The 115,343-nt window shown below is 32.5% G+C and carries 113 protein-coding genes, 2 tRNA genes, 1 pseudogene and 1 other annotated feature (1 of these 117 cut by a window edge); of the genes and pseudogenes, 39 read left to right on the top strand and 77 right to left on the bottom strand.

The genetic code is table 11. The features are described from left to right. Nucleotides 1–47: pseudogene (locus COJ46_RS25085) on the top strand (tyrosine-type recombinase/integrase); its annotated part reaches 218 nt to the left of the window's first position; the annotation flags it as partial. Between the two features lie 131 nt (nucleotides 48–178). On the opposite strand, the gene COJ46_RS17540 reads toward COJ46_RS25085, so the two are convergent. After that, nucleotides 179–248, bottom strand: a tRNA-Val gene (locus COJ46_RS17540). A gap of 367 nt (nucleotides 249–615) precedes the next feature. Then, nucleotides 616–804 (bottom strand): DUF2187 family protein, encoded by a 189-nt coding sequence (locus COJ46_RS17535; protein ID WP_097973603.1) that lies wholly within the window; start codon nucleotides 802–804, stop codon nucleotides 616–618. 1,425 nt (nucleotides 805–2,229) lie between these two features. Here COJ46_RS17535 and COJ46_RS24570 point away from each other — a divergent pair. Further along, nucleotides 2,230–2,388, top strand: a complete 159-nt coding sequence (locus COJ46_RS24570; RefSeq protein ID WP_176522440.1) for a hypothetical protein — start codon at nucleotides 2,230–2,232, stop codon at nucleotides 2,386–2,388. A gap of 168 nt (nucleotides 2,389–2,556) precedes the next feature. Here COJ46_RS24570 and COJ46_RS17530 read toward each other — a convergent pair whose 3' ends face one another. The 5 genes from COJ46_RS17530 to COJ46_RS17510 form a co-directional block, all read right to left on the bottom strand. After that, entirely contained in the window at nucleotides 2,557–3,519 is a 963-nt protein-coding gene (locus tag COJ46_RS17530) for a carbohydrate kinase family protein (protein WP_097973605.1), read from the bottom strand. Between the two features lie 76 nt (nucleotides 3,520–3,595). Further along, a complete protein-coding gene (locus COJ46_RS17525; protein ID WP_097973606.1) occupies nucleotides 3,596–4,573 on the bottom strand; it encodes an ABC transporter permease in 978 nt (325 codons plus the stop codon). Further along, nucleotides 4,570–6,132 (bottom strand): sugar ABC transporter ATP-binding protein, encoded by a 1,563-nt coding sequence (locus COJ46_RS17520; RefSeq protein ID WP_098566142.1) that lies wholly within the window; start codon nucleotides 6,130–6,132, stop codon nucleotides 4,570–4,572. Before COJ46_RS17520 ends, COJ46_RS17525 begins: the two co-directional genes overlap by 4 nt. A gap of 104 nt (nucleotides 6,133–6,236) precedes the next feature. Continuing rightward, nucleotides 6,237–7,205: an ABC transporter substrate-binding protein gene (locus COJ46_RS17515; RefSeq protein WP_098566141.1), complete on the bottom strand. Its 969-nt coding sequence runs from the start codon at nucleotides 7,203–7,205 to the stop codon at nucleotides 6,237–6,239. A 392-nt stretch (nucleotides 7,206–7,597) separates the two neighbouring features. After that, nucleotides 7,598–8,359: a DeoR/GlpR family DNA-binding transcription regulator gene (locus COJ46_RS17510; RefSeq protein ID WP_098566140.1), complete on the bottom strand. Its 762-nt coding sequence runs from the start codon at nucleotides 8,357–8,359 to the stop codon at nucleotides 7,598–7,600. 753 nt (nucleotides 8,360–9,112) lie between these two features. On the opposite strand from COJ46_RS17510, the gene COJ46_RS17505 reads away from it, so the two are divergent. Next, entirely contained in the window at nucleotides 9,113–9,310 is a 198-nt protein-coding gene (locus tag COJ46_RS17505) for a site-specific integrase (RefSeq protein ID WP_098566139.1), read from the top strand. Beyond that, the gene (locus COJ46_RS17500; RefSeq protein ID WP_098566138.1) at nucleotides 9,307–9,690 is read left to right on the top strand and encodes an amidohydrolase family protein; all 384 of its coding nucleotides are present in this window, start codon (nucleotides 9,307–9,309) and stop codon (nucleotides 9,688–9,690) included. Before COJ46_RS17505 ends, COJ46_RS17500 begins: the two co-directional genes overlap by 4 nt. 429 nt (nucleotides 9,691–10,119) lie before the next feature. Here COJ46_RS17500 and COJ46_RS17495 read toward each other — a convergent pair whose 3' ends face one another. From COJ46_RS17495 to COJ46_RS17475, 5 genes are all read right to left on the bottom strand, one after another. Beyond that, complete coding sequence (locus COJ46_RS17495) at nucleotides 10,120–10,692, bottom strand: hypothetical protein (RefSeq protein ID WP_098566137.1); 573 nt, start codon at nucleotides 10,690–10,692, stop codon at nucleotides 10,120–10,122. Between the two features lie 258 nt (nucleotides 10,693–10,950). Beyond that, nucleotides 10,951–11,151, bottom strand: a complete 201-nt coding sequence (locus COJ46_RS17490) for a hypothetical protein (RefSeq protein ID WP_098566136.1) — start codon at nucleotides 11,149–11,151, stop codon at nucleotides 10,951–10,953. A 316-nt stretch (nucleotides 11,152–11,467) separates the two neighbouring features. After that, the gene (locus tag COJ46_RS17485) at nucleotides 11,468–11,794 is read right to left on the bottom strand and encodes an ArsR/SmtB family transcription factor (protein ID WP_069033014.1); all 327 of its coding nucleotides are present in this window, start codon (nucleotides 11,792–11,794) and stop codon (nucleotides 11,468–11,470) included. Nucleotides 11,795–11,894: 100 nt separating this feature from the next. After that, complete coding sequence (locus COJ46_RS17480) at nucleotides 11,895–13,670, bottom strand: SulP family inorganic anion transporter (RefSeq protein WP_098566135.1); 1,776 nt, start codon at nucleotides 13,668–13,670, stop codon at nucleotides 11,895–11,897. Between the two features lie 204 nt (nucleotides 13,671–13,874). Beyond that, nucleotides 13,875–14,213: a zinc ribbon domain-containing protein YjdM gene (locus COJ46_RS17475; RefSeq protein ID WP_091024007.1), complete on the bottom strand. Its 339-nt coding sequence runs from the start codon at nucleotides 14,211–14,213 to the stop codon at nucleotides 13,875–13,877. Nucleotides 14,214–14,430: 217 nt separating this feature from the next. On the opposite strand from COJ46_RS17475, the gene COJ46_RS24565 reads away from it, so the two are divergent. Next, entirely contained in the window at nucleotides 14,431–14,568 is a 138-nt protein-coding gene (locus COJ46_RS24565; RefSeq protein WP_176527952.1) for a hypothetical protein, read from the top strand. Between the two features lie 304 nt (nucleotides 14,569–14,872). Here the strand turns inward: COJ46_RS24565 and COJ46_RS17470 are convergent, their stop codons facing one another. The 9 genes from COJ46_RS17470 to COJ46_RS17430 form a co-directional block, all read right to left on the bottom strand. After that, complete coding sequence (locus COJ46_RS17470; protein WP_098566134.1) at nucleotides 14,873–15,331, bottom strand: EVE domain-containing protein; 459 nt, start codon at nucleotides 15,329–15,331, stop codon at nucleotides 14,873–14,875. Nucleotides 15,332–15,334: 3 nt separating this feature from the next. Continuing rightward, entirely contained in the window at nucleotides 15,335–15,874 is a 540-nt protein-coding gene (locus tag COJ46_RS17465; protein WP_098566133.1) for a DinB family protein, read from the bottom strand. 67 nt (nucleotides 15,875–15,941) lie between these two features. Beyond that, nucleotides 15,942–16,889: a helix-turn-helix transcriptional regulator gene (locus COJ46_RS17460; protein WP_098566132.1), complete on the bottom strand. Its 948-nt coding sequence runs from the start codon at nucleotides 16,887–16,889 to the stop codon at nucleotides 15,942–15,944. A 453-nt stretch (nucleotides 16,890–17,342) separates the two neighbouring features. Continuing rightward, nucleotides 17,343–17,415 (bottom strand) — tRNA-Val (locus COJ46_RS17455). Between the two features lie 134 nt (nucleotides 17,416–17,549). Next, entirely contained in the window at nucleotides 17,550–17,744 is a 195-nt protein-coding gene (locus tag COJ46_RS17450; protein ID WP_097973625.1) for a hypothetical protein, read from the bottom strand. Nucleotides 17,745–18,030: 286 nt separating this feature from the next. Then, nucleotides 18,031–19,224: a DUF6944 family repetitive protein gene (locus COJ46_RS17445; RefSeq protein ID WP_098566131.1), complete on the bottom strand. Its 1,194-nt coding sequence runs from the start codon at nucleotides 19,222–19,224 to the stop codon at nucleotides 18,031–18,033. A 99-nt stretch (nucleotides 19,225–19,323) separates the two neighbouring features. Beyond that, on the bottom strand, nucleotides 19,324–19,980 hold the full coding sequence (locus COJ46_RS17440) for a potassium channel family protein (RefSeq protein ID WP_097973628.1): 657 nt from the start codon (nucleotides 19,978–19,980) through the stop codon (nucleotides 19,324–19,326). A gap of 14 nt (nucleotides 19,981–19,994) precedes the next feature. Next, entirely contained in the window at nucleotides 19,995–21,311 is a 1,317-nt protein-coding gene (locus tag COJ46_RS17435; protein WP_097973630.1) for a potassium transporter TrkG, read from the bottom strand. Nucleotides 21,312–21,475: 164 nt separating this feature from the next. After that, nucleotides 21,476–22,390: a DMT family transporter gene (locus tag COJ46_RS17430; protein ID WP_097973632.1), complete on the bottom strand. Its 915-nt coding sequence runs from the start codon at nucleotides 22,388–22,390 to the stop codon at nucleotides 21,476–21,478. 117 nt (nucleotides 22,391–22,507) lie between these two features. On the opposite strand from COJ46_RS17430, the gene COJ46_RS17425 reads away from it, so the two are divergent. The 4 genes from COJ46_RS17425 (at nucleotide 22,508) to COJ46_RS17410 (ending at nucleotide 26,799) form a co-directional block, all read left to right on the top strand. Continuing rightward, nucleotides 22,508–23,236, top strand: coding sequence for an alpha/beta hydrolase (locus tag COJ46_RS17425; protein ID WP_097973633.1), 729 nt, complete (start codon nucleotides 22,508–22,510; stop codon nucleotides 23,234–23,236). Between the two features lie 113 nt (nucleotides 23,237–23,349). After that, nucleotides 23,350–23,865, top strand: a complete 516-nt coding sequence (locus COJ46_RS17420) for a YjcG family protein (protein ID WP_097973635.1) — start codon at nucleotides 23,350–23,352, stop codon at nucleotides 23,863–23,865. Further along, nucleotides 23,862–24,293 carry a GNAT family N-acetyltransferase gene (locus COJ46_RS17415; RefSeq protein WP_097973637.1) on the top strand — a complete coding sequence of 144 codons (432 nt, stop codon included), beginning with the start codon at nucleotides 23,862–23,864 and terminating at the stop codon, nucleotides 24,291–24,293. The genes COJ46_RS17420 and COJ46_RS17415 overlap by 4 nt, the downstream gene beginning before the upstream one ends. Before the next feature lie 211 nt (nucleotides 24,294–24,504). Then, complete coding sequence (locus COJ46_RS17410) at nucleotides 24,505–26,799, top strand: ATP-dependent helicase (RefSeq protein WP_176522442.1); 2,295 nt, start codon at nucleotides 24,505–24,507, stop codon at nucleotides 26,797–26,799. A gap of 83 nt (nucleotides 26,800–26,882) precedes the next feature. On the opposite strand, the gene COJ46_RS24190 is transcribed toward COJ46_RS17410, so the two are convergent. Both COJ46_RS24190 and COJ46_RS17400 read right to left on the bottom strand, forming a co-directional pair. Then, nucleotides 26,883–27,089: a cytochrome C oxidase subunit III gene (locus COJ46_RS24190; RefSeq protein WP_141437751.1), complete on the bottom strand. Its 207-nt coding sequence runs from the start codon at nucleotides 27,087–27,089 to the stop codon at nucleotides 26,883–26,885. A gap of 68 nt (nucleotides 27,090–27,157) precedes the next feature. Beyond that, nucleotides 27,158–27,508: a DUF1360 domain-containing protein gene (locus COJ46_RS17400; protein WP_097973931.1), complete on the bottom strand. Its 351-nt coding sequence runs from the start codon at nucleotides 27,506–27,508 to the stop codon at nucleotides 27,158–27,160. Between the two features lie 287 nt (nucleotides 27,509–27,795). Here COJ46_RS17400 and COJ46_RS17395 point away from each other — a divergent pair, with 287 nt between their 5' ends. Next, on the top strand, nucleotides 27,796–28,338 hold the full coding sequence (locus COJ46_RS17395) for a CotY/CotZ family spore coat protein (RefSeq protein ID WP_097973640.1): 543 nt from the start codon (nucleotides 27,796–27,798) through the stop codon (nucleotides 28,336–28,338). A gap of 61 nt (nucleotides 28,339–28,399) precedes the next feature. On the opposite strand, the gene COJ46_RS17390 is transcribed toward COJ46_RS17395, so the two are convergent. Next, the gene (locus tag COJ46_RS17390; RefSeq protein ID WP_097973642.1) at nucleotides 28,400–28,936 is read right to left on the bottom strand and encodes a CotO family spore coat protein; all 537 of its coding nucleotides are present in this window, start codon (nucleotides 28,934–28,936) and stop codon (nucleotides 28,400–28,402) included. Between the two features lie 242 nt (nucleotides 28,937–29,178). Between COJ46_RS17390 and COJ46_RS17385 the strand changes: the two genes are divergently transcribed. Continuing rightward, nucleotides 29,179–29,652: a spore coat protein gene (locus COJ46_RS17385; protein WP_097973643.1), complete on the top strand. Its 474-nt coding sequence runs from the start codon at nucleotides 29,179–29,181 to the stop codon at nucleotides 29,650–29,652. Between the two features lie 378 nt (nucleotides 29,653–30,030). Beyond that, nucleotides 30,031–30,696 (top strand): DUF2642 domain-containing protein, encoded by a 666-nt coding sequence (locus tag COJ46_RS17380; protein WP_097973645.1) that lies wholly within the window; start codon nucleotides 30,031–30,033, stop codon nucleotides 30,694–30,696. Nucleotides 30,697–31,028: 332 nt separating this feature from the next. On the opposite strand, the gene fabI is transcribed toward COJ46_RS17380, so the two are convergent. Further along, on the bottom strand, nucleotides 31,029–31,799 hold the full coding sequence (fabI, locus tag COJ46_RS17375; protein ID WP_097973647.1) for an enoyl-ACP reductase FabI: 771 nt from the start codon (nucleotides 31,797–31,799) through the stop codon (nucleotides 31,029–31,031). Between the two features lie 379 nt (nucleotides 31,800–32,178). Here fabI and COJ46_RS17370 point away from each other — a divergent pair, with 379 nt between their 5' ends. Together COJ46_RS17370 and prpE are read left to right on the top strand one after the other, a co-directional pair. Next, nucleotides 32,179–33,342 carry an FtsW/RodA/SpoVE family cell cycle protein gene (locus COJ46_RS17370; RefSeq protein WP_097973648.1) on the top strand — a complete coding sequence of 388 codons (1,164 nt, stop codon included), beginning with the start codon at nucleotides 32,179–32,181 and terminating at the stop codon, nucleotides 33,340–33,342. Between the two features lie 162 nt (nucleotides 33,343–33,504). Continuing rightward, a complete protein-coding gene (gene prpE / locus COJ46_RS17365) occupies nucleotides 33,505–34,263 on the top strand; it encodes a bis(5'-nucleosyl)-tetraphosphatase PrpE (protein WP_097973650.1) in 759 nt (252 codons plus the stop codon). 193 nt (nucleotides 34,264–34,456) lie between these two features. Here the strand turns inward: prpE and COJ46_RS17360 are convergent, their stop codons facing one another. The 4 genes from COJ46_RS17360 to COJ46_RS17345 are packed head-to-tail and all read right to left on the bottom strand — an operon-like array spanning nucleotide 34,457 to nucleotide 37,184. Beyond that, nucleotides 34,457–35,344, bottom strand: a complete 888-nt coding sequence (locus COJ46_RS17360; protein ID WP_097973932.1) for an RluA family pseudouridine synthase — start codon at nucleotides 35,342–35,344, stop codon at nucleotides 34,457–34,459. Nucleotides 35,345–35,357: 13 nt separating this feature from the next. Next, nucleotides 35,358–36,149, bottom strand: coding sequence for an NAD kinase (locus tag COJ46_RS17355; RefSeq protein WP_097973651.1), 792 nt, complete (start codon nucleotides 36,147–36,149; stop codon nucleotides 35,358–35,360). A gap of 15 nt (nucleotides 36,150–36,164) precedes the next feature. Beyond that, entirely contained in the window at nucleotides 36,165–36,788 is a 624-nt protein-coding gene (yjbM, locus tag COJ46_RS17350; RefSeq protein ID WP_097973653.1) for a GTP diphosphokinase, read from the bottom strand. Nucleotides 36,789–36,803: 15 nt separating this feature from the next. Beyond that, nucleotides 36,804–37,184 (bottom strand): UPF0738 family protein, encoded by a 381-nt coding sequence (locus COJ46_RS17345; protein WP_097973655.1) that lies wholly within the window; start codon nucleotides 37,182–37,184, stop codon nucleotides 36,804–36,806. A 135-nt stretch (nucleotides 37,185–37,319) separates the two neighbouring features. On the opposite strand from COJ46_RS17345, the gene COJ46_RS17340 reads away from it, so the two are divergent. Further along, complete coding sequence (locus COJ46_RS17340; protein WP_097973657.1) at nucleotides 37,320–37,910, top strand: CYTH domain-containing protein; 591 nt, start codon at nucleotides 37,320–37,322, stop codon at nucleotides 37,908–37,910. 599 nt (nucleotides 37,911–38,509) lie between these two features. Next, nucleotides 38,510–39,382 (top strand): DsbA family protein, encoded by an 873-nt coding sequence (locus COJ46_RS17335; protein ID WP_097973658.1) that lies wholly within the window; start codon nucleotides 38,510–38,512, stop codon nucleotides 39,380–39,382. Nucleotides 39,383–39,659: 277 nt separating this feature from the next. Here the strand turns inward: COJ46_RS17335 and pepF are convergent, their stop codons facing one another. The 4 genes from pepF to mecA form a co-directional block, all read right to left on the bottom strand. Continuing rightward, nucleotides 39,660–41,480 (bottom strand): oligoendopeptidase F, encoded by a 1,821-nt coding sequence (gene pepF, locus COJ46_RS17330; protein WP_097973660.1) that lies wholly within the window; start codon nucleotides 41,478–41,480, stop codon nucleotides 39,660–39,662. A 53-nt stretch (nucleotides 41,481–41,533) separates the two neighbouring features. Further along, nucleotides 41,534–42,739, bottom strand: a complete 1,206-nt coding sequence (locus COJ46_RS17325; RefSeq protein ID WP_097973662.1) for a competence protein CoiA — start codon at nucleotides 42,737–42,739, stop codon at nucleotides 41,534–41,536. 174 nt (nucleotides 42,740–42,913) lie between these two features. Next, nucleotides 42,914–44,461, bottom strand: coding sequence for a cardiolipin synthase (gene cls / locus COJ46_RS17320; protein ID WP_097973664.1), 1,548 nt, complete (start codon nucleotides 44,459–44,461; stop codon nucleotides 42,914–42,916). Between the two features lie 50 nt (nucleotides 44,462–44,511). After that, the gene (gene mecA / locus COJ46_RS17315) at nucleotides 44,512–45,183 is read right to left on the bottom strand and encodes an adaptor protein MecA (protein ID WP_097973666.1); all 672 of its coding nucleotides are present in this window, start codon (nucleotides 45,181–45,183) and stop codon (nucleotides 44,512–44,514) included. 320 nt (nucleotides 45,184–45,503) lie between these two features. Between mecA and COJ46_RS17310 the strand changes: the two genes are divergently transcribed. Continuing rightward, complete coding sequence (locus COJ46_RS17310; RefSeq protein WP_056474234.1) at nucleotides 45,504–46,175, top strand: TerC family protein; 672 nt, start codon at nucleotides 45,504–45,506, stop codon at nucleotides 46,173–46,175. Nucleotides 46,176–46,310: 135 nt separating this feature from the next. On the opposite strand, the gene spxA is transcribed toward COJ46_RS17310, so the two are convergent. Beyond that, nucleotides 46,311–46,709 (bottom strand): transcriptional regulator SpxA, encoded by a 399-nt coding sequence (gene spxA / locus COJ46_RS17305; RefSeq protein ID WP_056473638.1) that lies wholly within the window; start codon nucleotides 46,707–46,709, stop codon nucleotides 46,311–46,313. Between the two features lie 527 nt (nucleotides 46,710–47,236). Here spxA and COJ46_RS17300 point away from each other — a divergent pair. After that, a complete protein-coding gene (locus COJ46_RS17300) occupies nucleotides 47,237–47,440 on the top strand; it encodes a hypothetical protein (RefSeq protein WP_097973667.1) in 204 nt (67 codons plus the stop codon). Nucleotides 47,441–48,238: 798 nt separating this feature from the next. Here the strand turns inward: COJ46_RS17300 and COJ46_RS17295 are convergent. Genes COJ46_RS17295 through opp3b form a run of 4 tightly spaced genes read right to left on the bottom strand, consistent with a single transcriptional unit; the run spans nucleotide 48,239 to nucleotide 52,189 of the window. Then, nucleotides 48,239–49,177 carry an ABC transporter ATP-binding protein gene (locus tag COJ46_RS17295; RefSeq protein ID WP_097973669.1) on the bottom strand — a complete coding sequence of 313 codons (939 nt, stop codon included), beginning with the start codon at nucleotides 49,175–49,177 and terminating at the stop codon, nucleotides 48,239–48,241. Continuing rightward, a complete protein-coding gene (locus tag COJ46_RS17290; RefSeq protein ID WP_097973670.1) occupies nucleotides 49,167–50,216 on the bottom strand; it encodes an ABC transporter ATP-binding protein in 1,050 nt (349 codons plus the stop codon). Before COJ46_RS17290 ends, COJ46_RS17295 begins: the two co-directional genes overlap by 11 nt. A 20-nt stretch (nucleotides 50,217–50,236) precedes the next feature. Further along, the gene (gene opp3C / locus COJ46_RS17285; protein WP_097973672.1) at nucleotides 50,237–51,259 is read right to left on the bottom strand and encodes an oligopeptide ABC transporter permease; all 1,023 of its coding nucleotides are present in this window, start codon (nucleotides 51,257–51,259) and stop codon (nucleotides 50,237–50,239) included. A gap of 3 nt (nucleotides 51,260–51,262) precedes the next feature. Then, nucleotides 51,263–52,189: an oligopeptide ABC transporter permease gene (opp3b, locus tag COJ46_RS17280; RefSeq protein ID WP_141437752.1), complete on the bottom strand. Its 927-nt coding sequence runs from the start codon at nucleotides 52,187–52,189 to the stop codon at nucleotides 51,263–51,265. 827 nt (nucleotides 52,190–53,016) lie between these two features. Here opp3b and COJ46_RS17275 point away from each other — a divergent pair. Continuing rightward, complete coding sequence (locus tag COJ46_RS17275) at nucleotides 53,017–53,391, top strand: DUF3899 domain-containing protein (RefSeq protein WP_097973674.1); 375 nt, start codon at nucleotides 53,017–53,019, stop codon at nucleotides 53,389–53,391. 58 nt (nucleotides 53,392–53,449) lie between these two features. Beyond that, nucleotides 53,450–53,678 (top strand) — a binding site (T-box leader). 60 nt (nucleotides 53,679–53,738) lie between these two features. Further along, on the top strand, nucleotides 53,739–54,737 hold the full coding sequence (trpS, locus tag COJ46_RS17270; protein WP_097973675.1) for a tryptophan--tRNA ligase: 999 nt from the start codon (nucleotides 53,739–53,741) through the stop codon (nucleotides 54,735–54,737). Between the two features lie 178 nt (nucleotides 54,738–54,915). Here the strand turns inward: trpS and COJ46_RS17265 are convergent, their stop codons facing one another. The 6 genes from COJ46_RS17265 to COJ46_RS17240 all read right to left on the bottom strand — a co-directional run bounded on the left by COJ46_RS17265 (nucleotide 54,916) and on the right by COJ46_RS17240 (nucleotide 60,848). After that, nucleotides 54,916–55,668 (bottom strand): YjbA family protein, encoded by a 753-nt coding sequence (locus tag COJ46_RS17265; RefSeq protein ID WP_097973677.1) that lies wholly within the window; start codon nucleotides 55,666–55,668, stop codon nucleotides 54,916–54,918. A 215-nt stretch (nucleotides 55,669–55,883) separates the two neighbouring features. Beyond that, nucleotides 55,884–56,621: a DUF2268 domain-containing putative Zn-dependent protease gene (locus tag COJ46_RS17260; protein WP_176522443.1), complete on the bottom strand. Its 738-nt coding sequence runs from the start codon at nucleotides 56,619–56,621 to the stop codon at nucleotides 55,884–55,886. A 185-nt stretch (nucleotides 56,622–56,806) separates the two neighbouring features. Beyond that, nucleotides 56,807–58,045 (bottom strand): beta-ketoacyl-ACP synthase II, encoded by a 1,239-nt coding sequence (gene fabF / locus COJ46_RS17255; protein ID WP_097973681.1) that lies wholly within the window; start codon nucleotides 58,043–58,045, stop codon nucleotides 56,807–56,809. A 26-nt stretch (nucleotides 58,046–58,071) separates the two neighbouring features. Further along, nucleotides 58,072–59,007, bottom strand: a complete 936-nt coding sequence (locus COJ46_RS17250) for a beta-ketoacyl-ACP synthase III (RefSeq protein ID WP_069032976.1) — start codon at nucleotides 59,005–59,007, stop codon at nucleotides 58,072–58,074. A gap of 261 nt (nucleotides 59,008–59,268) precedes the next feature. After that, on the bottom strand, nucleotides 59,269–60,075 hold the full coding sequence (locus COJ46_RS17245) for a hypothetical protein (protein WP_097973682.1): 807 nt from the start codon (nucleotides 60,073–60,075) through the stop codon (nucleotides 59,269–59,271). 47 nt (nucleotides 60,076–60,122) lie between these two features. Beyond that, complete coding sequence (locus COJ46_RS17240; RefSeq protein ID WP_097973684.1) at nucleotides 60,123–60,848, bottom strand: alpha/beta hydrolase; 726 nt, start codon at nucleotides 60,846–60,848, stop codon at nucleotides 60,123–60,125. A 163-nt stretch (nucleotides 60,849–61,011) separates the two neighbouring features. On the opposite strand from COJ46_RS17240, the gene COJ46_RS17235 reads away from it, so the two are divergent. Next, nucleotides 61,012–61,200 carry a YjzD family protein gene (locus COJ46_RS17235; protein WP_069032973.1) on the top strand — a complete coding sequence of 63 codons (189 nt, stop codon included), beginning with the start codon at nucleotides 61,012–61,014 and terminating at the stop codon, nucleotides 61,198–61,200. A 230-nt stretch (nucleotides 61,201–61,430) separates the two neighbouring features. Here COJ46_RS17235 and COJ46_RS17230 read toward each other — a convergent pair whose 3' ends face one another. After that, the gene (locus COJ46_RS17230) at nucleotides 61,431–61,613 is read right to left on the bottom strand and encodes a YjzC family protein (protein WP_056473610.1); all 183 of its coding nucleotides are present in this window, start codon (nucleotides 61,611–61,613) and stop codon (nucleotides 61,431–61,433) included. Nucleotides 61,614–61,765: 152 nt separating this feature from the next. On the opposite strand from COJ46_RS17230, the gene COJ46_RS17225 reads away from it, so the two are divergent. Beyond that, complete coding sequence (locus COJ46_RS17225; protein ID WP_097973685.1) at nucleotides 61,766–62,581, top strand: Cof-type HAD-IIB family hydrolase; 816 nt, start codon at nucleotides 61,766–61,768, stop codon at nucleotides 62,579–62,581. 181 nt (nucleotides 62,582–62,762) lie between these two features. After that, on the top strand, nucleotides 62,763–62,906 hold the full coding sequence (locus COJ46_RS24560) for a hypothetical protein (protein ID WP_172445653.1): 144 nt from the start codon (nucleotides 62,763–62,765) through the stop codon (nucleotides 62,904–62,906). 77 nt (nucleotides 62,907–62,983) lie between these two features. Here COJ46_RS24560 and COJ46_RS17220 read toward each other — a convergent pair whose 3' ends face one another. Continuing rightward, nucleotides 62,984–63,502, bottom strand: a complete 519-nt coding sequence (locus tag COJ46_RS17220) for a BsuPI-related putative proteinase inhibitor (protein ID WP_097973686.1) — start codon at nucleotides 63,500–63,502, stop codon at nucleotides 62,984–62,986. A gap of 266 nt (nucleotides 63,503–63,768) precedes the next feature. Here COJ46_RS17220 and COJ46_RS17215 point away from each other — a divergent pair, with 266 nt between their 5' ends. Then, nucleotides 63,769–64,137 carry a YetF domain-containing protein gene (locus COJ46_RS17215; RefSeq protein ID WP_286133414.1) on the top strand — a complete coding sequence of 123 codons (369 nt, stop codon included), beginning with the start codon at nucleotides 63,769–63,771 and terminating at the stop codon, nucleotides 64,135–64,137. Nucleotides 64,138–64,185: 48 nt separating this feature from the next. On the opposite strand, the gene COJ46_RS17210 is transcribed toward COJ46_RS17215, so the two are convergent. Further along, nucleotides 64,186–65,037, bottom strand: coding sequence for a YitT family protein (locus COJ46_RS17210; protein WP_286133415.1), 852 nt, complete (start codon nucleotides 65,035–65,037; stop codon nucleotides 64,186–64,188). A gap of 172 nt (nucleotides 65,038–65,209) precedes the next feature. On the opposite strand from COJ46_RS17210, the gene COJ46_RS17205 reads away from it, so the two are divergent. Continuing rightward, on the top strand, nucleotides 65,210–65,338 hold the full coding sequence (locus COJ46_RS17205; protein WP_097973689.1) for a DUF3941 domain-containing protein: 129 nt from the start codon (nucleotides 65,210–65,212) through the stop codon (nucleotides 65,336–65,338). Nucleotides 65,339–66,532: 1,194 nt separating this feature from the next. On the opposite strand, the gene COJ46_RS17200 is transcribed toward COJ46_RS17205, so the two are convergent. Both COJ46_RS17200 and COJ46_RS17195 read right to left on the bottom strand, forming a co-directional pair. Next, nucleotides 66,533–67,384 carry a YitT family protein gene (locus tag COJ46_RS17200; protein WP_286133416.1) on the bottom strand — a complete coding sequence of 284 codons (852 nt, stop codon included), beginning with the start codon at nucleotides 67,382–67,384 and terminating at the stop codon, nucleotides 66,533–66,535. Between the two features lie 98 nt (nucleotides 67,385–67,482). Further along, a complete protein-coding gene (locus COJ46_RS17195; protein ID WP_097973691.1) occupies nucleotides 67,483–68,358 on the bottom strand; it encodes a CvfB family protein in 876 nt (291 codons plus the stop codon). Nucleotides 68,359–68,481: 123 nt separating this feature from the next. On the opposite strand from COJ46_RS17195, the gene COJ46_RS17190 reads away from it, so the two are divergent. Further along, nucleotides 68,482–68,973, top strand: a complete 492-nt coding sequence (locus COJ46_RS17190; protein WP_097973692.1) for a YajQ family cyclic di-GMP-binding protein — start codon at nucleotides 68,482–68,484, stop codon at nucleotides 68,971–68,973. A gap of 63 nt (nucleotides 68,974–69,036) precedes the next feature. Here COJ46_RS17190 and COJ46_RS17185 read toward each other — a convergent pair whose 3' ends face one another. Next, nucleotides 69,037–70,080 (bottom strand): LacI family DNA-binding transcriptional regulator, encoded by a 1,044-nt coding sequence (locus tag COJ46_RS17185; protein ID WP_097973694.1) that lies wholly within the window; start codon nucleotides 70,078–70,080, stop codon nucleotides 69,037–69,039. A 229-nt stretch (nucleotides 70,081–70,309) separates the two neighbouring features. Continuing rightward, on the bottom strand, nucleotides 70,310–71,812 hold the full coding sequence (locus tag COJ46_RS17180; RefSeq protein ID WP_097973696.1) for an alpha-amylase family glycosyl hydrolase: 1,503 nt from the start codon (nucleotides 71,810–71,812) through the stop codon (nucleotides 70,310–70,312). Nucleotides 71,813–72,028: 216 nt separating this feature from the next. Between COJ46_RS17180 and COJ46_RS17175 the strand changes: the two genes are divergently transcribed. The 3 genes from COJ46_RS17175 to COJ46_RS17165 all read left to right on the top strand — a co-directional run bounded on the left by COJ46_RS17175 (nucleotide 72,029) and on the right by COJ46_RS17165 (nucleotide 75,660). Beyond that, nucleotides 72,029–73,801, top strand: a complete 1,773-nt coding sequence (locus tag COJ46_RS17175) for a glycoside hydrolase family 13 protein (RefSeq protein WP_097973697.1) — start codon at nucleotides 72,029–72,031, stop codon at nucleotides 73,799–73,801. 257 nt (nucleotides 73,802–74,058) lie between these two features. Beyond that, entirely contained in the window at nucleotides 74,059–75,285 is a 1,227-nt protein-coding gene (locus tag COJ46_RS17170; RefSeq protein ID WP_097973936.1) for an ammonium transporter, read from the top strand. Nucleotides 75,286–75,297: 12 nt separating this feature from the next. Further along, on the top strand, nucleotides 75,298–75,660 hold the full coding sequence (locus COJ46_RS17165; RefSeq protein ID WP_069032963.1) for a P-II family nitrogen regulator: 363 nt from the start codon (nucleotides 75,298–75,300) through the stop codon (nucleotides 75,658–75,660). A gap of 395 nt (nucleotides 75,661–76,055) precedes the next feature. Here the strand turns inward: COJ46_RS17165 and asnB are convergent, their stop codons facing one another. After that, complete coding sequence (asnB, locus tag COJ46_RS17160; RefSeq protein ID WP_097973699.1) at nucleotides 76,056–77,903, bottom strand: asparagine synthase (glutamine-hydrolyzing); 1,848 nt, start codon at nucleotides 77,901–77,903, stop codon at nucleotides 76,056–76,058. Nucleotides 77,904–78,340: 437 nt separating this feature from the next. Between asnB and COJ46_RS17155 the strand changes: the two genes are divergently transcribed. Next, entirely contained in the window at nucleotides 78,341–78,904 is a 564-nt protein-coding gene (locus COJ46_RS17155; RefSeq protein WP_176522444.1) for a DUF2777 family protein, read from the top strand. 41 nt (nucleotides 78,905–78,945) lie between these two features. On the opposite strand, the gene COJ46_RS17150 is transcribed toward COJ46_RS17155, so the two are convergent. Next, nucleotides 78,946–79,320, bottom strand: coding sequence for a DUF1516 family protein (locus COJ46_RS17150; RefSeq protein WP_097973702.1), 375 nt, complete (start codon nucleotides 79,318–79,320; stop codon nucleotides 78,946–78,948). Nucleotides 79,321–79,784: 464 nt separating this feature from the next. Between COJ46_RS17150 and COJ46_RS17145 the strand changes: the two genes are divergently transcribed. The 7 genes from COJ46_RS17145 to COJ46_RS17115 all read left to right on the top strand — a co-directional run bounded on the left by COJ46_RS17145 (nucleotide 79,785) and on the right by COJ46_RS17115 (nucleotide 82,283). After that, nucleotides 79,785–79,940 carry an aspartyl-phosphate phosphatase Spo0E family protein gene (locus COJ46_RS17145; RefSeq protein WP_088012099.1) on the top strand — a complete coding sequence of 52 codons (156 nt, stop codon included), beginning with the start codon at nucleotides 79,785–79,787 and terminating at the stop codon, nucleotides 79,938–79,940. A gap of 206 nt (nucleotides 79,941–80,146) precedes the next feature. After that, on the top strand, nucleotides 80,147–80,368 hold the full coding sequence (locus tag COJ46_RS17140) for a spore germination protein (protein ID WP_056473587.1): 222 nt from the start codon (nucleotides 80,147–80,149) through the stop codon (nucleotides 80,366–80,368). Nucleotides 80,369–80,381: 13 nt separating this feature from the next. Further along, nucleotides 80,382–80,579, top strand: coding sequence for a spore germination protein GerPB (locus COJ46_RS17135; RefSeq protein ID WP_097973704.1), 198 nt, complete (start codon nucleotides 80,382–80,384; stop codon nucleotides 80,577–80,579). A gap of 37 nt (nucleotides 80,580–80,616) precedes the next feature. Next, complete coding sequence (gene gerPC, locus COJ46_RS17130; RefSeq protein ID WP_097973706.1) at nucleotides 80,617–81,228, top strand: spore germination protein GerPC; 612 nt, start codon at nucleotides 80,617–80,619, stop codon at nucleotides 81,226–81,228. Beyond that, nucleotides 81,225–81,401: a spore gernimation protein GerPD gene (locus COJ46_RS17125; RefSeq protein WP_097973707.1), complete on the top strand. Its 177-nt coding sequence runs from the start codon at nucleotides 81,225–81,227 to the stop codon at nucleotides 81,399–81,401. The genes gerPC and COJ46_RS17125 overlap by 4 nt, the downstream gene beginning before the upstream one ends. Next, the gene (locus tag COJ46_RS17120; RefSeq protein ID WP_097973709.1) at nucleotides 81,401–82,051 is read left to right on the top strand and encodes a spore germination protein GerPE; all 651 of its coding nucleotides are present in this window, start codon (nucleotides 81,401–81,403) and stop codon (nucleotides 82,049–82,051) included. The genes COJ46_RS17125 and COJ46_RS17120 overlap by 1 nt, the downstream gene beginning before the upstream one ends. Before the next feature lie 16 nt (nucleotides 82,052–82,067). Next, nucleotides 82,068–82,283 (top strand): spore germination protein, encoded by a 216-nt coding sequence (locus tag COJ46_RS17115; RefSeq protein WP_056473576.1) that lies wholly within the window; start codon nucleotides 82,068–82,070, stop codon nucleotides 82,281–82,283. A 35-nt stretch (nucleotides 82,284–82,318) separates the two neighbouring features. On the opposite strand, the gene addA is transcribed toward COJ46_RS17115, so the two are convergent. The 20 genes from addA to COJ46_RS17020 all read right to left on the bottom strand — a co-directional run bounded on the left by addA (nucleotide 82,319) and on the right by COJ46_RS17020 (nucleotide 107,422). Continuing rightward, a complete protein-coding gene (addA, locus tag COJ46_RS17110) occupies nucleotides 82,319–86,059 on the bottom strand; it encodes a helicase-exonuclease AddAB subunit AddA (protein ID WP_097973711.1) in 3,741 nt (1,246 codons plus the stop codon). Beyond that, entirely contained in the window at nucleotides 86,052–89,558 is a 3,507-nt protein-coding gene (gene addB / locus COJ46_RS17105; protein ID WP_097973713.1) for a helicase-exonuclease AddAB subunit AddB, read from the bottom strand. The genes addA and addB overlap by 8 nt, the downstream gene beginning before the upstream one ends. Before the next feature lie 93 nt (nucleotides 89,559–89,651). Then, complete coding sequence (lepB, locus tag COJ46_RS17100; RefSeq protein WP_097973715.1) at nucleotides 89,652–90,203, bottom strand: signal peptidase I; 552 nt, start codon at nucleotides 90,201–90,203, stop codon at nucleotides 89,652–89,654. Nucleotides 90,204–90,237: 34 nt separating this feature from the next. Further along, nucleotides 90,238–90,879 (bottom strand): TVP38/TMEM64 family protein, encoded by a 642-nt coding sequence (locus COJ46_RS17095; RefSeq protein ID WP_097973716.1) that lies wholly within the window; start codon nucleotides 90,877–90,879, stop codon nucleotides 90,238–90,240. 422 nt (nucleotides 90,880–91,301) lie between these two features. Then, the gene (locus COJ46_RS17090) at nucleotides 91,302–91,748 is read right to left on the bottom strand and encodes a DUF4367 domain-containing protein (RefSeq protein ID WP_141437753.1); all 447 of its coding nucleotides are present in this window, start codon (nucleotides 91,746–91,748) and stop codon (nucleotides 91,302–91,304) included. A 226-nt stretch (nucleotides 91,749–91,974) separates the two neighbouring features. Next, nucleotides 91,975–92,283 carry a hypothetical protein gene (locus COJ46_RS17085; protein ID WP_097973718.1) on the bottom strand — a complete coding sequence of 103 codons (309 nt, stop codon included), beginning with the start codon at nucleotides 92,281–92,283 and terminating at the stop codon, nucleotides 91,975–91,977. A 244-nt stretch (nucleotides 92,284–92,527) separates the two neighbouring features. Further along, on the bottom strand, nucleotides 92,528–92,938 hold the full coding sequence (locus COJ46_RS17080) for a hypothetical protein (protein WP_097973719.1): 411 nt from the start codon (nucleotides 92,936–92,938) through the stop codon (nucleotides 92,528–92,530). 441 nt (nucleotides 92,939–93,379) lie between these two features. Then, a complete protein-coding gene (locus COJ46_RS17075; protein WP_141437754.1) occupies nucleotides 93,380–94,438 on the bottom strand; it encodes a hypothetical protein in 1,059 nt (352 codons plus the stop codon). Nucleotides 94,439–94,985: 547 nt separating this feature from the next. Then, entirely contained in the window at nucleotides 94,986–95,147 is a 162-nt protein-coding gene (locus tag COJ46_RS24780; protein WP_176522445.1) for a hypothetical protein, read from the bottom strand. Nucleotides 95,148–95,447: 300 nt separating this feature from the next. Next, entirely contained in the window at nucleotides 95,448–95,573 is a 126-nt protein-coding gene (locus COJ46_RS25080) for a hypothetical protein (protein ID WP_286133417.1), read from the bottom strand. A 798-nt stretch (nucleotides 95,574–96,371) separates the two neighbouring features. Next, nucleotides 96,372–96,833, bottom strand: coding sequence for a GNAT family N-acetyltransferase (locus tag COJ46_RS17065; protein ID WP_286133418.1), 462 nt, complete (start codon nucleotides 96,831–96,833; stop codon nucleotides 96,372–96,374). A 194-nt stretch (nucleotides 96,834–97,027) separates the two neighbouring features. After that, the gene (locus COJ46_RS17060; RefSeq protein WP_097973724.1) at nucleotides 97,028–97,603 is read right to left on the bottom strand and encodes a competence protein ComK; all 576 of its coding nucleotides are present in this window, start codon (nucleotides 97,601–97,603) and stop codon (nucleotides 97,028–97,030) included. Between the two features lie 292 nt (nucleotides 97,604–97,895). Beyond that, the gene (gene aceA / locus COJ46_RS17055; RefSeq protein WP_097973726.1) at nucleotides 97,896–99,185 is read right to left on the bottom strand and encodes an isocitrate lyase; all 1,290 of its coding nucleotides are present in this window, start codon (nucleotides 99,183–99,185) and stop codon (nucleotides 97,896–97,898) included. Nucleotides 99,186–99,203: 18 nt separating this feature from the next. Continuing rightward, nucleotides 99,204–100,790, bottom strand: coding sequence for a malate synthase A (gene aceB / locus COJ46_RS17050; RefSeq protein ID WP_097973728.1), 1,587 nt, complete (start codon nucleotides 100,788–100,790; stop codon nucleotides 99,204–99,206). Nucleotides 100,791–101,073: 283 nt separating this feature from the next. Next, nucleotides 101,074–102,351, bottom strand: coding sequence for a M48 family metallopeptidase (locus COJ46_RS17045; protein ID WP_097973729.1), 1,278 nt, complete (start codon nucleotides 102,349–102,351; stop codon nucleotides 101,074–101,076). Nucleotides 102,352–102,516: 165 nt separating this feature from the next. Then, entirely contained in the window at nucleotides 102,517–102,990 is a 474-nt protein-coding gene (locus tag COJ46_RS17040; protein WP_097973731.1) for a toxin-antitoxin system TumE family protein, read from the bottom strand. Next, on the bottom strand, nucleotides 102,974–103,735 hold the full coding sequence (locus COJ46_RS17035; RefSeq protein ID WP_097973733.1) for a MerR family transcriptional regulator: 762 nt from the start codon (nucleotides 103,733–103,735) through the stop codon (nucleotides 102,974–102,976). The genes COJ46_RS17040 and COJ46_RS17035 overlap by 17 nt, the downstream gene beginning before the upstream one ends. Before the next feature lie 271 nt (nucleotides 103,736–104,006). After that, a complete protein-coding gene (locus COJ46_RS17030; protein WP_097973734.1) occupies nucleotides 104,007–105,539 on the bottom strand; it encodes a fatty acid--CoA ligase family protein in 1,533 nt (510 codons plus the stop codon). Between the two features lie 148 nt (nucleotides 105,540–105,687). Next, complete coding sequence (gene lplA, locus COJ46_RS17025) at nucleotides 105,688–106,677, bottom strand: lipoate--protein ligase (protein WP_097973736.1); 990 nt, start codon at nucleotides 106,675–106,677, stop codon at nucleotides 105,688–105,690. Between the two features lie 10 nt (nucleotides 106,678–106,687). Further along, nucleotides 106,688–107,422: an MBL fold metallo-hydrolase gene (locus tag COJ46_RS17020; protein WP_097973737.1), complete on the bottom strand. Its 735-nt coding sequence runs from the start codon at nucleotides 107,420–107,422 to the stop codon at nucleotides 106,688–106,690. Nucleotides 107,423–107,602: 180 nt separating this feature from the next. Between COJ46_RS17020 and yhfH the strand changes: the two genes are divergently transcribed. Beyond that, the gene (gene yhfH, locus COJ46_RS17015; RefSeq protein WP_097973739.1) at nucleotides 107,603–107,734 is read left to right on the top strand and encodes a protein YhfH; all 132 of its coding nucleotides are present in this window, start codon (nucleotides 107,603–107,605) and stop codon (nucleotides 107,732–107,734) included. Nucleotides 107,735–107,875: 141 nt separating this feature from the next. Here yhfH and hemY read toward each other — a convergent pair whose 3' ends face one another. From hemY to COJ46_RS16995, 4 genes are all read right to left on the bottom strand, one after another. Further along, nucleotides 107,876–109,297, bottom strand: a complete 1,422-nt coding sequence (gene hemY, locus COJ46_RS17010; protein WP_097973740.1) for a protoporphyrinogen oxidase — start codon at nucleotides 109,295–109,297, stop codon at nucleotides 107,876–107,878. Between the two features lie 27 nt (nucleotides 109,298–109,324). Then, nucleotides 109,325–110,257, bottom strand: a complete 933-nt coding sequence (gene hemH, locus COJ46_RS17005) for a ferrochelatase (RefSeq protein WP_097973742.1) — start codon at nucleotides 110,255–110,257, stop codon at nucleotides 109,325–109,327. A 23-nt stretch (nucleotides 110,258–110,280) separates the two neighbouring features. Beyond that, nucleotides 110,281–111,324, bottom strand: coding sequence for a uroporphyrinogen decarboxylase (hemE, locus tag COJ46_RS17000; RefSeq protein WP_097973744.1), 1,044 nt, complete (start codon nucleotides 111,322–111,324; stop codon nucleotides 110,281–110,283). Nucleotides 111,325–111,725: 401 nt separating this feature from the next. Further along, on the bottom strand, nucleotides 111,726–113,861 hold the full coding sequence (locus COJ46_RS16995; RefSeq protein ID WP_097973746.1) for a transglycosylase domain-containing protein: 2,136 nt from the start codon (nucleotides 113,859–113,861) through the stop codon (nucleotides 111,726–111,728). Nucleotides 113,862–114,059: 198 nt separating this feature from the next. Here COJ46_RS16995 and COJ46_RS16990 point away from each other — a divergent pair, with 198 nt between their 5' ends. After that, complete coding sequence (locus COJ46_RS16990; protein WP_286133434.1) at nucleotides 114,060–115,259, top strand: M20 family metallopeptidase; 1,200 nt, start codon at nucleotides 114,060–114,062, stop codon at nucleotides 115,257–115,259. Nucleotides 115,260–115,343 lie beyond the last annotated feature (84 nt).

The raw sequence follows: 115,343 nt of genomic DNA, 5'->3' as shown, positions 1-115,343 counted from the left end.
AGAAGCAGACAGCCGATCGATTCGATAAGAAATTTGGACTTAATTAAAAAGTTCGTGAAGTTTTTGTGCAGTCTTTGTGCGATGAATAATATTCATTACAAAAAATTGAAATAACTGAAAACAAAGAAAAAGCCCAAACCCTTGATACACTTAGGTTTGAACTTCCTTAATTGTATGATCCCAACTGGACTTGAACCAGCGACCCCTACCCTGTCAAGGTAGTGCTCTCCCAGCTGAGCTACGGAATTGTGATAAACGGCTACATATCACTATCTTAACCACAATTAGAGATTAATCATTTCAATACGTTTCCTACTTCATTTCCCTAAACAAAATTTTAAAGAATTAATGTTATCGTAAATGACATTTCAATTCTATTGAAATAAATTTCGAATTCCAACTAAAAAAGTGGATAGTGATTTAAACTATCAAGCACATTTAATTTTATAGAGATTTTTTTACTGCTCTTTCACCCTGATTTCCACTTTATTCGGCCACATGAGCCATCCAACCCATTAGTTATTAATTTAGAAAACGCTTACATTTACAGATATTAGTAGAGTGATTGACCTAAAAGTTTCATAGTAAATCGGGTATATACAACTTTTCTTTCCCTTAAGCACCTATAACTTTATAATTTTTATGTGCTACCACAGTTCTATTTCCTTCAAACTCCAGATCCGTTTTATTTTCAGTTATATTTACAATTACTGTATTTTCATTGACTTTCTCAACGATTCCTTTTATTCCATTCTTAAAAAGGATATGATCACCTAATTCTGCAATCTTTTTTGTCTTGAGCATCCTTTCATCCCCTCCAATCTAATAAATACATTAAGTCTTATTCTTATTCTTATTCTTTATTTTTCTTACATTCAAACCCTGTTTTTGTTAAATGACCTTCATAATTGAAAGCTCATAAATATATTTAATAATCCCATATTATGGGTAATGAAAACTAGTTGAAAAATATTAAAAATGAAGAATCATAAGTGATTAAATTAATTTCCATACTTTTTCAAATTAGCTTGTATAAATATATTATCAAATTTGTAAATATTTGGAAATATAAAATGTAGTATTTTTGTATGAGGAAAATGTGTGGAATAGACTTTTACTTTTTTAGTAGTACATGCAATAAGTAGTAAAAACAGTAAATTAAATCAAGGTCTATTCACAAAATTAAAAAATAACTTGGAAATCTCTATGTTAAAATTTCCATCATTTTTCTTTAAACAACTCCTGCCTTAATCCTTTTTAAATGGTTCATTTCCCTCTTCATAAAACTTTTCAAATGATAAAAACGTTGATACAAACAATAAAAACAACATTGATGAAATAGATAACAAAACATATGTTATTAATAACAATGATGTTGTTGTTAATATTAATATCGAATATGATGATTTTCTACAACTTCTTGCTTCTACATACTTAAGATTGAACGCTTCTCAATTCCTTAAGTTTTCACAAGGTTCTTGTTTAAGATCAATAACACCAAAGTCTTCTCTTTGAGCTAGATTTAGTCTAGACCAAAATATAAAAAAATCATAACCACTAGTTAAACTGATGGTTAGGACTTATCAGAGTCATGTCATTCGATTGTCTTGTTAGAAATTAGATTTTTTAGCTTATTTAATGGTATGAATACAGTAGTTGGCTTGAGATTCTAAAAGACTGATACAGATAGAAATTTTTATCTTTAGTAAAGAATGCTTCTCTTTTTACTTTACTCTTATTGATATAATCATATTCTTGGAAATTACCGAGAGTTTCAATTGGGTGTAAGTTAATATCTTCAACGTTTACAACCTCATTTTCGATACAATATTAACAAATTCACCAAGTAACCTTTGATAATTTTTAATGTTTGTCTCCGTAGTGTTGTTAAAACGTCTGTCATCCAAAAAATTTTATACCCAAAATTCAACAGCATAAAAAGACTACCTCCTATTTTTTAGGAAGTAGTCTATTCTTTAGAAATAATTCATTAACGTGACTAGTTCTCACATTAGACGAAAAATAGCTTTAACTATTTCACAAAATTTATGCAAAAAAGCCTTACATCATGCCGCCCATATGGTTTTAAGCTGTAACATTTTTAACGCCGGTAGAAGAAAGTCCTGTTGAATCATCATTCTGTAGGCATTAAGTGTAATATCTTTAACCCTAATTTACTTCGTTTTATTGAACTTCGTTAGCAAAATGTTAGCATGTGGTTAGCAGTTAATGATTTGCAATTGGCTTGATGTCTCTCATATCGGAAGCGATGCAGATTCTGTTTGCATTGCTTTTAAACACCATCCACATGTTTGGACTGTAATTGGTAATACAAATAGATGTTGGTGGGTTTACCAGCAGCTCTTTCCAAAGAATGGACTATCTTAGCTATAGTTTTTCTGTAACAGCAAATAAATTCTCAATACGGATAAAAACTATTTACTTTGAAGCATCTGTTAATGTTTCGACTTCCTCTCTTTCCTGTAATTCAGAATAGTTTTTGCACCGACAAAACCAATCAAAAAGTTGAATAAAAGGCAGCAGGATAAATAGTTATTAATTTTGATTATCCATTAGTTTCTTAACTTCTTCCATGCAAGGCATGCTTAATATTGCACCTTTCCTTGTTGTGACAATTGCTCCAACCGCATTTCCAAATATAATAATTTCTTGCATATCATCGATGTTTAAATCAGCAATAGGTTTATTTTTTTCTAAATATTTATATAAAACGCCACTAAAGAAGCCATCTCCCGCACCTGTTGTATCAACTGGATTCACTTTAAAGGATTTAAATTTCCCTATGTTCTCACCTTTTCGATAAAAACAGCCTTCTGCTCCTAAAGTGACAAATATAAGTTCTGTGTTATACTGTTCAACCAGTTGTCTTGTTCCTTTTTCCAAATCTGCCTTTCCAGTAATGAATTCCAACTCTTCCTCCGAAAGCTTTACGATGTTTGCATATTTCAATCCCTCTTTAATCATTTTCTTTGCATGCTCTAAATTTTTCCAAAGCAAAGCCCTTAAATTAGGGTCATAGGAAATAACTTTCCCTTGTTCTTTTGCTAATTGGACGGTCTTTAGAGTGGTAGTGGCAGCTGGTTCATTAGTGAGAGAAAGAGAACCAAAATGAAAAATTTTGGTTTGAGCTACGATATTTTCATTAATGTCATCCTCTGTTAACTTGGTATCGGCACCGGGATTTCGATAAAAGCTGAATGAACGGTCACCATATTCATCTAAATGAACAAATGCCAGCGTAGTATTTGCCTTTCGGGTAAAGGATAATCCTTCGCAGCATATGTTTGTATCTAATAAAACTTGCTTTAAATAATGTCCAAATTGATCATCTCCTACCTTACCAATGAAACAAGTCTTCTTGCCTAATTTGGTCAAGCCCGCTAATACATTGGCCGGGGCACCACCAGGATTTCTTTCAAAGACAACTTTGCCAGGCTGAGAAGAGTTATAAGGAGTTAAATCAATTAATAACTCTCCAAGAGCTGTTACATCATACATTTGAACCTCTCCTAAATTCTTGAAATTATTATGCCAGAAGACTACTCTTCTAGCTTGTTATTTGAAAGGAACTAATTTAAGTTCTGCTTCGTAATCTATCAAGAAGGACAGCAATAACAATAACTATCCCTTTTACAACTTGTTGCCAGTAATAATCCACATTAAGTAAGGTCATTCCATTCGTTAACACAGCCACAATCAAAACTCCAATGATAGTTCCTTGTATACGGCCACGTCCCCCTACAAAACTAGTACCACCTAGTACGACAGCTGCTATCGCATCTAGCTCAAATCCTATTCCTACCATGGGCTGCCCTGAGAACAAACGTCCTGCCATCACAACGCCACTAACACCGGCCAATAAGCCACTGATGGAATATACATTAATCAGGGTGCGATTAACTTTAATCCCTGTAAGATGTGCAGCTTCTTCATTACCGCCAATAGCATAAACATGTCTCCCGAACATTGTATTCTTTAAAACAGTTATCATGATGATATAAACAATTGCCATCACATAAATAGGAGTAGAAATCCCCAGAATTTCACCTGCACCAATGAACTTGAACTGCTTTGATGCCAAAACTACAGGATATCCTCCGGTTATAACATAAGCCAGCCCCCTCAGGTAGGTCATACTTCCAAGCGTCACGATAAAGGCAGGCAACTTAGGTACAGCTGTTAAAAATCCATTAATAGCCCCAGCAACATATCCTACCGCAACTCCTACTAACATAGCGATAACTGGAGGAGTTCCGGCATTTGATAGTAATACAGATATAACACCGCTCAATGCAAGGGTTGAGCCTACCGATAAATCAATTCCTCCTGTTAATATAACTACAGTCATCCCAGCTGCCAGAATAGCAGTGATTGAACTCTGCTTTAGTACGTTTAAGATATTACTTGAGTCCGTGAAATTCGGTGCAACAATAATCATAACGATGATTAATAAGGCAAGAATTATTACCATGCCCAGCTGATTAAAAATCTGTTTTGACCGTTCCTTGAATGAAACTACGGATGGACTTGACGTTTGTAAGTTTGTATTCATTGTTTAACCTCTCCTGTAGCATAGTACATAATTTTTTCTTGTGTAGCTTCATCACGAGATAGTTCAGCTCTGAGTTTCCCCTCATGAATCACTAAAATCCGATCACTAACTCCTAATACTTCTGGTAATTCAGAAGAAATCATCAATACAGCAAGCCCTTGCTCTGCTAATTTAGTTATGATTTTATGAATCTCAGTCTTTGCACCTATGTCTACACCACGTGTCGGTTCGTCAAGCAGCAGTATTTTAGGACTTATAGATAACCATTTAGCAATTACAACCTTTTGTTGATTTCCTCCGCTAAGGCCCATAACATTTTGTTCCTTTGATGCCGTTCTTACTCCAAGTTCTTTAATGTATCGATCCGCATCACGATTCATTTGCTTATACTGCAATAGTTTAAATTTACGATAGGTTGGCAATTGTGCCATTAGTATATTTTCTTTTACAGATAAATTTGGTAATAACCCCTGTTCCTTCCTGCTTTCAGGAACATGAGCAATGCCAAGTTTTATTGCGTCAATAGGACTTTTTATATGAACCTCCTGGCCATCTAAAATTATTTGACCCTCTGACAGTTCGGAAAGTCCAAAGATTGTTCTTACCAGCTCAGTCCGTCCCGCACCGACAAGGCCTGCTAAGCCCACAATTTCTCCAGGGTAGATTTTCATCGATATCCCCTTTACAAACTTCTTGTCAGAGACATTTTTTAACTCAAGAACAGGTTTTTGTTCAGACCTATCAATACTTTCGACTCTTTCTCTTACAAATAGCTCATTTAACTCTCTTCCTACCATAAGTTTTACTAGATTCTCGGGATTTGTAACCGAAATTGGTCCACTTGTAACCCAATGACCGTCCCTAAGAACTGTAAAGCGATTTGAAATTTTAAAAATCTCATCCATTCGATGAGAGATATATACAATAGCTACGCCTTTTCTTCTTAATTCTTCAATGATGCCAAAAAGCTTTTCTATTTCTTTATCTGTCAGAGATGCCGTCGGTTCATCCATAATTAAAATCTCAGAATTAAGTGATAAAGCTCGAGCAATTTCTACCATTTGTTGCTGGGCCACACTTAAGGTGGAAACATCCGCTCGAGGGTCCAAGGAAGATCCTATGGATTTTAAAACTCGTGCAGCATTCTCATAAATATCACTCCATTTTATTAAGCCCAGCCTATTTTTCTTAAATGTTGTCCCCATCATAATATTCTCACCAATGGACAAATTTGGTGAAAGGCTTATTTCTTGGTGAATAACACTGATCCCTTTATTTCTTGCTTCCATTGGATTATTCCAATGTACTTCTTGACTTTTATATTCAATCGTTCCTCCATCAGGCTGATACACTCCAGCCATGATTTTCATTAAAGTAGATTTCCCTGCGCCATTCTCCCCCATCAAGGCATGAACTTCCCCTTTATAGAGTTCGATATTAACGTTTTGTAACACTTTGACACCGGAAAATTTCTTCGTAACCGCCTTCATCCTAAGGATGGGTAACTGACTTTCTGCTAGATGACGATTTATTTGTTCTTGAACCTGAAATACTGCCATTAGTGCCACTCCCTTAGTCTCTTTTTAAGCCCTCTTTTACTAGGATATAAATATAGTGCTCCTGATAGAGCACCATATTTTATCTCCACTAGAGAGAAAATCAATTACCAGCCACTATAGGAATTAACATTATCTTTAGTAATAAATTTAGTTGGAATAAGAACTTTTGAGTCAACTTTCTTTCCATCAATAATTTTTAATGCTAAGGCTACACCATCAATAACCATTTGATTCGGGAATTGTGCTGAAGTACCAGCAAAGCTTCCGCCCTTTTTCAGCGCGTCAACTGCAGAAGGCGCACCGTCGACACTTACGACAAAGAATTCATTTTGTCTACTAGCCTGTTCTTGAGCAATTTGTACTCCAACAGCCTCTTCATCATTTATTGTAAATACTGCATCGATTTTCTTGTTTGCTGTTAGTGTACCTTCCATTACGGTAAGAGCCTTTTCACGATTACCCTCACCATTTTGTTTAGCAACAACCTTGATATCGGGATATTTTTTAATTACTTCTTTAAAACCTTTAATTCGGTCTGTCACTGCTGAAACAGGAGGTCCATCAATAATAACAATGTTACCTTTTCCATTAAGTTGTTTTACAAGGTACTCCGCAGCTAATTTACCTGCTTGAACGTTATCAGACATAACCACTGAGTCAATACCACCTTCTGCAAATCCATCAAGTGCAACAACCGGAATACCTGCTGCTTTTGCCTCACTAACTGCACCGGCAATACCTGCAGAATCAAATGGGCTTAATAATATTAAATCAACTTTTTTTGTGATAAAGTCTTCGATTTGTGCAGTTTGTTTAGCAAGATCTTGATCCGCACTTACAGTCGTTACATCAGCATTATACTTAGAAGCAACTTCTTTAGCCCCTTTAGACATCGCTACAAAGAATGGATTACTTAAATTTGGTACTGTTAAACCAATCTTTAGCTTTTTTTCAGTATTAGACTTGTCATCTGTTTTACTAGTATTAGAAGCGCTTTCATTATTGCTACATGCACCTAAAAAGCATAAAGTTAAAATTAATAATACTATGTTAAAAATTTTAAAGTTTTTCATGGTTTGTAATTCCTCCTAAATATAGTTTTGTAAAGTAATAGATACTTCTAGCAAAACACAATCCTTGTAAAAAAATCTGTAATACCGTAATATAAAAAATGAGTGCTAAAATTAGTATTAATTTTAGATATACTCAGGCAGGGTTATGATTTTGGGCTTTTTTCCATTTGGTCGTGGTTGCCCTGAATCGTAACCTTTTTTTGTGTTATTCTTTCATTTTTCTCCCCCGAAGAACAAGTTAATTAAAACGATTAAAATCTCCTCTATTATCTTCACAACTCTATAAGCATCACCTCCTAAAAATGATGTGAATACCTTTTAAAACGCTTCCATTTAAACGCCTTCATTTTTTGCTTTTATCTTATATTAGATCTTTACCTATAGGGGAAAAGTCAGACTATGTGAACAGAAATTCCTAATTCCTCAATGCGGTTAAGTACGGTCTTTTGTGCAGCACTATCGGTTATTAAATAATTTATCTCATGAATATCAGCAAACTTCGCAAAGCTTACTTGACCTATTTTGGTATGATCAGTAATGAGGATAACCTTTTCCGCACAATCAATCATCTTCTTTTTTGTTGATGCCTCAATTAAATTTGGGGTGGTTAAACCATTTTCTACATTAACGCCATTCGTAGCAATAAACGATTTGTCTACACAAATTTGATTAAAGCTCATTTCAGCAAAAGGACCCACCAAGGCTAGTGTTTCTGAACGCAGAGAACCACCACATAATAAGACTTCAATTCCAGATACATCCTTTAATTCGTTGGCACATAATATTGAATTGGTAACCACCTGTAAGCTCGAAAAGTTTCTTAGTTCTTGAGCAAGATAATAAGTTGTCGTACCCGAATCGAGCAAGATACTTTCACCGTTCTTAATAAGTTTAGCCGCTTCCTTTGCAATAGCCCTTTTCTCTTTTTGAAACTGCACTTCTTTCTCAATGTAAGTCGGTTCGAAGGTCACACTTTTGAACAAGACAGCCCCACCATGCGTTCTTTTTAACAATTGTGCTTCCTCTAGTTCCTTTAAGTCCCTACGGATTGTTGATTCAGACAAGTCGAAGTGCTGACTTAACTCTTGTACATCTACTCTAGCATTCTTGTTTAGTAACTCTAGTATTGCCGACTTTCTTTCTATACCGTACATAGAACGTTTTCCTCCAATTCATTTGAAATGCGACATTTGACCGTTTTAGCTCATTTTTGAATGAATTTGGTTTTTTATGCTCATTTTTGATTATATGTGCTATTTTACCAATTTACAATATGAATTTTGGAATAATTGTGAAAATTTAAAAAATAAGGGGGGGGAGACACTCTGACTAAGTAAAACTTAGAAGTAAACACAAGTTCGGGCTTCGAATGGTATTAATTTGAGAGAAATGAAAGTAGTTTTGAAAAAGAAAAATTGAATTATAACTTGTGAATCTCTGCCCGATGCATTAACAGCAGCACACATCGCACAATTCCTTTGCATCTCGAGAAAAACGGTATCAGGATGCTTTAAATGATTTAAAAGAAAAGGGATATGCCGCCAACACTCTGGATGGCGTACATCGCACTGGCAGTATGATTTTTAAGAAAGCCATTGAAATGAAGCTGATTAAAAATGACCCAACGGAGTTTGCTTACCTGAAGAAAGACAGAAAAACCTTTGAGGAATTAGGAGGAACAGGAGATCCCTAAGTATATGGAAAAGGAGGACCTAGCTTTACTATTGCAAACAGCTGCTCAAAAAGGTTTAGATTAGATTATCTAATCTTTCTAACTTTTTCCTATCCAGGGATGCGTGCTGGTGAACTGGTGGCTCTGAAGTGGAAAGACATCAACTTTGAGACACACCATCAGCATCACAAAAACGTATTACAACCTGACGAATAACACGCTGGAGTATCAATTAGTGCTTCCTAAGACGAGGAAATCCAAACGAGCCATTGTAGTAGATAAAGAAGTCATTGCGGCTTTCAAAAAGCATATGCAAGTGCAGAAGAAAGTGAAAGAGTACTATGGTAAATCATATCTTGATAAAGGCTTTATTTTTGCCAAGAAAGAGAAACAACCTGGCTACCCTATCGTGAGCCCTTTACTTTTGCGATGAAAACGTTAAAAGATTCAGGAGCAATATTGGCTTTTGGTACCGATTATCCAATAGTACCATTAAATCCGATGCTAGGTATTTATCGTGCATTAACAAGAATTGGATATGATGGATCACCGACAGAAGGATGGAATCCGCAGGAACGTCTTACACTGTCTGAAGTTTTGAAAGATTATACGTTAACCCCTGCCTACGGTTCATTTAGAGAAAAGGAACTGGGTACACTTGAAGTGGGAAAACTGGCTGATCTTGTTGTATTAGACAAAAATCTCTTCGAAATACCAGTTGAAGAAATACAAAACGTTCGAGTTGTCTTAACGATGGTCGATGGAGCTATCGTTTTTCAGGATATTACAGAAGACAAGAAGGTCACTTTATAAAGACAAAAAGCAGGCAGAACAAACGTTCCTTGCCTGTTTTTTAGTTAGACAATTATAATGATTTAATTTGTTCTAGGTCTTGTTAATTCAAAAATTAGTTGCTCATTCCTTTAGAATTCTGTAATTTCTTAAATGTTACTTTTTTAATATTAAAGAACAGAATAAAAAAGCTTACACATCAAAACACTGATATGACAAGCTTTTATTGTATGATCCCAACTGGACTTGAACCAGCGACCCCTACCCTGTCAAATACAGAGTACCAGTCTTATACAGTAATAATGAATATTTTAATTCAATTAAGTCCAGTAAATCAAGCGGTCGCTACATTTTTATTCATTGCTATTCCTATATTTCTAATGTTTCTATTAAGTCTGTGCAATTTTTGTGTAATTGAAAATGTAATGGTTTATTGTGAGGTAGGGTGCATTATTTTTCGTTTCTACTAGATTGAAGAGCAAACTGGTAAGAGTTAAAACAACTTATTAATTCTTCTAATTCATTTTTAGCTTTCTTCAAAATTTCTTCATCTTTATATATCGAGAATCTTGTGATATATCGATCTAATTTATCGTTTAGTTCAATAATATTATCTGAACTTTTATGTTTCGCATTCAAACCAATTAAGTCTTTTGCAAAAGCTTCACTTAATGATTGAATACTAGGGATTTCTATTTCTTTTTGGATAGAAACAATTGCTGGTGTATAATCCATTCTGTATGCTTGACCTGGTATTTGCTCCCAAAATTGTTCCCATTCATCGAGTAATCCTGCCTTATAAAGAATCAACTTCAAAAATCCACATAACCATGCGGTACAGCTCGTATTTCTATTTTTACAACCTTTTCCTTCCTCTAACTCATCGCAATAATTACAACAAGACCCACCAATTTCAATACAAACATTACAAATGGATGAAATACCAACGCCCTTTAAATACTGATGTCCAAAGTGTATCAGTTCTTCTCTTGTCATGAGACGTTCCTTTTCATAAGTATCCATCACTTTTGACCCTTTCTTTTTTTACTAAAAGAGAGTGTTTTGCTTTTAGAAAACACCTGAAATCTTAAAAACTTTGAATTTATCAATCATTAAGATCGTATCAAACAAATAATTCTTAAACATTAATCGAACAACAAAAAGTAAATTGATAATCAATGGGTCTCGAAGAAAATAGATAACCTTGTTACCATTGTCGTGTGATTCCGGGTTACCGAACCAGTTATTTATTTCTCAGACACACTTATTAAATTCTAAAAATTACGTCTGTACATCTTTATGCACATCTCTTTTTGCTTGTATATAAAATTCTACTAGTGTGTCAAAACCTTTACGAAAATGCGGGTCTCGATAGAACCTATCTACAAAACCTTCTTCCGATAATCCGTTCATCTCTTTTACTATATCTTTTACACTCTCTGCTGCTCTTTTATGTATTTCATATTTTAATTTCAAATGCATGCGCCACCGCTCCATTACTATGGTATTCATCTAACATCTTTTAATAGTTAACACTCATATTACCCAGATTTTCCTAAAACTCATTAACTTTCGCATGTCATATTAATGCAGTAGTATGATCATATTCAGTCGTTACTACTTCTTCTCCTATATCCTTATATAACAATCCCGCATAATATTTTGTCAGTAAAATCAATTAATAAAAGACCAATGAAGATTAGTTTATTCTAATTATGGTCTATGCAAAAAAATGATTTTATTATTATCTAGAATTAAATATATTTCTTTCTATGAATAACTAATTTTTTCATCGTTATTATTCTTCTTTAAATTTATCTAACATACTAATCGTATCAACTAAGTGATTATTAAAAATTTGGCGTGCAACTACTAATAACTCAGAAATTATCGGATCTCTGAGGGAGTAAGTAACTTTATTTCCTTCCTTCGTGCCATATACAATATTTTTATTTCGTAAAATTGAAAGTTGTTGCGATACAGCTGACCCTTCACTTCCGATTAAATTTTGAATTTCATTTACATTCCTCTCGCCTTCACTTAGAATTTCAAGAATTCGAATTCGTAGTGGATGACCTAGTGCTTTAAAAAAATCTGCTTTAAATTGTTGTAGTTCTAAATTCAATTGTGTTCCTCCAAACTATCTATAAGATCCATATCCTAATTCAAAATATTTATTATCATTATACCTATTCAGAATGTTTTTATAAAATTTATAAGGATAATTACTCAACAGAGTCCATACTATTTTGATTTACTACTCCATTTTTTTGATCTTTTAAATCTAATAGATTTGAGTTGGATAAGCTTGAACACTCTAAAAACGCATAGTGCTTGCAGCCTAAACACTTATAATAATTAATATTTAATAGTGCGTAGGCAATTGCTTCACCTGAATGCTCGAAAAAATTTTGTTTACCAATAACATCATACAATTTGGTACGAATTAATAAGTCTTTTGGTTGAGATTGAAGACCAGTTAGTAACACAAGACTGTCATTGTCACGGAGGTATTTGACGATACTTGCTAACTTGGCTTCACCTGTTGTATCAATAAACGGCACCTTTCCAAATCTTAAAATTAAAAACTTTGGTTTGTTATCTGATAACTTTAAAATTGTTTTTTCAAATAGATTAGCAGTTCCAAAGAAAATTGACCCTTCAATTGTAAGTATGCTAATTTGAGGACAATCATGATTTTCATTAACCATATATGTCATCAATTTTTGATTCTGTATGGAACGGTCAGGTAATACCTTTCTAACGATCAGAAGTTCAGACATTCTTTTAACAAATAAAATCACAGCGATTATTAAACCAACCTCGACTGCTGTTGTTAAATTTAGAAAAATGGTCAGTAAAAAAGTTAAGATTAAAATGATAGAATCACTGGATTTAGTTTTTAAAATATGAATAAACTCTTTTCTTTCACTCATGTTCCATGCTACAAGCATTAAAATTGGTGCCATACTGGCTAAAGGAATTTGTGATGCTAGTGGTGCAAACAATAATAAAATGATTAGGACAATAACACCATGGATAATACCCGAAATAGGTGAAATAGCTCCACTCTTTATATTTGTAGCAGTCCTAGCTATTGCTCCAGTAGCTGGAATTCCTCCGAAAAATGGAATAACCATATTAGCAATCCCTTGTCCCATTAACTCTTTATTACTATTGTTTCTGCTACCTGACATACCATCGGCAACTACTGCAGATAATAGTGATTCGATCCCACCAAGCATCGCAATAACAAAGGCTGGTCCAATAAGTGTACGGATTTTTTCAAAATTCAGCTCTATTAACTGAAATGCTGGAATACTACTCGGAATATCACTAAATGTGGACTTAATTGTTGGAACTTCCCCTTTAAAAAAGATGTAAGCCATTAAACTAGAAAAAATCAGACCAATTAATGATCCGGGGACTTTTGGGAATAATTTAATAACTGTAATAACTGTAATTAAACATATGATTGAGGTTATTACACTATAAGAATTTAACGTTGAAATATGCCGTCCGATTTCACTCATATTTGATATGAAATCCTCATGTTTAGTTATATTTTGAAGTCCTAAAAAATTAACAATTTGTCCAGTAAAGATAATAACTGCTATCCCTGCTGTAAATCCTATAGTAACAGGACGAGGTATAAACTGTATTAGAAAACCCATTTTAAAAATCCCCATTAAGGTGAGAATAACACCAGCTAAAAAACCTGCAATAAGTAAGTTTTCATAACCATAATGAATTACAATTGATAAAAGTATAGGAATAAATGCGCCTGTTGGTCCCCCTATTTGAAACTTTGATCCTCCGAAAATTGAAATTAATACTCCTGCAATAATCGTTGTATAAATTCCGTATTCTGGTTTTACTCCTGAACTAATCGCAAAAGCCATTCCTAATGGAATTGCAATAATTCCAACTACTATTCCTGAAATTAAATCCTTTCTAAAAGATACTTTATTATAATTTTCAAATCTCCCTCGCCATTTCACTGTATCGCACCTTCTAGTATATTTGATTATTTGAATATACAAATATTTAATATAATCATAATAACAGATCTCTTTCTCGTCAAACAAAATCTTATAATTAGAAATTGTAACTATTTCCCAATTTCCATAGTACAAAAAGAGAAAAAAAAGAACCTCTTCGAAAAAAGGTCCTTTACTAAGGAAGATGGGTTATATAAAAAACATCTATATTTTTTTTACAAATTCAGATTTTAATTTCATTGCTCCAAAACCTTCAATTTTGCAATCTATATCATGATCACCATCAACAAGACGGATACTTTTTACTTTTGTACCAATTTTAACAACAAGAGAAGTTCCCTTTACTTTAAGATCTTTGATGACAGTCACTGAATCACCATCATTTAATATATTTCCATTGGCATCTTTTACAACTTTCTTATCATCCATTTCAGTTTCAATATCCAGTGTCCATTCATACCCACATTCAGGACACACAAATAGATTACCATCATGATATGTATAGCCTGAGTTACATTTTGGACAATTTGGTAGTTCGACCATGAACTATCCCCTCCTTTAGTATTGCTTTTAGAGCATCATCATTCCTATACTGACATAATTTAAATATCTTTACAATACTATTTTTGCATATTTGAATTTTTGAATATACTTTTTTGAATTGGAAAAATTAACAAAAGAATTAAACATATTATTAACTAGAAAAGACATTAGACGTCTTTAATTTAGTTGAATCTAAGCGAAATTAATGAGGTAAAAAATGAAAAAACTCAATTTTAATATATTGATTATTTGTTATTTATTAATTGGAGAAGGCTGTTCGAACTATAAGGAATTAAACTCAGTTTCGATTGTTATCGAAATGGGATTAGACTATTTACCCAAAGAAAAAAAGTAAATCATGATCGCTCAAATTATAAATCCTAGTGCAATTGCATCTCAAACAGGTTCACAAGGAATCCTTGTTATTTCTGTAATAGGGAAAGGTAGCACAATTTCAGAAGCTGCTCGTCTTTCTTCGAAAAAACCTCTCGCACAAATTCACATGTTGCTCTCGTTGCGCTAGGAGAATCGATTTACGGCTTTTAGGATAGATTAATTTTATATGCATCTAACGGAATTGTCTGAAATTTCGAGTTGTTCAATTCTGTTTTTACTTGAACGGTATTGAATCGTTTTATATGTCAAGTCCACTTAGTAATTTAATCCGCATCTCCCAGCATAGCGCCAGCAATCGTCAGGAAATCTTCTCGCCCAATCTCAAAATGACCATAGCGGAAGGCATACCCCCAATTTCGATTCCCACGCGTGAAGCTGAGCTTCTCCAATAAATCGGCAATCTTTACTTCCTGACATGGTATATATCGGATATTTCTGCGGAATGGCACAAAGGATTCGGACATCTGATAATCGTATACTCTTTCATCAGCAACCTTACCAATGGCAGTGAATGTTTGGAGCGCCTCACCCTTTGCCAAATCCGTTCGTGGAGAGTAGTATATCAGCCAATCGTTAGGACTCATACGCTTTAAAGGTCCTGATTTGCCATGGCAGAGCTGGGCAAATCCACCTAAAACCCCCAACTTCACATGTGATGCGGATACAACACCAATCCAGTAGCGGCTTTGCTCACCTAATAATCTGGTCAGGTCCCTCTTCATATTTTAAACTTTCCTTTCTATATCGTTTTTCAAACGGTCCAACTGAAGAAGATGATGACGAAAGTGCATTTCAATAAGTAAAAACCACTCTTTCGCATTTAGCGCACCAAATCTCGGATGCGAAACAGTATTCTGTTTAGGTGCCTTTTCAAGTCTTGGCTCCGTTTCTTCCATTCGATGAATTACGGTGTTCAAACCTTGGATCAGTTGTTCTTTGCTTTCCGGTTGCTCAGGTGTATATTGTGGGGAAGGAGGAACTTTAATACGTACAGAAGGGAATCCATTTTGTTCAAATATCGCTGCACCTTCCCTTGTTTTTTCCATTTGAGAGACCATAGCATCCTTGCTCTGCATAATGCAATATTCAATATTGCGAAGATGCATATAAAGAGCAGAGTTAATCAGATGCTGATACATTTGTCCAATCGACCACTCGTCCTCACTTGGCTGCCTCTTCAACTGTTCAATACTGAAATTATCCAATTCACCAAGATTAAGAAACGCTAAGACTTTAAACCGCTGAAATGCTTCAATTGTACTCATATCCTTCAAACAACTCCTTTATTCTAATTTAATCTGACTATAACAAAACGCTACTGACAACAGTATGTCAGTAGCGTTTCAACATTTTTTCAGCTTCTTCACGAATCCGATTTCGGAAAGATTCAGGTTCCAACACAACGACATCTGATCCCCAGCCAAGTACCCAATGCAGTAGTTCGTCTGGCTGTCGAACGCGAAAGGTCGCAAGCAAACGATTCTCATTTTCCTCTATTGCTTCCATGTAAAAGTTGTTTGATTCCTTCACTTTATCTGCTATGTCAGGGTTGATCTGAATGATAACATGAACATTGCGATCATCCGGTGGCTTGTAATCGTTCAAATTAAATTCGGTTGGCACCTTGAATCGGTCTTCAAGAATGGTAAGCCCGGTCATCCTTGACAACCGAAAATGACGAATTTCCTCACGAAGATCACAATGTGCAATTAGTATCCATGATCCTTTAACAAGCACAAGTCCATAAGGAGCCACTACACGAAAACTATGTCGATTTCCATCCGCTTCGGGTATTCTTTTCAAATAATGGAAGCTTATCTTCCGCTCCCCCAATATTGCTCCACGAGCTGATTCGATGTATTCTTTCTCTTTTACCCACGTAACATCTTCACCAGAAGAAAGCAAACGTATCTTCTTACGCACCCGAGATGTTTCTCTACGAACACTTTCAGGTAAGATAGCCTCAATTTTCCCACGAGAGGTTTGAGCCCCAATGCCATAGTCAACATCAAATCTTTGTTCGATAAAGTCCGTTCCTATGATCAATGTCACGGCTTCTTCCACCGTGAAACTAATCGGTGGAAGGAAATATCCCTCCATCAAGGAATATCCCAATCCGGGGGCTCCTATCACCGGTACACCTGCTTCACTAAGAGCCTGAATATCTCGATAGATGGTCCTCACACTCGTCTCAAATGTATGTGCTAAATCCTCAGCTCGTAAAACCTCTTTGCGTTGCAATTCAAGCACTATAGCTAACAATCGATCTGTCTTGTTCATACAACTCTACCTCCCCGCGAAACTAAATAATGCTTGGAAAAGTCCATTTTTTCAGTAAACTCATCGATTTTTTCACTTTTTATGATCCTTAATATTTTGTCAGAGGATACCCATTTAAAAAGTATTATTACTTAATTTATTGTTTGATAAAACTTTGACTCTTCTTTACAGTATTGTTCTGATGTATCTAAGTTAAATGAACTACCGCATACTTATTTATATCATTAAACCAATAAAAACATCATCATTATCCTCTCTATGGGCTATTGCAATCGCTTGTTTCCCAAAATGAAAATGATCTGAGCTTAGTTCATTTTTAAGTTCTATATTAAATGCATTCTTTTTTTTATAACTATCAATTTCGACCTAAAGTAAATAATGAAAACTGTTTCCTTATAAATCCAATACTGTTATAAAACAAAAAAACCCCTTGATATACAAGAGGTTTAGGTATGATCCCAACTGGACTTGAACCAGCGACCCCTACCCTGTCAAGGTAGTGCTCTCCCAGCTGAGCTATGGAATCGTAATATATGTGGAGAAATCATTCTCTCTAATTAAGTCTATTATACTGTTTTATCTAATACTCTTCAACCAATATTTAACAAAAAATTTCGAATATAAGTCCACTAGACTATATTTTCCATTTTTGAAAAATACTCATCTATTCGACTTTGCTTCTATCTCATTTATTGTATGCATTAAATTTTTCCATCTCACGTCTTTATCTCTTGGTATATTGCTTAATAGAATACTTCCAACCACAATTGTTAAGAACAATAGTAAAACACCCACACCAAATACAAATGTCTGAACTTTATAGTTTTTAACGATTTTAAACATTTTACTTTTCATAGGCGATCTCTCCAATAGTTAAATATTAATATTCCTTAACCAAAAATGGTGAAGGTATACTCCCTTTACTATTAATATTTTCCTGTTTGCCTATTATGTAATCAAAAATTTTTAAATCGTTTACTATTGAGTATTTTGTTACTCTTATAAATGTGTAATCACAATGATTGTCTCTTGTACTCTTTCTATAAATATTCTACACCATCATTTTAAGCACCTTTAGGAAATGGCTTTATTCTACGTTTTATGTATCTAGAACTAACATCCATACTATAGCTTATTTTTGTTAGCTCTTTTTCTTTATCTCTGTATATTCCGAGGACATGCTTTTCTTCTGATTTTGTTCTGTATTATTCTCCGCTGATTTTTTCTGTCTATTTTTTCTTTTAGAATTTTTCTTCTTTTCTAATGTCTTTTTCTCTTTGTCATCTTGATCATCTTGTTCAGAATTCCTATTAAATAACTCTTTTTGTTCAGAGTATACCGATACGATTGAACCACCAGCTTGAATCCAACTACCACTATATTTTAATAGTAATGCTAATTCTTCGTATTCCTTCACTAATGGATTTGTTTCAGTTTCTTCGTCATATTGTTGGAGTACATCAAAAATGACCCCATCTGACAAATCACTAGGCACGTCTTGTTCGCTAGAAATTGATTCATCTTGTGTTTCAATCGGTTCGTAATCTGGTATTCTACCAAAAAGATATTCTATTTCATTCAATATTTCTTCATTAGAAGATTCAGTTGATAGGATGTTTTCATTATGATCTTCAATTTCATTTGTTAGTTCTACCGTACCATCTTCTGGCAATCTTCCAGTATATTCTTGTACTTCATCAAAAATAATTCCATCTGATAGTTCACTAGTCTCAGAGTAAGGCGCACTGCCATGATATTCTTGAAGTACGTCAAATATGACTCCATCTGATAAATCGCTAGGTTGTTCTACTTGACCGGTTTCTTCTAAATAATCTTTTAAATCCTCTATTTCTAGCTCTACCATACCAGCTAATACTTGTAATGTATTTCCAATCGCTTGTAAAAAGTTCCCCATAAAACCAGATACATCAAAATCCTCTGAACTTACTTCTTCAAGGGCTGCGATTAATCCTCCAAAAGCTTGTTGGGCATTCCCAGTCATATTTAACTTTATCGCTCGATCTGCATCTTTTTCTTCTTCTACTTTTTCTTCCTCTGCTTCTGCAGCTAATAAACTAAATAATACAGTAACATTACCTGAGGCCTGGATAATTTCACCTGCATCTTCTATTACACTAGGCTCGCCTAAAAAAGCTTCTATTATATTTCCAATCGCTTGAAAGGTATTTCCACCAAAATCTAGATGAAAACTTGTATCCTCCCATCTTTTTCGGTTTTCTCCTTTTAATCCTCTCATGGGTGTACTACTAATTGCTGAACTGATTGTTCCAATTGCATTCACCCATGCCCCAATAACTTCCATAACTTGGCTCATTATAAAACACCAATCCTTGATTAGTCATTTAGGATTAGTATATTCAACTATAACGTTTAAACGTTCCAAATAGGTTGTTGTAATTGAGCCCTATTATATTTATCCAACTTTCTTCTTAAACAATTCTATTTTTGATTTTTCTCCTACAATAAAAATTAAATCCCCACTTTGAAAAACTACATCTCCAATTTGCGATACCATCGGCTCACCGTCACGGATGATTAGGACAACAGTTATGCCATATTTCATCGAAAAACTCATTTCTCTTAGTGTTTTACCAATCAATTTTTCAGGAATGACCGTTTCAACGCCTGCAACGTTCTTTGTAATTTCAATGTATTCGATTATGCCACTCATCGCTTCCATTCGTGCCGCTTTATGTCCTGCTTCCTCTTCAGGATAAATAACTAAATCCGCTCCAATACTTTCTAAAATCCCACCAACTTCACGATTATTTGCTTTACAAATAATTCTTTTAACTTTTCTCTCTTTCAATCTTCTCGTAATTAAGATCGAGGCTAAAGAATCCGTTCCAATCGCAACAAATACTGCATCAAATTGACTTACATTTAAGTCCTCTAAAATAGACTCTTCACGCAAATCGCCAATTACCGCATATTCTGTGTACTCTTCTAATTGCTCTAATGTCGTCTTTTCTTTATCACAAACAACAACTTCATGGCCTAATCGATCAAACTCTTTTACAATTCCACGCCCAAAACGTCCAGCACCAATTACTAAATATTGCTTTGGCATATGTAATCTCCTCCTTACCCAACTGCTAAATCTTTTTCAACATATTTTAATTTTTGATTATCTACACGTAGTACGAAATAAATCAGCGTGAAGATCCCAATTCTACCAATAAACATTAGTAAAATTAATATTATTTTTGACACACTATGAATATTTGTTGTAATCCCTAATGATAATCCGGTATTTGTAATTGCCGATATGGCCTCTAGTAAAATTAAATCTAACTGAAACGGTTCAAAAATCGAAATTATGATCGTTGCAGCTGTGATTAATAGGATAAAGCTCATCGCAATAACAAATGCACGGTCAACAACCTCTTTCTTTACGCTTGTTCTAAAAATAATTGTATCGTCCTGTGACTTAATGACTGAAAACATTTTTGCAGCTAAGACCGATACTGTCGTTAAACGAATCCCGCCTGCTGCACTCGATGAAGCTCCACCAATATACATCAGCACTAAAAGGATTAAGATTGCAGGCAATGTTAGTTCTGCAATATCAAGAGGTGCATATCCACCATTTCGACTCGTTACTGATAAAAAAAATGAATTTGTTAGTTGATCAAAAAAATTTAAATGTTTAAACGCGTGGCCTCTTTCTAAAAGCCAAAATACAATTGTTCCAAGAATCATAAACGAAAAATGCAGGCGCATATTAATCCTTGTAAATAAGGATTTTTTCTTGTTGTATTTATAGATGTACTCCATAATAGTCGGATATCCTAATCCACCTATAAAAATTAACGCTGCTGTTACTATTAAGACTAAATTATTTTTTTGAAATGAAATTAAACTATTTCCAAATAAATCAAAACCTGTGTTTGTAAAACTTGCAATTGAATGGAAAGCAGTAACTAATAAAGTTTCAAATACAGTGTCATATTTCCCTCTAAATTGACTATAAAAAAAGAGTCCACCGATAAATTGAAAAAATAATGATGTATATAAAACTGATAAACTTAATCTTTTTATTGATTTAATACTACTTTGATTTTGATCCTTCGATACGACTAGTAAATTTGAAATCGTAATCCGAATACCGAGGATCATAAAACCATAACTAATAAATACAACAATTCCGATTGCACCAATTTCCATTTGGATCATTAATAGTATTTTTCCCCACACATTAAAGGTCTCAACTAAGTTTACTGTTGTTAACCCAGTCACACTGATCGCACTCGTTGAAACGAATAAACTATCTATATAACTTATATTCGAAATTCTCGTAAATGGGAGATAGTATAAGAATGAAAATAAAAATGTAATGATGATATAAGAAATAAATATGTAATGGAGAGGATTTTTGGCTTTTTTCTTCTTCTTTTTCATATGTAGCTTTTTTCTCCTTTAATCGGCTGGATAAAAAGTTATGGAATATTTTTCTAATAACTATTATCTATTCTACCTATTTTTAGTTAAAAAACAAAAAAACTTTCAAACCGTATGAAAGATTTGAAAGCCTTTTTAAGTAATTAGTAATTTAATTGGTTGATCTAAGCTGATGAAGAATTATCCGTTTTGACTTGAATTGATGTAACTTCTTTTTGTTGTTGATATAAGTACAAGAATACACTTACGATTACGATCGTACCTCCAATTAGCTGAAATGATGATAACATTTCGTGAAGAAGGAAAACGGCTAAAATAGATGCACCAACCGGTTCCCCAAGTATACTCATTGATATTGTCGTAGCATTTACGTAATTTAATAAATAGTTATTTATAATATGTGCTAATGAAGGAATAATGGCAGATGCAATAAATATGATCCAATCTTTTGATTGGTAATCAAAGAAATTATCCATCGTTACGATATTATAGATTGTTAAAAATGCAGCTGAAAATGCGAATACCCAGAAACTATACACCCAATGAGATGTATTTTTTACAGTTGTTTGTCCAACCATTAAATAGAGTACTGCAGCAATTACACTTAAAAATGAAAGAATATCACCTTTAAACGCTGACATACTTAATCCGATATCACCGAATCCTATTAGACATACACCAATGATCGCGATAATCATACATATTTTAGATTGCATAGACGTTCGCTCTTTAAATACAAAGAATCCAAGAATCATTGCAACTAATGGCTGAAGAGCTAATATGATCGTTGAGCTCGCCACTGAAGTGAAAACTAATGAACTATACCATAAAATAAAATGGACAGCTAACATTAATCCACCTAAAGCAAAAGATTTATAATGCGATTTTTTTAAAGCTTTTAACTCATTTTTTCGCTTCAATACAAATGGTAACATCCATATACATGTAAACCAGAGGCGATACATGCTTAAAACAGATGGGGAAGCTTTCGTCCATTTAGCTAATATAGCTGAAGTTGAAATTGCAATAATGGACAAAATTAATAAAGACATCATTGCATTAGGTTGTTTTTTACTCATGTTTCACCTCTTTTAGACTTATTTTTGTAAGCGTTTAATACATTTTACTTTTCTAAATTTTTTGTATGAAGTAACATCTAATTATATCATCCTAGGGAAAAGAAGAGGAGACATTTTATGATTCAAACAAATGGTACTAGAGAAGAACATACACTATATAGTGAACACATTAAAAAAGAAATTACATTTACAATATACTATTCAAGCATGTACACTCCGTTAATAAAACATCACTTATTAATTGCTCAAGATGGACAAGACTATTTTAATTTAGGAAAAGTTCATCGAGTAATTGAAAAATTAACAAAAGAAGGTTCAATTCAACCTACAATCATTGTAGGAATTCCATATTCTTCACCAGAGGAGCGCTTTAAGCTATATCACCCTTCTCAAGTGGGACAAAAAAATTATATTCGTTTTTTAGCTGAAGAATTACTTCCATATTTAGATGATCATTTACCTTTACTAGGATTAGCCCATAGCAGAACATTAATCGGTGATTCATTAGGTGGTACTGTTTCATTACAAGCTGCATTTACATATCCTAATACTTTTGGACAAGTCATTATGCAATCCCCAATTGTGAACGACGATGTGATAGAATTTTTAGAGAATACAAAATTAAATTCAATTCTTTCTATTGTTCAAACTGTTGGAAAACAAGAAGAAAATGTTTTTACACCAAGTAAGCAATGGGTTAATTTTGTCAAAGGTGGACTACAATTAAAAGATATTTTAGCTAACTTCCCTGTAGAATTACATTATGCAGAATATGAAGGGGACCATACTTGGACAAACTGGGAAAAGCAACTTGAAGAGGTATTAAAAATTAGTTTAGCAAAATAATTCGTGAAACTTAGCGATTTTCAAAAAATTTGGTATAATTAAAATTAGTTATTTTTCTTTCGTTAATTTTTTCAAATTAAAATATACAGTATTGTAAACAGGAGGTAATTTTTATGAAATGTGGCGTTGTTATTTTCCCATCTAATTTAGTTCAAGATAAGGCTAATGAGTATAGAAAACGTTTTGATCCAGCTTATACGTTAATCTCTCCTCATGTAACAGTAAGAAGTGGATTCGAATTAAGTGAAGATCAACTTCCAAATATTATTTCACAATTAAATGAAATTGCGAGTCAAATTGAACCATTTGAATTGGAAATTAATAAGGTAAGTTCTTTTGCACCAGTAAATAATGTCATTTATTTAAAAGTTACACCTGTTGAAGCATTAAAAGAGCTTCATGAAAAAATGCACACTGGCACTTTCCCAGAAATAAAAGATTATGCATTCGTACCGCATATTACAATTGGTCAGCAATTACAAGATGCTGAATTTGCTGATATTCTAGGCCAGTTACGCATGATTCAATTTAGTTACAATGAAGTAGTAGATAACTTTAAATTAGTTTACCAATTAGAAAACGGTGCTTGGGAAGTGTATGAAACATTTAAATTAGGAACAAAAAAATGAGCATTCGCACAATAGTAGCAGCTACAGACGCAAGTATACAAGACGCTCTAAAAGTACGAGTAGAAGTTTTTGTAGAGGAACAACAAATTTCAAGAGAATTAGAGTTTGATGGCCTTGACGAAGAATGTATACATTTTGTTTCATACGATGGAGACCAACCGATTGCTGCAGGTCGACTTAGATTAATCGAATCGACTGGAAAAGTTCAGCGAATCTGTGTGTTAAGTAGCTATCGAGGAAAAAAAATTGGAAATGAAATTATGTACTTAATTCATAAAACTGCAAAGGAAAAAGGTTTAGATCAATTAATCTTACACGCACAAGAATCTGCCATTCCTTTTTATGAAAAATTAGGTTATAAAATCTCTTCCGAAATATTTTTTGAAGCTGGCATTCCACATGCAGAAATGAAACTAAAATTAAATTAAACACACTTAAAACTATGATTCAATTGAATCATAGTTTTTTCATGGTGATTTAAAAGACTATACACAGGGCTATGTAACAAACAACGGTCCTACTAATGTATTTAGTTCGATCCATATGAAAAGATACTTTTTTCCCATTAAAATTCACTTTTCGTACACAAATCTTTTTGGTAACATAGATGAGTCTGCTTTAATTTTAAGGGGGAAAATAATGAAAATTGCAAACTATCAAAATCAATCAATCTATTTACCAGAATTCCCTCGATCAAGATATGAGGAAATATATCAAGCCAGTATTCGCGGGGAAGTTAAATGTGTTAATTGCCATCAAAACTTAAGTTTCACTTTAACTATTTATGATATTCCTCATTTTTATCATATAAACAAAGAGCAAAATCTAGCATGTATGAATCATACCGTAGAGTTGGAGCAAGAAATTGTTGCTAGATTTGAAAATAATCATTCTACTACCGAAAATACTAACGATCGCATTATTAAACTACCTACTAAGCGTTCGATCTCAAATACAGCTACAATCGAAAAAACAGATGAAAATCAATTTATTAACAGACTACCTTTTTACAATATCCCACCATATAAAAAAAATGAACAAAAGACGGATGAATTTGTGATCAATCAAATTTCATTAGATTCACAACAATGGAACGCTGTTACACATATCGGTTCACCATTACTTGTACTTGCTGGAGCCGGCAGTGGTAAAACACGAGTCATTACAACTCGAGCAATGCACTTAATGAATAGCGGTATACTTCCTCATGAAATGATGCTCGTAACATTCACGTCGAAAGCATCTGCAGAAATGAAAGAACGAATGAAAGGTCTAGGTTACCCTATCCAACAGATGGAAATTGGTACCTTTCATAGTATTTTCTATAAAATGCTTTTACGATTTGATCGTGCAAAATGGGATTCAAGCCGTTTAATTAAATCGGATTTTCAAAAGGAGATCATGTTAAAGCAAATTGGTCGACGACTTGAAATTGATGAAAAGTCATTTGCATACGACCAAGCTATTCAACAAATCGGCCTTTGGAAGAACTCTTGTGTTTATCCACATGAGATTAGGTCAAAAGATGCTTGGGAAGAACAGGTCGCCTCTCTTTATGAAGGCTATGAATCATTGAAAAAGCAAAATGGGCAATTTGATTTTGACGATATGTTACTCGGCTGCTTTGAAATGTTAAATGAAAATAATGAATTACTTTTACATTATCAAAATCGATTTAAATGTTTATTAGTGGATGAGTTTCAAGATATTAATAAAATACAATTTAATATTCTAAAAATCCTCTTTCAACATACAGAAAATATTACAGCTGTTGGTGATGATGACCAGTCAATTTACGCATTTAGAGGAAGTGATCCCAGGTTTATCTTAGATTTTAAAGAGCATTTCCAAGGATCTACAATTTATCATTTAAGTGAAAACTATCGTTCCACCCACGGGATTGTATCATTGGCAAACGAAGTCATTAAGCCTAATAAAAACCGTTTTGTAAAATCAATGCATGCTCAATATGACTACGATCAAGTACCTTCTTTCTTCTTTCCATACGATGAAGAAGAAGAAGCAACGATGATTATTAATGATATGAAAGAAAAAATAAATAACGGAGCAAATCCAGGACAATTTGCAATTTTATATCGCACTAATACTGCATCAAGGGCTGTTTTTGAGCGATTAATTGGAACAAGCTTACCTTTTACAATCGATCAAGATGGTGACTCATTTTATGATCGACCGATTATTCGAAAAATGATTTCTTTCTTACTATTAATAGGAGATGAGGACCACCAAGCAGCATTAAAAGAAATATTACCTGTCTTTTTCCTAAAACAACAAGCATTTCAAGATGCAAAAATGAATAGTGTTTTGCAAAATCTATCTTTCTTAGAAGCATTCACCACTATTAAAAGTGCAGCACCATTTCAAATTAAAAAAATCGAAAACCTGATTAAGATATTACGTTATTTAAAACACACATCTCCTTTAGAAGCAATTGAGCGAATTGAAGAAAGTCCAGCATTTATGGACTATATTAAAAAGCGTGGAAATGAGTCTAATAAAATCGAACGACCTTCTGATGATTTGAGAGATTTAAAGGTCGTAAGCAAAAATTTCAAATCAATTCGAGAGTTTGTTGAACACGCATTTCATATTTCCGCTAAATTTAAAGAATATAAGCAGAAAAAAAATCAGTCATCACAAGGTAATATTTCGCTTTTAACAGCCCACCGTTCAAAGGGATTAGAGTATGATTATGTCTATATTCTAGGTGTTGTAGACGGAGGATTCCCTCATGATTATGCTTTAGAATCTTTGAAAAATGGTAACTTAGATCAACTAGAAGAAGAACGTCGCCTTCTATATGTGGCATGTACAAGAGCTAGAAAACTATTATACTTATCGATTCTTCAAAAAAGAAGAGGGAAAAGAGCTAATTCATCAAGATTAATTCGACGTTTTATTAATAAGAAATGAGATTGATCAACTATTAAAAATTAAATTTTGTACAAAAAATTAAGGTGAGCAAAAATATGCTCACCTTTTTTTATTTTTATGGATTAACGTCGTCTAGTTGTTCTACCGCTGCAGCCACAACCTGATTGTTTCACATAGCCGGCCGGTGCGCCTTGGTAATATGGGTTATAGTTCGCTTGATTCATTTGTTGTTGAATTTGTTGTTGTTGTTGTTGCATTTGATACTGCTGTTGTTGTTGCATTTGTTGCCATTGAAATGGAGTGTATTGACCTTGACCTTGATTATACATATCTTCCCTCCTATATAAGTCTATTCATTTTAGTATATGAAAGGAATTTTTAATCGTTCTACCTAAAATTACGAATTCAGCCTATTAACAATCGTTTCTATTACGCCAGCTGCTCCTGCAATCGCTAATAAAATGATGATAAACTCTCCCACATGTGGAAAGAACACATATATTAATAGTAAAAACGCTGTACACCAAATCCCACTACACCAAGTACAACTTAATAACTCACCAATAAAGTATTGGATTCCACTTCCTTTACTCTTTGTATAAGTAACTGGCATCCCATTCTCTTCAAGCGTTATTTCATCAATAAAAGGTCTTCTTAGAAAAGCTGTTATTTTATCGTGAACAACTAAACGAGTCAATCGAAAGCTTGCCAAAATTAAGATGAATAGCAACAACCAACTTATATCCATGTTAAGTACGCAGGACAAGGGATATGGATGCAAGGGGTAAATCTCACTTCCTTACCCTTCATTTATGCTCCTCTAATCCCTTCCAGCCCTACTCCTCCCCTATTCATTTATAATCTCCCTGTTTCCCCTATTACAGATCTCAGCTCTTCTAAGACCTATAACTTTCCATGTACTACTTGCTTCTAAGCCCATTTATCCAAAAAAGCAATAATCTTCAGTAACCGTTTTTCGCCTGCTTAATATCATAGTAATGTAATATCCATCTAAAGTGATAAGGAGTGAAAATGATGAGTTGCAAAGACAACCACGACAAAAAAAGAAACCACTGTGTATGTGACGTTGTAAAATTCATAAATGATCTACAAGATTGCGCAACACACACTTGCCCAACAGGTTGTGACGTTCCATTTTTAGGTGCTAACCCTAATGTACCACTTGCAAATACTCGCCCTTTCCTATTGTATTTAGCAAACGGTGAATTGTTTAGAGTACCAGCATTTAATCATAATAATATGATGCAAATGATGGCACAAAATCGTGATGGCAATGACAATCAAAATAACAACAAAAACGGTCAAATGAACAATTGCCAAGATACAGTTGTTTTCCGTGTTGAAAGTGTAGATGAAGATTGCTGTGCAGTGTTAAGAGCATTAGTTCCAGTTAAAGCTGGTGACGGCAAAGACAACAACAAAAATAACAACCAAAACACTTTCTGTGAACTAGTAGACGGCGACATGTTTGTTGCTTCAAACACTTGTGTAACTGTTGACTTAGATTGCTTCTGTGCAATCCAATGCTTACGTGACGTACACGTTACAAATCTGTAAGTTTAATGTAAACTAAAAAACTATGGGTGGTAGATCATGTATCTACCACCTTTTTAACGCCTTAAATTCCTACCATTTGAATACTTACAATACTTTGAATATCCAATTGGACGTCATTAATTTTTGAGGAAACTTTAATTGAAACCTTGCCTTCGTTATAACCCATAATATAGCCAATATATAAATCTTTATCTGTTCGAATTCGGCACTCAACTTTTGGAATATAATGAGGCTTATTTATCATAAATAATACTTTTTCTTCATTCGTCATTGCTTTAAATGGTTTTTTCATCCAAGTATTGTCTGCTTCGACTTGTTCTTCTTGTTCTTGTTGTTCTTGTTGTTCTTCTTGTTCATCTAAATTCACAACATCTTCTAATTCTTCTATTTCTTCTAATTCCTCTATTTCTTCTAATTCCTCTATTTCTTCAACTTCCACGTATTTAGAAGCTACATATTCTTTATCCTTTTGTTTTTGATCCTGATTATTTACTTTGACCACATATGAGTGTTGTACGTTCAACTTGGCTTCTTGAAAATCTGGCTGCGCAATATATAATAATGGCTTTACACCCTCTTTAGACTCTTTTCTTGCCATTGTTGTTCCTCCCTCGTAAGTGTGCTCTCATAAATTATATGAACGGACAATATTTATCATGTTACTTTTTTCTCAAACAAGTAACCTATAAAATCGAACGAAATAAGAAATAATTGCCTATCAACACTTAACCAATTTTGTACATATTCATATAAATTGGACAAATATCCTAGTACAAACAATTGACAGGGCACATATAATTACATTGTAACCGCACAGAAAAAACAAGGAGCGATGAAAAAGTGAATAAAGAGTTATTCTCAGTATTCGTAGGTAAAGGAGTTAGAATTGGTCGAGGAGGTCATGAATCTAAAGAAGGTTTATTAATTGGTGCATTTGAAACACATATTGCTCTTTTTACAGAGGCTGAAGGTGTAATTTACTTCCCTTATACTCATATTAAAAGCGTAACTTCATTTGCAAAAGGTAAATTGTCTTATGATGAAATGTACAATACGATTGAATTATTACCAAACGAGAGTTTTGTAGACTTATTAAATTCTCAAGTTAGACAATGGGTAAAAATTAATCGCGGTGGCCACGACAAAGTTGAAGGCATTCTTCTTGATGCAAACCATGATTATGTAGAAATTTCTTTTAACGATGAACTAGTGTATATTGCTACTTATCATGTAAAAAGTGTAAGTTTTGGAGAAAAATTTGAAGTTTACGAAAGAAGTAATACGACAAGCCAAACATTAAGAAGAAGAAAATAATGTTTAGAAAGGTCGTTTTATGATATAAAACGACCCTTTTTTTATAAAACTTTGACCCTCGATGCCATTCTAATTATGTAAACCCATTATAAGTAATTTGAAACTATACTTAATTTTGAGTGGTAATCAATAAATCATTGGAAGTATGCTGCTATGAACTAACTGATCCAACTATAAAATTTTCAAACTTAATAATCTTTTTTCGTTCATATAAGACAGGCACTATCTACTTTGCCAACCTTTAAATGAAATGATTGATTTTATTTAGACAAACTATCATCCTATCGATATGCCCAAATTAATAAAATTGAAAATCCTTTTTCAGAAATGAACATGTCTGAATAATAATGATTTATCTTTTTAAGAAAGGAGAAAATCATGGCAAGTTTCAAAAATTTTCTCAACAAACAAGTTACAATTGAAATATCCGGTAACAGTAATGTTGATGGAATCTTAATTGAAGTTGGAAATGATTTATTAGTTGTTTTCAATGGTGAAAATTTCCTTTATATTCCACTACTTCATATTCATAATCTTAGTGAAAGTATACTCGAAGAATCCTTTGGTGTTGTTCCTTCCCTCCAAGAATTAGAACACGAAAAAGATGAGTTATCTTTACGTAAAGTATTAACTGCAGCCAAAGGAATCTTTGTTGAAATTAATCTTTCAAATAATCGTTCTTTTCATGGTTTTATTACAACCATCATGAATAATTATTTTGTATTCTATTCACCGATCTATAAAATCATGTATATATCTCTCCAGCATTTAAAGTGGTTAACCCCGTATCTCACAGAAAAAACCCCTTATATGTTAAGTCATAATTTATTACCTGTTAATCCTTCTAATATCCCTCTAGCGCGCACGTTAGACGTTCAATTAAATAAGTTGATTGGTGAATTAGTCGTAATGAACAGTGGAGAAAATTACGAATATATAGGTAAGTTGAGTTCAATTGACTCAAATTTCATAGAGTTGACTACATCTAGAGGAGAAAGCAAATTAGTAGGTCTTCGTCACTTAAAATCAATTTTTATTCCGTAAGAATTAATAAAATTAAAATGCCACATTTACAATAAAAAAGTGCCTATTTATGATTATCATAAGAAGGCACTTTTTTTTTATTACTCTGTATTTACTCATGAACCTTTTGTGAGTTGTTTTTTCATCTTCTGGCTGTCTTACTTACTCATGAACCCATTATGAGTAGGTTTTTTTAGCTTCTCGCTGTTTTACTTACTCATGCACCCCTTATGAGTAAGTTATTTTCGTCTGCTAGCTGTCTTACTTACTCATGAACCTTATTTAAAGTATGTTTACTTAAAAACACGAAAAAAAAATAGAAGCCATTTCGACTTCTATTATTCTTACTCTTCTTATCCCATTATATGGTATCCTGAATCAACATGAATGTTTTCTCCAGTAATACCTCTTGCTAACTCACTAAATAAGAATAAAGCAGAATCTCCTACTTCTTCTTGTGTTACGTTTCTACGTAACGGTGCTTTTTCTTCGATCTCTTTTAAGATTGTATTAAAGTCGCCTACTCCTTTTGCAGAAAGCGTACGGATTGGTCCTGCAGAGATTGAGTTAACGCGAATATTGTATTTCCCTAAATCGTTTGCTAAATAGCGTACAGAAGCTTCTAGAGCTGCTTTAGATACACCCATTAGGTTGTAGTTTTGCATTACACGCTCTCCACCTAAGTAAGTTAGAGTAACAATGCTTCCGCCTTCAACCATTAATGGTTTTGCTTCACGAGCTACACCTACTAAAGAGTAAGCACTAATGTTTTGTGATAATAAGTATCCATCACGGCTTGTGTCTACAAAATCACCTTTTAAGTCCTCTTTATTAGCAAAAGCGATACAGTGTGCTACACCATGAATTGTGCCTACTTGCTCTTTAATTGAAGCAAAGCATTTTGCTAAATCTTCATCACTAGTTACATCACATTGAACTAAAAGATTGTTTGGATTTTCAAGTGAGTCAGCTAATTCACGAACACCTTTTTCTAATCTTTCATTTGCGTATGTAAAAATTAAATTTGCTCCCGCGCTATGTAATGATTGTGCAATACCCCAAGCGATACTACGGAAGTTTGCAACACCCATAACAACAAAAGTTTTTCCTTGCAATGAAATCATATCATTCATCTCCTTTATTATTAGTTATTAGTACTAGATACTAAAATAGTAGCACAAATACGATGAATTGAAAATAGTAAAGTTATATAGAGCTATATCCACATAAAGAAAACTCTTCGACTGACGGGCCTTTTAGGCGAAGTCAGAGGCGTAGTTGCACTTATACTTTGTTCCTAGAATTGGCTACCACGTCGAGTACTATTCCTAGCTGCCAATTTATATTTTAAAGTGAAAAATATAAATATAATAGTTTATTTAAAAAGAGTTTATAGTTTTGAATTCCTTTAAGGACAAAAATAAATTATAATGATGATTGTCGTACATTAAAAGTGCCTATTTAAAAGCATACTAATAAAACTTATTATAGAGAGGTGAGGACATGAAGGAAGACCGTACATCTCCCTTTCAAATTGATTTCAAATTACTTTTTATCCTTTTTTGTATTGCCGCTGTAAGTTATCTTGCAATTACTAGTGCAATGCCAAGCCTTCCTGCAAATCTAAGAAACATCAATTTCGCTGGACAACAAATTAAATGGTATATCATTGGACTTGTTGGTATTGCCTTTATTATGATTATTGATTTTGATCGATATAAAAATGTTATTTGGTATATGTATGGTTTTGGACTACTCCTACTACTTGGATTAGAACTGCATATTCCAGGTGCTAAAACCATCAAAGGTGCAACGGCATGGTACACATTACCTGGTATTGGTAACTTCCAACCATCTGAATTAATGAAGATTTTTATGATCATTATTTTAGGAACGATTATTTCAAGACATAATGAAATGTACGCTGTTCGTGGAAAGAGAGAAGATATTTTACTTTTAGGTAAAATATTCGGTATTTCATTACCTCCTCTACTACTGATTGCGAAAGAGCCTGATTTAGGAAATACAATGGTTATGTGTGCAATTATCGCGACAATGATCTTAATTTCTGGAATTCGTTGGCGCTATATTCTTGGACTAGTTATATTAACGATTGGTCTGGGTGCTTTCATGGTTTATCTATATTTTTATCATTTTGAATTTTTCACATCGCACGTACTTGAGGAATACCAGTTAAATCGTTTTTACGGTTGGTTAGCACCGTATGAATACCCTTCTCAAGGTTATCAGCTTACTCAAGCATTAATGGCAGCTGGTTCTGGTTTACTTACGGGTAAAGGATTCCATAATGGTGAAGCATACTTCCCTGAACCACATACAGATTTTATTTTCACCGTAATCTGCGAACAATACGGGTTCATAGGAGCAAGTGTAGTCATTTCATTATTCTTCTTATTAATCTATCGAATGATTCATATTGCTTTAGAAAGTAACGACAAATTTGGTAGCTATCTTTGTGCTGGTGTAGTCGGAATGTTTACTTTCCAGATTTTCCAAAATATTGGTATGACGATCGGTCTATTACCGATTACAGGGATTACTCTACCATTCGTTAGTTACGGTGGAAGTTCTCTAGCAACCAATCTTCTAGCAATTGGATTCATCCTTAATGTAAGATCAAGAACTAATAAGTATATGTTTGACTGATAGAGTAGAAATACAAAAAACAGGGGTAAAGATCTAATGAAGATCTTTACCCCTTCTTTTTTTATATTAGCAATACTCTTTTTGGAAAATACTTTTACACTGTTTTTTGGGGCATACTACGATTATGACTAGTTGAAATAACAGACTAAAAGGATTGATAGGATGAAATACGATATTATAGGCGATATTCATGGTTGTTATGATGAATTTGTTGAATTAACTAAAAAACTTGGTTATTCATGGGAGAATCATATTCCTGTTCACCCTGAAAATCGAAAGTTAGTTTTTGTTGGTGATTTAACGGATCGCGGACCTAATTCACTTGCAGTTATAAAAGTAGTATATGAACTTGTGATGAAGCATAAGAAAGCACATTATTCACCAGGGAATCATTGTAATAAACTTTATCGTTATTTTCTTGGTCGCAATGTAAAAATTCAACATGGACTTGAAACAACAGTTGCTGAATTAGAATCAATTAGTGGTAAAGAGAGGAGCCATTACCTGGCATCGTTTAAAAAACTTTATGAAGGCTCCCCACTTTATAATGTTTTAGACAATGGAAAATTAGTTGTTAGTCATGCTGGTATACGTGAGGATATGATCGGTAAGCATTCAAATAATGTTAAAACATTCGTTTTATATGGAGATATTAATGGAGAAGTGCTTCCAAATGGGATGCCTGTAAGAAAAGATTGGGCTAAAGAGTATAAAGGTAAAGCATTAATTGTTTATGGTCATACTCCAATAAAGGAACCAAGAGAATTAAATAATACAATTAATATTGATACTGGCGCCGTTTTCGGTGGTAAGCTAACAGCATTTTCGTATCCAGAACATAAATATACCCAAGTACAATCTTCCATGCCATACATTGAAGAAAAATTTAGTTTTTACGAAGAAACAGAAAGCAGAATTTAGAAAAAAAGATACAAAAAAAAGTAGGTTTCTGATCGGAACCTACTTTTTTGCTGATAATGTAAGCGCTCACTTATCAGCTTAATATATTAGTCTCTTCCATCCCCATGGAGAAACACTACATACTAAAAATAATCTATTATTCATATATTGTCAATAATTTATACAAAATTTAGACAAATTTATTACTTGACATTTACGACTTCAACAATCTCTCTAAATCAGCAGATAAAGCGATTTCAAAGTTTTTTTCCGTATAATCAATTGGATGAACAAATGACAATTGATAACTATGCAACGCCTGCCTTTTTAATCGATCAGTATTCCCCCCATATAAGTCATCCCCGATTAGTGGATGTCCAATCGAAGACATATGAACCCGGATTTGATGTGTTCGTCCTGTTTCTAATTCTAATTCAACAACTGAGTTGTCCTTATTTACTAAAAGGACTTTATAATGTGTGATAGCTTCTTGTCCCTCTTCAGAAACAATTCTCTCGATAATACTATCACTTTTCCTAGCAATCTTTGCTCGTATTACACCTTCTGTATTCTTCATTTCCCCATGAACAATTGCTAAATATTTTCTTTTTACATTTTTTAATTCATTTTTCGAAAACAAATAATGAATATAACGATTTTTAGCAATTAACATTAACCCCGAAGTGTCTTTGTCTAATCGAGTTACAATATGGATGGTCGATTGGAGCCCGATTGTTTGATAATAAAATAATAATCCATTTGCAAGAGTACCATTAGGATGCTCTCTAGAAGGTATACTTGGTATTCCAAAAGGTTTATTGATGACTAATACAGCATCATCTTCATAAACAATTTCAAAAGGAATATCTTCTGCTATAAGATCCTCACTTGGTTTCTCGATTGGAAAATAGATTTGTACAAGATCTAATTCTTTTAACATCGTGCGGACAGTTTTTTCTTCACCGTTTACTGTAATTTTTCCACCTTGAAATTTAATATCTGTGAGAGCACGTTTAGAGAGCTCCTTTAATTTAAGAAACTCTCTAAGTAAAATTCCATTATGCTCTTTTTTTACTTCCCATGATAAACTAAATTGCTTCATATTCTTCACCATTTTATTTAACAAAAGAATCAACAACACGTTTCCAAAATGGAAAAGGTCTAAAACGTGCAAAACGTACTTTTTCATGAGCTACTCGACATTGAATCGATTTAACATCTTGATGTACGATTGTTTTATGATCTAATGTAATTTGAAAATTTGCGTTTCTTACAGGTTTAAGTAAGCAAGTATGATGTTTAGGTAAAACAAGAGGTGAACCAATCGTACGAAAAACTCGATTATTAATTGAAGCCATCTCAGCAATTTGAATCGCTTCAATTGATGGATGAATAATTGCTCCACCAAGTGCTTTATTATAAGCTGTACTACCTGAAGGTGTAGAAATACAAAGACCATCACCTCTAAATGTCTCAAAATGCTGACCTTTTATTTCAACATCAATCACTAATGTACCTTCAAGACCTTTGATCGTACATTCATTTAAAGCTAATGTTTGCATTTCTTTTCTTCCATCCTTATAACGGATGATTACTTCCAATAAAGGATATTCAACTACTTGAAATGGAGTCTTCGCAATTGCAATAACAAGCTTTTCTACCTCACTTGGTACCCAATCAGCATAAAACCCTAAATGCCCAGTATGAACCCCTACGAAAGATACTTTATCGAGAAGATGAGTGTAATTATGAAAAGCATGAAGTAAGGTTCCGTCACCACCTACAGATATAGCAATTTCAGGCTCTTCTTCATCAAATTTAAAATTAAAACTCTCTAAATAATCTCTCATTCGTTTCGTCAGTTCATTGGACTCTTGATCGCCCTTAGACATAATTACGAATTTCATTTTCTCGCCCTTTCCTTATTGGTCGTTTTTTTTCGAAAACTCTGCTTGCGCCTCTTGAATCTCTCCTCTAATAAGGGACATTTCTTCATCTAATAGAAACGCTGCTTCAGCTGCTCTTTGTAATCGTTCATGAATATTTTCAGGATATTTCCCTTTATACTTATAATTTAAAGAATGCTCTATTGTTGCCCAAAAATTCATCGCAAGAGTTCTTATTTGAATTTCAACTAAAACTTTTCGTTCACCTTCAATTGTTTGAACTGGATATTCAACAACTACATGATAGGAACGATACCCGCTATTCTTTTTATTTGTAATATAATCTCGCTCTTCGACAATTGTAAAATCTTTACGTTTACGAAGAAGCTCCACTACATTTTTAATATCCTCTACAAATTGGCACATCATTCTAAGACCGGCAATATCCTGTAATTCAGTTTCTAAATTTGCTAAAGGAATTCCTTTTCTTATTGTCTTATTAACAATACTGTGAATAGGCTTAACTCTCCCAGTTACAAACTCAATTGGGGAATGCTGATTAGTTTCTTCAAACTGTTTTCTAATCCCTTTTAACTTTATTTTCAATTCACTTACTGCTTGTTCATAAGGTGCTAAAAAACTTTCCCATTGACCATTCATCCAATCACCACCAACTTACTTCTCTTCTAAAAATGCACTTTGAACTTGCTTAACAAATTCTTCTCCATAGTTAAAATTACCTTCAACATTTTGGATTAAATAAGTTAACTCTTCATTCCAATTATTTAGTGAAAGACTCTTTTCAGCGACCTTTAAAAATACGTTTAAATTTTGATCATTTGCTTTTTTCAAGTCCGACCAATGCTTGTAAGGCACTGTAACATATACAAATTCTTCATTTTCTTCTAATATATACAATAGTGAACCTTGGTCTGAGTCTGCAATCATTGTTCCTATTTCATGACACTGTTCTAAATTCATTTTTGTATCGTCGATTAACAGAATTAAACCATCTTCATTTATATTTATTCCATTTATTTCAAGCATTTTTCTCATCACTAAAACCTCAACCTTTTTAATGTATGTATTTTATTTAAATTTGACCATTTCTATTGTAACATATCAAATAGAAAATAGACGAAGACTAGCACATTCAATCACAAAAATTATACTAAAAATAAGGAGTTAATTATGGCTAAAGAAATTGAAATTGAATTTAAGAACTTATTAACAAAAGAGGAATTTGAAAAGCTTAAATCGTATTTCCAAGTTAACGAGTCAAGTTTCCAATCACAAACTAATTATTATTTTGAGACACCTGATTTTACAATTAAAGCACATGGCGGAGCTCTAAGAATCCGAAAAAAGTCACTTACTTCATATACTTTAACTTTAAAAATAAAACAAACAGTCGGACATTTAGAAATTAATCAAAAAATTAGTGAAACTGAAGCATCAACTATGCTAAAAACATACGCTATTCCAGATGGAGAAGTAAAAGATTATATCAACGAAGTAAAATTAAACTTAGATGCCCTAGTATTAATAGGTGACTTAACAACAAACAGAGTAGAATTTCCATATGAAAGTGGACTCTTAGTTTTAGATCATAGTACATATTTAAAGCACGAGGATTATGAGGTAGAATTCGAAGTTTTGGACGAAAACATTGGTAAACAACAGTTTATCAATCTGTTAGAGAATCTTCAAATTCCTCAACGTAAAACATTAAATAAAATTAGACGCTTTTTTAATGTTAAACAAGGAAATCAAGCTAACTGACATATGAGCAGTATTAATTTCAAACGCTGGAGAAACCTAAAGGGTATATTTCGGCGTTTTTTAGTATGTAGCCGATTTTATGAATCTTTTTATTGAAAGATAGCAGATTTCGCTCAACTTTTTAACCGATTAATTAAAGTTAAAGCTGCTTTCCTAGTTTGCCAATTGAAAATAACTACTATTGTCCAATTTTTTTGTCATTATGCCTTAACCGGTATGGGTATTAATTTCTCTTATTTGCGATTCCTCAGGCTTTAATTGCAGTTCTGACATTTTTTTTTGCGATTTTGGAAATTTATTTGCAGTATACTTTATTTGCACAGATTATCTCCTTATTTGCAGACCAGACTTTTTCCTCGGGTCCATTTCAAAAATTTATTTTACAATTCACTCAGACTCCTGCGACACCACCCTTTTTATCACAATACTCAATTGAATTAAGGAAATATTAATAGATTAATGAAAAATAGTGCATCATATTTGAAATATTAACTATCCGTTGCTACAATACCATTAGAGAATAAACGTGTTATATCTTACAAATTAATTTTCAAGTCTGTTATAGTACGGACTTATGAATTGCATTAAGGGTGAAATATATGAATGACAAACAATATAAAAATGAATCAATCAAGCTTCCCGAGCAGAATTGTACAAAAAAATCGATTGAATTGTATGTATTCATAGATCCACTTTGTAGAAATTGTTGGGATTTTAGTACAATTTTAAAAAAGTTTCACTTAGAATATGGCCAATATTTTTCATCTACTTATATTCCAGTTAGTCGATATTACACAACTAAAAAACTATTAGAAAAACGACCTTCTCAGCTTGCATTCGTATGGGAGAAGACAGCTAGCAGATCGGATATCCTTTGCGACGATCACTTATGGATTGATAATAAAGAACTCTACCCATACTACTCTGCAATTGCATTAAAGGCAGCTGAGCTTCAAGGTAGAGTAGCTGGCGTTAGCTACTTAAAGAAGTTACAAGAATATTATTTCTTGAAGGATTTAGACATTACAGATCAAGATGTTCTTATCGAATGTGCTAAAGATATAAATATTGATGTAAAAGAGTTTATGGAAGATTTACACAGTACCCACTCTATTAAAGCTTTACAATGTGATATTAAAGTTACGAAAGAAATGCATGTAACTGAAATTCCAAGTGTTGTATTTTTTAATGAAAATATTGAAGAAGAAGGTTTGAAAGTTTCTGGTTTTGAAAGCTATCAGACTTATGTAAAAATATTAGAGCTAATGACGAATACAAAGTTAGAAAAACGAGAACTACCTGATTTAGCTGAATTTATTAAATTCCAACCATTTGTTACGATTAAAGAATTATGTATGATTTACGAACAATCTACTCAATATATGGAGTTAGAATTAAAGAAATTAATCCTACGTAGAAAAGTTAAGAAAATTGTTCAAAAAGATCAAATTTATTATCAATATGTTGTTTAAGAAATAAAAAAAAGACCTAGCTTTCGCTAGGTCTTTTTTTTGATGTAATATTTTACATCAAGGGGATGGGAGAAATTTTCACGTTCAACAAAGGGGTATTTGTGTTTGTGAAGTAATTCACACCCTTATAATACAATTTATTTTAGAGTTTGGCAACCGTTTGAGAAATATTTCACATTTTAGACACAAAATAGTAGGTATAAAGATATAGAAAAAGTTAGGATTTAAAAAAACAAACACATATAGCAATATTGCTACATGTGTTTGTTAAAATAAGTTATTCGTTAAATAAAAGCTCTTCCATTTCGTTTAACATTTCTTCAAATACTTTCAATGCTTCTACGATTGGTTGTGAAGAGGTCATATCAACGCCAGCTTTTTTCAATACTTCAATTGGATAATCAGAGCTTCCTGCTTTTAAGAATCCTAAGTATCTTTCAACTGCTGGTTCGCCTTCTTCTAGTATTTGTTTTGAAAGTGCTGTTGCTGCACTGAAACCTGTTGCATATTGGTAAACATAGTAATTGTAATAGAAATGAGGAATTCTACTCCATTCTAACCCAATTAACTCGTCGATTACGATCTCGTCACCAAAATATTTTTTGTTAAGCTCGTAATATGTTTTCGTTAATAAATCTGGCGTTAACGCTTCACCATTTTGAGCTAATACGTGAATCTGATGTTCAAACTCCGCAAACATCGTTTGACGGAATACAGTTCCTCTAAAAGTCTCTAAATAGTGATTTAATAAATAAAGTCTTTGCTTAGGATCTTCAGTATTTTTTAGTAAATAATCATTTAAAATCGCTTCATTACAAGTAGAGGCAACTTCAGCTACGAAGATTGAGTAATCTCCGTAAACATAAGGTTGATTTTTACGAGTATGATAACTATGCACTGAATGACCAAATTCATGTGCTAATGTGAATAAATTATTTACATTGTCCTGCCAGTTCATTAGAATATATGGATTCGTACCATACGCACCAGAAGAGTATGCTCCGCTACGTTTTCCTTTGTTTTCTACAACATCTACCCAACGGCTTTCATATGCCTCTTTTAGTATTTCAACATATTCTTCACCTAATGGTTTTAATGCTTTTAATAAAATTTCTTTTGCTTCTTCATACTTAACTTCCATTTTTACTTCTTCTACTAATGGAGTAAATAAGTCATACATATGAATTTCATCAAGTTTTAACGCTTTTTTACGAATAGCAATATAACGATGTAATAAATTTAAATTATCATTTACAGTAGAAACTAATTGATCATAAACAATTTCAGGAATTTCGTTATTACTTAATGCTGCATGACGAGCATTATCATACTTTCTAACTTTTGCTTTGAAATTATCTTTCTTTACAGCACCACTTAAAGTACTTGCAAAAGTGTTTTTATACGAATCATACGTATGATAAACTGCTTCAAAAGCATCTTTTCGAACGCGTCGATCTGCGCTTTCTAAATAATGAATATAACGACCATGTGTGATTTCTACTTCTTCACCATTCTCGTCTTCAATCGTCGGAAATTTTAAATCCGCATTATTTAACATTCCAAACGTATTACTAGAAGAAGATAACACTTCAGAAGCTTGTGCCATAATTTCCTCTTCAGCTGCTGAAAGAACATGTGGTTTTTGCTTTAAAATTTCTTCTAAAGAGTGCTCGTACAATTTCAGCTCATTATTTTCTTCAATAAATTTTTTCAATGTATCTTCTGAAATTGTTAATAATTCAGGCACGAAGTATGACATTGCACTTCCAGCCTTAGTGTATAGATTTTTCGCACGATCATCTAAAGCTTGATATGTAGAATTTGTTGTATCTTGATCGTAACGCATATGAGAGTATGTATACAATTTACCTAATAAAAACGAAATTTCATCCTGTTTTTTCAACGCATTTAAAAGTGTTTGAGATGACTCACCTAATTTACCTTTAAACTCTGAAAATGATGGGATTAATTCAAGTACTTTTTTATACTCTGCTTCCCATTTTGCATCTGTTTCATAAATATCTTCCAACTTCCAAGTTAATTCTTCTTGAACTTCACTTCTAGTTGGTAATTTTTTAACAGCTTTTTGTTCTAGCATGTCTGATCCCCCTAAAATTATTATTAGCATTAATAACATTCCAGTGTCTGATATTAATAATCATTTGAATCAGTTCTTGCATTAAACAACAAATCAAATGCTGTATTAGCGCTCAGACAGTCTTCATCCAATGCTTGTTGGAATGATGATGGAATAATAGCATTAGCTATCTTCATTATTTTACCATTTTTAATGGGTTTTACGATTCTAATTTTTACTAAAAAGTCAATATACTTTTCTACACATTTCTCCAAATTATCAATTTCATTATCCTGAAATTGATTAACTCTCCATGTACCATTCTGCACTTCCATTTTTACAGACTGATTTATTTTATCCATAAAGATCATTTGTCCAATTTCCACTTCATGAAAAAATTTAAAATAGATTTGCCCCTGCCAAACGATACAATGTTCTTTAATGATGCAGTTAATGTCTAAAGGAACTCCAATTACTGCCGGAAAATAATTAATATTTGCATTGTATAAATACTGTTTAAAAACCTTTACATTACCTTTAGTATGCAAATGTTGATATAGTCTATAATCCTTTTTTAAACGATTCCATTTAGCTACAAATACCTTTTTATCAATTCTTTTTGGAGATAAAAATTCCTTAAGACTGAAATTATTTATTGGAAATACGTCCTTTTGACCAATATATTGAACTGGAGAAAATGCTATTAATGAGGAAAGCACTGTAAAAGATTGTAATGTAGGATTATAGAAGAGAAGTGAAAAAACGTTAATTCTAACAAATGAATAAATAGAAAGCGAATTAATGTAGAAAGATGACCATCTTTTTTGATTTAATAGTTTGTCATTTAGGATCCACAAAACTTTCATTCCACTATCTTTAAAAGAGTTTGTCCTATTTATCATTGTTTCTAAAGGAATAAGCGAACATTGATATTCAACACACATTTGAAGAGTATTAAATTTTATAAATAAATCAGGTCTTTGATTTAATTCAGGTAAAAATTTTTCAACTTCAACATTTACATTAAACTTTTTAAAAAATTGATACAAAGCAAACTTCCCTTTATAATGGTCAATACTCTCTTTTTTCTCATTTTCACATTCAGTCAAATCGATATGCGCAAAATGAGTTACCCTCTTTACTCCAATTTTGAGCCTCACTTGCTTTTGGCAAATTGGGCAAAAATATGGTCCGTTTTGCTTTAATCTTACTAATTCCTCTGTCGTTTTAACTTCAAATAAATTAATAGTATGCCTTTTAGTATTTAATGCCACGATCATTTACCACAACCTCCTTTCCAAATTACTTCACTATCCTTTTCGTATTTTCCTTCAAAAAAATTAAAAACGATTTTTCAAATAAAAAACCTACCAAATTAAACTTTCTATTTGGTAGGTGACTATATGAAATATTATAAAAATGTTCTATCAATGTTCTATCAATAAGATAGCTCATTACAAAAGTGGTGCCATTAATCTTGATAATGATTCAAATATCCTTTTGTATATAGGTCTCTTTTTAAAATCAGTAAAAATAATTGCTTCAGAATCACGGATATCATTATTAAAATCATTAACTAAGTGATTAATACTTTCCTCTAAATATAAAAATGCAGTGACCTCGAAGTTTAAACGGAAACTTCTCATATCCATATTTGCCGTTCCAACAGATGCGATTTCATCATCTACAATCAATATTTTACTGTGTAAGAAGCCTTGTCTATATTCATAGATTTCGACCCCTGCTTCTAATAACTCTGGAAAATATGAACGCGAGGCATAAAATACGATTTTCTTATCGGGACGATCAGGCATTAGAATTTTTACTTTGACCCCACCATTTGCTGCTACTTTAAGGGCAGTTAAAATATCTTCATCAGGAACAAAATATGGAGAAGCAATGTAGATACTTTTCCTTGCACTTGTAATCATCGCAAAAAATAACTCTTTTATCACTTCATGCTTTCGGTCTGGTCCACCAGAAACAAGTTGAATTGCTCCTTTGGAAGAATAACTACTAGCATTAATGTCAAAGTACTCTTTGTCATCAATTAACTCATTCGTCATATAATACCAATCTTGCAAGAATATGAATTGTAGTGTTCGTACACCTTCCCCATTAAGGTATAGATGGGTATCTCGCCACTTTCCAAAATAATGATCTTTCCCTAAATACTCATCTCCAATATTTAAGCCGCCAACAAATCCTACATTCGAATCTATGACGATAATTTTCCGATGGTTTCGGTAATTGATCGTATCGTTTAAAACTGGAATTTTAACTGGAGAAAATGGTAGTATTTCTACACCAGCTTTTCGTAAGTCTTTTACAAAATTTCTTGATAATTTCCAACTACCTACAGCGTCATAGAGAAATCGAACCTTTACACCATTTTGCGCCTTTTCAATTAGAATATCTTTTAATTGATTACCAATCTCATCATTTCTTACGATATAGAATTCGATATGAATATGGTGCTTTGCTTTTTTTAGTTCCTCAATTATTTTTGGAAATGTTTCACTTCCGTTTGTAAGAACTTTTGTAAAAGTATTCATCGTGACTGGTGTATTACTCTGTTTAGCTGCGATATTTATTAGATACTCTAATCTTTGATTTTGCGCTATAAATTCTTTCACTTCTACATCTTCTGATCCATTAATTAAACCATTTGCATTTTGATCATTAATTGCCTTTTTTCGATAGACCATTTTCTTTTTGTAATTTTGTCCAAAAATTAAATAAAAAACAAAACCGAATAACGGGAAAATAGCTAAAAGAATGATCCATGTTAAAGTTCTAGCAGGATTTCTATTTTCTAAGAAAATAATAATCGATACACCTATAGCCGTTATCGAGAACATTATACTTATTAATCTAAAAATAGTAGATTTTTCAAAAAATGCAAAATTCATTAACCAAATGAATTTAATAGTTGGAGAAGCAAAATATAAAATGCATACAACAATTGATAAAAATATTAAAATCTTTAATCGAAATTGCATCAATATTCTCCTTTATAAAGAAAAGAAACCGATCCCTAAGGCATCGGCTATTACAATAATGGAAAAATAGATTTAAAATGAGGTAATGCTGTTTTTTCATAAATCAATTTTCCGTATTCTTCTAAAACGTGTATAGTTACTTTTGAACGATGACCATATTCAAGTAACATTGATGACAAGTAATCGACTTGAACTTCATCAAGCAATTCTTCTTCAAATTTAACATAAAGATAGTAATAATCTTGGAAGGAATAAAGTGACGTTTCAAATGATTCTTGATTCACAGCATGTGATAATGAAATAATATCTTCAAGATTTTTAAAGGATAGAATCAGTTCAGTTTCCTCTTCATCCATCGAGTCAAAAATATCGTCATCATCATCTTCATCTGAATCATCGTCATCATCTACAGAGATAAATGGAATTTCTAAATTCTTTTCTCCTTCACCTAAATTCACTTCTACTTTTTTGCCGTCTTTAGAAATCACAGCTTTTGTTACAACAACTTCTAACCCCTTGTCTAGTGCCTGTACCTGAATCCATAGGGGGCCACCAGCAATGAATTCCTCAGTCAAATGCGCTTCATCAATTAATTCCCAGAAAAGCTCTTCACTTCTTTCTCGATCTAACCATACTTCATCTTTAGAGAAACCTCTCTCCTCGATGTCTAAGTAGGATATGGAGAACTTAAACGTATTTTCATTAATTCTTTCTATTTCCATTTGTTTTCCCCCTCCTTTAATGAACAACAAGTAATTGCGTTAGACGAAATAGAATAAATAAAGTAAAAGAAATTTTATGTTAAATATAAAATTCTGAAATAGTAAATTAGAAAAATACTCTTAAAAATTTAGCTTTAATAAGTAAATTTTTATCTATCTTACCATGAAAATTTATTAAATGCGAATAGTAACTACAATTATATTTTATGATACAATTTAAAATTTTGGAAATAAAATTCACCTATTTTTTAAAAATCATCATATACCTATTAATAATAGGACAATCATTTAAAGCTTTTAATAAGAGAGGTGAATTCATGATAGATCTTCATTATATATGGTCCTTTTTAATGATTGTAATTATAGACATTGTTTTAGGTGGAGATAATGCTATTGTCATTGCATTAGCATGTAGAAAATTACCATATAAGCAACGTAACATAGCGATAATTTTCGGTAGTATTACCGCAATTGTTTTACGAATTATCCTAACAATATGTGCAATTTTCGTCCTTAAGGTCCCATTCTTGCATTTAATTGGCGGAATATTACTTTTGTACATAGCTTGCAAATTAATTATTCAGGAGGATGACAACCCTTCTATAAAGGAGAACTACACAGTTTTCCACGCAATTCGTACAATTGTGTTTGCTGATTTAGTAATGGGGATTGATAACGTATTAGCAATAGCTGGGGCATCAAACGGAAAGCCATCATTAGTCATCTTAGGTCTTTCCATCTCAATTCCAATTATTATTTGGGGAAGTAAAATCGTTTTATGGTTTTTAGAAAGATATCCAATTTTGAGTTTTGTAGGGGCTTCTGTTCTTTCAATAACAGCTAGCAAGATGTTAATAGACGAGCCATTTATCAGTCAATATATAAACGGGCGGAACGATATGGAATTAATTGTCGGTTCATCTTGTATAATCTTCACCATTGTTATAGGTTACTATTTTAATAATATTCGGTACCGTAAGCGAACATCCTAATTGTTAAAAAAAAGCTGTAAAAAGTATGCATTTAACTTTTTACAGCTTTTTATATAATATGAATAAGTATTTGTTCAATATGATTGAGAATCTTAATCAAGAATTGTAATTTTTTTCACAATTCAAAACGTAGATTTACTCATTAACTAGACGTTGCGCTTCACGTAATTGATATGTGCGAACTGAACGCGGTAAAAATCTTCTAATTTCATCTTCATTATAACCAACTTGTAAACGTTTCTCATCAATAATAATCGGTCTTCTAAGTAAACCAGGATATTTCTGAATGATTTCATATAAGTCTTGTAATGGAAGACTTTCTAAGTCTACATTTAATTCTTGGAAAATTTTTGATCTTGTTGATATAATTTCATCAGTACCACTTTCAGTCATACGTAAAATTTGTTTAATCTCATTAATTGATAATGGTTCTGAAAAAATATTTCTTTCTTTATAAGGAATATTATTATCTTCTAGCCACATTTTTGCTTTTCGACAAGACGTACAACTTGGTGAATTATACAAAATTACCATTTTGCTCTCCCCCTAACTACTCTTTTAAATAAAAGTAATATAGTTATGTGTATTAATTTATAAGAATTGGTTAATTATAATTAGTTTAATCTACCACCATATGTTCACATTATACAGTATTGTGCAAAATAAATATATACAAATTTGTAAAAAAATTTAAAAAAACCTATACAAAAGGTGTACAATTTTCAGTAAATTTAAAAGAAAAATATAGGCTAATTTCTTTGATACATTTTTCGTATATGACAGCTGCATTTTACTCTATAAACCTCACTATCCGTAAATGAAACCTGCTTTCTAGTTTCAGCTGATCTTGCAGTCCTTTACCTTCCCTAACCATTTCCCAAAGTAGTCAAGTACACCTTTCGTTACACACAACTTTAGTCCTAAAATTATATTATTAAAATCAAGATTGCTTTATAAAAAGCCCAAAAATAATTATTCGGAAAAAGCTTATTTATCCTTTCTATTTCACCAAATTTTTAATACAATAATAGTAACGCTTACATTCCTAGGAGGCTAATCTTATGGCAGCTTACATAACTGATCTATTGATTGTTGCATTGTTAGTAATTGGAATTACTGCACTTAATGGTGTGTTTACAAACGCGATCGGCGAAAAAATATTTGGTAGAAGTAAAAAAAGTCAATTTGTTGATATGTCTGACAGAATGTCTGCAAACTTCAAACAAGTTGGTGGCCAAGGCAAGTTCCGTAAAAAAACTTATTAAGAACAGACTTATAAGAAATTTACGATTAAAAAAAGGGCAAAGGCCCTTTCTTTTTTTTTGCCTTGATAAGGTTTAGTGTATAACCAATGTAGAATGACTAAGGTCACTAGTTCGTCCTACGGTACAGTACTTTGAAATATTAAACTCAGGGGCTTTTAATTAAAAATTTGGTTATCATTGTACACTCTGGATAATTTTCTTCTAAGCTTGTCCTACCATTATTACCCCTAGCCTTATCTGCACTTTTATCATAAAACCTCCACCTTAATTTTCCCTTAACATTATTTTAGTATTTCTACTTACTCATGAACCTCTTATGAGGAACCATTTTGCTTCTTTTTGCTGTTTTACTTCCTCATGAACCTCTTTTGAGGAACCATTTTGCTTCTTTTTGCTATTTTACTTCCTCATAAACCTCTCATGAGGATCCAGTTTACTTCTTTTTGCTGTTTTACTTCCTCATAAACCTCTCATGAGGAACTATTTTGATTCTTTTTCCGATTTTACTTCCTCATGAACCTCTCATGAGGAACCATTTTCCTTCTTTTTGCTATTTTACTTCCTCATGAACCTCTTATGAGGAACCATTTTCCTTCTTTTCGCTGTTTTACTTCCTCATGAACCTCTCATGATGAACCATTTTGCTTCTTTTTGCTGTTTTACTTCCTCATGAACCTCTCATGAGAAACCGTATTCACCTTTTCGCTGTTCTACTTACTCATGCCCCCCAGTAACCTAATCTCATCTACTTAATCCAATTAAAAAAATCCTAGCGATAAACTCACTAGGATTGATTCATTATTTATACATTTGTTGATAATTTTTAAATTCTGCTTCAGAGCAAAGTACGAAATGTCCAGGACGAACTTCACGTAATTTAGGCTCTTCGTTTGAATAATCGTGTTGTTTTGGATCATAAACGATACGTTTACGATTGCGCTCATAATCAGGATCCGGAAGCGGAATTGCTGATAATAATGATTTTGTGTAAGGATGCATTGGGTAATCATATAATTCATTACTATCTGCAAGCTCAACAATTTTACCGTGGTACATTACACCGATACGGTCACTAATGTACTTAACCATTGATAAATCATGGGCGATAAATAGATATGTTAAACCTTTTTCCTGTTGAAGCTTTCTCATTAAGTTTACAACCTGAGCTTGAATTGACACGTCAAGAGCTGAGATTGGCTCATCGGCGATAATAAATTCTGGTTGTACAGCAAGTGCTCTCGCAATACCGATACGTTGACGTTGTCCACCTGAGAATTCATGTGGGAAACGGTTAGCGTGTTCTTTATTTAAACCTACTGTTTCAAGTAAGTCATAAACCATTTTCATACGCTCTTCTTTATTACGAGCTAAGCCATGAATATCAATACCTTCTGCAATGATATCCGCAACTTTCATACGCGGGTTTAATGAAGCGTATGGATCTTGGAAAATCATTTGCATACGACGGTTAAACTGCTTTAACTCTTTACGACTTTTCTTACCATGTACATCTTCACCATCGAAAATTACTTGTCCATCAGTCGCATCATATAATCGAATGATTGAACGTCCAGTTGTAGATTTACCAGAACCTGATTCACCTACTAAACCGAAAGTTTCTCCACGGAAAATGTCAAATGTAACATCATCGATTGCTTTAACTGTTGTTTTACCTGTATTAAAGTATTGTTTTAAATTTTTAACTTCAACTAATTTTTCTGCTACTTTATTTGACATTTACTTCACCTTCCTTCATTCGTTGAATACGCTTCTTAACGGCTTCAGGTGGTTCAACTTTTGGAGCATCCTCATGTAATAGCCATGTTGCAGCATAGTGTGTATCAGACACTTTAAACATAGGAGGTTCCATTTCATAGTCAATTTTTAAAGCATTTGGATTACGTGGTGCAAACGCATCACCTTTTGGAGGATTTAATAGATCCGGTGGTGTACCAGGAATTGCTACTAATTCTGCTCCTTGTTCATTATCTAAGTCAGGCATTGAAGCTAAAAGTCCCCAAGTGTAAGGATGTTTTGGATTGTAGAAAATATCGTCTACAGTTCCCATTTCAACTACTCTCCCTGCATACATAACTGCAACTTTATCTGCAACATTCGCAACTACACCTAAATCATGTGTAATAAAGATAATTGCTGAATCAGTTTTTCTTTGAATTTCTTTCATTAACTCAAGAATCTGAGCTTGAATTGTAACGTCTAGAGCTGTTGTTGGCTCATCGGCGATTAATAATTTTGGATTACATGCTAACGCCATTGCAATAACAACACGTTGTCTCATACCGCCAGAGAATTGGTGTGGATATTGTTTAAAACGAGCTTCAGCATTTGGAATTCCAACAAGATTTATTAATTCTAAAGCAATTTTCTTTGCCTCAGTTTTACTCATTTTTTGATGCTTTATTAGACCTTCTGTTATTTGATATCCAATCGTTAATACCGGATTTAAAGAAGTCATAGGATCTTGGAAAATCATTGAAATTTCTTTTCCACGGATATTTTGCATTTCTTTTTCGCTTAATTTAGCTAAATCTTTTCCATCGAATAAGATTTCACCGCTCTTAATTTTACCTGGTGGGTTTGGAATTAACCCCATTAATGCTTTAGATGTTACTGATTTACCTGAACCAGATTCACCTACAATTGCTAATGTCTCACCTTTTTTAAGATCAAATGAAACTCCGCGTACTGCTTGAACTTCACCAGCATGAGTATAAAAGGAGACACACAGATCTTTTACTTCTAATAATTTACTCATAGTTCATTCTCCCTTCAAAATTACTTACTCATTTTTGGATCTAAAGCGTCGCGTAATCCGTCAGCAATTAAGTTGAAACTTAAGATTAATAAACTGATTACAACCGCTGGAATAATCATCATATGTGGGAAAGTTTGTAATGATTTGAAGCCATCACTTACTAACGAACCTAATGATGCTTTTGGTGGTGCAATACCTAAACCGATGAAGCTTAAGAATGCTTCAGAGAAGATTGCACTTGGAATCGTGAACATCATCATTACGATGATTGGACCCATAATATTTGGAATTAAGTGTTTTGCAATTAATTGAGTATTTGTTGCACCTAAAGTTCTTGATGCTAATACGAATTCTTGATTTTTTAGTTTTAGCATTTGACCACGTACGATACGGGACATACCTACCCAACCAGTGATTACCATCGCTAAAGCGATCGAAAGAATACCTGGGTTTTTAAATACTAAAATGAATAGGATTACTACGATTAGATAAGGAACACCCATTAAAACTTCAGCAATACGCTGCATGATTGTATCTGTCCGGCCACCAAAGAATCCTGAAATACCACCGAAAGCTACACCAATTACCATATCAATTACTGCTGCTAATAAACCGATTAAGATTGATACTCGAGCACCAGCCCATGTTCTTGTGAAAAGGTCACGACCTAAATCATCTGTACCAAACCAGTAATTTTCTTTAATATTTTTGTTTTTATATACATCGTTTCCATATTGATCAATTCCGTCAAATGGTAAGAATTTTACATTTTCTAATACACCAATTTTTGGTGGTAATTTTGATCTTTTTAAATCTTGGTCTTTATATGAGTGTCCACTCATCATTGGACCAAACAATGTAAAGAATAATAAGATACCAAGGATAATAAATCCTAACATTGCACCTTTATTTTTTCTAAAACGTCTTCTTGCATCTTTCCAAAAAGAATCCGAAGGTCTTGAGATTTTATCTGCATTATTCAAATCTACGTTTGCAGGTTGGAATAAATCAGATGAAATTTTTTGCGCTGTGTTGTTGTTCATTATTTATTTACCTCCTGCTAAACGGATACGTGGATCAATTACACCGTATAAAATATCTACAAAGAAGATTACGATTAGTAATAATGCACTATAGAAAATTGTTGTACCCATAATTACTGAGTAGTCATTTGTTACAATTGAGTTAACGAATTGAGAACCTAGTCCAGGTACAGCAAACATATTTTCAATAACTAATGTACCAGTCATTAAGTTTACAGCCATTGGACCTAAAATTGTAACTACTGGGATTAATGCATTTCGTAGTGCATGTTTAATGATTACGCCTAATTGAGAGATACCTTTTGCTTTTGCTGTTACTATATACTCTGAGTTCATAACTTCGATTAACTCAGTTCTTGAGAAACGAGCTACAGTTGCTGTTACGAATACTGACAATGCAATTGTCGGTAGGATCGTGTATTTAAAGCTTTCCCAATATGCTACCGGGAACCAATGTAATTTTACTGCTAAGTAGTACTGTAAGATTGCCCCGAAAACGAATGACGGGATGGAGATACCTAGAACTGCTAGAACAGTAGAACCATAGTCAAAAATTGTATTATTTTTTAGTGCTGCTACGATACCGAAGATTAATCCGATAAATGTTCCTAATAATAGTGCTTGAGCACCTAATTGAGCTGATGGACCAATACGAGTTGAAATCATATCAGTTACTTTACGATTATCGTATTTATATGAATCTCCTAAATCACCTTTAGCAAGATTCTTCATGTAATTTGCATATTGTACAGGAACTGGCTTATCTAACCCATATTTAACAAAAATAATTTGTTTTTGTTCAGGTGTTAATTTCTCTGGGTTTTTTAATGGAGAACCTGGTAACAACTTCATTAAGAAAAATGTAACAGTACAAATCAAAAATAGTGTGACAAACATGTAAATAAATCTCTGTAGCACGTAACGTCCCACAACTGCACCCCCCTATTAATTTAAAAAATATTTTATTTTTTTTATTTTTTGATAATTCTTTTGTAAAAATGAGAGCATTTGGATCTTCCCCTATTTGGATCTATTCCACATACTCTTTAGTACCAATTATAATTCTGTAATTTTTTCGATCGATTTAACTTCTTGTCCATATTATTCTCAAACATGGGATTAATCATTTAATCCTTTTTTTTCATTTGTTGTAAAATGGTGTAAATTTTTGCTTAAGCTTTTTTTCCAACAATGTAAGCGTATTCGCAATGACGCTTTTGGTCAATATTTTTTTACTGGAAAATTCTAAATTATTATTCTAAACAGATAATTCTTTACAATTTTTCCCCTTATAAATTGAACTGGGATCCTTATAAAAAATAGCTTATTTAGATATTTATTCATAAATTTGGTAAAAAAATGAATGCTTATTCAAAAATTCAAATTGCAATTTCAGTATAGCAAATTTATTTATCGTAACATATCTCGCAATCCATGATGTATACCCCCTAAGATGCTAATGCAATGTAGGTTAAAATGCAGAAAGTTAATATACAATTCTGAATTTTTATAGTAGAATTTTCGATAAGTATCGATTTTTTTCTACAAATTTTATTATACATTTTTATGAGAGTTTTACAACAATTTTGACAAATAAAATTAAATAATTTGTTAAAATAAAGAGAATTATCTTAAAAATGCTAACAATTTAAAAATATTTTGTAACGATTAGTTGAAACTGTTTACAATATTATTATAGTATAGCATTATTAAGTCTACAATATTTAATTCTTTCCAACAGGAGGATCACAAACTAAATGTCGAAACACTATATTATTGTCGTATTATCTGCGATAGTACTAGCAGCAATCTTTTCTTTTACCCAAGGAACATTAAACTTTTTCCTTCATTTCACGAACACAATATTCTATATTGGACTAACATTATTTGTTATTGGTGGTTTTTTATTAATCGTACAAAGTGGATTTTTTAATATCACTCGCTTTGGAATGCGTAAAGTATTCGGAACGAGGGACCAACAGATGGCAGAAATGACTGGCGATGAATCACTTACTGTTAAAAAGGATATGATCTATAGAAGATATCGATTTTCAATTACAAAACCGTTACTTATGGCTTCAATTACTTTAGTTATCCTTTCTTTTTTATTCAGTTTTATCATTATTTACTAAATGATGTATCAACATCTTGAAAGTTGAATATAATTAAGATATTATCTATAGAAAGTATATATTAGCTGTGATGAAGAGTAGTACACAGATTTAGCATGTTAAGAGAGCTTGTGGATGGTGAAAACAAGTCATGCTCCCTGTCGAATGGACTTCTGAGCTTCGAACCGAACAGATAGTATAAGTAGGCTTCGACGTAACTCAAACGATAGATGAGAGCATGATTTCATGCATGAGTGATTCCATATTTGGAATAACTAGAGTGGTACCGCGGTTTAATCGTCTCTATGTAATAGAGAGATTATGCCGCTTTTTTTATTTTATTTAGCTTTATTTAGGAGGATTTTAAGATGCAAACTATTTTTAGCGGAATTCAACCAACATCATCTGGAGGTATTACTTTAGGTAACTATTTAGGTGCGGTAAAACAATTCATTGAATTACAAAATGATTATAACTGTTATTTCTGTATTGTTGATCAACATGCAATAACAGTTCCGCAAGACAGACTCGCTTTACGTAAAAACATTCAAAGTCTATCTGCAATCTATGTTGCTGCTGGATTAGACCCAGAAAAATCAACTATTTTTATCCAATCAGAAGTACCTGCACACGCTCAAGCAGGATGGATGATGCAATGTATATCATATATCGGCGAATTAGAGCGTATGACACAGTTTAAAGATAAATCATCTGGTAAAGACGGTGTATCTGCTGCTTTATTAACTTACCCACCTTTAATGGCCGCAGATATACTTTTATACGGTACTCATTTAGTTCCAGTTGGAGATGACCAAAAGCAACATTTAGAGCTTACTCGAGACTTAGCAGAGCGTTTTAATAAGAAATATAATGATATCTTTACGATCCCTGAAGTTAGAATTAGTAAAGACGCTGCTAGAATTATGAGTTTAGCCGATCCAACTAAAAAAATGAGTAAATCCGATGAAAATCAAAAAGCTACAATTTTTGTTTTAGATGATCCTAAAGTAATTGAAAAGAAAATTAAGAGTGCTGTAACTGACTCTGAAGGCATTGTTAAGTATGATAAAGAAAATAAACCTGGTATTTCGAATTTATTAAGCATTTACTCAGCATTTACGGGTGAAACAATTCAGGAATTGGAAAATAAATACGTTGGTAAAAATTATGGAGAATTCAAACAAGATGTTGCAGATGTAGTAGTAAACGGATTACGTCCATTACAAGAACGATATAAAGAAATTATTTCCTCGACTGAATTAGATGATATTTTAGATGCAGGAGCTGCAAAAGCAAATGCTGTAGCGAGTAAAATGATTAAAAAAATGGAAAATGCTATGGGATTAGGTCGCAAGAGAAAAAAATAATCCTTACTTACGTAAAATTAAAATAGTAATTGGTGTCTTAAAAGTCAAAGAACTTTTGAGACACCTTTTTCTTTACAGTAAGGAAAAGGACGTAATATCAATAAATCATTAAAAAACCTACAAGGCTCTTATCACCTTGTAGGTCTTTTCGTTTTGAGGCGATTTTAAATAACCTCTTTTAGTTTACTTTTTGTTCGTGTTCCATTTCCCATAGTTTTTCAAAGAAAGGTTGACCTTTAACGATTCTTCCACATAATTGCTCATGTCGCTCTGACCATCCACTCTTTATTTCGTCATATAATTGGGACCAAATGTCCTCAAATGACAAATCCTGAATTTGTTGATACGATCTTGGATTCCACTCAGTGTACCAATAGCGAATCTCCGATGGATTTTTTGATGAATGGAGTTGATCTAGCGCCATAAATAATAACTGCTTTAGTTGTCTTTCTTTTCTTGTTAGTCCGCTCATAATAATTGGCGACGGTGACAGTATATGATGTTCTTTTGTTTCATCATTTACTAAATTTTGAAGATTATAGTGAGTTTCTTCAATCTCGGCTGTCATATCATACACCATTTGTTCTTGCCTAGGTATTAAACGGCTTTTTCGAATTGGAATATTATACCCAATTGTGTCAACCGCAATAATACCATTACCGTCAGTTACTACAAAGCAATAATCTAGCTGAATACGCTCGTGATTCTTTCTTACATAAGACTTTTGGAACACTTCAGTTAATAGACCGGAAGGAAGCTCTAATAGTTCATTTTCAATATACTGATATAACTCTGGAGTAACTTTAATGACTGGAACTTGGTCTAATAATTCAACACTATCATCTTTTCTCCATTCAAAAAAATGACAGACATTGTAACCATTTTCTTCACCTTCAAACCAATTGACCCATACATCATGTAAATACAACATTTACTACCCCTCACTTCACAACTGTATGTAACTTTCAGTATGGTCAGTGATTCACTAATTTATTCCATTTTCCACTGAATTACAAAAAGTGTTTAACAAACTGAATAAAAAATAGTCAATAAATCATTAAAATATCATCGATTAAAGCTTCTCTGATACATTAATACTAAGCAATACATTATATACGCTCTGATCTGCTCTGGAATTGTTTGCATTCAAATCGAAAGATAATGTATTGCATTTTCCTTAATCTTTTTACTTGGCGTTCGTAAAAGGATATCAGTTGACCATTCTGTCTGCTCTGTACAACTTTTAACAATGTCGTATCCAACACTGTAACCCAATAATTTTGGAATTCCGTTCCCACCATACAAGTATTTTGAAAAATTATCATCATTACTTGTTATCTCAAGTTTATCTATTAAATATTTTTTATAATATAATTCACATTGCTTGGAAGAATATTGATTTGTCCATGGTGCCTGAACCGCTTCTCCATACAGATCTAAAACTGCAGTTTCGGCTAAACCTTCTAAAATCATAGCATCAAGTAATGTGACCTTTTTGTTTTTATATAACTTTGTCAATCTTACAATATGATGATACTCATGTAATAATACTGCTTTATGTTGTAAAATTCCTTCTAAAGGGGACAAAAATAAACAAATACAATTTTTATGTGCGATTCCACCCCTTTGATAAGTCGTGTTTTTAAACATATTTCCCGTTCTATGACAAGGTAAAATAAATATAGGAAGGTCAGGTCCTTTAAATTCTCTTTTTAACTTCTCAAACTCTTCAGAAAGGCTTTTCCATATACTTTTTTCATCTAGTTGTTTCAGATCATCTTTACTCAAAGTTGACAGCCTCGATAAACCGTGGGAAAGAAGATATTTATATAAACTTTCCTCATTATATTTCGGAAAATATGGTAAAAGTTTTTTCATTACCATTTGTTTATCTTCAATAAAATCAACCCATCTATAAGTTGGCATTATCCCAAGTTAATCACCACCTCAATTTACAATTAAAGTATGATAATTAACTAGTGAAAGTTACTTTTTTTTACACTGAGATTTTTAATAAAAAAAAGCTTAGGTAAAGACCTAAGCTTTCGTGTCCAAAATAAATTTTAAACTTATTTAGTAAATTCTTTAAATGCTAAAGTTACATTATGTCCACCAAATCCTAATGAATTAGAAATTGCTGCTTTTACATTAAATGGTCTAGCAACATTTGGTACATAATCTAAATCACATTCACTATCAGTTTCCTGGTGATTAATCGTTGGAGCTATTACTTTATTATGGATTGTTAATGCTGTAATAATTGCTTCAATTCCACCAGCTGCTCCTAGCATATGACCAGTCATAGATTTTGTTGAACTAATTGGTACATTGTATGCATGTTTACCAAATACTTCTTTAATTGCCATCGTTTCAAATTTATCGTTTAATTCAGTACTTGTACCATGTGCATTAATGTAATGAATATCTTCAACTGATAAACCAGCATCATCAAGTGCCATTCTCATTGCACGTGCGCCACCTTCTCCTCCTGGAGCTGGTGCTGTAATGTGGTGTGCATCACCCGTTGTTCCATATCCAACGATTTCAGCATAAATCTTCGCTCCACGAGCTAATGCGTGTTCTAATTCCTCAAGGAATACAATCCCAGCACCTTCACCAATGATAAAGCCATCACGAGCATTGTCAAATGGACGACAAGCTTTTTCAGGATCTGGATTTAATGATAAAGCTCTTGCAGCACAGAATCCAGCAAGACCCATATCAGTAATCGGTGCTTCGGCACCACCAGTAATCATTGCAACTGCATCGCCACGTTGAATAATTTTGAAAGCATCACCAATCGAGCTTGCACCAGAAGCACAAGCTGTAACTGTACAACCATTAGGACCTTTAGCACCAGTTAAAATAGATACTTGTCCAGAAGCCATATCAGGGATTAGCATTGGAATAAAGAATGGGCTTACTCGACGTGCACCTTTTGTTTGGAAAGTATTAAACTGTTCTTCATATGTTTCCATACCACCGATACCAGAACCAATCCAAACACCTACTTTAGGAGCAATTTCTTCATCAATTGTAAAGTTTGCATCTTCTAATGCCATTTTTGAAGCTGCAATTGCATAATGAGTAAAGCGGTCCATGCGTTTTACTTCTTTTTTATCAATATATTTTTCAGGATCAAAGTCTTTTACTTCTCCTGCAACTTTAACAGGGAAATTATCAGGATTTTTTCGAGTCAGAACACCAATTCCACTCTTTCCATTCATTAAACTTTCCCATACTGTATTTATATCATTACCAATAGGTGATACTGCACCTAAACCTGTAATAACAACTCTTTTTTTCATATTTAAAAAATCCTCCTTCAATTAGATTATCTTCCGAATCGAAGTGCAATTGCACCCCAAGTTAATCCGCCGCCAAATCCAACTAATACTAATACATCGTCTTCTTTAACATTTCCTTTTTTATATTCTTCAACTAATGCAATTGGAATTGAAGATGAAGATGTATTACCATGACGATCAATAATTACACTCATTTTTTCTTTAGGAAGCTGTAGTCTTTCTCTTGCAGCGTCCATTATACGAGTATTCGCTTGGTGTGGAATTAAGAAATCCACTTCTTCTTTTGTTAATCCTGCTAATTTTAAAACAGTTTCACAAGAATCTCCCATTTGACGAACTGCAAACTTAAACACTTCTCGACCATTCATTACTAAGTGATCTCCACCTTTATAAAGATGTTTACCACCTGTACCGTCCGCTCCTAATTCATAAGAAAGAATTCCTCTTCCTTCACTTACAGGACCGATAACTGCAGCACCTGCACCGTCACCAAATAAAACTGCCGTATTTCGATCTTCCCAGTTAACAATTTTAGTTAACTTTTCTGCACCAATTACTAGAATTCTACTGTATGTACCAGTTTTTACAAACTGAGCTGCAGTAACAACTCCGTAAATAAATCCAGCACAAGCAGCACTAATATCCATTGCAGCTGCATTTTTAGCTCCAAGTCTTTCTTGAATTACACAAGCAACTGATGGGAACGACTTATCTGGAGTAACAGTTCCAACTAGAATTAAGTCAAGTTCTTCTGCTTTTACATCTGCATCTTTTAAAGCTTCTACTGCCGCTTCATATGCTAAATCAGATGTGTCTTGTTCGTCACTAGCAATTCTTCTTTCTTTAATTCCAGTACGACTAACAATCCACTCATCTGAAGTATCCATCATTTGTTCTAAATCATAATTAGTTAACTTTTTTTCGGGTACGTATGAGCCAATACCTAAAATTCCAGCATTCATTAATATCCCCGCCTTACTTTATTATTTTTATGTCTTCTTATTATTACCTGGTACTAATTTTATGAAATAATATGTACTTTGTCTACATTTTTATCTTTTTAAATCCAGGCTATGTAAAAAAGATGAATCATTTCTTAAAAAGAATACCATTCAATTGGACGAACCTCAAAGCCCAAGCGAATTTTTAAACGAATAGTATTCTACTACAAAAAAGGAAATAGTTCAAAATGAACCATTTCCCTATTTGAGTAATGTATTTCATTAGTAAAGATGAAAATGCTGTTGAATTTGCTGTTTTTGCTTTTGTATACCGTCCTCAAATGAAGTTGTATTAATAATAACAAAAGGAGTTGCATCAACATAGTTTCTCATTTGAGCGAACTTTATTCCATCAATCATATTTTGTAATCTGGTGAAATTCCCGTCCTCTGGTAAGTACATACATTGTTTAGCTGTAATGATATATTTATGTTCTTTTAATTCCTTCTCAGAAATTATTCGAATTGCTTTACCAACATCTTCTACAAATAGAATTTCATTAGAACCGTATACATTTTTTATGGAAACATTCCTCTTTCCTAGTTCTTGAACAATCAATTCATGTACTAAGCCTGATGACGGCTCCCAAGGTCCATATAAAGATGGAATTTCAATATAAGTAATATTGCAGTCTATATTTTTACTCAATTCATTAACAGTTCTTTCTAAATCAGCTAATTCTTTTTTGGTAGATAATAAAAAGATAATATCCTTACTTTTGCCAATGATATTGTTAAATAGTTTTTCTGTAAACTCTATACTATTAATTGAGCCTTTTAACTTTAGTTCATCATAAAAATGACATATAAAAATAGTATCATATTGCTCATTCTCTAATAAAAATTGCTCTTCATCTAAAAAGATGACCTTTGCATTCCTTCCGATTGAAAAGATTTTTTCTTCACTTATTAAATCACTTTCATTTCCTTTTTCCATCACAACTGCTGAAACATCATTATATTCCATTAGTTGGCAAACTAACTCATATCCTATAAATCCACTGGATCCAATTACAGCACACTTTTTCATTATTAACCTCCTTCTTTTAGGAAATTTATTCAAAAAAAATATAGAGACTATAAAACATCCTGATATTTTTTTAAAAACCTTATTAAGTTTTTTCCACAGTCAAATTTTTTCTCTTCTAATGAAATCAAAATCGAAATCGGTAAATTATTTTTATGTCGCTCTTCTTCTAAAAGTCTAATATCACTTTTCCATTTATAATGATTTCTTGTTGTAGTGTATATTTTAATTGGTGAGATTGTTTCATAAAAAAAACATTCTCTATCTATAACCATATATATATCCGACGCTTTATATGCTTTCAAAATTTCATGAACTGTTCTTTTATAGAACAATTTATTTTCTCTTTCTAAATCTAATTCATTTTTTAAATTTAACGAAGGATTTAATAATGAAACACTTCTGACTTTACCCTTTAAGAGGCCAAGTAATTTACAAACGACTAATGCACCAGTACCTTCTCCAATTATATGAATTGATGGGTTTAAAATTTCTTTTCTCATAACTGAATGATATAAGCTTTCTGCTAAATCGACAGCGTCATCAGAACCCCAATTTTTTCCATATAAATTTGAAGTGAATACTGTGTACCCATCATCTGTTAAAGTTGATAATAACTTTCTTTTATCAAAATGCTGCAATAAGCAACTATGTGCATTATCTACGTAATGAGTATTCCCACCGATATAGAGTACTCCGAAACCATTCGGTCTAAAAGGTAGATGAATAACTGCATATTGATCCTCTTGTTTAAAAAATCTCTCAGTTACAGGCATTCCTATCACCTTATTATTAATGTAGTATTTTTGGGGAATTATAAAATTGGTATAAAAAATTCTTAAGTTACTTTTTTTAATTAAAACTTTTTAATTATAACTTCAATTATCAAATTTCTAGGTATATAATATGATAAGAACTAACTAGATAGGAGTGATTAGAGTGCGTTTTATTATGACATTGTTCTGGAGCTTTGTTTTATGCCAAATGGGAGCTTACGTTTTAAGTTCAATGACTGGCGGAGAGTATAACTTCACAACTGCTTCAGTTATGGCTGTAGTATTATCTTTAGCTATTTCAGTTCTTAGCGAAGCAATAATTCCTAACGAACCTGTTGCAAAACACCACTAAAATCTATATATAACATATGTTGTAGCACCCAAAAACGTTCAACTTGGTATATACATATGTCATCAATTATAGATTTAGATAATTTATAAAATACTAAAATTTTGATAAATACATTCAATATTTTGTATATTGTAAACGCATAAAAGAGCGCCCTCGATCAATTAATCGAAAGCGCTTTTTTTATACCTCTTTTAAGTTTCTACTGTTGGTTACTCTTCTATGATCCACAATTATTTAAATTTGGATTTATATGTCCATTTTCTATTATGGTTTTGTGTATCTGGAAAAACTTCTCCAGCCTGAAGTTTAATTTGTTTTGGGCGAGTTACGTTGCTTCCTGTTTCACCGATTTCCACGTATACCCCATTATTTGGTGCTTTGTCGCCTGGTCGAAATTGATGTGCTTGACCCATAATCTATTCCTCCTTCTTTTTAGGTTCTTATTGTTCCTCTAAATAGAAAGTTTTTTCTTTTAAAAAGATGGTATCATTAGTAATTATTGGCTTTTTATCCAATAATATTTTTTCTTAAAAAGATTAACATTAAAAAATAAAAGGTGATGAATATGAAAACAAAACACTTAATTGCACTAGATTTAGATGGCACCTTATTAACGGATGAAAAAACAATATCCGAACGTACTTTAAAAGTGATCCAACAGTTAAAGAATCAGGGTCACGAAGTATGCATTTCAACTGGTAGACCTTTTAGAGCTAGTAAAATGTATTATGACCAATTAAAACTTACAACTCCAATTGTAAACTTTAATGGTGCTTATGTTCATCACCCTCTAGATGATTCATGGGGTGTTTTTCACGAATCATTACCTTTAGAAGTTGCAAAAGAGGTAATTAGTTCTTGTAGAGAGTATGAATTAAAAAATATGTATGCTGAAGTAATGGACGATGTATACGCAGATAAACACGAAGAAGAGATTCTCCCACTTTTCCACTATTTAAAAGAAGATATAATCCACGGAGATTTAGTTATAAATCTTACACAAGCGCCAACATGTCTTTTAATCGATAGTGAAGAGTCTCATGTTGCAAGCATTCGTGAGCACCTATCAAATGTCCATGCTGAAGTAATTGATCACCGTCGTTGGGCAGCACCTCATCATATAATCGAAATTGTTAAAGCAGGCATGAATAAGGCAATAGGACTACAAAAAGTAGCTTCTTTCTATAATATTCCTCGAAAAAACATTATAGCTTTTGGGGATGAGGACAATGATTTGGAAATGATTGAATATGCAGGTCATGGTGTTGCTATGGATAACGCAATTCATCAATTAAAGAATATTGCAAACCACACGACATTATCTAATCAAGATGATGGAATTGCAATTTTTCTAGAAGATTTTTTCAACTTAAAAATATAATTCATCTTTGTCATTAATTTCAAAGATAACTAATAATAACCACTTATAACAATTTGCTAAATGAGCATTCTATTAAGGACTTCACCAAAGGGATTATCCACTTTTTGATATCGATCAATTACTATTGGAAATTCTTACGAAGTCAAAAACAAAAAGCTTTCCTATTTAGGAGGGAATCATAATGGGCAAAAGTAATAAGTCTAAGCGCTTTATTCAACAAAGTTCTGATTCTGTTACAAAGTACTCTGAAAAATTCCCTTATCACTTTACATTAGCCGAAGCAGAAGAGCGAAAAGCTAATAATAGTCAAAGCTTTAATGCTTAATTTAAAGCATTAAAAACAAAAAACAACCATTGGAATACTCCTTTGGTTGTTTTTTTATTTTTTCGTTTGTTCTTTATTTACTGAAGAAGTTTCTTGTAAGAAATTGTTTGGGTAACTGGTTTAATTTCTCCATTAAGATTCTTCTCATTAACCTTTGTTGCAACGATATTTGCTGTGATTTCATAATCCCCATATGGAAGGTTTTTATTTGCAAAATTAACTTGCTCTTCCCAAACTTGTGTTTTCCCGCTAGGAACCGCTACATTTGTAATGACTTGTGCATATACCATTTCTCGAGATGATTGATAAACTATTTGTCCACTTTCATCTTTAATTGTAAAATCAACTTTTTGAGATGAAGGGAATGTAAAATTTGCAGAGATTTTATTATCATTACGTAATGAATACTTCATTTTTACAAGCCCATTAGCTTCTGTAATTTCAAGTGTTGGTGAAAGCTTTTCAACGTCAATCTCATTACTTTGACCTACAGTTTGTTTTGTACTTGGTGTTGGTTTTATTTCCTTGTCACTCTTTGCACCACAACCAGAAAGAAGTAGTGAACAAGCTAGTAAGAGAATCAATCCCTTTTTCAAAATAATCTCCACCTTTTTAGTATCCTTATCCTAAATTATACCAAAAAGCTGAGAAATTACTTTAAAATTTCAGTGAAATATTGTGATTAGTAGCATTGATCATTTAGAAACAAATGCATAAATCTTAAAATTAAAAGAAAAATTAATTAAGTATTTATCTAATCATTGAAATTGTCGTTACTCCAATTATTGAAAAAGGCTTAACTAAAACAATTGTTGCTGCCACAGTTTTTGTATTAACTCTACTTGTATTAGAATATTTGCAGATGAAATCGAATACTCTTGAAAAATTTTTTACAGGAAAATCAAAAATTGTAGTAGAAAACCGGAAGTTGAATGTTAAAAATTTAAAAAAGCTACGTTTAACGGTTGATCAATTAGAAATGCGTATTCGAAATGAAGGAATTAATAAATTTGATGATATTAAGTTTGCTACAATAGAACCAAATGGCTTATTAGGATTCGAATTAGCTGAGGATGCAAAACCATTAACAATTAGAGAATTTAAAACACTAATGGAGTCGTACGGTTTTCAAGTTAATAATAATAATTTAAGTGAGAGTACTCAAAGTTCTGCTTCAATTTTTAATGAAATAAATGGAAAACAAAAACCTGAAAATCCTATATTGAAATAAACAAAAAAAAGACTAGCAAATTTAAACTTTTTGCTAGTCTTTATCTATTTAAATCTTTCTAAATTCACCTAAAACATCAACGGTTTGTACCACATTCGTAAAAGCTTTTGGATCTACTCTTTTTATAATTCTTTCCAAATCATATAATTCATAACGAGATAAAACAATCATTAAAATATCTTTATCTTGTTTAGTAAATGCTCCAGTAGCATTCATTTGTGTAATTCCTCGGACAAGTTTCGCATGAATTTCTTTTCTAAGCTCTTCACCTTTTGTAGTGACAATCATTGCCGTTAGCTTAACATGACTTGTATGAACACTATCGATCACACGAGTAGTAACATATAAATTGATTAAAGTATAAAGAGCTTTTTCCATTCCATATAGTTGGCCAGCTGTAATGATAATAATTGCATTAAACAAAAAGAAATAGGTTCCAACCGGTTTCCCTTTTGATTTTGAAAGAACTAATGCGATAATATCTAACCCACCTGTAGATCCACCAAATTTTAATGTCATTCCAATTCCGATCGCAGCAATTAAACCACCAAAAACTGCATTAAGAAGAATATCATCAGAAAAAATCGGTTTAACAGGTAAGATTTCCAAAAATAATGTCATAATCCCTACACTAAAGAAACTAAAAAACGTAAAGGAACGTCCAACTTTTTTCCATGCTAAGACGATAACAGGAATATTTAATAACGCTAAAAGAATCCCCGTCGATGCAGTAAACGGAGTGTAGTCAGTAATAATATTTGAAAGCAACTGCGCTAGACCTGCAAAACCACTTGAATAAACATTAGCAGGGATTAAAAAACAATTCATTGCAAACGCATTTAAGAAACCACCAATTATTACTACAACCAGCTTGAATAAAAGCTCTTTATTTCTTTCCACCAACTCTGCTTCCTCCTCAAAAAAATAAAACTTCTCTCTATATTAAAAAATTTGCCTCTGTAGAACATCATAGTTGTTTAACAAAAGCCAAAATGTAAAAACGAACACACATACATAATTAAGGTGATAAAGGCAATCCTAACATTATCATTTTTTATAAAGGAGCTTAAATATGCCTACTAGTGATAATGACAAAAAAGCAAAAGATAATAACGCTATAAGAGAAAAGAAAAATGCACAAGAAAGCAAAAATGCACAGGCTGGTAAGAAATCTTTTTCTAAAAGTGTCGATCATCTTTAATATTTAAAAAACGTTTTAAACAATTCAAAACATGTAGAATTTCATCTAATAGTTTAAGTATATTTAAATCTTTCTGAAAGACAATAAGAACTTTCTAAACTTGAAAAAGCCTTATTATTAAGAATATTTAACCGATGTAAATATTTTAAAAGAACCTCTAGAAACACTATTATATAAGTGTTTTTAGAGGTTTTAACAATTTTAAAAATTTGCCATACAATAGCCAACTCCCCTCCACAAATTGGAGAAGGTTTTTGGGGAATATTTTAATGCATAATTATAGTGGACAGACACATTTAAAAAATACAAAAAGAACCATTCCATCATTATTACTGGAATGGTCCTTTTTACTTGGAGTTTTAATGAATCATATTAAAAAAAGCCTCTTCTCAAAACATTAAAGTATAAATCAACATTGTACTGTCCATATTTGAAATGCAATATATCAAATAAGAACTCTTGCTACCTCTATTAATATAGTAATGTTTTCATTAGATAATAATAATAGCAGCAATTTTAGGTACTATCATACCAATGAAGTCTCATGCAGAAGTAATTCCAGAACCACCTAATCAAAGAAACAGTCAAACTAATTTACCTGCACCACCATCAGTATATGCAAAGAAAAGATAATGAGGTGATATCTCTTGAGTTCAATGCTAGCACAAGTTATTCTTTACCTAATTCTCCTTCTAGGATTCTATTATTTAACAAAATTCTTTCCAAATAGCTCGAAGTACTTCCTAGGAGCTATAGTTTTATTTATATTTGGAAGCATTGTTATCCATACAGATCATTATTTTGATAAATATTTTTTATTCATAACTTCTATCTGTTTATTAACTCTAATATCAATTTTTAAAAAAGATATTTCAATGCTACTGAATAAAATAATTAATTAAATTTCTTTAGGAGAAGTCACGCTATTTTTTGACTTCTCCTAAATATCTTAAAACAACTTACTCCAGTTCTAATCCCCAAAACTACATCAACAACTAAATCATTCTTCTCTTGAAACGCATTAACACCTACTTTAGTTTTCTCTTGATCGATACCATTATTAATATCTAATTTTAGATGTATCATGCCTACATTTCACTTTACTTACAGTCACTCATTTAAAGAACTAAAAAAGAGACTGTTCTAGCATTCGGAGAGTGTAAATATTTAATTTTTGAGCGGTTAATTTCACTCCTAAAACTTCCTAAATTCTCCAAAAACATCAATTGTTTGAACAATATTTGTAAATGCCTTTTCATCAACTGATTTAATGACTTTCGATAGATGATATAACTCATACCGTGATAGTACCATCATTAAAATTTGTTTATCTTGATTCGTAAAAGCACCTTTCGCATTGATTGCAGTAATTCCTCGCACTAGCTTCGAATGGATTTCTTTACGCAACTCGTCACCTTTTGTTGTTACAATAAAGGCAGTTACTTTGATATGACTAGTATGAATTGCATCAATGAATCTAGACGTTACGTATAAGTTAATTAATGTATAAAGTGCTTTCTCCATTCCATAAATATAGCCCGCTGTTAAAATAATTAACGCATTAAACAGGAAGAAGTATGTACCAACTGGTTTTCCTTTCGAACGTGATAATACTAGTGCAACTATATCTAATCCACCTGTTGAAGCACCAAACTTTAATGTATATCCAATCCCAACTGCAACAATTAATCCACCAAATACAGCGTTTAGTAAAATATCTTTTGAGAATAGCGGCGTTACTGGGATTACTTCTAAAAATAACGTCGTGATTCCAACGCTTAAAATCGTAAAATACGTAAAAGATCGACCTATTTTTTTCCATGCTAAAATGATAACAGGGATATTTAATATCGCAAGTAAAATACCAGTAGAAGCCGAAAAAGGTGTAAAATCATTTAATAAATTTGTAAGTAACTGAGCTAAACCAGAAAAACCACTTGAATAAACACTGACGGGAATTAAAAAACAATTCATCGCAAATGCATTCATAAATGCACCAAATATTACTACAAGAACTTTTATTAACAATTCTTTTTTGTCATTCACCTACAAGCCTCCTAAACATTCATATGTTTAGTATGCCTGTAAATTGTAAAAAAATAGCAAAAAACCACTTCACCAAGTGAAATGGTTTCAAAAACTAATTATTGCTCTTTCTTCTCAAACAGTTCTTTAGCGTAAGTCCAACCGTCTTCTTGATAGATTTTATTTTCCTTTAATAATCTACCCATCGCTCGTTTAAATGAAGCTTTACTAATTTTAAATCTTACTTTAATATCCTCTGCGTCACTCTTATCCCAGTAAGGCATTGCCCCACCACGACTCATCATATATTCATAAATGTCATTTGCTTCTTGATCTAATCCTTCATGCACCCTTGGTAAAAGTGATACGTTAATACTTCCATCATCTTTAACATCAATAATGCGTCCACTTACTCTTTCACCAATGCGCGGTTCAGTTTTTCTCTGAGATTCATGGATAAAACCTATGAAGCGTTCATCAGTTAAAATATAAGAACCCACTCTTAAAGTACGATAAATGATTCCTGTAACATTTTTATTAAGCATACTAGGTTCAGCAGGTACAGAGAACTCTTTCATGACTGGTTCAGTAGCAATTTTAATTAATAGTCTGCCTTTGTTTGTTTGCTTTAACGTACAAAAAATTTCATCGCCTGCTTCAGGCCAAACTTCTTGAAGAGGTGGAAGGTCACCTTTTTCTAAAAGAATATCTTTAGAAATGCCGATGTTTACAAAAACACCCACTCCATCAAGTTTATCGACTACTTTTGCAAATCCATATCCTTCTGTTGTAATGAACGGCATTTCCATCGTTGCAGAAAGTCTACCTTTAGAATCATGATATAAAAATACAGTTACTTCTTGATCTATTTCAACTTCACCAGATGCCTCATTTTTATGTAAAAATACTTCTTCTTGATCTTGGACAAGCATATACCCAATCTCTGTTTCTCGACTGCAAACTAAAGTTACAATCTCTCCTGCTTGTAAACTCATTCTTTGTTACATCCTCTCTAAACTTCCAAACTAAAAATTATTATATCATGCATAATGAAAGTTTGTTACTTCGTCTATCATACACTATAATACAAGTATTAACGAATTGGAGGGATTCTATCTATGTCTAAAGAAAGTTCATTTGATATTGTTTCAAAAGTAGACTTACCAGAAGTCTCGAATGCGATTCAACTTGCTACAAAAGAAATCGCAACTCGCTATGACTTTAAAGGAAGCAAAAGCTCAATCACATTAGAAAAAGAAGAACTAGTTTTAGTTTCTGATGACGATTATAAGTTAGAGCAATTAAAAGACGTATTAATTAATAAATTAATTAAACGCAATGTTCCAATTAAAAATCTAGACTACAGTAAAGTTGAAGGTGCTTCGGGTGGTACTGTAAGACAAAGAGCTAAATTAGTTCAAGGTATAGATAAAGATAATGCAAAAAAGATCAATACAATCATTAAAAATAGTGGATTAAAAGTAAAATCACAAATTCAAGATGATCAAATCCGTGTGACTGCAAAAAGTAGAGATGATTTACAAGCAATTATCGCTGCTGTAAAAGGTGCAGATTTATCTGTTGATGTTCAATTTTTAAATTACCGATAAGCATATACATATTTAAAAGAGGATGAAACGAATCATCCTCTTTTTTAACTTTTATAAATTCAATTAGCTACTAACTAAGGTTAATCTTTCATTCTTTACACATGTGCCACGGACTACTATTTTATATGGAACGATAATACTTTTTTCAGTACCATCTGGTTCTTCAATTTTTGCAATAATATTTTTTGCTGCTTCATTGCCTAATTGATAAATATTAATATCTACTGATGTTAATGGTGGATTTGCTAATTCTGCAAAAATTGCATTATTAAAGCTAATAATTGAAAGATTATTTGGGACTGAAATGTTATGTTCGCTTAATACACTTATAATTCCTAATGCTAATACATCATCAGTTACAACAATCGCAGTCGGAAGCTCCTTTAATTCAAGCAATTGATTTACTGCTTTTCTTCCACCGTCTCTCGTAAATGATGTAAAGATAATTTCTTCTTTATTTACTGAAAGTCCGTTTAATTGCATTGTATCTTGGAATCCGCGTAAACGGTTTTGAGTTACAAGAAGACTACTATCTCCTCCAACAAACGCAATTTGTCGATGTCCATGATCAATTAAATAATTCGTTACATCTCTAGCAGCTGCATAATTATCGTTATCAATATATGTTATATCATCAATTGAATGATAAGGCTTCCCTACTAATACAAAAGGAAAGTTATTTTCGTTCAAATAATCAATAATCTTATCATTTTCCTTAGAGTAAAGGAGAATAATTCCATCTACTCTTCTACCTCTAATTGTTTTAATCACAGTTTGTTCAACCTCTTCTTCGTTGTTTCCTGTAATAAAATAAAGAGAGTAATCTTTTTGATTCGAATACGCTGTAACACCTCTAATTACTTCTGCAAAAAATGGATTTTGAAATGATGTATCTAATGCTGGTGGCAAAACTAATCCAATTGATTTCGTTGATCGATTAGCCAATGACCTTGCATTTAAATTTGGATGATAATTTAGTTCATCCATTACTTTTCTAACTTTTCTTTTTGTTTTTTCACTAATTCTTGGGTTGTTTGAGATAACTCGAGACACCGTTGAAGGCGCTACATTCGCTTTCTTCGCAACATCCTTAATTGTAATAGTCATTTTAATTCCCCTTATTTACGAATGAATGTAAACGTTATCATTTCTTCTTTAGATGTAGACTCTATTTAAAAGATTATTGATTCTTGATACAATCCACATCTTCCTTCACAAGTCGATGTCCCGTTTATTATTCTGGAATCTAGTGGATTAAATCTTTTTAAAAATTTGCTTAGAATACTAAATAAGACAGTAATCTTCTCAAGTATTCTAAGCTTAAGCTAACTAGTATTTATTTCTCTTCATTATTAGGTCTTCTTGCAAACCATAAAAAGATGATAAACGCCACAAAAATAGATGGAATTGCAATAATCACTCCAATGTTTAAACTAGTTTTAGGTGCAACTGCATAAACATTTGAAGATTCTCTTTTAAGGACTATATCAAATCCTTTTTTATTTGGACGAACCAAATCATCACTTAACATCCCTCTTAATTCATTAGACTTTTTAACAACATCAAAATCTACATGAACCTTTTGATCAAGAGAAGTATTATTTATTGCAACGATCGTAGTTTCATCATTATAATGTCTCTTAATTAAAGTCATACCTTTAGAATCATCATAAAGCACTTCAAAATCACCATCAGAAAGTGACGGTAAAGTTCTTCTTAATTCAGTCAGCTTTTTAATATATTTTGAAAAATCTTCATCAGTACGGAAATCCATTCCTTTTCGATTATCAGGGATGTTTCCGCCATTTAGTGCAATTTCTGTCCCGTAATACGTCAACGGAATCCCCGGTGTTGTAAATAAATATGCAAGTGCCAACTTTAATCTTGAAGGTGGATACTGCCCTTTTGCTAGAGCTATTGAAACAAAACGCTTAGTCATTTCATCATCTAAATAGTTAATCATTAATGTCGAACCTAACTGCTTACTTAAATCCGCTTGTTGCTTCATTATGTCAGTTAATGATTGATTTTGTGAAGAAAACGTATTTGCTAAATCATCAACTGAATCAACATTATAAATTCCATTAAAACCTAAATTTTTATATTTATTTAGATCTATATCACTTGAAGCATTTAAATCAGCAAATAAAATGAAATTTGGATTTTTCTTTTTAATTTCTTTGTTAAATGATTCCCAAAATGAAACAGGTACATTATTTACTTCTTGTAAATTATATCCGTCAAAATTAGCTTGATCCATCCAATACTTAGCTGTTTCAATTAAGTAATTAGCTACTTCATTATTTTCTTGATTAAAATCAGGTAACCCATTTATCCATTTCTTTTCTGAACTTGTACTATTTTCAGGATTAAACCAATCCGTTTTTTTAGCAAGTTCATTATTTGGCGAAGCATTATTTGTAACAAAATCAATATAAACTTTTATATTACGTTTATGCGCTTCTTTAACTAACTTCTTAAGTTCTTTATTTGTTCCGAACCTTGGATCAATTTTTCTAAAATTAACGACTGAGAATCCATCATATGAATTTGCGTCATTCTCAAAAATAGGTGATATAGAAATAGCATTATATCCAAAATCCTTAAGATAATCTAATTTTTGGGTAATACCATCTAAATCCCCACCCTGAGATTTATTTAAATCTTTCGGGTCTGTATTTTTATCATTCATAGGATTACCATCAAAAAAACGATCAATTAAAATTCGATAAATCATTTCTTTTCTTAGATCAGTTGTATTTTTTTCTGCAAAACCAATACTTGGTAACGTACTAAAAAATAGTACAGACACTAGTATTAAAAAACCAAATCGCCTCATTTTTTCTCCCCCTGCAAGACACTCGCATGTACAAAAATTTCACTCTCTACATTATTTTGCAAAATATTACAATGAAATTCAAATGTTAAATTAAATTTCATAAAAATGGAAGCGATTGCACACACTATTTAATTATACTGTTACAAAATTAGATAGCAAGTTAATTCCTTACAGACATTCATAATAAAATTATACTAAAAAATAAAGGGTGGGATCATGCAAATTGAATCAATATATCATCAGCCATATGATCAATATGCTTTTTCAATAGATGATAAAACCTATCGTTTAAGAATACGAACAAAAAAAGGTGATTGTACAGAAATTATTTTTTATTTCGGAGATCCATTTAAATTTAATGAATCAGGTTGGCAAATTGAATCAGCACTCTCCATGTATCTTGCATTTTCCACTGAACTATTTGACTACTGGGAAGTAAATGTAATCCCTCCAAATAAACGAATGAAATATCAATTTCTTTTAAAAAATGAGCAAGATTCTTTATTTTATGGTGAGGGCGGATTTTCAAACAATTTTAACCCTAACGATCAATCAAACTGTTTTACATTGCCGTTTCTTCATAAAAATAATTTAATATCACCTCCGAATTGGATTCATGATACAATTTGGTATCAAATTTTCCCCGATCGATTTGCTAGTGGAAATAACAAGAATAATCCTATCAATTCCACTCCGTGGGGCTCTACTCTACCAACTAGTTCAAGCTATTTTGGTGGTGATTTAGAAGGTGTTATTCAAAAAATAGATTATCTTAAAAGTTTAGGAATATCCGGTATTTATTTAACTCCTATTTTTGAAGCAAATTCAAATCATAAATATAATACAATCAATTATTTTAGAATAGATCCTACTTTTGGAGATGAAAAAGTATTAAAAACATTAATCGAAAAATGTCATAAAAATAATATTCGAGTTATGCTTGATGCAGTATTTAACCATACAAGTGCATCCTTTCCTCCATTTCAGGATGCTTTGCAAAACGGAAGGGAATCCGCCTTTTATGAGTGGTTTCACTTTTTTAAAGATGAACAAAACAATGCAGCGTATGAAACTTTTTCTTTTGTAAAGGAAATGCCAAAACTAAATACTGAAAATAAAGAAGTACAAAATTTTTTATTAGAAGTAGGTTCTTATTGGATCAAAGAATTTAATATAGATGGTTGGCGTTTAGATGTAGCAAACGAAATCGATCATTATTTTTGGAAACTATTTAATAAAAAAATGAAGGAATTAAAAAAGGATTTATTTATTGTAGGTGAGATTTGGCACCATGGAATTCCATGGTTAAGAGGTGACGAATTCGATTCTGTTATGAATTATCCTCTAATGAAATCGCTTTTTGATTATTTCGGGTATCAATCAATTTCAAAGATACAATTTCAATATTCGATTAACGATTTAATAGCCCAATATCCATTACCTGTAATCAAAGCGCTCTTCAATGTATTAGGTTCACATGATACACCAAGAATACTGACGCAATGTAATCAAAATGAAAAACGAGTGATACTATTATATGTCTTTTTATTTACTTTCTTTGGAACTCCATGTATCTACTACGGAGATGAAATTGGTCTACAAGGTGGAAATGACCCCGAATGCCGAAGCTGTATGCTTTGGGACAAATCAAAATATAATTTAAGTATCTTTGATTCAATAAAAAAATTGATTTCGATAAGAAAAAAATACTCAGTTTTAGAAAATGACGGTGAGTTTAATTGGGTACAAGCGGAACAGCCCGACATTGTTATGTATGAAAGAAAGAATAATCAATTTCATTTTTTTATCATCATTAATAACTCAAGCGAAAAACAGTCAGTTAAAGTACCAATAGATTTAGGTAAGAAAAGAATTACAAATGTATGGAATGGCGAACAGTTTGCAACTGAATCTGATTCAATTGGTGTTGATCTACTAGAGACCGACTTTTTAATCTTGCAAGTAGAAGATACAAACTTATTTAATTAAGGCTGTTGTCCTGACATCAAACTTTCAAATACGGACTCATTTAAGTGGGTCTGTATTTTTATTCACTCATTTACGTTATGTTAGATTTTCTAACAAATTAGTTATATGTTAGCGTTTTCATTATAATTTTATATATTTTTTTGGGAATTTCGTGAAATTATTATTGAATTTTGCATACATTCTGAATATGATAACTTATATAACATTTAATGTTATAAAAACTAACATTAAAGAAATGGGGAATGAAGATGAACGGTATTCAAGCTGCGGATAGTGTATTTCTTTTTATTTCAACTGTTTTAGTCATGATTATGACACCTGGTTTGGCACTTTTTTACGGCGGTATGGTTAAAAGTAAAAACGTATTAAGTACTACAATGCATAGCTATTCTGCTATGGCAATCGTATCAATCCAGTGGGTGTTAATTGGTTACTCTTTAGCATTCGGTCCAGATTTTCATCATTTGATTGGTAACTTTTCTTGGGTAGCATTAAAGGATGTTGGTTTTACTCCAAATGATAACTACAGCGCAACAGTTCCTCATAATCTTTTCATGATGTTCCAGCTAATGTTTGCAATTTTAACTCCTGCTCTTATATCAGGTGCCTTCGCAGAGCGCATGAAATTTTCGGCATTTCTATTATTTACTCTTTTATGGACAACATTTGTTTACGATCCATTAGCTCACTGGGTTTGGGGCGTGGATGGTTGGCTTCGTAATCTAGGTGCTTTAGACTTCGCTGGCGGAACAGTTGTCCATATTTCCTCCGGTGTTTCAGGTTTGGTTCTGGCTCTACTTCTTGGCAAAAGACGAGATTTCGGATCTACATCACCTCATCATTTACCACTAACTGTATTAGGCGCTGGACTATTATGGTTTGGGTGGTTCGGATTTAATGTTGGTAGTGCTTTAACATTAAATGATGTGGCTTTAACTGCATTCATAAATACAAATACTGCAGCAGCTGCAGCTTCAGTTGCTTGGGTGCTAGTGGAATGGTACGTAAATAAAAAACCTACTATTTTAGGTGGCGTTAGCGGTGCCGTAGCTGGATTAGTTGCAATTACACCTGCTTGTGGATTCGTCACTCCTCTCTCATCAATCGTGATTGGATTTTTAGGTGGTGTCATATGCTTTTTAGCAGTAACATACTTAAAATACAAATTTGGATATGACGATGCTTTAGACGCATTCGGTTGTCACGGAATCGGTGGGACATGGGGAGCTATTGCAACAGGATTATTCGCCACAAAATCAGTAAATAGTGCAGGTGCAAACGGACTTTTTTACGGTGACATATCACTTCTTTGGAAACAACTACTCGCTATCGGAGCAACCTATCTTTTTGCAGGAGTTATTACCTTTTTAATTGTGAAAGTTATAGGCTTTTTCATCCGCATTCGAGTTGATCAAGAGGAAGAAAACCTCGGCCTTGACTTAAGCATACACGGAGAAAAAGCATATCACGACGCAAGTATTTAAGGAGGGAAAAAAATGACTGCAAAATTAACCAAAATTGAAATCATTACACGGCCAGATAAATTTGATGTATTAAAAGATGCACTTTCAAAGGTAGGAATCACAGGAATGACCGTAACGAACGTTTTAGGATGTGGAATGCAATCAGGCTATACGGAAGTGTATCGAGGAAAAAAACGAACAATCAATTTACATGAAAAAATAAAAGTTGAAATAGTCGTATGTGACGTACCTGTTCAAGCTGTAATCGATGAAGCAAAAAGAGTGTTAAAAACAGGAAAACCTGGGGATGGAAAAATATTTGTATACCCTATTGAAAACGCGATAAAAATTCGTACTGGCGAAGAAGGAAGAGACGCATTACAAAATGATTATTAGATTTTAAAACCTAGTCGTTCTATATGGCTAGGTTTTTTATTGATTTATATATTACATTTGCACAGATGAGATTTAAGGCTAATGCACCTATGTAACTTAATTAATGCTTTTGTGCAACTGTTCGTCAGCATTTAGAATTTTACAGACTAATCCCGTCTTATCAATACGATTTTTATTTGGAATTCAACTATTTTTATGTAATTCCTCGTTTTTAATTGCGATTTCTGGTTTTTATTTGCGATTCCACGGATTTAATTGCGATTCTCAATATTTAATTGCGATTCTACTTTTTTAATTGTGATCCCTTTCTTAATTGCGATTCTACTATTTATTTGCAGTTCCACGCTGCTATTTTAACAGACAAAAAAAGAGGTGAAAAAGATCACCCCCATACTTTAAGCTTTCACATTAATATTGAATTTTTTAAACCAAACATGAATTTGATATAAATGAGCTAGTAACTGAGGTCCAGACATTAATTGTCCGTACCATGGAACTTGAAATGCTTTTCCTTCACTTTCCACTAAACTATTTAATTGCTCTTTATCAAGAAACTCGTAAAGAGCTGAGCTTTTATCTTTTAAGGCTTCTTTTAATTTTTGAACAACTAATTTTGTATAAACCGGGTTATGCGTCTTTGGATACGGGCTTTTTTTGCGGTATAAGATATCATCTGGTAACAGACCTTCAAGAGACTTTCTTAAAATGCCTTTTTCACGGTCGCCATACATTTTAAGCTCCCAAGGGATATTCCATACATATTCGACAAGTCGGTGATCTGCAAAAGGAACACGCACTTCAAGGCTCGCTCCCATACTCATCCGATCTTTTCGATCTAATAATTGTGACATAAACCATTGACGATTTAAATAAAACAGTTGTCTTCTTTTAGCTTCTAATGGACTTTCTCCTTCAAGGATTGGCGTTTCTTTTACAGTCTCGTTGTATCGATCTTGAACGTACTGAGCTAAATTTAGCTTCTTACTCCATTCGTCTTTTAAAAGCTTTTGACGAAGTTCTGTTGATCTCATCCAAGGAAACGCTGGTCTGTTCAAATCATCTTCTCGGTGAAACCAAGGATACCCACCAAAAATTTCATCAGCACATTCTCCTGATAAACCTACTACAAAGTTCTGTTTAATTTTTTGACAAAACCATAATAATGAAGAATCGACATCCGCCATTCCTGGAAGATCACGACACTCTGTCGCCTCGTCTAAATATTGAACCAGTTCTTCGTTTGTAATGACACATCTTTGATGATTTGTATTAAATGTTGAAGACATTAACTCAATCCAAGGTTGATCTGAATTAGGTTGGAATACACTTGATGTAAAATATTTATCATTTTCCTCATAATCGATTGAATATGTGGTTAATTGTCCTTTTCCTTCTTTAGCGTAATGATTAGCAGCGATTGCTGTAATGGTACTAGAATCAACTCCACCTGATAAAAACGTACATAAAGGCACATCGGAAACCAATTGTCTTACGATTGCATCTTCAACATAAAAACGTACTTTTTCAATCGTTTCAGCAACTGAGTCTGTGTGTATATCGCTTTTAACATCCCAATATTTCCATATTTTCAGTCCATTTCTTGAGAATGTCATAGCATGACCACCACGGAGTTCTTTAATTCCATCAAAAACACCATTTCCAGGCGTACGAGATGGACCAAGTCCAAATACTTCTGAGAGCCCTTCTTCAGTTAATTCAGCCTTTACACCAGGGTTTGCTAAAATTGCCTTTACTTCTGAAGCGAATAATAATCTTTTATAGTCTTCTTTATAAAATAGAGGTTTAACACCTAAACGGTCTCTTGCAATGAATAGACTTTCCTTTTCTTCATCCCAGATTGCAAAAGCAAATATTCCATTAAATTTGTCTACACATGCTTCCTTCCACTCAATATAGCTTGTAAGTAGTACCTCTGTATCCGAATGCCCTTGAAACGTATAGCCTCTTTTTAAAAGTTCTTTTCTAATATCCTCAGTATTATATAACTCACCATTGTAGCAAAGCGTGTACGTGGAGTTACCTTTCGTCTTACGCATCGGTTGTTTTCCACCTACCGGATCAACTACAACTAATCTTTTGTGGCCAAAACTACAATGATTCGACGTCCAAATATTCGTATCATCTGGCCCTCGTTTAGACAATGTTTCAGCCATTTTTTTTGTGACTGAATTTACATTGGATAAATCCTTTTGAAAATCTGCCCACCCAGTTATACCGCACATGTTTTTTTCTCCTTTCTGGGCTATTTCCCTATAAAACTAAAGTTAATTCTATATCGTATTATTGTTTTTAAAAATAGGTGCGTTAATCCTCAAAAAAAGTTTGTAACTTATCAATATTTGTCCATACGTTTTTTTAATTTTTGCATAGTTATAAAATAGTTAAGTTATGTCAATAAATGAAAAAAGTAGCAGCTTTATTAAAATCGAAATAAACGCAGCTATTATGATTTATAAATCCTAATACCGGTCGGAAAATAGAGTAAATTTTTTAATCCATTTAAACAATATTCGAGATTCAAAAAAAGGTTCGAACGAAAAAAAGATTCTATTAGATACTTAATTTTATGATTCAATAAAATGTCCGAATCACTACTTTTCACTTGAACCTATGTAATTAAACAATGAACAGCAGAACGCTTGTAACTGGAGGTTACTTAATGCAATTTAAGCACCGATCACAATTATTTCAAAAGCAACCTCGCGCTTTTACTATTGGAGCAATTGAAGAAATAAATGATGAATGGGTCTTTTTCGATGATGAAACTGATGAGGCATTTTTACTTGAGGATCTTATCGATGAAGATTTTGAAGTTTCTATAAATGAAGAGTGGGTTCCTGCTTCTTTAAAAAATGGTAATTTTATTATTCAGTATTCCAAAAAGAAAAAATTACAAAATGGTGATATCCTTCGTATTCAAAGAAAGCTTTTATATAGCTTCGATTCACTATTGAAAAATTTGACCGATGAATCATTTTATACTTTGGCGTACCTACTAAATACTCATAGTTTTTCCCTATACGATTGCTTGTACTGTCACAACTTCCTGTCATTTCAACCTGAAGGTTCACCTTCAGAAGGAGTTAATTTCATCGTATTTGATAATGGAGAACTTGTTTGTTCAGTATATCACCAATTTAGAATTTCATCTGAAGAACAAAACCATCGATTTGAACTCACGAAAGCTACAGGTAACCGCTACCTATTAACTCAACTTTCATAAATAGAAAAAACTGTCACAAGTAATTTGTGACAGTTTTTTTATTAAGCAAAGAAGTGAAAACCTTGTGGTAATCTAAATCCTAAATATAATAAAGCTAAAATAAATACTGTAAAAATAGTTGCAGGAACAACCATTTTACGGTGTTTCTTAGAAGACACTGTGAAATATTCAAACACACCTAACATAAGAATACCAAGTGTCATTTTTACGTTATAAAGCATCATCATATTAGACGGCATATTTTCTTTATTTGAAATATGAATAAATAAATACAGTCCAGTTCCTAAAATAACGAAGTATAAAAGACGTAAAATCATATGGGCAACTTTCACATTCCAACCATTTTTGTATCCGTGCCCAACAAATAAAGCTAAAATAATAGCGATTACCCACGATGTAATATGTAAGTGAATCATTTCATTTCCTCCCAAATATATATTCTAAATAATCATAACATAAGAGATCCAATAAGGAAAAATGTAGATGAAATGGAAATGGAAAAGATTTAAAAAAATTCACAAATTGTTCAAAATATAAGCTATGATTTTATACCCATTAACCGTTATGAAAAGCATGACTTAATATTCATTTTTAAAAATCATAAATTATATTAATCTAGGATTGTAATCTACTGTCGAAAATAAATTCAATATCATCTATAGCTCCTTACAATTCGACACTCTGTATAGTTTATCCTACAAAAACCTTTCAATTTCCACTATCCTAAGATGGAATGCAGATGAATATTGTAGTATTTTGTAAGTTTTACACTTCTTTTAGCGAATGTCTTCTCATATGAAAATGATTTTGTATAATAGCATTACATACATCGTGAGACCTAGACATAATTCCCTATTCTTGAACAAAGTTGGTGACTAAATTGCTGCTTCATGTTATAGAGAAAAAACGGGCCCGAATGGTATATTATGCGGGACGATATGGCTTTACGAACAAGAAAACAGTTTTATGTAGCCAGGAATTGGACAGGCTAATGAATATGATCTCGACCTTTACCTCTTCTAAAAGGAGAGCCTAATAGCTAGCTTGCGATTAGTTTATGCTAATTGCAGCTAGTATTTTTTTTGATTATAGAATAAAATATCTTATCTTTTTTATTTCCCCCTCACCCTTTTCTTCCTATTAAATAATTAATACTTCTTAACAATACATAGTCTACAATCACGTTTTAGGTTAAATGGCCATATAATACATAATCATAAAAAGAACAAAGGGTGTACAGTCATGCCTGCTTATGTTGGAGTAATTAATATTGTCAGTATCGGTAGTAGCGCTGTAGTTAACGTGGGTGATGCATATAATATCATGCCTAAAAGCAATGCTCAAACGTACGCCGGTGCTGGTTCGTTTAATACAGGTGATAATGTAACAGTTTATAACAATAAAAGTATTTCGACCGTATATGATCAGGATCAAGTTGATCAACCAATGGTTGGCAACATGTAAAGGAGGATGTCGTTTGAATATATATATACATCAAACAATTATTATTAATCAGCTAAAAACCGGTGGGATTGTAAACTCATCTGTTTTTCAAATTGGTACAACAGGACATATAAATGCAAAAACGATCACGAATAATACTGGAGATTATTTAGAGCCAGCACCACCACTTACTGAACCAGGTCAAATCGTTCAAACTTCGCAAGAAACATAATTTTATTCCTGTAGCAAATTGAAAGCGAGGGAATTCTATGAATCAACTAGAATTAAGACAGACTCAAATTGAGCAATTACTATATGAGCAGTCCCAAGTAATTGAACAATTAAAAGCTAAAGTAGTTCAGCTTGAGGCTACTGTTATTGAACTTTCTCAAAGACCTGAGACAAAAATAGATAAAATTGAATATAAATTTGACCAATTAAAAGTAGAAAATTTAAATGGTACGCTAACAATTGGGCTGAATCCTCTTCAAGCCCCAACATTCGATGATTTAACAGTTGAAAACCAACAAATTGATATTAAACCTGACAATAATATGAAAGCCTTGAAATCATATATAGCAGATCGAATTCATTTCCATTTAAAGGAAGAAGCGCTAGAAACCATTCTCCAATTAGAAACAGAGCTTAGAGTGTCAGTAGATGATTATTATCGTCAAATGATGATCGATGATATCCGAAATCAAATGGATATTAGGATTCCTTACTATATTGATTTATATAAAAATAAACCAAACTTCGCTGATAATCCGCTAAGATATTCTGAAGAAGTCGTTTTACACATGTTAAATGATATTCGAACTGCCTATAGTGCCTTTTTACAGAACTTACCGCATAATATTGGGAAGGAGAATAAAGGATGAATTTAAATGTAACAAATTGCAATTTACAAGTAGATGAAATAAAATTTACAGCCATTTCATCATCTTCATTATTTATAGTTGGAGATGCTCATAATATTTCACTATCTTCTATATTTGACACACCACCTGAATCGTTAATAGTTGGACCATTTGTACCTTTATCTGTAAGTTAATGTTTAAAATTGATCCAAGATTTCGTTTAGCCGCCGTAGAAAGATATGATGTAAATACAGTACTATTTTCAAGCATTTTACAGTTTGGGGATACATTTTCAATAAATGCAGAGTCAAATGCTCTCGCACTTCAAGAAGAAGGAAATATGCTTACTACTCCAAGCAGAGATGTTTTTGAAATTTATCCACTTTATAAAGTAATTCCAAAACATCTTCCATATGTACCAAATGTAAAATTAAATCGTGTAAATCTTAACCCGACAATCCAAGTTGGTTCGATTAATTATAATGGTATAAGTTCAGCGAGTGCTTCTATTATAGGGTCAGTTCATAGTGCCACAATGTTAGCACGAGTCCATCAAATACGGCATTTTCTCAAAGCACCTATTTTACATTACCAAACTCCAGGCATTCATACTCAACCTACTTTTGCTCAACTAATGCAGCCACTCATGACATCATCAATGCAACCCTATCAATCAGATGTACTTGTTCAACCTACTACACCAGTTTCGCCAGCAATAACGCCACATACTGTAGTACCAGTAGCACCTGTAGTTCCTGTACACACAGTAGTACCAACCGTGCCTACAGTACCTGTAGTAACAAGACGAAAAGAAGAAACATCAGAACCAAAAATAAACGATTAAGAAAGGAGTATATTTCATGCCAACATTTCTTGGTGCAATTGTCATAACAAGCAATGAAGGAAATATAAATACAGGAGATCTTAATAATATCTCACCAAAAACACAAACAAAATCATATTTCGGCTCAGGTTCAGGTAATACTGGATTCCTACCAGTTGCATTAAACGGTGCAAGTGCGACAAATACTTTAGATGCTGATTTAGTAGATCAAAATGAAGTAGCGACTCTATAATACACAAAAAAGCGATGCATCAGCATCGCTTTTTTCTATAACTCTACAATATGACCACCATCGAAAAAGTATAGATACTTAGCTTTAACAAGTTTATCCATACCCGCTTCAATTGCCTTTGAATAAAGATCGAGTTGAACACCATATCTTCTAATCGCTTCTTGCTTCAAGTCATCGCTTGTTGCAAATGCACCAGTTCGATCGGTTTTATAATCAATTAATATAACCTCGTCTCCATCAATTAAAAGTAAATCAATAATCCCTTGGATTAATACAGCTTCCTCTTCATCTACCCAATCTTTATAAATTTCATTTGTTGAAACACCATAACTAAATGGTACTTCGCGCAGATTTTGATTTGAGTTTGCCACTAATTGACCAAGCTGTGATTGACAGAATTCAAAAATTTCCAAGCTATTTACAGCTTTCCCTTGCTCTTGGGTAATTAATTCTTTTAAAACCATACTATTTATCTGATTAATGATGTCTTCATGAGATGAAACAAATTGATAATCTAGATTTTGCATAACAGCATGGGTAGCAGTTCCTTTTTCAGCTGAATTCATTTTTTGTTCTGACATAAATTTTGGTCTTTCAAGTGGAAAATCTTTCGTTTTAGCCGCTGTAAAACGTTGACTATATGGATCTTCTTCTTGCATTTTCCTTTTTAATTCTGTAACAGATTGTTTTGGTCGATATAGCGTTGATTGTCTATGATGATATTGCCAGTTTAATTGATTCTCTAGTTTTTCATGAAGCTCATCATTGTTAATTTGAATCGGTTCCTTTGACTGAAAGGCTTGAAATACTTCGACTTTATTATTTTCTAATTCCTCAGTTTCCAATGGTTGAATTGTAGAAGCATCTACAATTGAATAATTCCAGCGACATGGATAAAACTGAATTTCATTTTCTGTATGCCACAAATCATCTTCGAGTCTAATTGCATTACTAGAATCGTGCCGAATGATCGAATGACCAATCCAATCAAGATAACTTTTAGCACCACTAATAACGTTTAATGGCAGTAGCCATTCTTTATGGTTTTCAACTTCCTTCCAACTTTCAATCATTTTTTGTCCATCATTTACTTTACCCACTAAAATAAGCTTTTCTCTTGCACGAGTTAATGCAACATAAAGAATTCTTAACTCCTCGGAAATTAACTCTTCATGTTCCTTGCGCTTGATTGTTTCCTTCAAAAGAGTTGAATTAGTCGTACGATACGCAGGATGTACAAAATTCATCCCTAAACCTAATTCTTTTTGTAAAATGAATTTCGCCCTTAAATCCTGCATATTAAATTGCTTAGATGTATTCACGACAAACACAACTGGAAACTCTAATCCCTTACTTTTATGGATTGTCATCATTTGAACGACATTTTCTTGATCACTTAAAATACGAACCTCATCTAGCTTTTCATCTCTTTCTTGCATCCGATCTAAAAATCTTAAAAACTGAAATAGACTTTTATAATTTGATTCTTCTAATGTTTTAGCACGATCAAATATCGTAATTAAATTTGCTTGCCTTTGTTTACCTCCTGGTAAGCCTCCGACAAAGTCAAAGTATGTAGATTCCTTTAATATCTTCCAAATAAAGATTGAAAGTGTCTCCCTTTTAACGAGTCGTTTCCATTCCTTTATTTGTGCAAAGAAATTTACTAATTTAATTGAAAGCTGTTTATGGCGGTTTTCATAATTATTTAGATAATCTTGACATGCATCGTAAAAGGATCCATTTTTATGATTAAGTCTAATCATCGTTAATTCCGGTTCCGAAAGTCCTACAATTGGAGAACGTAGGACAGATGCAAGTGGAATATCTTGAATCGTATTATCGATTAGCTTTAATAAATTTAAAAAGACGGCTACTTCAATCGTTTGAAATAAGTCCTTTGATTTCTCAGCATAAAGCGGTATACCCAACGCTTTGCATTCTTCTATATACAAATCTGCATTCGATAATGAACGGCCTAAAATAGCAATATCATTATATTTTACTGGTCTCATTTCTCCAGTCTTTTCCGTTACTAAATATTCACTTTCAACTAAATACTTTATTCTTCTTGCTACGTACCTTGCCTCAATTTGTTCAAGCTTTTCTTCAACAAGATCATCATCTTCTTGTTCACTATACTCAGGCACATTTTCTTCTTCATCCGAATTCGTTAATAAGATTAATTCAGCAGCCGAGTCTGAGTATTCAGGATAGCTCGCACCTAGCTTTAACATCGCATCTTCATCATACTCAATTCCACCAATTTCTCTTCCCATGATTTGTTGAAAAATAAAATTGGTAGCATCTAATACTTCCGCTCTACTTCTAAAGTTTTTAGAAAGATCGATTCTTAAACCAGTTCTTTCATTTTTTTCTTTTTCATATAAATTGTATTTATTTATAAACAACTGTGGTTCGGCTAATCGAAAGCGATAGATTGATTGCTTAACATCTCCAACCATAAAAAGATTACCAGAAGCTCCCGTGCCTTTTGTAATTAATCTTAAAATCGATTCTTGTACATAGTTCGTATCTTGGTATTCATCTACCAACACTTCGTTAAACTTTTCTTGATAAACTCTTGCAACCGATGAAGGTACTAATAAATCTGTTTCGTCTTTTTCCTTTAAAATTTCAAGTGCATAGTGTTCTAAATCATTGAAATCTAAAATTCCATTTTCTAATTTTGCTTCTTTAAATAACACGATGAAACGATTAACAAGTTCAATTAACTTTTCAACTAGGGGTTTTAATTCACTTATTTGTCTTAATTGAACGTCAATACTTCGACAAAAATACTTATCTCTTATATCCTCAATCTTCTTTTTAACATCTTTTCGGAAATTCGCTACTAATTCCTTTTTCTGTTGATCTCCCTCTGTCTTTTTAATAGTGGGCAATCGGTTAAATACTATTTTTTGTAGACCAACATGTATTTCTTCCCATGATTTTTCTGAAGCATGGAATAAACATTCTAAATTACCGTACTCCTCTTTAAACACTTCAGCATACTTGATTGGGCCATCAGGACTTTCTATTATATCCAATGCTTGTTTATAAGTGTTTATACAAGCAAACAGATCATCTTGAATAAATTTCTTAAGCTCTTGAATAAAAGGAATCTCATCAACTGGTGTACCGACTACATTATATTGATGGATGAATGCATTTAAAAACTCACTTGGGTTTGGATTAGAAATTGCATGGCGATATAGCTTTAATATTAATTTTGGTAAATCATTATCATCTCGATCACTAGTATATCGATCTACTAAATCAAAGAAGACTAAATTAGATTCATCACTGTATTCTGATTCCATCAACTCTTCTAACACTTCATCCATCAGTAATTGAATCTCAATTTCTTCTGCAGTACGGAAGTTTGGATCTAATTCTACCATATAGTAATTTGATCGAATGACTTCCGTACAAAAAGAGTGAATAGTTGAGATTGAAGCTTTATTTAACAAAGAAGCTTGTTTCCTTAAATGATCAGATTCAGGATTATTTACAAGTTGTTTCTCTAATGCAATCCCGATTCTTTCTTTCATCTCCTGGGCACTTGCTTTTGTAAAAGTAACAACAAGTAATTCATCAACATTTATTGGATTTTCATCACGAATGATTTTTTGAATAATTCGTTCAACAAGAACAGCCGTCTTTCCAGAACCAGCAGCTGCTGCTACAAGAATATCTGACCCTTCGAAATCAATCGCTTTTTGTTGGTCGACTGTCCATGTTGTTTTACTTGCGTTATTTTCTTCTTTACTCATCTTTATTCACCACCTCGATCATTTTTTGTAATGCTTCGCTATCTTCTAAAGGAGGTAGAACCCGATATTCATTTCCTTTTACATTCGCATCAAATTGACATACTGATTGGTACGAGCAATAGGTACATGGTATTTTATCCTTTTGCTGATATGGATTTGCTTCTACAAAACCTTTGTATATTTGCTGACCAGCTTCAGTAAATTTTTGCTTTATATAATTGGTCATCATTGGATATTGTTCAGGATTTACCGTTTTTGAATATTTCGCCATGTACTCTCCGGTTTTTTTCAGCCTAATCGGCACAATTTTTGAAGAGCTTCCATCTTGAATTAAGGCTTCATCCATTAACGTATTACTTTCACGATCTTCTAAAAGTAATCCATTCATTTTAAACTTTTTAAAGATCTCATCCTGAATTTCATCGAGTTCGATATTATTTTTAACTTTAACTATCGGATTTTGAACATGGAAATAAAGAATACCAGCCGGGTCCGCGTGTTTTCCAAGTAATGTTGTTGAATTTGCTACAGCTATATCTAAATAGGTTAGTAACTGTAAAGCAAGTCCGTAATAAACATCTGATAATTTTAATTCCTTTTTCGTTGATTTATAATCCAAAATTCGTAAGTAATCGCCTTTTTCACTTGTTGCTTTATCAATTCGGTCAATTCGGCCATTTAATACCATTCTTCTCTTCCCATCAATCGGAAGTTCATAAGAATTTAACTGTTTACCCATACCAAATGGTACTTCTAAAGCAACAGGAACGAATTTACCTGCATGCTCTTGTTGACTTAAAATTGAGGATACTTTAGCAATAACATCCTTCATTTTTTTCTTTAAAAACATATATCGATTCGTACTTAACAAAATCTCGCGTTGAAACTTTGGAGAGATTTCATCTACTACTTTAGCTGCTAATTCATCACATTCTGAATTCGTTAAACTACTCCAGCTTTTCCCGGTCTGTAAAAGATTCTCTCCAATAATTGTTAAAGCACTGTGGAATAATTGACCCATATCAAATGACTCAAACTTATAAATTTCACGTTCTTGTAGCTTTAGACCATAACGTGCAAAATGAGCATATGCGCATTGATGAAAAAGCTCGATTCGTGATACCGATCCACTCAATTCTTCCCCATATAATTCTGTACTTAAATCTTCTCCAAGATCTTTCGCGACATTGTTATACATTACACTACTTATTACTTTATACAGTTTATCTTTTGAATCAGAATTTTCTCGTAAGACATTATAAAGCGTCCACCATAAATCCATATTCGTTTCAGTTTCCCTAGTCGACCAAACTTGAAGCTGAGAGACTAAATTCGTTAACGCTGTACCATAATTTGTATTAGATGTTAGCTGTTCTTCTACGGAACTAAATGTTAAGTCTCCACTTTCAAATTGTTGATGTATATTTGGAAAAATCGATTTTATCCTTTGAATGAGACTTGATGGGGCAAGACTTTTTCCATCATCACTTGCTAACGGGTAACTAATGATTAACTCATGGCTTGCTCGATTAATGCCAGTATAGATATTAAAATTTTCTACAAATAATTGGTGCTTACTTGTTGGTGCTACTTCTACACCAAATGATTGTAAAAACTCTCGTGCAGTATCGCCTAATAATCCGTCTTCACTTGCCTTCCTTGGAATAACACCTTCATTTACACCAATAATATAAGCACATTTTACATTTTGTAATCTTGAATGATCAAAATCAGCTATGTTTACTTGATCTAATGATGCAGGAACATTCGCAAATTGAAGTGATTGAAAACCAGTTTGAAGAATTTCAAAAAATGTTTTACGAGACAGTTTTTCTTCTCCAATTAATTCAACGCATTCATCTAAAAGTTGAATAAACCCTTTCCAAACTTGCTCATGATCTTTACTTTCAATTAAATTGGATCGATTTTCAGCATCATCCTTTAAACGTTGAAGCTTCCTTGAAATATCTAGCGATTCAACAAATTCATACAATGCTACACACATTTCTCTCGCATTTTTTGCTTGCTTTAGATTGCTTTGAAATGTAAGTATTGGCTTTACTAATAAATCTCTTTCGGAATTGATTAATGCCTCGAATTCTAACTCTTCAGTTGTTATCCCTCTATCAATACCTTCAGTTGAGCGATACTTTCGATACTTCCATGGCTCTTCAATCGTCCACCTTTTTCCTTGCTTACCGTACGCTATGCAATAATTCTCAAATAACTCGAGCTGTTCACGATTCTTATCACGATTACTTTCGAATGGATAAACTAATTCCGTTTTATACGCATTGAAAACTGATTCATATCTCCAATTTTTTTGAATGATATCGAAAGTAGCCTGTAAAAACGTAAATAATGGATGCGTTAACATAGAACGCTTTTCTTCAATGAAAATGGGTATTTCGTACGCATGAAAAATAGTCGAAATCAAATGCGAATATGAATCTCCATTTCTTAAGAAAATGGCTATATCACGATATCGGTATCCTAGATCACGTACCTTATTAATAATATCTTTGGCAATCCCATTTACTTCAGCTCGTCGATTAGATGCCGACATAATCTTAATTCCATCTGATTCAAACGAAGGCTTAACTGGTCTGTTATCAAAATTCGTTTCGAAATACTTCAAATCATTCGATTGATTTCTAAAGTTATGATGACAAATAACAGGTTGCTCTATTGTTTGCATTGTATTTAAAGCAATCTCTTTAATTTGTTGATATAGAAGCGCTGGTTTATAAAATAAATTTAATTCATGTGGTAAAAAATCATCATATGGCCGGTCGATTGTGAGAGAGAAATTTACCTCACTACAATATCTCATTAGCTCCTCAACTACATTTCGCTCTTGAGGTGCCAAGTCATAATATCCATCAATATAAATAATACTGTCTTTTATATAATCACTTTTAGGTAATTCTTGAATCAACAAATTTAAATAGTCTTCTGAATCAAGATACTTATCTTTCATATATGTATTAAAAGCATCAAACACTATTTGAATATCATTTATCTTTTGTTGAATAAAGATATGATCCTTTGATGAATCTTGCTCCATTTGTAAAATAACGGAAGATAATTCATCTGAAGAAACTTGAAAACCTTTAAACTCAGCAATAAGACCCGTTAGTTCCTTATAAAATCCTTGTCGATCAGCAACGTGATGAAAAACTTTCAATTCTTCTTTCTTTTCCTCAATAATCTTTCGAAGAATCATAGAAATTCCAATCTCACCAATATGAATCCGACTGATTCCACCTGTTTCTTGTAGAACCTTCCAAGCTAATCGAGTAAAACTAAAAACTTGGGAATTAATAATTGCTTTTTTTTCCTGCCTTTTAACTAATTCATATTCCATCTGAAAGGTCATTTGGTCAGGTACAATAAAAATGATATTTTTTGTTTCATTCTTTAATCGATCTGTAATCTCATTTAAAATGTGATGCGTTTTTCCACTTCCTGCACGTCCTAATATAAATTGAAACGACATAAATCCCCCTCCTTAATGTATTAGAATAATGGTTATTGTTTAGTAAAAAAGTGTTTAAATGTGTACCTAATAAGAAAAGCCCCCATAAGGAGCTTATTTGTTAAAATTCGTATTCAAACTTGAAAGTGGCCAATAAAGTAGATCGACCTTCCCTACAATTTTATCAATTTTTACAAATCCAAACAAACGACTGTCATAACTTTTTGGTCGATTGTCCCCTTCAACAAAAACATAGCCTGGTGGAACTTTCGTTTTACCTGTAACTTCGTTTAAATTAAAATCAGGTGTAAAAGCTGTTCCCTTTAAAGAACTTTTGTAATCATTTAAATATGGTTCATTCCATTTTTTATCGTTAACATAAAGCTGATCATTTTTATATTCAATTGAATCTCCAGGTAAACCAATGACACGTTTAACATAATCTTCTTGCTTATTTGCATGAAAAACAATTACGTCAAATCTGTTAATATCACTAATTTCATATCCAAATTTATTTATAACTAGTAAGTTTCCATCCTTTAAAGTTGGCATCATAGATTCTCCATCAACTACATATGTAGAAAATAAGAACGTTCTTACAATAAAAGCAATTGCGATCCCAATAATGATCGCTTTTCCCCAGTCAAATACTTCTTTTCTTAGCATAAAGTTGCTCTCTCCCTCCCTGAGTCATAATGCTTTATTGCTCATCAGATGATCGAGACGCACTCTTTTTCTCTGTTGTTTTTTCTTTGATGTCCATACGTTTCTCAATCACTTTTCCAACTATCCATAATACGAATATAAAAATTCCTATGTACAAAGCTTTAATCGGTTTCTGAAACACTGAAGTTAAATCTTTCCCTAAATAACTAATCATCGCGATCATTGTAAACTTTCCAAGTACCAATGCGATAAGAAATTGTGATATTTTAATACGTGACAAACCGGCTACTATATTTATTAAAAAAGATGGTGAAAACGGAAATGCAAACATAATAAAAATTGGACCAAATCCCCTTTTTTCAATCCACCCTATTGATGATTCTACTTTCTTATGTTTACTTACAAATGAAAAAAATCGTTTCTGACCAAATTTTCTAACAACATAGAATAGTAAAATGGAACCTAAGCAAGAACCAATCCATGAATATAAAAAACCTAATAAAGGACCAAATGCTGCTGCATTAGCAAATACAAAAATGACCAAAGGTAAAATTGGACAAATTGCTTCGATAAAAGGGATTGAAATTCCAACTAATGGACCATAATCTTTGTATTGTTGAATGAGATGTAAAAAATGTTCTTCTGTAAAAAAAGCCTTTAAGTCAAAAACGTTCATTTAAATATGAATCTCTCCTTAAGCCGTATTTCTAAATAGATATCCTTACTGTTAACATTATCACATATAACTATTTATTCAATAATAATAAATGATTCTAACTAGTATTTTTTGTAATAATTTGACTGATTATCTTATAAATATTTTTTTACTAATTTGTTCCTAATGATGCTTAATGTAATTCTAATAAACTATTTTTAAAATAAATAAAAAAACTACTTCACTGAATGGAAAAGTAGTTTTTTCATGCGTTGAAATAGAATTTTTCAATTAAATAAGTAACGTCATGTTGATTTCCAATTCAGGGTGCTCGCTTTCCGTGTTAAATTAAATTGTTGATTTTTGAAATAAAAAAGAGGCTGTCAAATTAGACAACCTTTAGGAACTCTTATCTAACTATCGCATCAGTTAGTTGCATTAGGTTACTTCATTGATCGTGCAATTTTTACCATTATTTCATCCGTTAAATTATCACTATCCATTGTAATGAACGTTCCATCTTGAGACCAAAAAAGTAAGCCACCCATAATAAATTTTCCATTTAGGTATGTACCACTATTTGCCCATTCTTTGAAATACCCTTTATGCCCATTAATATCAACTTGTTTAGTACCTTTCAAATGGAAATCATCATCGATTGATGAAATTCGCTTCCTCTGTCCTATACCCACCATTAACTCCGCACCATTTCTATCAAAATAATGTAGTCTAAAATTAGTAAAGTTTTCTGTAACTCCCCAAGGGTATGTTTTAGTTTCTATTGTCCAATCTCTTGGAATCCTTTTTGGAGTAAAAACTTTAAAATCCACTTTTTTCTTTATTTCTGAAACTGTCATACTGTTACGGTTATACTTGATTTCTTTAGCCATAATGTGTTGGACTACAAATAATAAGGAATAAGACAATGATTAATCGAATAAAAGATGCCAATTTACTACCTCAATTCTCATTTTATTTTTGATAGTAGTATCTCCGAATGTTCTCTTATAAATAAACGATAATTACATTTATTTCATAAAAAAAAGCCGCATTTGCGACCCGTGATCTTGTTGAACTAACACTTGCGTTAGTTCAATAACCTGCTCCTCTTTTTTCTTAAACAATTTTATAAAAGAAAATGAACACCGCAGTGATTCTTACAGCCCAATATACCGATAAATGATAATATTTAGCTTTCTTACTATTAATTTCTCCATTTAATGAAACTAATCTTTTAATAAACTTCTTTAAAATATGATAAAAACAAGTTAGAACCAATACGAAAATTAGTAGAAATAAAATTATATAAAACCAAGTATCAATCAAATTTTTAATACCTAATATACTTAATATTGCTAATATCACGAATCCTAAAAGATAATAAAACTCATTAAAAATTTTTTCGAAAAGTTCCATCTTCTTCATTTTGTAAACTCCTTAAATAGGGTTAACTCCATTTAAAACTACTCACTAGTAGCTTCCTCATATTTATTAATTACTAATAATTATACCTTGACAATTGTTCTTTGTAATTTGGGGGAATTGTGCTTTTTTCATAGAATTTTAAATGAGCCATATTGAACTAAACTGCCATTATGTTAAATAAAAAAAACTGCCGAAGCAGTCATTCATTGTTCAACTAACGCATGCTTTAGTTGTATAAGTCAATTTAATATTTCATAAATGTTGTGACGCTTCGCTTTGATACTACTCTACGAGTTGTAAGTTCATTCATCCAATTCCTTTCGTCAAATTGATATTCTCCCAATTCATCTTTATATGTAAGCTGTAATAGGTTGATCGTTCTTGCTTCATTCGGATTATTTATCGATTCTGGTAATAGTTCTTTACCATCACAGTATTCATACACCTCAACTATATCACCTAACTCCATAAATTCTTCTAAAAAGGATATAAAGGAGAGCTTTTCATATCCAAAAATCTCATAAACATATGGCAAAGTTAAAGGCAAATCAATACTGTATTCCTCACCTGAACTAATATTCAAAATGTGTCTTTCAAATACATATTTTAAATCTTCAATCCGCTTCATTGTTGCAATAATGATATGGCTTGACATACAACTCCCTCCCTTTATTTAAAATATTATTCCAGTAGCAAAGTTCCTATTCTTGTTTAACTAAACTGTCATTTAGTCCAATAAAAAATGACCGACGAATCGTCGATCATGTTGTTCAACTAATGCATGCGTTAGTAACATAAGAATTATTATTTAAATTGTAATTCATTTTTGAAACACCCCTTATTCATAGCACTACCGTGAGCTTCCTTTTCGGATATATTTTTTATTGTGGTGTCACACCATTTTTAAAATAATCCAGGTTTATATTTCTTCTTGTATAATAACAAATCATAATGCCATATTTCGTCCTAAAAAATATTTCGATATAATTTCTAATTTGGGTAATTTTGAGCCATTTTCATTTTTTTTGTTCTGAATCGTTAAAAAAATATTAAAAAAGAGTACTCAATAAAGAACACTCCTTCTGAAAAATAGACTTTAGTTTTGGCTCATTGGTGTAATGATATGAATTGTTTTCGTAATCTCAAATGATTGAGGATTTAAATCAATTCCATTTCCTTTTACTGCACCTGATAAAGTAATGCTGTAATCACCAGGAGTAAGGACTAAGTCAACGGGAGTCATAACTGCTTTTGATAATGCTGAACCGTCTGCCCCACCATTATCATTACCTTTGAAAGTATCACCAGAAAAAATACCATTTAAGATTCCAACTGCAGATCCTTCTTTAAGGTAACTAGCTGCTGTTCCGTAACTACCTGCATTTGCAAAATAGTTAAAATCTTGACCTTTTACAATTGTTGAATCTGTTGCAGTAGTAGAAATTACATTATTATTAGTAGCATTTGAAACAGTAATTGAAAGACCTGTTACACGGTTTGTTAATGCATCATCACCAATACTGAAAGAATATTTTCCATTTGGATTTTGCTTAGAAACTTGAACTGATTCACCAGCGATATCAGCTGTTACTTGAATATGTGCTGAAGAATCTCCTGTTGTTTTAGTAAGGTCCCATGCAGTGAAAGGTGCTACAGCTTCAGTTGTTGTTGGTGAAACATTATAAGTATAAGTAAAAATAAATGTTACAGTTTTAAAAATTGGATTACCTTTTTTATCTACACCTGTTTGGATACTTTTATCTACTTTAACATCTTGAGTGTAAGTTGTTCCAGTTAATGTATCGCCCTCAAGGAATGCATGTTGGTTGTTGTTATCTGCAATTACTTGAGTTAAAGGTTTTTCTAAAGGAGCTGGTGCAACCGGCGCATCTGGTCCAACAATTGAGCTGTCTCCACCTCTAACTTCAACTGTAGGTTTATTATTATCCCAAGCATTTGTAAAGTAACTTGCAGCAGTTGCTGTATTGTAGTGATAAAATTGGTTTTCTACAAGTGCAAAAGTACCTTCAGTATGTAAATCTGCCATAATTGATTGTGCAGTGCTTGTTCCATTTGTTGTTGCCGCCATTGCATTGTAAGATAAACCAAATAGTGTTGCACTTGCTAAAATCCCTGATAATAATTTCTTTTTCATTTTCATTTCCAACTCCCTTTATATGTAATTTTTTAAAGGTCGGTTACACTACTAGCTCCATATGATCCAAGTGTCCATATACAAACCATCCTTCTTAGCTCTTAGCTCCCTTCCTCCCTAATAGGACTGTAACCAGTTTATGCCAAAAGAACCGATTTGTAACTTGGGGAAATCTAGTATTTTTTAACTGTATATTCACACCGTTTTAACCACCCTTTTCTTCGTTAAATTATTTTTATATAATAAAATATTCCTGTTTTTCAACAAACTTCTTTGAATTTTAACATATGAACGAAATTGAAGTGATTCCTGAAGAACAATATGGGAATACATTTTTCCAAAAAGTTCTATCTCTTTTATTCATTAGTAAAATTTTTCAAAAGAAACTCTCAGAAGCTCTATCATTTATAATTTAAATAGTTTTATAAAAGATAGAACTAACTAATTTCTTATGCAACTAATCTGCCATTTTGTTGAATAAAAAAGACCGCCGAAGCAGCCAATCGTAAGTAACTAAAGCATGCGTCAGTTCAATATATAATTTGTTTTAGTAATCTAGATTATTAATCACCAATAGGGCGATTGAAATAAGTGCTATTAATATCCAAATAACTCTGGTTAACTTTTTATTTTGTCGGACACCTTTCTTATCTATTATAAAATAACCACACAGTAACAAACCAAATAAAATATTAATTACCCAACGCACTACAATTCCACCATTTTTATAATTCCTTAATTAATTATACACTTCATTCGACTTAGATAATTTGGGGGAATTTAACCTTTTTGTTCAAAGAATTTTGGTTCACCCTTATTGAACTAAACTGCCATTTACTTCAATAAAAAAAATCGACTAAACAGCCGATCTTGTTGATAATAGAATCAATTTTCCACTTTAAAATATTTTGAGACTTCGAAAAATACACTTAAACCTATAATGAAAAATAATAATCCAAACCAGAAGGTGAAGTTTGTAATATTCCATAAATATGAAGGTGTTAAATTTTTAATAGCAGTCATTAATACCGTTACCATTACCATTAAAAGATAAGGAAATAAGTATCTTTTCGAACCCACCTAATACCATCATAATAACTCCCATAAATACAAATATTATCCCAAAGTTTTTCATTTAGTTAATCTCCTATTTTATAATATGTTTAATGAAAGTTTCTATATTCTTATTAAACTATCCTGCTATTTTATTGAATAAAGAAATCAAAAATCTTTTAAAACAGACCCTCAAAAAAACACTCGTTCAAGGTTCATTTATATTAATTTTTAATGTTCATAAACGAACCAATTAAAGAGCCTATTCCTCCAAAAAGTAGTGTTGATGAACCTTTAAAGATGACGTTCAATAAATGCGATATTATCTTGAAGAAACCACTCTTTTAATGTTTGATTTTTAAACACAAAAAAGAAGCCGATAATCAGCTTCTTAACTTTTCATTGAACTAAAGCACTGGTTAGTTTAATAAGAGTTATTTATGTAGTTGTGATATATAAAAGGATTGTGATGCAACTAAAATTATCATAACCGATAAGACAAAGAAGGTAATTGACCAGCTTTTCTTTTTTAAAATATATTGCTCTATCCCCGATAAAAACATATATAACGCAAGGGTAATTCCTATTAGCCCAGAATAGAAAAAATTAGAGGCGGGAGATGATTTTAAAGAAAAAATAAAAAATAACGTGACTGGAATTCCCAATATCATTTGAGTAATTACGATCGGCTTTATCCTGTTCTTAAAAAAACGGTCGCTAAACGTCATAAAACATAAGCCCTCCTTTCTGTAAAAAAATGCGTTTATTTCTATAAAGTCGATCATGTTATTCAACTAATGCATACTTAAAGAACGCAATAAATTATGTTGGTACTCTTAATTACTATTTAAATTGTAGACTGTCTAAAATATTAAATGTACTACTTAGTTTTTAAAGAATATATATGCTCATCAACGAAACCTTTAACAACCCTTCCAGTATTCTGAAATCCTACTGATTCATATAGTTTTTTTGCAGTCTCATTTTCTGGATGGAAGCTTAGTAGTATCTCTTCACATTTAAAATGGTTTACTATTTCTTGTATTACTAAGTTTAATCCTTCTTTTCCATACCCTTTACCTTGGTGGTTAAAATCTATCATAAATCTACAAATTTCATATCCTTGAAGTTCTTCTGAATAACCATACATAGTAAATCCGATTAGGGTTTCATTATAATAGATAGCTTTTGTGACCCAGTTTCCTTCTATACTAGACTGTGCTAGAGAAAAACAATTAGAAGCAATATTTTTTTCGAAAATTTTATTCGCTTGATCATTAGCACTTCTAAGCATAACGATGTTAAACCAGTTTTGAATAGTGACTTCTTTTAATACGATCAAGTTGAATACCTCCCTTACATAATTAAATTTTACCAAAATTCCAATAATTTTGAGTAAATTAATTATATAGATTAAAAAGTTACAGCATTTTAGGAGATAAGTAAATAAGTGTCATAGATGGACTTGATCAAATAATTCACATAAAAAAACTACTTTACTAAATGTTAAGTAGTCAAAATTTTAATCTTTCACTTTTATTTTTCGTGTACTGACATTCCTTTTATATATGAGGTAATTTCGTTGTCAGGGATTAATTTGTAAGATTTTTGTTGGGTATTCTCAGGGTTGAGCCGATCTTCATAAATCGCCCTTAAATGTGCAGTTCGGTATAATTGGTTTTCAAATGAGCCACGAGATATTTCTAATGGAAGTTCAACACCATTGAAAAATTCAACAACTGATCGATTGTATTTACCGCCTCTGAAATTAGAAACATGATTGTAGGAGATCCAAGAACATTCTACTTTTAAAGAAGATGAAGTGGGGAAAAAGAAAATTTGATTCATTGAGCTGATCGCTATTGGTGGTTTGTGAGTGATGGAAATCATTTGTTTCGTTCCTTCACGCCTACCCCGGTAACTACTTCCGAAGTAAGCACAGCTCCTTTCTATAATTTCAATCGGTTTCATTAAAACATAAAAATTATCATCTGTTTCGAATACCTTTGAAATTACAACTAAATCGACCGTAAATTCTGGAATGATTGCCATTGTTGACTTATTAATCTCGTACTCATTTAATACTTTAACTTGTCCTTTCACATGATTCATCCTTACAACTCCTTCTGTTATTAGTATTGAACTGTTAAATTTTGTGGGCTACAAGATAGTCTCTTAAATAATTTGATAGCCAACAATAAAGTTTAACAAGATCAGACAAAGAATTTTTTAACATGAAGTATAGTAGCAACTTTGATGTTAGAGAAATAATATCACAATTCTTTATTTGTAAAATCATTTTTTGAATACTTTAACAAAAGTGTCATTGTTTACTAAATTTTAGGATAAAAGCCAATAGAAAAACCACCTTTCTCACATTCGAAAAAAGTGGTTTTTTTACTAATTAATTAGATGAAAATTGTTGTTCCTCAGTAGAGCCTTTAAGAGCTGTTGTTGAAGAAGTTCCTCCAGTAATAATTTGAGCTACTTGATCAAAATATCCTGTTCCAACTTCGCGTTGGTGTCTTGTTGCAGTATAGCCATATTGTTCACTTGCAAATTCAGCTTGTTGAAGTTCTGAATATGCTCCCATTCCACGATCTTTGTAGTTTCTAGCTAATTCAAACATGCCAAAGTTTAACGCATGGAAACCAGCAAGGGTAACGAATTGGAATTTATAACCCATTGCTGCAATTTGTTGTTGGAAAGTCTCGATTGTTTCGTCATCTAGTTTCTTTTTCCAGTTAAAAGAAGGTGAGCAGTTATAAGCTAGTAATTTACCTGGGAATTTGGCATGAATAGCATCTGCAAAACGTTTTGCATCCTCTAGATTTGGCTCTGACGTTTCACACCAAACTAAGTCTGCATACGGTGCATAAGCAAGACCACGAGCAATTGCTTGATCTAACCCCGCTTTCGTACGATAAAAACCTTCAGGTGTTCTTTCACCTGTAATAAATTGTTTATCGACAGGATCAATATCACTTGTAATTAAATCTGCTGCATCTGCATCAGTTCGTGCAACAATAAGGGTAGGTACTGCCATTACATCCGCTGCTAAACGAGCAGAGATTAAGTTACGCACCGCCGTTTGTGTTGGTAATAATACTTTCCCACCTAAATGGCCACATTTTTTCTCCGAAGACAATTGATCTTCAAAATGCACACCTGCCGCTCCTGCTTCAATCATACTTTTCATTAGTTCAAATACATTTAATTGTCCACCGAAACCAGCCTCTGCATCTGCCATAATCGGTGCGAAGTAGTCGATTTCTTCTCCACCTTCAACATATTGAATTTGATCTGCACGTTGGAAAGCCTGATTAATTCGTTTTACAACTGCTGGTACAGAGTTTGCCGGATATAAGCTCTGATCTGGGTACATTTGACCAGAAAGATTCGCATCAGCAGCTACTTGCCATCCACTTAAATAAATAGCCTTCAAACCTGCTTTTACTTGTTGAATTGCTTGATTTCCAGTTAATGCTCCTAGTGCATTAACATAGCTTTCTTCATTTAAAAGCTTCCATAATTTTTCCGCGCCTTTTTTTGCCAATGTTTGTTCAATATCGATTGATCCTCTTAATTTAATTACATCTTCAGCAGTGTATGTTCTTGTAATGCCATTCCATCTAGAATCCAGCTCCCAGCTTTCTTGTAATTCAGCAATACGCTTTTCACGATTTTTCGTCATATTCAATTCCTCCTAATTTTATAAAAAGTTATATCCTTTTAAAGTCAGAAAGTCAGCAAATTCATCGTTGCTAATTAACTCATCAAATAATCCAATTGCTTCATTAAATCGTTTTGCTTCAAATTGTTCTTTCCCAATTTCTAGTTGAAGCTTCATCATTTCTTCATTTTTTAAAGAATCCACTAATTGTAAAGTAATGTTTGTACCATCCTCTAAAACACCTTTTTCATGACGCACCCATTGCCAAATTTGCGCACGCGAAATTTCAGCAGTCGCAGCATCCTCCATTAAGTTGTAAAGCGGCACCGCACCTCGACCACTTATCCATGCTTCAATATATTGAATCGCAACTGTTATATTTGTTCTGAGACCTTGTTCCGTAATAACACCACTAGGAATCTCTAAAAGATCCGCCTCAGTTACATTAACATCCTCACGTTTTCTATGAATCTGGTTTGGTGTAGGCATAAATCGATTAAACTGTTCAAGAGCTACAGCTACTAAACCAGGATGAGCTACCCAAGTTCCATCGTGTCCATCCTTCGCTTCACGCTCTTTATCTTTTCTTACCTTTTCAAACGCAACTTCATTTCGCTCTTTATCATCTTTAATTGGAATTTGAGCTGCCATTCCTCCAATTGCTGGAGCATTTCTACGATGACAAGTTTGAATAACTTTTTGAGAATATGAACGCATAAAAGGTACTTCCATTGTCACAACAGATCGATCAGGTAAAATAATTGATTTGTCGTATCGCATCATTTTTATAAAACTAAAAATATAATCCCATCTGCCGCAATTAAATCCAGCTGAATGATCCTTTAATTCATAAAGTATCTCATCCATTTCAAATGAAGCAGCAATTGTTTCGATTAATACAGTTGCTTTAATCGTTCCAACAGGTATATTCAATTCATTTTGAGCAAATAAAAAAACATCATTCCATAATCTTGCTTCCAAATAGCTTTCCATTTTTGGTAAATAAAAATAAGGTCCAGTGCCATTTTTTATTGCTTGTTTCGCATTATGAAAGAAATAAAGTCCAAAATCTACTAAGCTACCAGACATATTTTCACCATTTACAGTGATATGTTTTTCTTCTAAATGCCAGCCTCTTGGTCGAACTAATAGTACAGCTGGCTTCTCTTTTAACTTATATGTTTTTCCATTTGAATGAAGTGAAATTGTTCGATTCACAGCATCTCTTAAATTAACCTGACCAGAAATTATATTTTCCCAAGTTGGAGAAGTAGCATCTTCAAAATCAGCCATGAACACAAACGCATCAGAATTCAATGCATTGATAATCATTTTTCGATCAACTGGTCCTGTTATCTCTACTCTTCGATCTTGTAAATCCTCTGGAATAGGTGCAATTGTCCATTCACTTTCACGAATGTGTTTTGTTTCCTCTAAAAATTGGAGCTTTCCCCCATTTTGTAAAAAACACATTCTTTCTTTTCTGTTTAATAACAGCTGTTGTCTACGTTGATCAAATTTCAGATGTAATTGCTCTAAAAAACTTAATGCTTCAGTCGTAAGAATGTCAGTTGAACCCTCTACATGATTACCTAGAACTTTGATTTTTGAAAGCTCAGTTGTCATATGATCCCTCCATTCAGTTATATAACAGATATTGATTACTTATGTTATTATATAACAGTATATTCGGATTTGATATTAAATTCTGAAAATATTTCTAAAAGAATTTTCGACAGCTTAACTTTTTTAATAAGATCACCTCAGTAAAAGTTTTAGAGTAAAAAGTTGTTTTTTACTAAAGGTTTCTAATTCTTCAAATAAGATTTTTCATACATAATACAAAAAAAGCTTGTAGATATTGGTACATAACCAATCATTCTACAAGCTAAACATTCAATAATTAACTCTATTTATTGTTGATTCTTTTTTCAGCTGCCTCTAAATACCTCATTCTTTCCAACATTGTTGGATGATCATATCTAAACAATTTCACTAAAAATGGTGGATTTACTTGAGACAAACTGTTTTTGGATAACTTTTGAAACGCTATAATCCCCGATTCCGGATCATGTGTTAGCTTAACTGCATATAAATCTGCTCTTTTCTCGGCACTTCTTGAAAATGCATTTGATATCGGATCAGAAATAAAGCCTACAATTCCACTTATGATCAAAAATATGGTTAGGATGACGGCCATTTTATCGGTTGAATGACTGCTCCTACTCTTTGATAGTACATACTTCAATAATAAATGAATGATAAACAGACCGACTAAGCTACCTGCTAGCATACCAAACATTGATTTATAGATGTCTTTGTGGACGTAATGTGACATTTCATGAGCCATGATGAACATAATTTCATCTTCAGTAAGCCCTTTAAGCGTTGTATCCCATAATACAATCCTAGCGTTTTTACCTATACCAGTAACATATGCATTATATGTAGTTGTCTTAGTGGACATATTTACTTCATATACCCGATGTGCAGGAATATTAGCTTCTTTAGCAAGGGTAATAATTTTCTTTTCTAAATTTTTATCTTTTAATGGGTAGAAATCATTATATAAGGGATCAATTACTACAGGCTGAATAAATGTTAAGAAAATCGTAAAAGGAATACTTAATAGCCATGCAGTGAGCCACCATTTCTTTGGCTGTTTTTTGATTAACAAATACACAACATACATCACAAAAAACATCATTGCAAAATTTATCCAAAAACCAATCATTTCATCCTTCATCCAGGCATTAAATGATTGAACAGACAAACCGTATTTCGTCGATAATTTAAATCGATAGAAATCAATTGGAAATGAAACGATATATGTAGCGACCGATACAAAGAAGAAATATAAAAAGACTTGTATAAACTTAAATCTAGTCAACTTAGATAATGAGTCACCTAATCTTTCAATTGATCCACTTAATAATAAAAGTGATAATACAATCCAATCAATCGGCAAGGTAATAAAGTAAAGAACATTTTTTAAAGTGCTATAACTAGAACTTAAATTAGCTTCCTTATGATTCATGAATGTATGTGGATCTACAAATGTTCCTTTATATTTTGAAGGTAGGTCAGAAGTCGTAAAAACATAAAAGTATAACAGGACTAAAATGATATAAACGAGATAGCCTAGACAGATGTATTTGGTTAATTTAGATTTAGTTGCTTTTTTCATAAAATCTCCCCCCATTCTATATTATCAACTTTGTCCAATTTTTTAGAACTTCAACCTGTTATATTTTTTAAATACTGTAGATGAAGTAGAAATGAAATTACTACTAAATATAGATATAAAAAATAAAACCACGACTAGTATATCGTAGTTTAGAATAAACATTTCTCACTTAGGATTTAAATGTTTTTCTCTTATTTTCTCATACACATGGAGCTTGATAAAATCTAATACTTTTTGCAAGCACTTAAATTCTTCATCTTTTTTTCGAGCTTTTGCTAGTTTATCGAATCGATCTTGTCCGATATGTAAGTGGAAAGGATCAAACTCTTTTACATCCTCTGGTGCTTCATCGTGATGGTAATGGTTGTGAAATTTCATAATCGCACCAGCACTGCTTTCCCAATCATAGAAATAAGCTACAATTTTATCTGTTTTTTTATCTATGTATTCAATACATTTTAAATCAGGAATGTCTGATTCGAACATAAATTTTATCCTTTTAGCCTGACAATACACATTAGGACCAAAGTGTTTGGGGATATCAGTACTCGGGATATTTTGAATTTCTCGAATTATATCTTTATAATATAATTCAATTAAATTAAATTTTGTTCTTTCATTCTCAATTGTTTTCTTCATTTTTTGCTCTGTTTAAGAAGAAAGACCACATTGATTTATCTGTATCCTCTTCTGGTGTTAATTCGTCCCATTTTTTATTTCCAAATACTTCTTCAAACGTACCTTTGTACTTATTTATAAAGTGCTCATTATACAGTCTAATTTGTTCTTCTTCTGTCCCAACTGAGAACTCGCATTCAAGCATTTCTCTTTCTTTTTGATCCTTATAATATGCTTCAGCAATATCTTTTAACTTTAAACGAACTCCAGTTGGAGCATCGAATAAAGTGTTTGGATGAAATCGTAGTTTTGCATTGGTATTAGAACGCTCAACACTAATAACTCGTCTATCCTCATTTTCAATAAGAAATTTCCCTTCCTTTACCCAATTATTAATTGTTGTTATGCTTACATACAAAAATTTTGCTAACTGGCCAGTTGAATATCCTTGCATTTCTTTTGGTAATCTTTTTGCAACTTTAGGCTTTACTGCAAATTTTCTTTGAGGGTTCTCAACAGAATCGAAAGCTAGAAGCAATAACTCAGAGAGCATTTTTTTATTTTCTATTGATACTGCTGAATTATAACGTTGGTTTGATGAAGATCGATTTAACTCGACAATATTGTTCATCATTTTAAAAAATGCTATTCGAAAATCTTTATTTGAAAAACATTTCGAAGCCCATTCCTTAAAATCCATATCTTGTAATTCTAAAGCAGACTCTTGAAAAACTTTTTTATCTTCTTTAGTTAATGGCATTTTCATCACCTCTTGCCTCCATTCTATCAATAACTGCAATTAACTGCAATTAACAAAAACTAACTAAAAACTTATTAACTATTCTTATTTTATAAATAAGAATATATACCTCTAAATAATTGAGTACAAATTTCTTTCTAATACGACTTATTAAACTAAATTAACAATTATATGTGAAGGTTATATTGCAAAAAAAATCAAGCTGCAACCCCAGAGTTTTACTTCTTTTAAATAAAAAAGTACAACCCTATTCGGGTTGTACCTCAATTCCCTCAATTTATTGTCTAACTGAATCTTTCAACGCTCTTCTAAGTATTTTACCAGTTGCATTTTTTGGTAGCTCTGGAATGAACTCTATTGATCTTGGTACTTTATATTTGGCTAAGTGTGCTTTGCAATATTCTGTCAAAGACTCCACACTTAATGAAGGATTTTTTAAAACAACATAGGCTTTTACACTTTCACCAAAATTATCGTCTGGTAATCCAATCACCGCACATTCAACAACATCTGGATGATTATAAATTACCTCTTCAACTTCACGAGGGTATACATTATAGCCGCCAACAAGAATCAATTCTTTTTTGCGATCGACTATATAGAAATAACCATCTTCGTCTATTCTTGCTAGGTCACCAGTATATAACCAGCCATCTCGTATCGTCATTGCTGTTTCTTCTGGCATATTATAATAACCTTTCATTATATTTGGTCCGCGGACGATTAATTCACCTACTTCACCAACTGCTACTTCTTCACCAAGAGCATTTACAACTTTATTTTCTACATTGCTAATATTTGTCCCAATTGAACCTGCTTTTCTCGGACGGTCTAATGGATTAAACGTCGTAACAGGTGACGCTTCTGACAATCCATAGCCTTCTGAAATAATAACATTAAATTTCCTCTCAAAATTCTCTAAAAGTGCAACAGGCAATGAAGAACCACCCGAAATGCATAGTCGAATTGACTCAAAGTCTTCTGTTTTTCCTTCAGGGAATTGATATAAGAAATTATACATTGTCGGCACACCTGCAAATACAGTTGCTTTGTATGTACGAATAATATCAAATATTTCTTTTGGGCTAAATTTAGGCACTAAAATAACAGTAGCTCCATACATTAAAGGCGCGTTTAAAGCTACAGTTAAACAAAACACATGGAAAGCAGGTAAAGTTGCAATGACCTTTTCTGTATTTGAAAAGCTTAAGAAGTGTCCAGCATCCATGGCATTTGAATATAAGTTTTTATGCGTTAACATAGCTCCTTTTGGTTTTCCTGTTGTACCAGAAGTATATAAAATGACTGCTAAATCGTCATCATGTAATTCAGGTCCTTTGAAATCTAGATCTCCAAGTCCAACTACATTTGTAAACGATTTCAATTTATTGTTCTCAAATTCATAAGGATTTTCTTGTTTTGTTTCACAAATAATGAAGTAATCGATTTTAGGAAGAATCGGTGAAGCTTTTTCTACTAGTGGAAGAAATAAGTCTAAGGTGATAACTGCTTTTGCGTCGCCGTTTGTTAATATGTATACTAATTCATCTGGTGCATATAGAGGATTAACCGGTATTACAGCCGCTCCAACCTTCAACGCACCATATAGTGCTATAATAAAATGAGGAGAATTACCAACAACTAGAGCTACTTTATCTCCCTTTTCTATTCCTAATTTTGAGAGGCCACTCGCAAATTTCGTAATATAAGTCTCTAGTGTTGAGTATGAAAATATCTGCCCTTCAAAGATAATAGCAGAATGTTCAGGATGCCTCAAAGCTGATTGTGACAGTGTTTCAACTAAATTCAAGAAAAACTACCCCCTTTAAATATAAAAATTTAAAATATTCTAAATATATTATATTGCTAGAAAACAATTCTGACAAGTGAGAAAACTAGCACTTTTTAGACTTCTAATTTTTTAACAAACAAAAAAAGAGTAGTTTCCTACTCTTTTTTTAAAATAATAAACTCATAAATTCTTCTTTCGTTACATTACCAAAATAATGGGTAAAATTAACTTCATTTAGCTTATTTTCAATCACTTGTTGATCAAATTTACTACCAATCAGAAGCTGTTCTATATCAGATACATCTCCTACCCCAAAGAAGTCACCATAAATTTTAACATTCTCAATGATTCCTTTGTTTACATCTAAACGAAGATCAATCGAACCAGCCGCAAATCTTTTACTTTGTTGGATATTGCATTTAGGAGATTTTCCAAAATTCCAATCCCAATTTCGGTATCTACTTTCTGCAAGTTCTTTAATATTTTTTATATCTTCATCTGTCCATTCGTATCGCTCTATTTTCCCATGTTCTTTAAAAATAGATTGTAAAATTAAATCTTTAAATTCTAATATTGTTAAATCGTCTTTTAAAAATTCCTTAATGTTCGCAACTCTACTTCGGACTGATTTAATTCCTTTAGATTGGATTTTTTCTAGCTTTACATTTAATGCATTTACAACTTCATCTATATCACTATCAAACAACAATGTACCATGGCTAAACATTCTACCTCTAGTAGAAAATTGTGCATTACCTGAGATTTTTCTACCTTCTGCTAATATATCATTTCTTCCACTAAGTTCAGCATTCACACCGATTTCCTTCAATGCCTCGATTACGGGCTCAGTAAACTTTCTAAAATTATGAAAGCTGTCACCATCATCTTTTGTAATAAAACTAAAGTTAAGATTCCCTAAATCATGATATACCGCTCCACCACCAGATAATCTTCGAACTACATGGATATTATGATCATTTACATATGAAGCATTAATCTCCTCGGCAGTATTTTGATTTTTACCAATAATGATTGATGGCTCATTAATATAAAATAAAAAGTATGTATTTTCAGGATCTAGATTTTTTAGCGCATATTCTTCCATCGCTAAATTTAATGTTGGATCCGTTATTCCCCTATTATCTAAAAATAGCATATGTATCCTCCTATAATTTTGATTTCCATTCAAAACCTGTATAAGCTAAATGAACAAGTCCATTATAATACTTTTGGGCTTCACTTATTAAATCTTTTGTATTTCCGCTATGAGGAAGATGTGATAATAATAATTCTTTTACATTCGCCTCATTTGCAATTGTTGCAGCATCTTTGCTGCTCATATGCCCTACTTTGGCACCATCTTGATGTTCATACATATTACAATCACTTATAAGCAAATCCGCGTTGGAAGAAAACGGTATGAAGTCTTCCGTATAGCTTGAATCAGCTGTATAGACTACTGAGTGAGTTGCTGTTTCAATTCGCATGGCAAAACAATCTACAGGATGAACTGTCTTAATAAATCGAATAGTAAATGGACCTAAGTCTAGAGCTTCATTTGGATTATATTCATATCCTTTTGTTGCTTCTTTATATGTTAACGAATTAAATTTTACATTATCAAAGTTATGTCCGTATATAGGTAAAGCAAACTTATCCTTTCCAGCGTTTACAAGTTTGAAGTATTGTAGTACTCCTATATCTGCAATATGATCATGATGATAATGTGACAGGATTACAGCATTTAAGCTTTTAGGATCTATGTAATTTTGTAATGTAGCTAATGCACCCGAACCACAATCAACCAATAGATTAAAATTTTTGGATTTAAATAAATAACATGAAGTTGCTTCACCTTTACCTGGATAGCCGCCCCAATAACCAATAACGGTTACTTTCATAAAACAAACACACTCCTTTAGATTTATTATTTCTATGAAAATTTAAATTTATAAGCTTGTCCTTACTGTTTTAAAAAAATAGGCGTTTAGATTATTTTTTTAAAATTGTACTAATACAGATTGACACAAAATATGTTGTAGTAATACAATACTAATAAGTTAACTAAAGGAGAGGGTAACATGCTTGTAAAAATGTCCGAATTTTTAAAACTATTACCAAAGAAAATATGTAAACACTGTAATTCGACGATTGAAGAACAACATGATTGCTACAGTAACACTTGTTCAAATTGCTTAAAAGATAGTTTTTAATTGAAGTCTTTTAGGTTCAGCAATTTTCTTAATGAAATGATTAAACATATTATTAGTACAGAGGCATAATAAAAAGAGCAACCTAAAAGTATCGATCTACTTTTTTGGTTGCTCTATTCTTTACTAATTGTTTTAAAAGCCTTAATAGCTTCGAACAGCTTGTTTTTCATGTGCAAACAAGTATTCAATTGTATCTGAAACTGCTTTCTCACCTTGATCTATACAGTCTGGTAAGCCGGACCCATAAAATGAGCAACCAATTACCGATACACCAGGCATTTCTTTTTGTAAATATTGTTCCATGTTTTTCGTACGCTCTTTATGATTAATCGTATATTGAGGCATAGCATCTTTCCATCTTGAAACAATATAAAACTCAGGTTTTTCAGTTATATCCATCGTTTTTCTTAAATCTTCTAATACAATTTCAACAAGTTCTTCATCTGTTTTATCGACTATTTCCTTATTGTAAGGTCGTCCAACGTAACAACGTAATAGAACTTTACCTTTTGGACAAGCATGTGCCCATTTTTTATGAGTCCAAGTACACGCTGTTATATTATAGTCATTATTACGTGAAACAACAAAGCCTGTACCATTTATATCCTTCTTAATTGCATGCTCTGGAAATGCAAGTGCAACATTCGCAACCGACGTAGAAGGAACTTTTTTGAAAGGCTCAAATACAGGTTTATTATTAAATAGTTGTGGAATGAAACGATGAGGTACAGTAACGATAATGGAATCTGATTCTATCTTTTCATTATTGCTAAGTACAATCTCATATTTTTTTCCAATTTTATTTATATTAACTACTTGTACACCTTTTAAAACTTCCTCTTGGTCTAACTCTTCTTCAATTCGTTCAACAATTGTTTGAAGACCTGTACTTACAGTCTGGAAAATTCCTTTTCTCGGACCTTTTGATTTCTTCACAGGCATCTCTTTTTTCATTCCTAGAACAATACTTTGATGTTTTTGTTCAATTTGGAAGAATTGAGGGAACGTTGCCATTAAACTCATTTGATCAATGTCGCCTGAATAAATACCTGATAAAAGGGGTTCAATTAGATTCTCAACTACTTCATTACCTAGTCTTCTTCTAAAAAATTTACCTAATGACATATCCCCTTGGACATGTGTTTTTGGTAATACAAAATCTAAACCTGCACGAATTTTTCCTGCAGGTGAAAATAGACCAGAAAAAATAAAAGGCTTGATTTGTGTAGGAATCCCCATGTTTGAACCTTCTGGCATACCATGTAATTTATTATGGGCTAATACATATGATTTTCCAGAAGAGTTAAAAACGATTTGATCTTGGATCCCTAAGTTTTCAGCTAATCGATATGCACTCTTTTTCCTTGCCAAAAATGAATCAGGGCCACGCTCAATAACAAATCCATCTTTTCTAATTGTTTGGATTTTTCCTCCAAGCCTTGATGAACCTTCAATTAATTGAATATCAATTGGAAGATTATTTTTTAATTTTTCTTGTTTTAAATAGTAGGCAGATGTCAATCCAGTAATACCGCCACCAATAATGACAACCTTCTTATTCACTTCTTTACCTCCTATTTCAAAACCATATTATTGTTCGTTTAATTTTCTTAATACAACGGTACTAAGCCCACTTATAAATAATGGATCCGTATTAGGCATCGGTGGACGAACATATGCTTTTTGAATTTCATCCGTTACTAGTTTACATTCTATATCATTATCATATAGTACTTCTAAATGCTCACTTACAAATCCTAATGGTAAGTATACGTAAGTTTCAAAATCATAATTTTCATCCAACTCACGTGTTAAATCTTGTACATCAGGTCCAAGCCAAGGGTCTGGTGTATTACCAGCACTTTGCCATCCTAGAAAATAATGACGAATATCAGATTGCTGAACGACTAACTCGGCAGTTTCCTTAAGTTGCTCTGGGTATGGATCTCCATAGTTAAGAATTTTTTCAGGTAAACTATGCGCTGAAAAAATAAACGCCGTTTTGACACGTTGCTCTTCATTCATTGGTTCAAGAATTGCTTCTACTTCACGAACCCAATATTGAATAAATCGTTCTTCTTTATACCAATCATCTACATGGATAATTTTTGGCCCGTCTATTTTTTCTGAATGATTTGTAGCACGTTCGTTATATGACTTCACACTAAACGTAGAATAATGTGGTGCAAGTACGATACTAACTGCTTTTGTTATACCATCCTTTTTCATTTCATCTACTGCATCTTCAATGAATGGTTCAATATGCTTTAGTCCAATGTACATTTTGAATTCTACTTTGTCTTGGATCTTATTTAAATCTTCTTCTAATGCATTTGCTTGTTCAATTGTTATTTTTGCTAAAGGAGAGATTCCTCCAATTGCACGATATCGTTCTGTCAGTTCCTCTAGCGCCTCTGGTGAAGGCTTTCTACCTCTACGAATATCTGTATAATAACGCTCAATATCTGATTCTTTATATGGCGTGCCGTAAGCCATAACTAATAAACCGATTTTTTCTTTCATGTCATCACCATAGTCCTTTTATATTAAGCTTTAACCCTTGATGAATACTCATGTACAAAACTTGTTAATCGTTTAAGAGTATCAGGATTTACTTCAGGGAATACCCCATGACCTAAGTTGAAAATATGACCTGGATTTGCCATACCCTCATCTAATATTTCCTTCGCACGTTTCTCAATTACTTCCCATGGTGCTAATAAAAAGGCAGGATCTAAATTACCTTGAAGTGTTTTTGTAATCCCTAAAGAGCGAGCTTCAGTAATAGAAGTTCTCCAATCAAGCCCAATTACATCTACAGGTAGTTCATTCCATTCATGAATTAAATGGCTTGCTCCAATTCCGAACATAGTAGTTGGAATATGATCTGCTTTAAGTGCTGTAAAAATCTTTTCCATGCATGGTTTAATATAAATGCGATAATCATTTGCATTCAAAGCACCAACCCATGAATCAAATAATTGAATTGCACTTGCCCCTGCTTTAACTTGTGCTTTTACATATTTGATCGTCATGTCTGCTAAATGATCCATCAAAGCAAACCATGCTTCTGGCTCAGCGTACATAAATGATTTTGTTTTATTATAGCTTCTAGATGGTCTACCTTCGATCATATAGCTAGCAACTGTAAAAGGTGCACCTGCAAATCCAATTAATGGAACAGAAAGAACCTCTGTTGTTAATAATTTAATCGTCTCATAGATATAAGGTAGTTGCTCTTCTGGATGAATATCAGTTAACTTTTTTACATCTGCTAAAGAACGAATAGGATTGCTTATTACCGGTCCTACTCCTGATTGAATTTCTACGTCTACTCCAATTGCAGGAAGTGGAGACATAATATCTTTATATAAAATAGCTGCATCAACATTATATTGGTCCACTGGTAGCGCTGTTACGTAAGCGCATAATTCAGGTTGATGAGTAATTTCAAATAAAGAATATTTTTCTTTTATTTTTCGGTATTCTGGCTGAGAACGCCCTGCTTGTCTCATATACCAAACTGGTGTATGCGTTACTTCTTCTCCTCTAATCGCTTTAAGAAATGTATCGTTAAAATCTCTTTTCATCCTTCAAAGTCTCCCTTTCACTTTTCCAAACTCTACTATTAAATATACTGATTGAACCATTAATTGTATAGAAAACTCGAATTTTGACACATAATGTTCACTGATTTTACTATTTTTCTCAATTAATAGGTCTATTTTACTACCAGACTTTTCCCATTAAAAATTATATCAAAATATGTCTAAAATATCGAATTAATAATCTTTATTTATTAAGACTTTTTATAAAATTAAGGAGTTTTATAATTCTTTTTTTAATGTTCGGTTAATCGTTATCTCATCGTTCAATCTTCTTAATCTCTTTACTATTTTTTAAAGAGATACAGTTTTTACGAACATAGCTTTAATAGGAAATAAAAAACTCCCCTTCAAATCATTTGATAAGAAGGAGAGCCTTAAAATGTCTATTCCTTATTTCTTATGTTGGGTTTGACAAGTTTAGACCTCTCACCTTCTTCTTTTGTTTGAGGATTGTACGGTACTACATAATAAGAAGGGACATTAAATACATTTACAAAGGAATCTTTGTACTCATCTAAACCAGTAACAGTATCTATTAATTTCTCTTTTCCATTCTTCACTCGATAGATTCGATATTGTTGTCTGTGGTCAGTTGGTGCATTCCATTTAATGACGACAGTGAATAATCCAAATGGAGAGAATGATACTTTTGATTGAACATTAGAAATAGGCTCTAAATTTATCGGTGATTCTAAATCGTCTATATTTTTTGGCTTTTTAAATTTGGTAGAGGGTTCTCTTCCTGCTTCACTTAAAATCTTTTTAAATAAAATGGTTGGATATGTACTACCATTTCTTAGAAAATGGTTTGTATCTGTTTTATCATATCCCATCCAAATTGCGCCTACTACATCTGGTGTGTAGCCTACAAACCAAGCATCTTTGTTTCCATTTGTTTGGCCAGGTATATTTGTAGATCCGGTTTTACCAGCTAAATCACCAGTAAAACTTCCTCTACTAGCTGTCCCTTCATTTACAACACCTTTAAGCATCTTTGTCATATACCAAGAGGTTTGTGATGAAAACACTTTATATTCCTTAATCTTAGCTTCAGCAACTAATTCATTGTTCCGATCATAAATTGCATTAATAACAAAAGGTTCTAATGCATCTCCATCATGATCAAAGGCACTATATGCTTTTACTAGCTCTAATGGTGTTAAACCAATCTTAAGTCCTCCAAGCGCCATACTTAAACCTTGATCGGGAATATTCAAATCCATTTTTTTTAAATACTCTTTTGCATTATCAATCCCAATATCATTTAATAACCAGACTGCCGGCACATTTGCTGACTCTATTAATGCATTAAACATCGAAATCGTTTTCGTATAAACTCCATTATAATTCTTCGGTTTATAGTCTCCTAACGCACTCTGTTCATTTGGTAATAAAGAGTACGGATTATAGTTTCCCGTTTCAAGCGCTGGCGAGTAGACAAGTAATGGCTTCATTGTTGAACCAGGCTGTCTTTTCACGTTAATACGATTTAGACCTTGAAAATAGTAATTTCTACCCCCAATTGCTGCCTCTACTCCGCCTGTTTCGGAGTTTATTAATACGAAGGCTCCTTCAGCATTTTGATCAGTTCCCGGAAAATAGTTTCCATTTTTAAAATATTTATAGGCGGTTAATTGTGTTTTTTTATGGATAGGAACGACAACTTTGTATCCACCATTTAAAAGTTGGTCATAAGAAATGCCATATTTCTCTTTTGCTTCTTTTATAACCATATCAATATATGTAGCATATCCGTTTTCAAATTTTTGTTCGGTAATATGTAATACTGATGGTTTACTTTTGGCATTCTGATACTCAGTTTCAGTTATATAATGCGTATCTAGCATTTTATAAAGAACAAGATTCCTACGCTCTAAAGATCGCTCTGGTTGTGTAACTGGATCATAATGAGATGGAGCTTTTAATAAGGCTGCTAACGAAGCACTTTCCTCAATGGTCAAATGTTTAACATCTTTCCCGAAATAATATTTTGCAGCTCCGCCTATGCCATATACCCCGTGACCGAAATAAACCTGATTTAAATACATTTCTAGTATTTGATCTTTTGTATACTTTCTTTCTAGATTAATTGCTATTATTACTTCCTTTGTTTTTCTCATAAATGTTTTGTCGTTCGTCAAAAAAACATTTTTTGCAAGTTGTTGAGTAAGTGTACTCGCACCTTGTACTTTACTAAATGCTTTTATATCATTTACTATAGCCCGAAAGATTGATTGTGTATCAATTCCATGGTGCTTATAGAAACGTTCATCTTCAATTGAAACTACTGCTTGTTTAGTATAATCAGGTATATCACTAATTGAAACGATTTGATGGTTTTCATTATATAGCTTTGATACAAAATTCCCCTCTAAATCTACCATTTCCGATGATGAATGGACGACTAACTTATCTTCATCTATAACATAATTACCTAAGAAAACGATTAGTAAAAATCCAACAAAGCTAATTAACAGGACACCTAACAGTCCTATTGCTAAATATCCCCATTTTTTCAATTATTTCACCTTCATTTCTCTTACCATATAACAAATAGTATATCCATTTATTCCCATGAATAAGTCATTATTTCCTTTTTTTCGATGTATATTTCCTTGGAAATACATTTTTCGTCATTTCTTAATTGAAGATAATTTTGAAGGATATCAATTACATTTCTTGAATAGGTTATATAGATAGGTAAGTAGGAGGGTGAAATAATGTCAGATTTATTTTCTTTATTAGATTCATATTATCCGGAAATGGTATCTACTCGTAGATACCTACATGAAAATCCTGAGCTTTCATTTAAAGAATACGAGACAGCAAAATACATTCAAAACTTTTATCAACAATTAAATATTCCATTCAAATCAAATGTCGGTGGCAATGGTGTTGTTGCCACAATTAATGGTCGTAATCCTGGAAAAACAATCGCTTTACGAGCTGATTTTGACGCATTACCTATTCAAGATGAGAAAAATGTTCCTTACTCCTCAAAAGTGCCTGGTGTTATGCATGCATGTGGTCATGATGGTCACACTGCTACACTATTATATTTAGCAAAGGCACTTCATGAGCAAAAAGATTCATGGGACGGTAAGGTTGTCTTACTTCACCAACATGCAGAAGAATATGCTCCGGGTGGAGCAATTTCTATGATTGCTGATGGTTGTTTAGACGGTGTTGACGAGGTTTATGGAACCCATTTGTGGGCAATTGAAGAATTAGGAACAATTGGTTATCGAAAAGGACCAATCATGGCAGCTGCTGATCGTTTTTCAATCACAATCCAAGGTCAAGGCGGTCATGGTGCAGAACCCCATCGAACAAAAGACAGTATTGTAATCGCTAGTCAACTTGTTATGGCACTTCAACAAGTTGTTAGTCGGGAAACAAATCCAATTGACACTGTAGTGTTATCAATCGGAAGTTTCGAAGCAAAAAATGCTTTTAATGTAATCGCCGATCGAGCAACCTTAATAGGAACGGTTCGTACGTTCAAAAAGGAAACACAAGAAAATGTAAAAAAACAAATAGCTAGAATCATTAAAGGGATTTGTCTAGCAAATGATGTTACATACGAATATAAGTACGATGATGGATATCCTCCAGTAGTAAATCATGAAAAAGAAACTGATTTATTAGTTAAAGTAGCCGAATCAATTGATGAAGTTAGTCAATTAAAAGAAATGGACCCTAAGATGGGCGGAGAAGATTTCGCATACTACTTACAAAAATTACCAGGTACATTCTTCTTCACTGGAGCTAAACCTCCTCACGTCACAGAAGCATACCCTCATCACCATCCAAAATTTGATTTTGACGAAAAAGCAATGCTAATTGCAGCAAAAACACTAGGGTCTGTGACATTAACTTCATTGAAACAATCACAAAAATTAGTTGAACAAAAATAAAAAAAGGAGAACTTTTAGTTCTCCTTTTAGTATGTAGACAAAGTTCTAAAAACTTGACTTTCGGACTGATTGCAAGCGCTTGTC

The organism is Bacillus sp. AFS077874 (assembly GCF_002566505.1).
Lineage (GTDB): Bacteria > Bacillota > Bacilli > Bacillales > Bacillaceae_G > Gottfriedia.
This window is presented reverse-complemented; position numbering and strand designations above follow the sequence as displayed.

Excerpts from the sequence above, each read along its gene's own strand:
- COJ46_RS17535 (WP_097973603.1), bottom strand. The coding sequence starts at position 804 with ATGCTCAAGACAAAAAAGATTGCAGAATTAGGTGATCATATCCTTTTT.
- COJ46_RS24570 (WP_176522440.1), top strand. The coding sequence starts at position 2,230 with ATGATTTGCAATTGGCTTGATGTCTCTCATATCGGAAGCGATGCAGAT.
- COJ46_RS17530 (WP_097973605.1), bottom strand. The coding sequence starts at position 3,519 with ATGTATGATGTAACAGCTCTTGGAGAGTTATTAATTGATTTAACTCCT.
- COJ46_RS17525 (WP_097973606.1), bottom strand. The coding sequence starts at position 4,573 with ATGAATACAAACTTACAAACGTCAAGTCCATCCGTAGTTTCATTCAAG.
- COJ46_RS17520 (WP_098566142.1), bottom strand. The coding sequence starts at position 6,132 with ATGGCAGTATTTCAGGTTCAAGAACAAATAAATCGTCATCTAGCAGAA.
- COJ46_RS17515 (WP_098566141.1), bottom strand. The coding sequence starts at position 7,205 with ATGAAAAACTTTAAAATTTTTAACATAGTATTATTAATTTTAACTTTA.
- COJ46_RS17510 (WP_098566140.1), bottom strand. The coding sequence starts at position 8,359 with ATGTACGGTATAGAAAGAAAGTCGGCAATACTAGAGTTACTAAACAAG.
- COJ46_RS17500 (WP_098566138.1), top strand. The coding sequence starts at position 9,307 with ATGAAAACGTTAAAAGATTCAGGAGCAATATTGGCTTTTGGTACCGAT.
- COJ46_RS17495 (WP_098566137.1), bottom strand. The coding sequence starts at position 10,692 with ATGGATACTTATGAAAAGGAACGTCTCATGACAAGAGAAGAACTGATA.
- COJ46_RS17490 (WP_098566136.1), bottom strand. The coding sequence starts at position 11,151 with ATGCATTTGAAATTAAAATATGAAATACATAAAAGAGCAGCAGAGAGT.
- COJ46_RS17475 (WP_091024007.1), bottom strand. The coding sequence starts at position 14,213 with ATGGTCGAACTACCAAATTGTCCAAAATGTAACTCAGGCTATACATAT.
- COJ46_RS24565 (WP_176527952.1), top strand. The coding sequence starts at position 14,431 with ATGAAAAAACTCAATTTTAATATATTGATTATTTGTTATTTATTAATT.
- COJ46_RS17470 (WP_098566134.1), bottom strand. The coding sequence starts at position 15,331 with ATGAAGAGGGACCTGACCAGATTATTAGGTGAGCAAAGCCGCTACTGG.
- COJ46_RS17465 (WP_098566133.1), bottom strand. The coding sequence starts at position 15,874 with ATGAGTACAATTGAAGCATTTCAGCGGTTTAAAGTCTTAGCGTTTCTT.
- COJ46_RS17460 (WP_098566132.1), bottom strand. The coding sequence starts at position 16,889 with ATGAACAAGACAGATCGATTGTTAGCTATAGTGCTTGAATTGCAACGC.
- COJ46_RS17450 (WP_097973625.1), bottom strand. The coding sequence starts at position 17,744 with ATGAAAAGTAAAATGTTTAAAATCGTTAAAAACTATAAAGTTCAGACA.
- COJ46_RS17445 (WP_098566131.1), bottom strand. The coding sequence starts at position 19,224 with ATGAGCCAAGTTATGGAAGTTATTGGGGCATGGGTGAATGCAATTGGA.
- COJ46_RS17440 (WP_097973628.1), bottom strand. The coding sequence starts at position 19,980 with ATGCCAAAGCAATATTTAGTAATTGGTGCTGGACGTTTTGGGCGTGGA.
- COJ46_RS17435 (WP_097973630.1), bottom strand. The coding sequence starts at position 21,311 with ATGAAAAAGAAGAAGAAAAAAGCCAAAAATCCTCTCCATTACATATTT.
- COJ46_RS17430 (WP_097973632.1), bottom strand. The coding sequence starts at position 22,390 with ATGAGTAAAAAACAACCTAATGCAATGATGTCTTTATTAATTTTGTCC.
- COJ46_RS17425 (WP_097973633.1), top strand. The coding sequence starts at position 22,508 with ATGATTCAAACAAATGGTACTAGAGAAGAACATACACTATATAGTGAA.
- COJ46_RS17420 (WP_097973635.1), top strand. The coding sequence starts at position 23,350 with ATGAAATGTGGCGTTGTTATTTTCCCATCTAATTTAGTTCAAGATAAG.
- COJ46_RS17415 (WP_097973637.1), top strand. The coding sequence starts at position 23,862 with ATGAGCATTCGCACAATAGTAGCAGCTACAGACGCAAGTATACAAGAC.
- COJ46_RS17410 (WP_176522442.1), top strand. The coding sequence starts at position 24,505 with ATGAAAATTGCAAACTATCAAAATCAATCAATCTATTTACCAGAATTC.
- COJ46_RS24190 (WP_141437751.1), bottom strand. The coding sequence starts at position 27,089 with ATGTATAATCAAGGTCAAGGTCAATACACTCCATTTCAATGGCAACAA.
- COJ46_RS17400 (WP_097973931.1), bottom strand. The coding sequence starts at position 27,508 with ATGGATATAAGTTGGTTGTTGCTATTCATCTTAATTTTGGCAAGCTTT.
- COJ46_RS17395 (WP_097973640.1), top strand. The coding sequence starts at position 27,796 with ATGAGTTGCAAAGACAACCACGACAAAAAAAGAAACCACTGTGTATGT.
- COJ46_RS17390 (WP_097973642.1), bottom strand. The coding sequence starts at position 28,936 with ATGGCAAGAAAAGAGTCTAAAGAGGGTGTAAAGCCATTATTATATATT.
- COJ46_RS17380 (WP_097973645.1), top strand. The coding sequence starts at position 30,031 with ATGGCAAGTTTCAAAAATTTTCTCAACAAACAAGTTACAATTGAAATA.
- fabI (WP_097973647.1), bottom strand. The coding sequence starts at position 31,799 with ATGATTTCATTGCAAGGAAAAACTTTTGTTGTTATGGGTGTTGCAAAC.
- COJ46_RS17370 (WP_097973648.1), top strand. The coding sequence starts at position 32,179 with ATGAAGGAAGACCGTACATCTCCCTTTCAAATTGATTTCAAATTACTT.
- prpE (WP_097973650.1), top strand. The coding sequence starts at position 33,505 with ATGAAATACGATATTATAGGCGATATTCATGGTTGTTATGATGAATTT.
- COJ46_RS17360 (WP_097973932.1), bottom strand. The coding sequence starts at position 35,344 with ATGAAGCAATTTAGTTTATCATGGGAAGTAAAAAAAGAGCATAATGGA.
- COJ46_RS17355 (WP_097973651.1), bottom strand. The coding sequence starts at position 36,149 with ATGAAATTCGTAATTATGTCTAAGGGCGATCAAGAGTCCAATGAACTG.
- yjbM (WP_097973653.1), bottom strand. The coding sequence starts at position 36,788 with ATGAATGGTCAATGGGAAAGTTTTTTAGCACCTTATGAACAAGCAGTA.
- COJ46_RS17345 (WP_097973655.1), bottom strand. The coding sequence starts at position 37,184 with ATGAGAAAAATGCTTGAAATAAATGGAATAAATATAAATGAAGATGGT.
- COJ46_RS17340 (WP_097973657.1), top strand. The coding sequence starts at position 37,320 with ATGGCTAAAGAAATTGAAATTGAATTTAAGAACTTATTAACAAAAGAG.
- COJ46_RS17335 (WP_097973658.1), top strand. The coding sequence starts at position 38,510 with ATGAATGACAAACAATATAAAAATGAATCAATCAAGCTTCCCGAGCAG.
- pepF (WP_097973660.1), bottom strand. The coding sequence starts at position 41,480 with ATGCTAGAACAAAAAGCTGTTAAAAAATTACCAACTAGAAGTGAAGTT.
- COJ46_RS17325 (WP_097973662.1), bottom strand. The coding sequence starts at position 42,739 with ATGATCGTGGCATTAAATACTAAAAGGCATACTATTAATTTATTTGAA.
- cls (WP_097973664.1), bottom strand. The coding sequence starts at position 44,461 with ATGCAATTTCGATTAAAGATTTTAATATTTTTATCAATTGTTGTATGC.
- mecA (WP_097973666.1), bottom strand. The coding sequence starts at position 45,183 with ATGGAAATAGAAAGAATTAATGAAAATACGTTTAAGTTCTCCATATCC.
- spxA (WP_056473638.1), bottom strand. The coding sequence starts at position 46,709 with ATGGTAATTTTGTATAATTCACCAAGTTGTACGTCTTGTCGAAAAGCA.
- COJ46_RS17300 (WP_097973667.1), top strand. The coding sequence starts at position 47,237 with ATGGCAGCTTACATAACTGATCTATTGATTGTTGCATTGTTAGTAATT.
- COJ46_RS17295 (WP_097973669.1), bottom strand. The coding sequence starts at position 49,177 with ATGTCAAATAAAGTAGCAGAAAAATTAGTTGAAGTTAAAAATTTAAAA.
- COJ46_RS17290 (WP_097973670.1), bottom strand. The coding sequence starts at position 50,216 with ATGAGTAAATTATTAGAAGTAAAAGATCTGTGTGTCTCCTTTTATACT.
- opp3C (WP_097973672.1), bottom strand. The coding sequence starts at position 51,259 with ATGAACAACAACACAGCGCAAAAAATTTCATCTGATTTATTCCAACCT.
- COJ46_RS17275 (WP_097973674.1), top strand. The coding sequence starts at position 53,017 with ATGTCGAAACACTATATTATTGTCGTATTATCTGCGATAGTACTAGCA.
- trpS (WP_097973675.1), top strand. The coding sequence starts at position 53,739 with ATGCAAACTATTTTTAGCGGAATTCAACCAACATCATCTGGAGGTATT.
- COJ46_RS17265 (WP_097973677.1), bottom strand. The coding sequence starts at position 55,668 with ATGTTGTATTTACATGATGTATGGGTCAATTGGTTTGAAGGTGAAGAA.
- COJ46_RS17260 (WP_176522443.1), bottom strand. The coding sequence starts at position 56,621 with ATGGTAATGAAAAAACTTTTACCATATTTTCCGAAATATAATGAGGAA.
- fabF (WP_097973681.1), bottom strand. The coding sequence starts at position 58,045 with ATGAAAAAAAGAGTTGTTATTACAGGTTTAGGTGCAGTATCACCTATT.
- COJ46_RS17250 (WP_069032976.1), bottom strand. The coding sequence starts at position 59,007 with ATGAATGCTGGAATTTTAGGTATTGGCTCATACGTACCCGAAAAAAAG.
- COJ46_RS17245 (WP_097973682.1), bottom strand. The coding sequence starts at position 60,075 with ATGAAAAAGTGTGCTGTAATTGGATCCAGTGGATTTATAGGATATGAG.
- COJ46_RS17240 (WP_097973684.1), bottom strand. The coding sequence starts at position 60,848 with ATGCCTGTAACTGAGAGATTTTTTAAACAAGAGGATCAATATGCAGTT.
- COJ46_RS17230 (WP_056473610.1), bottom strand. The coding sequence starts at position 61,613 with ATGGGTCAAGCACATCAATTTCGACCAGGCGACAAAGCACCAAATAAT.
- COJ46_RS17225 (WP_097973685.1), top strand. The coding sequence starts at position 61,766 with ATGAAAACAAAACACTTAATTGCACTAGATTTAGATGGCACCTTATTA.
- COJ46_RS24560 (WP_172445653.1), top strand. The coding sequence starts at position 62,763 with ATGGGCAAAAGTAATAAGTCTAAGCGCTTTATTCAACAAAGTTCTGAT.
- COJ46_RS17215 (WP_286133414.1), top strand. The coding sequence starts at position 63,769 with ATGAAATCGAATACTCTTGAAAAATTTTTTACAGGAAAATCAAAAATT.
- COJ46_RS17205 (WP_097973689.1), top strand. The coding sequence starts at position 65,210 with ATGCCTACTAGTGATAATGACAAAAAAGCAAAAGATAATAACGCTATA.
- COJ46_RS17195 (WP_097973691.1), bottom strand. The coding sequence starts at position 68,358 with ATGAGTTTACAAGCAGGAGAGATTGTAACTTTAGTTTGCAGTCGAGAA.
- COJ46_RS17190 (WP_097973692.1), top strand. The coding sequence starts at position 68,482 with ATGTCTAAAGAAAGTTCATTTGATATTGTTTCAAAAGTAGACTTACCA.
- COJ46_RS17185 (WP_097973694.1), bottom strand. The coding sequence starts at position 70,080 with ATGACTATTACAATTAAGGATGTTGCGAAGAAAGCGAATGTAGCGCCT.
- COJ46_RS17180 (WP_097973696.1), bottom strand. The coding sequence starts at position 71,812 with ATGAGGCGATTTGGTTTTTTAATACTAGTGTCTGTACTATTTTTTAGT.
- COJ46_RS17175 (WP_097973697.1), top strand. The coding sequence starts at position 72,029 with ATGCAAATTGAATCAATATATCATCAGCCATATGATCAATATGCTTTT.
- COJ46_RS17165 (WP_069032963.1), top strand. The coding sequence starts at position 75,298 with ATGACTGCAAAATTAACCAAAATTGAAATCATTACACGGCCAGATAAA.
- asnB (WP_097973699.1), bottom strand. The coding sequence starts at position 77,903 with ATGTGCGGTATAACTGGGTGGGCAGATTTTCAAAAGGATTTATCCAAT.
- COJ46_RS17155 (WP_176522444.1), top strand. The coding sequence starts at position 78,341 with ATGCAATTTAAGCACCGATCACAATTATTTCAAAAGCAACCTCGCGCT.
- COJ46_RS17150 (WP_097973702.1), bottom strand. The coding sequence starts at position 79,320 with ATGATTCACTTACATATTACATCGTGGGTAATCGCTATTATTTTAGCT.
- COJ46_RS17140 (WP_056473587.1), top strand. The coding sequence starts at position 80,147 with ATGCCTGCTTATGTTGGAGTAATTAATATTGTCAGTATCGGTAGTAGC.
- gerPC (WP_097973706.1), top strand. The coding sequence starts at position 80,617 with ATGAATCAACTAGAATTAAGACAGACTCAAATTGAGCAATTACTATAT.
- COJ46_RS17125 (WP_097973707.1), top strand. The coding sequence starts at position 81,225 with ATGAATTTAAATGTAACAAATTGCAATTTACAAGTAGATGAAATAAAA.
- COJ46_RS17120 (WP_097973709.1), top strand. The coding sequence starts at position 81,401 with ATGTTTAAAATTGATCCAAGATTTCGTTTAGCCGCCGTAGAAAGATAT.
- COJ46_RS17115 (WP_056473576.1), top strand. The coding sequence starts at position 82,068 with ATGCCAACATTTCTTGGTGCAATTGTCATAACAAGCAATGAAGGAAAT.
- addA (WP_097973711.1), bottom strand. The coding sequence starts at position 86,059 with ATGAGTAAAGAAGAAAATAACGCAAGTAAAACAACATGGACAGTCGAC.
- addB (WP_097973713.1), bottom strand. The coding sequence starts at position 89,558 with ATGTCGTTTCAATTTATATTAGGACGTGCAGGAAGTGGAAAAACGCAT.
- lepB (WP_097973715.1), bottom strand. The coding sequence starts at position 90,203 with ATGCTAAGAAAAGAAGTATTTGACTGGGGAAAAGCGATCATTATTGGG.
- COJ46_RS17095 (WP_097973716.1), bottom strand. The coding sequence starts at position 90,879 with ATGAACGTTTTTGACTTAAAGGCTTTTTTTACAGAAGAACATTTTTTA.
- COJ46_RS17090 (WP_141437753.1), bottom strand. The coding sequence starts at position 91,748 with ATGGCTAAAGAAATCAAGTATAACCGTAACAGTATGACAGTTTCAGAA.
- COJ46_RS17085 (WP_097973718.1), bottom strand. The coding sequence starts at position 92,283 with ATGAAGAAGATGGAACTTTTCGAAAAAATTTTTAATGAGTTTTATTAT.
- COJ46_RS17080 (WP_097973719.1), bottom strand. The coding sequence starts at position 92,938 with ATGTCAAGCCATATCATTATTGCAACAATGAAGCGGATTGAAGATTTA.
- COJ46_RS17075 (WP_141437754.1), bottom strand. The coding sequence starts at position 94,438 with ATGAAAAAGAAATTATTATCAGGGATTTTAGCAAGTGCAACACTATTT.
- COJ46_RS25080 (WP_286133417.1), bottom strand. The coding sequence starts at position 95,573 with ATGAAAAACTTTGGGATAATATTTGTATTTATGGGAGTTATTATGATG.
- COJ46_RS17060 (WP_097973724.1), bottom strand. The coding sequence starts at position 97,603 with ATGAATCATGTGAAAGGACAAGTTAAAGTATTAAATGAGTACGAGATT.
- aceA (WP_097973726.1), bottom strand. The coding sequence starts at position 99,185 with ATGACGAAAAATCGTGAAAAGCGTATTGCTGAATTACAAGAAAGCTGG.
- aceB (WP_097973728.1), bottom strand. The coding sequence starts at position 100,790 with ATGACAACTGAGCTTTCAAAAATCAAAGTTCTAGGTAATCATGTAGAG.
- COJ46_RS17045 (WP_097973729.1), bottom strand. The coding sequence starts at position 102,351 with ATGAAAAAAGCAACTAAATCTAAATTAACCAAATACATCTGTCTAGGC.
- COJ46_RS17040 (WP_097973731.1), bottom strand. The coding sequence starts at position 102,990 with ATGAAGAAAACAATTGAGAATGAAAGAACAAAATTTAATTTAATTGAA.
- COJ46_RS17035 (WP_097973733.1), bottom strand. The coding sequence starts at position 103,735 with ATGAAAATGCCATTAACTAAAGAAGATAAAAAAGTTTTTCAAGAGTCT.
- lplA (WP_097973736.1), bottom strand. The coding sequence starts at position 106,677 with ATGCTATTTTTAGATAATAGGGGAATAACGGATCCAACATTAAATTTA.
- COJ46_RS17020 (WP_097973737.1), bottom strand. The coding sequence starts at position 107,422 with ATGAAAGTAACCGTTATTGGTTATTGGGGCGGCTATCCAGGTAAAGGT.
- yhfH (WP_097973739.1), top strand. The coding sequence starts at position 107,603 with ATGCTTGTAAAAATGTCCGAATTTTTAAAACTATTACCAAAGAAAATA.
- hemH (WP_097973742.1), bottom strand. The coding sequence starts at position 110,257 with ATGAAAGAAAAAATCGGTTTATTAGTTATGGCTTACGGCACGCCATAT.
- hemE (WP_097973744.1), bottom strand. The coding sequence starts at position 111,324 with ATGAAAAGAGATTTTAACGATACATTTCTTAAAGCGATTAGAGGAGAA.